The sequence below is a fragment of the Pseudomonas sp. ME-P-057 genome (assembly GCF_030208975.1).
Lineage (GTDB): Bacteria > Pseudomonadota > Gammaproteobacteria > Pseudomonadales > Pseudomonadaceae > Aquipseudomonas > Aquipseudomonas lutea.
Map to the genome: position 1 here is coordinate 115,343 of NZ_JARVSX010000005.1, position 114,526 is coordinate 229,868.

Annotated in this window: 104 protein-coding genes and 5 tRNA genes (2 of these 109 cut by a window edge); 46 read left to right on the plus strand and 63 right to left on the minus strand. The window is 59.5% G+C overall.

Annotated features, from left to right (window positions below):
• The 3 genes from ampE to QRN48_RS02635 form a co-directional block, all read right to left on the minus strand.
• Positions 1–289 carry the 5' portion of a regulatory signaling modulator protein AmpE gene (ampE, locus tag QRN48_RS02625; RefSeq protein WP_285348713.1) on the minus strand. It extends 548 nt beyond the left edge of the window, so the window shows 289 of its 837 coding nt (coding positions 1–289); its start codon is at positions 287–289; the stop codon falls past the left edge of the window.
• 15 nt (positions 290–304) lie between these two features.
• The gene (gene ampD / locus QRN48_RS02630) at positions 305–853 is read right to left on the minus strand and encodes a 1,6-anhydro-N-acetylmuramyl-L-alanine amidase AmpD (protein ID WP_285348714.1); all 549 of its coding nucleotides are present in this window, start codon (positions 851–853) and stop codon (positions 305–307) included.
• Positions 854–977: 124 nt separating this feature from the next.
• A complete protein-coding gene (locus QRN48_RS02635) occupies positions 978–3,218 on the minus strand; it encodes a DUF1631 domain-containing protein (RefSeq protein ID WP_037015329.1) in 2,241 nt (746 codons plus the stop codon).
• A 379-nt stretch (positions 3,219–3,597) separates the two neighbouring features.
• On the opposite strand from QRN48_RS02635, the gene nadC reads away from it, so the two are divergent.
• From nadC to QRN48_RS02650, 3 genes are all read left to right on the plus strand, one after another.
• Complete coding sequence (gene nadC / locus QRN48_RS02640) at positions 3,598–4,446, plus strand: carboxylating nicotinate-nucleotide diphosphorylase (RefSeq protein WP_285348717.1); 849 nt, start codon at positions 3,598–3,600, stop codon at positions 4,444–4,446.
• Between the two features lie 77 nt (positions 4,447–4,523).
• Positions 4,524–4,754, plus strand: coding sequence for a hypothetical protein (locus QRN48_RS02645; RefSeq protein ID WP_037015333.1), 231 nt, complete (start codon positions 4,524–4,526; stop codon positions 4,752–4,754).
• A gap of 54 nt (positions 4,755–4,808) precedes the next feature.
• The gene (locus QRN48_RS02650; protein ID WP_152597687.1) at positions 4,809–4,937 is read left to right on the plus strand and encodes a hypothetical protein; all 129 of its coding nucleotides are present in this window, start codon (positions 4,809–4,811) and stop codon (positions 4,935–4,937) included.
• A 585-nt stretch (positions 4,938–5,522) separates the two neighbouring features.
• Here QRN48_RS02650 and QRN48_RS02660 read toward each other — a convergent pair.
• A tRNA-Thr gene (locus QRN48_RS02660) sits at positions 5,523–5,598 on the minus strand.
• Between the two features lie 40 nt (positions 5,599–5,638).
• Positions 5,639–6,058 carry a pilin gene (locus QRN48_RS02665; RefSeq protein WP_285348722.1) on the minus strand — a complete coding sequence of 140 codons (420 nt, stop codon included), beginning with the start codon at positions 6,056–6,058 and terminating at the stop codon, positions 5,639–5,641.
• Between the two features lie 222 nt (positions 6,059–6,280).
• Between QRN48_RS02665 and pilB the strand changes: the two genes are divergently transcribed.
• From pilB to yacG, 5 genes are read left to right on the plus strand one after another with little or no spacing between them, the layout of a single operon-like run.
• Complete coding sequence (pilB, locus tag QRN48_RS02670) at positions 6,281–7,975, plus strand: type IV-A pilus assembly ATPase PilB (RefSeq protein ID WP_285348724.1); 1,695 nt, start codon at positions 6,281–6,283, stop codon at positions 7,973–7,975.
• 2 nt (positions 7,976–7,977) lie between these two features.
• Positions 7,978–9,195 (plus strand): type II secretion system F family protein, encoded by a 1,218-nt coding sequence (locus tag QRN48_RS02675; RefSeq protein ID WP_285348725.1) that lies wholly within the window; start codon positions 7,978–7,980, stop codon positions 9,193–9,195.
• 2 nt (positions 9,196–9,197) lie between these two features.
• Positions 9,198–10,070 (plus strand): prepilin peptidase, encoded by an 873-nt coding sequence (locus tag QRN48_RS02680; RefSeq protein WP_285348728.1) that lies wholly within the window; start codon positions 9,198–9,200, stop codon positions 10,068–10,070.
• Positions 10,067–10,687, plus strand: a complete 621-nt coding sequence (gene coaE, locus QRN48_RS02685; protein WP_285348729.1) for a dephospho-CoA kinase — start codon at positions 10,067–10,069, stop codon at positions 10,685–10,687. The genes QRN48_RS02680 and coaE overlap by 4 nt, the downstream gene beginning before the upstream one ends.
• Positions 10,687–10,890, plus strand: a complete 204-nt coding sequence (yacG, locus tag QRN48_RS02690) for a DNA gyrase inhibitor YacG (RefSeq protein WP_081955409.1) — start codon at positions 10,687–10,689, stop codon at positions 10,888–10,890. The genes coaE and yacG overlap by 1 nt, the downstream gene beginning before the upstream one ends.
• 548 nt (positions 10,891–11,438) lie before the next feature.
• Here the strand turns inward: yacG and QRN48_RS02695 are convergent.
• Entirely contained in the window at positions 11,439–12,083 is a 645-nt protein-coding gene (locus QRN48_RS02695) for a hydrolase (protein ID WP_037015348.1), read from the minus strand.
• A 150-nt stretch (positions 12,084–12,233) separates the two neighbouring features.
• Here QRN48_RS02695 and QRN48_RS02700 point away from each other — a divergent pair, with 150 nt between their 5' ends.
• Positions 12,234–13,133, plus strand: a complete 900-nt coding sequence (locus QRN48_RS02700; RefSeq protein ID WP_191942837.1) for a LysR family transcriptional regulator — start codon at positions 12,234–12,236, stop codon at positions 13,131–13,133.
• Between the two features lie 188 nt (positions 13,134–13,321).
• Here the strand turns inward: QRN48_RS02700 and QRN48_RS02705 are convergent, their stop codons facing one another.
• From QRN48_RS02705 to QRN48_RS02720, 4 genes are all read right to left on the minus strand, one after another.
• Entirely contained in the window at positions 13,322–14,275 is a 954-nt protein-coding gene (locus QRN48_RS02705) for a 2-hydroxyacid dehydrogenase (protein ID WP_285348733.1), read from the minus strand.
• Positions 14,276–14,306: 31 nt separating this feature from the next.
• The gene (locus QRN48_RS02710) at positions 14,307–15,071 is read right to left on the minus strand and encodes an SDR family oxidoreductase (protein ID WP_037015352.1); all 765 of its coding nucleotides are present in this window, start codon (positions 15,069–15,071) and stop codon (positions 14,307–14,309) included.
• 50 nt (positions 15,072–15,121) lie between these two features.
• Positions 15,122–15,811, minus strand: coding sequence for a fumarylacetoacetate hydrolase family protein (locus QRN48_RS02715; RefSeq protein ID WP_285348736.1), 690 nt, complete (start codon positions 15,809–15,811; stop codon positions 15,122–15,124).
• A 207-nt stretch (positions 15,812–16,018) separates the two neighbouring features.
• On the minus strand, positions 16,019–17,362 hold the full coding sequence (locus QRN48_RS02720; RefSeq protein ID WP_502944561.1) for an MFS transporter: 1,344 nt from the start codon (positions 17,360–17,362) through the stop codon (positions 16,019–16,021).
• 320 nt (positions 17,363–17,682) lie between these two features.
• Between QRN48_RS02720 and QRN48_RS02725 the strand changes: the two genes are divergently transcribed.
• From QRN48_RS02725 to QRN48_RS02740, 4 genes are all read left to right on the plus strand, one after another.
• On the plus strand, positions 17,683–18,585 hold the full coding sequence (locus tag QRN48_RS02725) for a helix-turn-helix transcriptional regulator (RefSeq protein ID WP_191942833.1): 903 nt from the start codon (positions 17,683–17,685) through the stop codon (positions 18,583–18,585).
• A gap of 274 nt (positions 18,586–18,859) precedes the next feature.
• On the plus strand, positions 18,860–19,489 hold the full coding sequence (locus QRN48_RS02730; protein ID WP_191942832.1) for a DUF1780 domain-containing protein: 630 nt from the start codon (positions 18,860–18,862) through the stop codon (positions 19,487–19,489).
• Positions 19,486–20,025: an MOSC domain-containing protein gene (locus QRN48_RS02735; protein ID WP_052075318.1), complete on the plus strand. Its 540-nt coding sequence runs from the start codon at positions 19,486–19,488 to the stop codon at positions 20,023–20,025. The genes QRN48_RS02730 and QRN48_RS02735 overlap by 4 nt, the downstream gene beginning before the upstream one ends.
• Positions 20,026–20,286: 261 nt before the next feature.
• Positions 20,287–21,585 carry an NAD(P)/FAD-dependent oxidoreductase gene (locus tag QRN48_RS02740; RefSeq protein WP_037015365.1) on the plus strand — a complete coding sequence of 433 codons (1,299 nt, stop codon included), beginning with the start codon at positions 20,287–20,289 and terminating at the stop codon, positions 21,583–21,585.
• Positions 21,586–22,399: 814 nt separating this feature from the next.
• Here the strand turns inward: QRN48_RS02740 and QRN48_RS02745 are convergent.
• The 8 genes from QRN48_RS02745 to rluD all read right to left on the minus strand — a co-directional run bounded on the left by QRN48_RS02745 (position 22,400) and on the right by rluD (position 29,301).
• A complete protein-coding gene (locus QRN48_RS02745; protein ID WP_285348739.1) occupies positions 22,400–23,800 on the minus strand; it encodes a diguanylate cyclase domain-containing protein in 1,401 nt (466 codons plus the stop codon).
• 302 nt (positions 23,801–24,102) lie between these two features.
• Positions 24,103–24,179, minus strand: a tRNA-Pro gene (locus QRN48_RS02750).
• 93 nt (positions 24,180–24,272) lie between these two features.
• Positions 24,273–24,348: transfer RNA gene (locus QRN48_RS02755), tRNA-Lys, on the minus strand.
• A gap of 6 nt (positions 24,349–24,354) precedes the next feature.
• Positions 24,355–24,431, minus strand: a tRNA-Pro gene (locus tag QRN48_RS02760).
• Positions 24,432–24,451: 20 nt separating this feature from the next.
• A tRNA-Asn gene (locus tag QRN48_RS02765) sits at positions 24,452–24,527 on the minus strand.
• Positions 24,528–24,870: 343 nt separating this feature from the next.
• On the minus strand, positions 24,871–27,435 hold the full coding sequence (clpB, locus tag QRN48_RS02770) for an ATP-dependent chaperone ClpB (RefSeq protein ID WP_285348740.1): 2,565 nt from the start codon (positions 27,433–27,435) through the stop codon (positions 24,871–24,873).
• Positions 27,436–27,601: 166 nt separating this feature from the next.
• Positions 27,602–28,330 (minus strand): peptidoglycan editing factor PgeF, encoded by a 729-nt coding sequence (gene pgeF / locus QRN48_RS02775; protein ID WP_191943088.1) that lies wholly within the window; start codon positions 28,328–28,330, stop codon positions 27,602–27,604.
• Positions 28,331–28,338: 8 nt separating this feature from the next.
• The gene (gene rluD / locus QRN48_RS02780; RefSeq protein ID WP_037015372.1) at positions 28,339–29,301 is read right to left on the minus strand and encodes a 23S rRNA pseudouridine(1911/1915/1917) synthase RluD; all 963 of its coding nucleotides are present in this window, start codon (positions 29,299–29,301) and stop codon (positions 28,339–28,341) included.
• Positions 29,302–29,452: 151 nt separating this feature from the next.
• On the opposite strand from rluD, the gene QRN48_RS02785 reads away from it, so the two are divergent.
• The 4 genes from QRN48_RS02785 (at position 29,453) to QRN48_RS02800 (ending at position 33,792) form a co-directional block, all read left to right on the plus strand.
• On the plus strand, positions 29,453–30,475 hold the full coding sequence (locus QRN48_RS02785; protein ID WP_037015374.1) for an outer membrane protein assembly factor BamD: 1,023 nt from the start codon (positions 29,453–29,455) through the stop codon (positions 30,473–30,475).
• Positions 30,476–30,627: 152 nt separating this feature from the next.
• Positions 30,628–30,867 (plus strand): PP0621 family protein, encoded by a 240-nt coding sequence (locus QRN48_RS02790; RefSeq protein ID WP_037015376.1) that lies wholly within the window; start codon positions 30,628–30,630, stop codon positions 30,865–30,867.
• Complete coding sequence (locus QRN48_RS02795; RefSeq protein WP_191942827.1) at positions 30,857–32,449, plus strand: sensor histidine kinase; 1,593 nt, start codon at positions 30,857–30,859, stop codon at positions 32,447–32,449. Before QRN48_RS02790 ends, QRN48_RS02795 begins: the two co-directional genes overlap by 11 nt.
• A gap of 2 nt (positions 32,450–32,451) precedes the next feature.
• The gene (locus QRN48_RS02800; RefSeq protein WP_037015382.1) at positions 32,452–33,792 is read left to right on the plus strand and encodes a sigma-54-dependent transcriptional regulator; all 1,341 of its coding nucleotides are present in this window, start codon (positions 32,452–32,454) and stop codon (positions 33,790–33,792) included.
• A gap of 79 nt (positions 33,793–33,871) precedes the next feature.
• Here QRN48_RS02800 and thiO read toward each other — a convergent pair whose 3' ends face one another.
• The 11 genes from thiO to pilV (QRN48_RS02855) all read right to left on the minus strand — a co-directional run bounded on the left by thiO (position 33,872) and on the right by pilV (QRN48_RS02855) (position 42,835).
• Complete coding sequence (thiO, locus tag QRN48_RS02805; protein WP_191942826.1) at positions 33,872–34,975, minus strand: glycine oxidase ThiO; 1,104 nt, start codon at positions 34,973–34,975, stop codon at positions 33,872–33,874.
• Between the two features lie 30 nt (positions 34,976–35,005).
• Positions 35,006–35,401 (minus strand): type IV pilin protein, encoded by a 396-nt coding sequence (locus QRN48_RS02810; RefSeq protein WP_285348748.1) that lies wholly within the window; start codon positions 35,399–35,401, stop codon positions 35,006–35,008.
• A gap of 9 nt (positions 35,402–35,410) precedes the next feature.
• Entirely contained in the window at positions 35,411–38,509 is a 3,099-nt protein-coding gene (locus tag QRN48_RS02815; protein ID WP_285348750.1) for a pilus assembly protein, read from the minus strand.
• A complete protein-coding gene (locus QRN48_RS02820; protein WP_285348751.1) occupies positions 38,496–38,942 on the minus strand; it encodes a pilus assembly PilX family protein in 447 nt (148 codons plus the stop codon). Before QRN48_RS02820 ends, QRN48_RS02815 begins: the two co-directional genes overlap by 14 nt.
• Before the next feature lie 64 nt (positions 38,943–39,006).
• Positions 39,007–39,699, minus strand: coding sequence for a PilW family protein (locus QRN48_RS02825; protein ID WP_191942823.1), 693 nt, complete (start codon positions 39,697–39,699; stop codon positions 39,007–39,009).
• On the minus strand, positions 39,696–40,157 hold the full coding sequence (gene pilV, locus QRN48_RS02830) for a type IV pilus modification protein PilV (protein WP_285348754.1): 462 nt from the start codon (positions 40,155–40,157) through the stop codon (positions 39,696–39,698). The genes QRN48_RS02825 and pilV (QRN48_RS02830) overlap by 4 nt, the downstream gene beginning before the upstream one ends.
• Positions 40,154–40,636 carry a GspH/FimT family pseudopilin gene (locus QRN48_RS02835; protein ID WP_037015400.1) on the minus strand — a complete coding sequence of 161 codons (483 nt, stop codon included), beginning with the start codon at positions 40,634–40,636 and terminating at the stop codon, positions 40,154–40,156. Before QRN48_RS02835 ends, pilV (QRN48_RS02830) begins: the two co-directional genes overlap by 4 nt.
• Positions 40,637–40,766: 130 nt before the next feature.
• Entirely contained in the window at positions 40,767–41,189 is a 423-nt protein-coding gene (locus tag QRN48_RS02840) for a type IV pilin protein (protein ID WP_285348757.1), read from the minus strand.
• Positions 41,186–41,677: a pilus assembly PilX family protein gene (locus tag QRN48_RS02845; RefSeq protein ID WP_285348758.1), complete on the minus strand. Its 492-nt coding sequence runs from the start codon at positions 41,675–41,677 to the stop codon at positions 41,186–41,188. The genes QRN48_RS02840 and QRN48_RS02845 overlap by 4 nt, the downstream gene beginning before the upstream one ends.
• Positions 41,678–41,681: 4 nt before the next feature.
• Positions 41,682–42,383, minus strand: a complete 702-nt coding sequence (locus QRN48_RS02850) for a PilW family protein (RefSeq protein ID WP_285348759.1) — start codon at positions 42,381–42,383, stop codon at positions 41,682–41,684.
• Positions 42,380–42,835 (minus strand): type IV pilus modification protein PilV, encoded by a 456-nt coding sequence (gene pilV / locus QRN48_RS02855; protein ID WP_285348760.1) that lies wholly within the window; start codon positions 42,833–42,835, stop codon positions 42,380–42,382. Before pilV (QRN48_RS02855) ends, QRN48_RS02850 begins: the two co-directional genes overlap by 4 nt.
• Before the next feature lie 168 nt (positions 42,836–43,003).
• On the opposite strand from pilV (QRN48_RS02855), the gene QRN48_RS02860 reads away from it, so the two are divergent.
• Positions 43,004–43,507: a GspH/FimT family pseudopilin gene (locus QRN48_RS02860; RefSeq protein ID WP_191942817.1), complete on the plus strand. Its 504-nt coding sequence runs from the start codon at positions 43,004–43,006 to the stop codon at positions 43,505–43,507.
• A gap of 21 nt (positions 43,508–43,528) precedes the next feature.
• Here the strand turns inward: QRN48_RS02860 and ispH are convergent, their stop codons facing one another.
• The 6 genes from ispH to murJ all read right to left on the minus strand — a co-directional run bounded on the left by ispH (position 43,529) and on the right by murJ (position 50,967).
• Complete coding sequence (gene ispH, locus QRN48_RS02865) at positions 43,529–44,476, minus strand: 4-hydroxy-3-methylbut-2-enyl diphosphate reductase (protein ID WP_285348761.1); 948 nt, start codon at positions 44,474–44,476, stop codon at positions 43,529–43,531.
• Between the two features lie 82 nt (positions 44,477–44,558).
• Complete coding sequence (gene fkpB / locus QRN48_RS02870) at positions 44,559–45,026, minus strand: FKBP-type peptidyl-prolyl cis-trans isomerase (RefSeq protein WP_285348763.1); 468 nt, start codon at positions 45,024–45,026, stop codon at positions 44,559–44,561.
• Positions 45,019–45,531 (minus strand): signal peptidase II, encoded by a 513-nt coding sequence (lspA, locus tag QRN48_RS02875; protein ID WP_285348764.1) that lies wholly within the window; start codon positions 45,529–45,531, stop codon positions 45,019–45,021. Before lspA ends, fkpB begins: the two co-directional genes overlap by 8 nt.
• Entirely contained in the window at positions 45,524–48,355 is a 2,832-nt protein-coding gene (gene ileS, locus QRN48_RS02880; RefSeq protein WP_285348765.1) for an isoleucine--tRNA ligase, read from the minus strand. The genes lspA and ileS overlap by 8 nt, the downstream gene beginning before the upstream one ends.
• A 1-nt stretch (position 48,356) precedes the next feature.
• On the minus strand, positions 48,357–49,304 hold the full coding sequence (gene ribF / locus QRN48_RS02885) for a bifunctional riboflavin kinase/FAD synthetase (protein WP_037015422.1): 948 nt from the start codon (positions 49,302–49,304) through the stop codon (positions 48,357–48,359).
• Between the two features lie 118 nt (positions 49,305–49,422).
• A complete protein-coding gene (gene murJ, locus QRN48_RS02890; protein ID WP_191942813.1) occupies positions 49,423–50,967 on the minus strand; it encodes a murein biosynthesis integral membrane protein MurJ in 1,545 nt (514 codons plus the stop codon).
• A 250-nt stretch (positions 50,968–51,217) separates the two neighbouring features.
• On the opposite strand from murJ, the gene rpsT reads away from it, so the two are divergent.
• The gene (gene rpsT, locus QRN48_RS02895) at positions 51,218–51,496 is read left to right on the plus strand and encodes a 30S ribosomal protein S20 (RefSeq protein ID WP_037015424.1); all 279 of its coding nucleotides are present in this window, start codon (positions 51,218–51,220) and stop codon (positions 51,494–51,496) included.
• A 68-nt stretch (positions 51,497–51,564) separates the two neighbouring features.
• Here rpsT and QRN48_RS02900 read toward each other — a convergent pair whose 3' ends face one another.
• The 5 genes from QRN48_RS02900 to rplU form a co-directional block, all read right to left on the minus strand.
• On the minus strand, positions 51,565–52,035 hold the full coding sequence (locus tag QRN48_RS02900; protein WP_191942812.1) for a CreA family protein: 471 nt from the start codon (positions 52,033–52,035) through the stop codon (positions 51,565–51,567).
• Between the two features lie 27 nt (positions 52,036–52,062).
• Complete coding sequence (gene proB / locus QRN48_RS02905; protein WP_285348766.1) at positions 52,063–53,181, minus strand: glutamate 5-kinase; 1,119 nt, start codon at positions 53,179–53,181, stop codon at positions 52,063–52,065.
• 85 nt (positions 53,182–53,266) lie between these two features.
• Entirely contained in the window at positions 53,267–54,490 is a 1,224-nt protein-coding gene (gene cgtA, locus QRN48_RS02910; protein ID WP_037015431.1) for an Obg family GTPase CgtA, read from the minus strand.
• Between the two features lie 239 nt (positions 54,491–54,729).
• Positions 54,730–55,002 (minus strand): 50S ribosomal protein L27, encoded by a 273-nt coding sequence (gene rpmA / locus QRN48_RS02915; protein ID WP_037015434.1) that lies wholly within the window; start codon positions 55,000–55,002, stop codon positions 54,730–54,732.
• Positions 55,003–55,035: 33 nt separating this feature from the next.
• Positions 55,036–55,350 carry a 50S ribosomal protein L21 gene (gene rplU / locus QRN48_RS02920; RefSeq protein WP_003176051.1) on the minus strand — a complete coding sequence of 105 codons (315 nt, stop codon included), beginning with the start codon at positions 55,348–55,350 and terminating at the stop codon, positions 55,036–55,038.
• Between the two features lie 239 nt (positions 55,351–55,589).
• On the opposite strand from rplU, the gene QRN48_RS02925 reads away from it, so the two are divergent.
• On the plus strand, positions 55,590–56,558 hold the full coding sequence (locus tag QRN48_RS02925) for a polyprenyl synthetase family protein (RefSeq protein ID WP_037015437.1): 969 nt from the start codon (positions 55,590–55,592) through the stop codon (positions 56,556–56,558).
• A 164-nt stretch (positions 56,559–56,722) separates the two neighbouring features.
• Positions 56,723–56,965, plus strand: coding sequence for a PA4570 family protein (locus tag QRN48_RS02930; protein WP_285348770.1), 243 nt, complete (start codon positions 56,723–56,725; stop codon positions 56,963–56,965).
• Positions 56,966–57,048: 83 nt separating this feature from the next.
• On the opposite strand, the gene bamJ is transcribed toward QRN48_RS02930, so the two are convergent.
• The 5 genes from bamJ to QRN48_RS02955 form a co-directional block, all read right to left on the minus strand.
• A complete protein-coding gene (gene bamJ, locus QRN48_RS02935) occupies positions 57,049–57,666 on the minus strand; it encodes a BamJ family beta-barrel-assembly machinery protein (RefSeq protein WP_285348771.1) in 618 nt (205 codons plus the stop codon).
• 83 nt (positions 57,667–57,749) lie between these two features.
• A complete protein-coding gene (locus QRN48_RS02940) occupies positions 57,750–58,055 on the minus strand; it encodes a DUF6482 family protein (RefSeq protein WP_285348772.1) in 306 nt (101 codons plus the stop codon).
• Positions 58,056–58,084: 29 nt separating this feature from the next.
• Positions 58,085–58,573: a TIGR00645 family protein gene (locus tag QRN48_RS02945; RefSeq protein ID WP_037015447.1), complete on the minus strand. Its 489-nt coding sequence runs from the start codon at positions 58,571–58,573 to the stop codon at positions 58,085–58,087.
• Between the two features lie 169 nt (positions 58,574–58,742).
• Positions 58,743–59,075, minus strand: a complete 333-nt coding sequence (locus tag QRN48_RS02950) for a PA4575 family protein (protein WP_052075353.1) — start codon at positions 59,073–59,075, stop codon at positions 58,743–58,745.
• 185 nt (positions 59,076–59,260) lie between these two features.
• Positions 59,261–61,693 carry a Lon protease family protein gene (locus QRN48_RS02955; protein ID WP_037015450.1) on the minus strand — a complete coding sequence of 811 codons (2,433 nt, stop codon included), beginning with the start codon at positions 61,691–61,693 and terminating at the stop codon, positions 59,261–59,263.
• A gap of 279 nt (positions 61,694–61,972) precedes the next feature.
• On the opposite strand from QRN48_RS02955, the gene QRN48_RS02960 reads away from it, so the two are divergent.
• Positions 61,973–62,461, plus strand: coding sequence for a DUF3015 domain-containing protein (locus QRN48_RS02960; RefSeq protein WP_037015453.1), 489 nt, complete (start codon positions 61,973–61,975; stop codon positions 62,459–62,461).
• Between the two features lie 72 nt (positions 62,462–62,533).
• The gene (locus QRN48_RS02965; protein WP_191942808.1) at positions 62,534–64,393 is read left to right on the plus strand and encodes an Lnb N-terminal periplasmic domain-containing protein; all 1,860 of its coding nucleotides are present in this window, start codon (positions 62,534–62,536) and stop codon (positions 64,391–64,393) included.
• Positions 64,394–64,558: 165 nt separating this feature from the next.
• Here the strand turns inward: QRN48_RS02965 and QRN48_RS02970 are convergent, their stop codons facing one another.
• The gene (locus QRN48_RS02970) at positions 64,559–64,756 is read right to left on the minus strand and encodes a heavy-metal-associated domain-containing protein (RefSeq protein WP_191942807.1); all 198 of its coding nucleotides are present in this window, start codon (positions 64,754–64,756) and stop codon (positions 64,559–64,561) included.
• A 155-nt stretch (positions 64,757–64,911) separates the two neighbouring features.
• Here QRN48_RS02970 and QRN48_RS02975 point away from each other — a divergent pair, with 155 nt between their 5' ends.
• The gene (locus QRN48_RS02975) at positions 64,912–65,292 is read left to right on the plus strand and encodes a hypothetical protein (RefSeq protein ID WP_191942806.1); all 381 of its coding nucleotides are present in this window, start codon (positions 64,912–64,914) and stop codon (positions 65,290–65,292) included.
• A 43-nt stretch (positions 65,293–65,335) separates the two neighbouring features.
• Here QRN48_RS02975 and QRN48_RS02980 read toward each other — a convergent pair whose 3' ends face one another.
• Entirely contained in the window at positions 65,336–66,229 is an 894-nt protein-coding gene (locus QRN48_RS02980) for a PA4780 family RIO1-like protein kinase (RefSeq protein ID WP_037015461.1), read from the minus strand.
• A gap of 456 nt (positions 66,230–66,685) precedes the next feature.
• On the opposite strand from QRN48_RS02980, the gene QRN48_RS02985 reads away from it, so the two are divergent.
• Positions 66,686–67,936 (plus strand): invasion associated locus B family protein, encoded by a 1,251-nt coding sequence (locus QRN48_RS02985; protein WP_285348777.1) that lies wholly within the window; start codon positions 66,686–66,688, stop codon positions 67,934–67,936.
• Between the two features lie 89 nt (positions 67,937–68,025).
• On the opposite strand, the gene QRN48_RS02990 is transcribed toward QRN48_RS02985, so the two are convergent.
• A complete protein-coding gene (locus QRN48_RS02990) occupies positions 68,026–68,832 on the minus strand; it encodes an AraC family transcriptional regulator (protein WP_285348778.1) in 807 nt (268 codons plus the stop codon).
• A 112-nt stretch (positions 68,833–68,944) separates the two neighbouring features.
• Complete coding sequence (locus QRN48_RS02995; RefSeq protein ID WP_285348779.1) at positions 68,945–70,222, minus strand: acetyl-CoA C-acetyltransferase; 1,278 nt, start codon at positions 70,220–70,222, stop codon at positions 68,945–68,947.
• Positions 70,223–70,424: 202 nt separating this feature from the next.
• Here QRN48_RS02995 and QRN48_RS03000 point away from each other — a divergent pair, with 202 nt between their 5' ends.
• The 6 genes from QRN48_RS03000 (at position 70,425) to QRN48_RS03025 (ending at position 75,255) form a co-directional block, all read left to right on the plus strand.
• Entirely contained in the window at positions 70,425–71,780 is a 1,356-nt protein-coding gene (locus tag QRN48_RS03000) for a 3-oxoacyl-ACP reductase (protein ID WP_285348781.1), read from the plus strand.
• A gap of 84 nt (positions 71,781–71,864) precedes the next feature.
• Complete coding sequence (locus QRN48_RS03005; protein WP_285348782.1) at positions 71,865–72,722, plus strand: MaoC/PaaZ C-terminal domain-containing protein; 858 nt, start codon at positions 71,865–71,867, stop codon at positions 72,720–72,722.
• Positions 72,723–72,931: 209 nt separating this feature from the next.
• On the plus strand, positions 72,932–73,237 hold the full coding sequence (locus tag QRN48_RS03010; protein WP_285348784.1) for a MazG-like family protein: 306 nt from the start codon (positions 72,932–72,934) through the stop codon (positions 73,235–73,237).
• Positions 73,234–73,983, plus strand: coding sequence for a methyltransferase (locus QRN48_RS03015; protein WP_285348785.1), 750 nt, complete (start codon positions 73,234–73,236; stop codon positions 73,981–73,983). The genes QRN48_RS03010 and QRN48_RS03015 overlap by 4 nt, the downstream gene beginning before the upstream one ends.
• Before the next feature lie 34 nt (positions 73,984–74,017).
• A complete protein-coding gene (locus QRN48_RS03020; RefSeq protein ID WP_191942798.1) occupies positions 74,018–74,647 on the plus strand; it encodes a DUF4136 domain-containing protein in 630 nt (209 codons plus the stop codon).
• 41 nt (positions 74,648–74,688) lie between these two features.
• Positions 74,689–75,255 carry a DUF4136 domain-containing protein gene (locus QRN48_RS03025; RefSeq protein ID WP_191942797.1) on the plus strand — a complete coding sequence of 189 codons (567 nt, stop codon included), beginning with the start codon at positions 74,689–74,691 and terminating at the stop codon, positions 75,253–75,255.
• Positions 75,256–75,611: 356 nt separating this feature from the next.
• On the opposite strand, the gene pbpC is transcribed toward QRN48_RS03025, so the two are convergent.
• Positions 75,612–77,948 (minus strand): peptidoglycan glycosyltransferase PbpC, encoded by a 2,337-nt coding sequence (pbpC, locus tag QRN48_RS03030; protein WP_285348787.1) that lies wholly within the window; start codon positions 77,946–77,948, stop codon positions 75,612–75,614.
• 161 nt (positions 77,949–78,109) lie between these two features.
• Between pbpC and QRN48_RS03035 the strand changes: the two genes are divergently transcribed.
• Complete coding sequence (locus QRN48_RS03035) at positions 78,110–78,403, plus strand: hypothetical protein (protein WP_037015498.1); 294 nt, start codon at positions 78,110–78,112, stop codon at positions 78,401–78,403.
• 284 nt (positions 78,404–78,687) lie between these two features.
• On the opposite strand, the gene QRN48_RS03040 is transcribed toward QRN48_RS03035, so the two are convergent.
• The gene (locus QRN48_RS03040) at positions 78,688–83,613 is read right to left on the minus strand and encodes an alpha-2-macroglobulin family protein (protein WP_285348788.1); all 4,926 of its coding nucleotides are present in this window, start codon (positions 83,611–83,613) and stop codon (positions 78,688–78,690) included.
• Positions 83,614–83,752: 139 nt separating this feature from the next.
• Here QRN48_RS03040 and QRN48_RS03045 point away from each other — a divergent pair, with 139 nt between their 5' ends.
• A complete protein-coding gene (locus tag QRN48_RS03045; RefSeq protein WP_285348790.1) occupies positions 83,753–85,093 on the plus strand; it encodes an MATE family efflux transporter in 1,341 nt (446 codons plus the stop codon).
• Here the strand turns inward: QRN48_RS03045 and QRN48_RS03050 are convergent.
• The 5 genes from QRN48_RS03050 to QRN48_RS03070 form a co-directional block, all read right to left on the minus strand.
• The gene (locus QRN48_RS03050) at positions 85,083–85,976 is read right to left on the minus strand and encodes an alpha/beta hydrolase (RefSeq protein ID WP_285348792.1); all 894 of its coding nucleotides are present in this window, start codon (positions 85,974–85,976) and stop codon (positions 85,083–85,085) included. The two genes, QRN48_RS03045 and QRN48_RS03050, sit on opposite strands and share 11 nt — an antisense overlap.
• A gap of 90 nt (positions 85,977–86,066) precedes the next feature.
• Positions 86,067–87,980, minus strand: a complete 1,914-nt coding sequence (gene speA / locus QRN48_RS03055) for an arginine decarboxylase (RefSeq protein ID WP_037015507.1) — start codon at positions 87,978–87,980, stop codon at positions 86,067–86,069.
• Between the two features lie 183 nt (positions 87,981–88,163).
• Positions 88,164–88,535 carry a translation initiation factor Sui1 gene (locus tag QRN48_RS03060; protein WP_037015509.1) on the minus strand — a complete coding sequence of 124 codons (372 nt, stop codon included), beginning with the start codon at positions 88,533–88,535 and terminating at the stop codon, positions 88,164–88,166.
• A gap of 162 nt (positions 88,536–88,697) precedes the next feature.
• Positions 88,698–89,243: an NUDIX hydrolase gene (locus tag QRN48_RS03065; protein ID WP_191942792.1), complete on the minus strand. Its 546-nt coding sequence runs from the start codon at positions 89,241–89,243 to the stop codon at positions 88,698–88,700.
• Positions 89,244–89,246: 3 nt separating this feature from the next.
• The gene (locus tag QRN48_RS03070) at positions 89,247–90,287 is read right to left on the minus strand and encodes a DUF2333 family protein (RefSeq protein ID WP_420806910.1); all 1,041 of its coding nucleotides are present in this window, start codon (positions 90,285–90,287) and stop codon (positions 89,247–89,249) included.
• Between the two features lie 335 nt (positions 90,288–90,622).
• On the opposite strand from QRN48_RS03070, the gene QRN48_RS03075 reads away from it, so the two are divergent.
• The 13 genes from QRN48_RS03075 to tspR all read left to right on the plus strand — a co-directional run bounded on the left by QRN48_RS03075 (position 90,623) and on the right by tspR (position 107,643).
• Entirely contained in the window at positions 90,623–92,281 is a 1,659-nt protein-coding gene (locus QRN48_RS03075) for a diguanylate cyclase (RefSeq protein ID WP_285348797.1), read from the plus strand.
• A gap of 104 nt (positions 92,282–92,385) precedes the next feature.
• Positions 92,386–94,173, plus strand: coding sequence for a protein-disulfide reductase DsbD (locus QRN48_RS03080; RefSeq protein WP_285348799.1), 1,788 nt, complete (start codon positions 92,386–92,388; stop codon positions 94,171–94,173).
• Between the two features lie 149 nt (positions 94,174–94,322).
• Entirely contained in the window at positions 94,323–94,775 is a 453-nt protein-coding gene (gene aroQ, locus QRN48_RS03085; RefSeq protein ID WP_285348869.1) for a type II 3-dehydroquinate dehydratase, read from the plus strand.
• An 80-nt stretch (positions 94,776–94,855) separates the two neighbouring features.
• On the plus strand, positions 94,856–95,311 hold the full coding sequence (gene accB, locus QRN48_RS03090) for an acetyl-CoA carboxylase biotin carboxyl carrier protein (RefSeq protein WP_037015523.1): 456 nt from the start codon (positions 94,856–94,858) through the stop codon (positions 95,309–95,311).
• A 17-nt stretch (positions 95,312–95,328) separates the two neighbouring features.
• A complete protein-coding gene (gene accC, locus QRN48_RS03095; RefSeq protein WP_037015526.1) occupies positions 95,329–96,678 on the plus strand; it encodes an acetyl-CoA carboxylase biotin carboxylase subunit in 1,350 nt (449 codons plus the stop codon).
• 303 nt (positions 96,679–96,981) lie between these two features.
• Positions 96,982–97,860, plus strand: a complete 879-nt coding sequence (gene prmA, locus QRN48_RS03100; RefSeq protein WP_285348801.1) for a 50S ribosomal protein L11 methyltransferase — start codon at positions 96,982–96,984, stop codon at positions 97,858–97,860.
• A 55-nt stretch (positions 97,861–97,915) separates the two neighbouring features.
• Positions 97,916–99,334 (plus strand): DUF3426 domain-containing protein, encoded by a 1,419-nt coding sequence (locus tag QRN48_RS03105; protein WP_285348802.1) that lies wholly within the window; start codon positions 97,916–97,918, stop codon positions 99,332–99,334.
• A gap of 277 nt (positions 99,335–99,611) precedes the next feature.
• Positions 99,612–100,625: a tRNA dihydrouridine synthase DusB gene (gene dusB / locus QRN48_RS03110; RefSeq protein ID WP_285348804.1), complete on the plus strand. Its 1,014-nt coding sequence runs from the start codon at positions 99,612–99,614 to the stop codon at positions 100,623–100,625.
• Positions 100,622–100,942, plus strand: a complete 321-nt coding sequence (gene fis, locus QRN48_RS03115) for a DNA-binding transcriptional regulator Fis (protein WP_015093301.1) — start codon at positions 100,622–100,624, stop codon at positions 100,940–100,942. The genes dusB and fis overlap by 4 nt, the downstream gene beginning before the upstream one ends.
• A 78-nt stretch (positions 100,943–101,020) precedes the next feature.
• On the plus strand, positions 101,021–102,628 hold the full coding sequence (purH, locus tag QRN48_RS03120) for a bifunctional phosphoribosylaminoimidazolecarboxamide formyltransferase/IMP cyclohydrolase (RefSeq protein ID WP_285348821.1): 1,608 nt from the start codon (positions 101,021–101,023) through the stop codon (positions 102,626–102,628).
• Between the two features lie 167 nt (positions 102,629–102,795).
• The gene (gene purD / locus QRN48_RS03125; protein WP_285348822.1) at positions 102,796–104,091 is read left to right on the plus strand and encodes a phosphoribosylamine--glycine ligase; all 1,296 of its coding nucleotides are present in this window, start codon (positions 102,796–102,798) and stop codon (positions 104,089–104,091) included.
• A 92-nt stretch (positions 104,092–104,183) separates the two neighbouring features.
• A complete protein-coding gene (locus tag QRN48_RS03130) occupies positions 104,184–106,979 on the plus strand; it encodes a hybrid sensor histidine kinase/response regulator (RefSeq protein WP_285348824.1) in 2,796 nt (931 codons plus the stop codon).
• Positions 106,980–107,046: 67 nt separating this feature from the next.
• Positions 107,047–107,643: a type III secretion system genes modulator TspR gene (gene tspR, locus QRN48_RS03135; RefSeq protein WP_285348826.1), complete on the plus strand. Its 597-nt coding sequence runs from the start codon at positions 107,047–107,049 to the stop codon at positions 107,641–107,643.
• A gap of 11 nt (positions 107,644–107,654) precedes the next feature.
• Here tspR and QRN48_RS03140 read toward each other — a convergent pair whose 3' ends face one another.
• The 7 genes from QRN48_RS03140 to cobG form a co-directional block, all read right to left on the minus strand.
• Positions 107,655–108,299, minus strand: a complete 645-nt coding sequence (locus QRN48_RS03140) for a hypothetical protein (RefSeq protein WP_285348828.1) — start codon at positions 108,297–108,299, stop codon at positions 107,655–107,657.
• The gene (locus QRN48_RS03145) at positions 108,296–109,003 is read right to left on the minus strand and encodes a hypothetical protein (protein ID WP_191942783.1); all 708 of its coding nucleotides are present in this window, start codon (positions 109,001–109,003) and stop codon (positions 108,296–108,298) included. The genes QRN48_RS03140 and QRN48_RS03145 overlap by 4 nt, the downstream gene beginning before the upstream one ends.
• Before the next feature lie 50 nt (positions 109,004–109,053).
• Positions 109,054–109,836 (minus strand): hypothetical protein, encoded by a 783-nt coding sequence (locus tag QRN48_RS03150; RefSeq protein ID WP_191942782.1) that lies wholly within the window; start codon positions 109,834–109,836, stop codon positions 109,054–109,056.
• Positions 109,837–110,170: 334 nt separating this feature from the next.
• A complete protein-coding gene (gene cobJ / locus QRN48_RS03155) occupies positions 110,171–111,883 on the minus strand; it encodes a precorrin-3B C(17)-methyltransferase (protein ID WP_285348830.1) in 1,713 nt (570 codons plus the stop codon).
• Entirely contained in the window at positions 111,883–112,614 is a 732-nt protein-coding gene (locus QRN48_RS03160) for a precorrin-2 C(20)-methyltransferase (RefSeq protein WP_285348871.1), read from the minus strand. The genes cobJ and QRN48_RS03160 overlap by 1 nt, the downstream gene beginning before the upstream one ends.
• Entirely contained in the window at positions 112,614–113,240 is a 627-nt protein-coding gene (locus QRN48_RS03165; RefSeq protein WP_037015560.1) for a precorrin-8X methylmutase, read from the minus strand. The genes QRN48_RS03160 and QRN48_RS03165 overlap by 1 nt, the downstream gene beginning before the upstream one ends.
• Positions 113,233–114,526 carry the 3' portion of a precorrin-3B synthase gene (gene cobG, locus QRN48_RS03170; RefSeq protein WP_285348832.1) on the minus strand. It continues 59 nt past the right edge of the window, so the window shows 1,294 of its 1,353 coding nt (coding positions 60–1,353); the start codon falls outside the window, past its right edge — the gene reads right to left on this strand; its stop codon occupies positions 113,233–113,235. The genes QRN48_RS03165 and cobG overlap by 8 nt, the downstream gene beginning before the upstream one ends.

The following is a 114,526-nucleotide window of genomic DNA, read 5'->3' on the forward strand; positions in this document are numbered from 1 at the left end:
GTGTGGCTTTAACGTCACCACGACCCAGGCTGTAAATCAGCACCAGCAGATGGATCGGCAGCACCACCCAGCCGTACGCTACCGAGCCGACAATCGTCAGGACAAGTGCCAATATCACCAAAGGCAGCACAACGGTGAGGATCAAAATCCACCATGGCCGCCTGGCGGTTCGCGGATTGGATTCCAGCCGGTTCAGTTGATTGAGCCACGGCGCATCGCGCTGAACACGCTGGCGCAGGGCCGAGAACTTCTCGATCACTACAGCCAGCAACAAAACCAGAAAACTCATTAGCTGTTCCTCACTTCAAACGTCCAAGGCGGCACGAAACCGCGCCCAGTCAAAACACGGACCCGGATCGGTCTTGCGCCCCGGTGCGATGTCGCTGTGACCACAAATGCGCTGCGTCGTAATCGCTGGCCACGCCGCCTGCAACTGACGCGTCAGCTTGATCAATGCGTTGTACTGAGCGTCGGTGAACGGCTGGTCATCGGTGCCTTCCAGCTCGATACCAATGGAAAAGTCATTGCACGTCTCGCGCCCATCGAAAACGGACACGCCCGCATGCCAGGCCCGGTCAAGGCATGACACAAACTGAGTGACTTCACCGTCGCGCTCGATCAGAAAATGCGCGGACACCTGCAGCTCGGCGATGCTTTCAAAGTAGGGATGTTCTGTGACGTCCAGCCGGTTCTGAAAGAACGCCTGGACCTTGCCGGTCTTGAATTGCGCGGGTGGCAGGCTGATGTTGTGGATGACCAGCAACGAAATTTCGTTTTCAGGACGGGCATTGAAATTGGGTGAGGGGCAATGCTGCGCGCCGTGGCACCAGCCGGTGGCAGGGTCCAGATGCATGGGAGGGTCCTTAAGGCGTGAATCGACAGCGCGCAGTATGACCGCGACCGCAAAAGATGTGGATGACGAATCTACGTCCGGGTCACGCAGATTCGCAGTCAGGCGCCGTAGGACCGGTCTGGCCTTAACCCTTGAGCTTGCGCAGATTGCCCAGCACCGACTCCAGCGCACGGTCGAACAGCAAGGCATCGTCGAGGACGCGAATGGTGCCGCGACGAAATTCCACCGCCAGGCCCATGCGAGTTTTTTCCAGCACCTTCATGCCGGTGCGATTGACGAAAACATAACGCCCGCTTGGCTCGACGATGGCCGCCAGCTTGCAGCGCAGCTTGTGGGATTCGTCTTCGTGAATCTCGACCCAACTGCCCAGACGCAGCTTTTCAACCTGCATCAAGCCTTCATCGTCCGCAGGCAACTGCAGGGACGGCTCGCTCTGGATCTGCTCGCCAGGGCCAACCAGGATGATTTCTTCAACGACCGCCATCATCGCTGTGCCGTTCTCAGGCTCGATCTCCTCATCACTCGCTGCTTCGGCCGGCGCGCGCGGTACGTGGCTGAACGCCTGGACGTGCAGCACTTCGAGCTGGCTGAAGAATTCACTGGTGGCAAACGGGTCGAACGCAGCGCTGCTGAGGCCGTCGCGCAAGGATTTCAGCAACCCTGGCACCAACTCAAGCAAGCGCTGACGGGAGTCCGGCTCATCGTGCGTCTCGACACTCCAGATCAGATCATCCATGGCCTGAAGGCCCGACTTCCATTCGACGGATTGATCGCCGTGCTTCAGGCACGTCAGCAACAGCACCTTGCTCCAGGCTTCCTGCAAGAGACGAACGACGACCTGAGGCAGGGTCTTGCCTAGCAGGCGATCATTGAGCGCCTGTTGCACCCGCTGACGCGCCAGTTCGGCCAGGGCACGGCCTTGCTCGGCGTCGCGGGTGCGCTGTTCAAGCAGCTCGCTGCGCCGACGCTCGTCGCTGGTGAATGCCAGAAAGTCCACCAACAGCTCGGTGAAAATGGCCGGGTCGTCGACAAAATCATGCAGCAGCCGCTGAACAATCTGATCGATGCGCGCGTAGAGCGAGTCTCGCTGGGTGTCGTCGCGGCCGCCCCAGCCCAGGGCTGCGGAGGCGATTTCATTGAGCAATCGGCGCGCAGGATGACTGCCGCGGCTGAAAAAGCTTTTATCGATGACCGCGACCTTGAGCATCGGAATCTGCAGGCGGCCGATCAATGCACGCAGCGAGCTCGGCAGGTTGCGGTCGTCGAGGATGAACTCGAACAGCATCGAGATGAGGTTGATGACGTCCTCATCCGTCGTACCGACGACGCGAAACTTCCCACTGCGCGCGCTGACCCGGCTGATCAACTGTTCAAGCTGAGCCCGCAGGTCAAAGTCATCGCTCTCTTCGGCTTTTGGCACGTACTGCTGCAAGTGCGACAGCAGACGCAGTAAATCCTGACTCGAAATAGGCCGCGCATCGCTGACGGATTCAGGGCGCGGCGTTAGATGGCCGCGGACATGGACGAGCAGTTCCTGCAGAGCGGAGAACACGTCCTGCACGCTCTTGTCGAGGTTTTCCGTGGCGTGAAGAATCGCGGCATTGTCGGCGCGCAAGGCTTCGCTCGAGGGCGGCGCACTGGTGGTGCGGTCAGTCGAGCGGCGCGACGGCAACACTTTGAGTTCCGGCAATACACCTGCGGAAATTAACAACTGGTTGGCTTCCTCATAGAGCTGGTCGGCGTTGCTCAGGGCGTACTTCTCAAACAGCTTGAGAATGATCAGCTTCACCTTGATTTCAACGCCGAGACTGCGGCCGGCCTGCAGGAAATATTCACACATCAGCGTAGGACCCAACGGATTGGTCTCGTCGGTCAGCGGCTGGGGGATCAGTACGTTCAAACGCGTGGTCAGTTGACCAAGGGCGACGCCGTCGCGGCTCATGACCTTCACTACCATGGCGTCTACCGCCACGGTACGTTCCAGATCATCGTTGTGGACCAGCGCCAGTTTGTCGTAGGAAACGGGCTCGGGAAGCGAAGGCTCAGCGACTTCGTACTGACCCAGGCGCAGGAAGGCTTCAAAGAATTTGTCGAGGAAGTTGCGCTCGATGCTTTTGCGCTTCAAGCGCAGGTCGCGCATGGCTTCGAAAAAGATGTTTTGCTCAGCGTTGTTACGCGCCCGGTCGGCCATCTCGAAAAGGGTGTCATCCGCATTATCGAACAGCGTTTGCAAGCTTTCCTTGAGCTGCTGAGCAGCTCGGTCACGCACTTGGAGCAGAACGACAGGCAGCCGGGCAAGGGGCGAAGATCCCGGAGTTTCCGGACCTGCCTTAAGGGGCACCACCTTATTCCCGTCGTTCTGCATCAAGGACTCCTTCACCGTCGACACACCGCTCCACCAACAGCCACATCCGCAGCGAATGAAGACTCGACTCCATTCGAACGGATCTCGAAATTTTATCCCTGGGGATGTTGCAGGCTAACGTCAACGCTATGACGTCAATTACAAGGCGAAGTATCGGGTAAATCTGTGCCGCTCGCCAGCGGACTCTTCGCCTTGATTAGAATAATAGAAGGCGGCGAAGCGACTTGTGGTGCGATAGACCACGAAAAACTCATTCTGTCGCACCAGAGGTGAAAAAACCGACAAAGTGCAGCTAATCCATCCGTCCGGACACTTGCCGCGCGTAGGTTGGTACAGGTCTCTGCCTTATACTCCGGCCACTTAGTCCGTGGAGCCTGATATGCCAAACCTACGCCTGGAAGCCCTCACCGCAGAAATCGACGCCAATGTACGGCGTGCGTTACTGGAGGATGTAGGCAGTGGCGACATCACGGCGCAGCTGATTCCGGCCGAGCGCCTGGCTAAGGCGACTGTCATATCTCGCGACGCCGCCGTCATTGCCGGCACCGCGTGGGTGGATGCGGTTTTCCGTCAGCTGGACCCGCGCGTTGCCGTGCATTGGCAGGTTATTGATGGCGATCGCGTTCAGCCCAACCAGCCACTGTTCCGCCTCGAAGGCCCTGCCCGCTCCCTGCTAACCGGAGAACGCAGCGCGCTCAACTTCCTGCAACTGCTTTCCGGTGTTGCCACCCGAGCGCGCTATTACGCCGACAAGGTCGCGGACACCCAGGTCAAACTGCTCGACACCCGGAAAACCCTCCCCGGCCTGAGGATTGCGCAGAAGTACGCCGTTGCTTGCGGCGGCTGCCATAACCACCGCATCGGGTTGTATGACGCTTTCCTGATCAAGGAAAACCACATCGCGGCGTGCGGCGGAATCGCCAACGCAATCGACGCCGCGCACAAAATCGCGCCGGGCAAGCCGGTTGAGGTGGAAGTCGAAAACCTAGACGAACTCAAACAGGCGCTCGAAGGTGGCGCCGACATCATCATGCTCGATGAATTGAGTCTGGATGACATGCGCGAAGCCGTGCGCCTGACCGCCGGCCGCGCCAAGCTCGAAGCCAGCGGCGGCGTGACCGACGCAACCCTGCTCGACATCGCCGAAACAGGCGTCGATTACATCTCCATCGGCACACTGACCAAAGACGTCAAGGCGGTGGACCTGTCGATGCGCCTGAGCGCCTGAGATCGGCCCAACGTCTTAAAGGTTGAACTGCGACGACTGCCCGGGCTCTGCTTGTTATCACCACAAGGAGAACGGGCATGAACTGTTATCTGTGCCAGACAGAAGCCGAACAGCGCGAATCAACCCAGAGCGGTCAGGTTGTCGTATGCCGTGACTGCGGCGAGTACCTGATTTCTGACGTTGTGCTCAGGCAGCTTGAGTCGCGGCCGCTGAATTTCTCGAAAATGCGCGATGACCTGCATCGTCAGCGTCAGTACAACGCCACTTCAATGGCGCAGGTTAACAGCGAGACGGCGATCTGGGCTTAAGGAGTTTGGGCTTGGGTTGATTTGGTTTGGTTTGAGACGTGTTAGGAGATGACGATGGCTGACGAAAAGAAATCGGAAGAGAAAGAACAACCTGAGAAGGATGTGCCGGCGCATTCGACCGAGGAAGAGAAGGAACGGTTGAAGGATTTCAACAAGGACGGGATACCGCCTGGGGTTTGGTGATTCTGAGGAATTGAGGCAGGCCGCGGTTCTCAGACGGAAATGCGGCCTCCGCTTTTGATGCGACTATGCCGTTCCATTGGAAATAATGTCGAGGCTCTAAGAGAGTACGAACTGATTCGTAGCGACCATCCCTGCGACCACCAGTACGGCAAGTCCTACAGCAGCAGTCCACTCAGCCTCCGGTGTGCAGGCCAGCCATGAGCCCTTCGATGGATACTTCCCTAGCGTGACGAGCCTCACCAAGGGCCAACCGATGGGGAAGCAGGCAACACGGAAAATCTCTTCGATTAAAGTATCAAACACACTCGTGCATCCTTTTGCAGGGCTGTAGGTAGGGCATGTGGCGCAGGGTGCAAGGTGCACGGTGCAAGGGTGCAAGGATGCCGAGGCCATCCTATCTACGGTAGCAGCTGCCCGAATGGCAAGCTGTAATCCGGCGATGCCCTACGGTTCAAGGTCGTTACCTTGTCGGTCAGCCAAGAGAAAAACTTTCTCGAAAACGAGATTCCGACAGGGCTTCCCTAATTTGCGGGCTGCCGTGTATGAAAAAAGCCCGGGCTTGAAGACCGGGCTTTTTTGTGTTTCTGGTGCCGAAAATAGGAATCGAACCTACGACCTTCGCGTTACGAGTGCGCTGCTCTACCGACTGAGCTATTTCGGCAAGTACAGGTCAGGCTAGCAAATGGTCCATCACGAACAACTTACCTGCAAGTTGTAGGACGGAATTGAGCTGCCACGGTGCCAGCGCAAGTCCATACCAGAGTCCCCGTAGCATCAGCCAAAGGCGTCAGAGTAATCGTCTGGCCTCGCAGCGCAGTGTTTGAGTTAACGTTGTCAGCAGTAGCAGTGATTACGCCTGCGGCACCAACGTTCACAGAGGCAGTATATTTGCCAGTTGCCCCGCCATAGTTTGCAGTCTGGTTACTTATAGGCAATGCTCCGGTGGCTTGAAACACCTCAGTGACAGGTGTCTTGGCACCGTCCGCCAAGGACATAAGCTCGGTAACTTGGGCGCGAATTGTGTAGTTTTGGTAAGCCGGAAGCGCAACCGCAGCCAAAATCCCGACAATCGCAACAACGATCATCAACTCAATCAGGGTAAAACCTTTCTGTGCGTTCATTGCTACTACTCCAAGCGTCAATTAGGTGTTGCTCGAATATCTCAAAGCACAGTGCGTGCCAGCTTTTAAAGCGCTGCGTTTGACCCAAAGCTGTGTCCTGTGCATGGCGACCAAGCTATAGCTACGCACAAAGTGACATTTTTGGTCACCTTCATTCCGACCATTTGGCAGCACACTCCGACTAGGCTATAAACGCAGTAATGTTTGTATTTGGTGGCTGTAATGACTGATGTCGTCCTAACCGGTTTGGCGAAGCAACTCGTTGTCGCTGAGTTGCTCACTGAGAAAGCTGCCCAAACAGCCCATGAACAAGCGCGTCGTGACAAGGTTTCCCTGGTACATCACCTGGTCGAAAACAAGGTGCTTAAAAGCATCACATTGGCCGAAATCGCGTCAGACCAATTTGGTATACCTTTCCTCGATCTCAGCGCGCTAGAGAAGGAAAACCAGCCCAAAGGATTGATAAGCGAGAAGTTAATACGTCAGCATTGCGCGCTGCCGCTCTGGCGTCGGGGCAATAAGCTGTTCGTAGGGATATCTGACCCGACCAACCATCAGGCTATTACTGACATTCAGTTCAGCACTGGGCTGACGACCGAAGCAATTTTGGTTGAGGACGACAAGCTTACCATCGCCATAGACAAGTTTTTCGACAGCCATTCAGGCATGGGCGATTTAGCCGACGTCGATCTTGGACTTGAAATCGAAGCAGTCGATGAGGCCAAGGAAAAAGCCATCGGCGGTCAAGATTCCGATGACGCGCCTGTGGTTCGCTTTGTGAATAAAATGCTCATGGACGCCATCCGTCTCGGGTCATCCGATCTACATTTCGAGCCCTACGAGAAAATCTTCCGAGTGCGACTCCGTACTGATGGCATTCTTCACGAGGTAGCGAAACCGCCTATTCACTTGGCTGGGCGGATCGCAGCACGCCTAAAGGTTATGGCGAGCCTCGATATTTCGGAGCGTCGTAAACCTCAGGACGGCCGCATCAAACTAAGGATTTCGAAAAACCGCGCCATCGACTTCCGGGTCAATACGCTACCCACTTTGTGGGGCGAAAAAATCGTAATGCGAATTCTAGACCCAACGACCGCGCAGATGGGTATCGACGCTCTCGGGTATGAGCCGGAGCAGAAAGCGCTATACCTTGAAGCTCTTCGCCAACCTCAAGGCATGATCCTTGTGACCGGCCCTACCGGCTCGGGCAAAACGGTATCGCTTTATACCGGACTGAATATTCTCAACACCGTGGACATCAATATTTCGACTGCCGAAGACCCAGTAGAGATCAATTTGGAAGGCATCAATCAGGTCAACGTCAATCCCCGTCAAGGAATGGACTTCTCTCAAGCACTACGAGCGTTCTTGCGTCAGGATCCTGACGTGATCATGGTCGGGGAGATCCGAGACCTGGAAACGGCGGAAATTGCGATTAAGGCCTCCCAGACTGGCCACATGGTTTTGTCCACCCTACACACCAACAGTGCGGCTGAAACCTTGACGCGGCTGCACCATATGGGTGTTGCCGCTTTCAACATTGCCACAGCGATTAACCTCATCATTGCACAGCGTCTCGCTCGGAAGCTGTGCGCCCACTGCAAGAAGGCAGTTGATATCCCGCGGGAAACATTGATTGCTGAAGGTTTCCCTGAATCGCAAATCGGCTCGTTCCAGCTTTACTCCCCAGCGGGGTGCGAGCACTGCAACAGCGGTTATAAGGGCCGAGTAGGTATCTACGAAGTCGTGAAGAGCACACCAGCGCTGGAGCGCATCATTATGGAGGAAGGCAATTCAATCCAGATTTCCGAGCAGATGCGCAAAGACGGCTTTAACGATCTGCGCACATCGGGCCTGATGAAGGCTATGCAGGGCGTGACCAGCCTCGAAGAAATAAACAGGGTGACCAAGGATTAAGCATGGCGACCAAAGCAGTCAAAGTCAGCGTCTATGCTTGGGAAGGGGTAGATAAAAAAGGGACGAAGCTCACTGGCGAAATCACCGGGCATAACCCTGCCCTTGTGAAAGCGCAGCTGCGTAAACAGGGCGTAAATCCCACTAAAGTCCGGAAGAAATCGGCCTCGCTTTTTGGCAAGGGTAAGAAGATCAAGCCACTGGACATCGCATTCTTCAGCCGTCAGATGGCGACAATGATGAAGGCAGGTGTACCTCTGCTGCAGTCTTTCGACATCATCAGCGAAGGCCACGAAAACCCCAATATGCGAAAGCTTGTGGACGACATTAAGCAGGAGGTCGCTGCCGGGCATAGCTTCGCGACGGCCCTACGTCAGAAACCACTGTATTTCGATGATCTCTTCTGCAATTTGGTGGACGCAGGCGAGCAGGCTGGGGCGCTCGAAGCTTTACTAGACCGTGTCGCAACCTACAAGGAAAAAACCGAATCACTGAAGGCGAAAATCAAAAAAGCGATGACCTATCCAATCGCTGTGGTCGTCGTAGCATTCGTTGTGACAGGCATTCTTCTCCTCAAAGTCGTACCTCAGTTTCAAAGCATTTTCGAAGGTTTCGGTGCGAAGCTCCCCGCGTTTACGGTAATGGTGATTGGGCTATCCCAAATCGTTCAGGATTACTGGTGGATATTGCTCGCAGGGATCGCTTTGGGCATTTTTCTATTTCGCCGAGCGTATAGAAATTCGGAGAAGTTCAGAAATGGACTGGACCGAGCGCTTTTGAAGGTTCCTGTGATCGGCCCGCTGCTCTACAAATCGGCAGTAGCCCGCTATGCACGAACCTTATCCACAACCTTCGCCGCCGGTGTTCCTCTGGTTGAGGCGCTGGATTCAGTTGCGGGCGCGACTGGCAACGTCGTCTTCAAAAACGCGGTCAACAAGGTCAAGCAAGACGTCTCCACCGGCATGCAGCTCAATTTCTCAATGCGCAGCACCGGGGTTTTTCCAATGCTTGCGGTTCAGATGACCGCCATCGGTGAAGAGTCCGGCGCACTCGATTCAATGCTGGATAAAGTCGCGACGTATTACGAAGATGAGGTCGACAACATGGTCGACAGCCTCACTGCACTAATGGAACCGATGATCATGGCTGTGCTCGGCGTGATTGTTGGCGGCCTCGTTATCGCTATGTACCTCCCCATCTTCCAGCTCGGAAACGCCGTCTAACCATGCCCCTCCTCGATCTTTTGGCCAGCTCCCCGCTGGCCTTTGTTCTATGCTCGCTCGTCTTGGGCCTGCTCGTCGGCAGCTTCCTCAACGTAGTCGTTTACCGCCTGCCAAAAATGATGATCCGGGACTGGAAAATCCAGTCGCGGGAAATGCTCGAACTCCCACCCGAACCTCAAGCCGAAACCTTCAATCTGATCCTCCCTCACTCCCGCTGTCCGCACTGCTCTCACAAAATCCGAGCCTGGGAAAACATTCCGGTCGTCAGTTATCTGTTCCTCGGCGGTAAGTGCTTCCAGTGCAAAGCCCCCATCAGCAAGCGCTACCCGCTCGTTGAATTATCGTGCGGCTTACTCTCGGCCTTCATCGCCTGGCATTTCGGTTTCGGCTGGGAGGCGGGGGCGATGCTGGTGCTGACGTGGGGTTTGTTGGCAATGAGCCTGATCGACGCCGATCATCAGCTGTTGCCGGATGCTATTGTCTTGCCTCTGCTGTGGCTGGGCCTGATCGTCAATTCGTTTGGGCTGTTCACTTCGCTGACCGATGCGCTGTGGGGCGCGGTCGCGGGTTATTTGGTGTTGTGGTGCGTGTTCTGGCTGTTCAAGCTGATCACCGGCAAGGAAGGCATGGGCTACGGTGACTTCAAGTTGCTGGCTATGTTGGGCGCCTGGGGCGGGTGGCAGATTTTGCCGCTGACGATCCTTTTGTCCTCGATTGTCGGGGCGGTTTTAGGGCTGATTCTGCTGCGTTTGCGCAATGTTGAGACCAGCACGCCGATCCCCTTCGGTCCTTATCTGGCGCTTGCGGGGTGGATCGCGTTGCTCTGGGGTGATCAAATAACCACTTCGTATTTGCAGATCGCCGGCTTCAGATGACCTCTCCTGTTTCAAAACCCTGGATTCTGGGCCTCACTGGCGGTATTGGCAGCGGCAAGAGTGCGGCTGCCCAGTGCTTCGTTGATCTGGGCGTGCATTTAGTCGACGCTGACGACGCTGCTCGCTGGGTGGTTGAACCTGGGCGCCCCGCGCTTGCCCAGATCGCAGCGCATTTTGGCGCAGGCGTGCTGCAAGCGGATGGGACCTTGAATCGCTCGGCCTTGCGTGAGCTGATTTTCAAGGAGCCGCAGCAGCGGGTCTGGCTTGAAGGTTTGCTTCATCCGCTGATCCGCGAGGAAATCCGTCAGTATCTGGCGCGCGCGGAATCGGCTTACGCGATTCTGGTGTCGCCGCTGTTGCTGGAGACTTCTCAGCACCAGATGGTGCAGCGGGTGTTGGTGATTGATGTGCCGGAATCGGTGCAGATCGAGCGCACGGTGATGCGCGACAAGACCAACGAAGAGCAGGTCCGGGCGATTCTCAAGGCACAGGCCAGTCGCGAGGAACGCTTGAGTCGGACCGATGACGTGATCGTCAACGACCGTGACCCGGCTTGGCTGAAAAGCGAGGTCGAGCGCCTGCATCACTTTTATTTAACTTTGCGTGGAGGCCAATGATGAGCCAACCAATGACCGTCAATTGCCCAACCTGTGGAGCGCCTGTGGAATGGACGCCGGAGAGTAAGTTTCGGCCGTTCTGTTCGGACCGTTGCAAGTTGATTGACCTGGGGGCGTGGGCATCTGAAGAGCATGCCATCCCGGTTGCACCGGATGCGGAAGATGAATTGTTTTCGGGTGATTTGGATCCTCGGCAGCATTGATCTGCCTCGCGCGTCGGTCTGACGCCGGCCTGTAGGAGCGCTTGCCCGCGGTGGCGGTGGCGGTGGGTCAGGTTAGACGATGCTGGATGTGCCATTTTTCGCGGGCAAGCGCGCTCCTACAATTAAGCGCTGATCAACCTCGCATTACGGTCTGACGCCGATCTGTAGGAGCGCGCTTGCCCGCGATGGCGGTGGGTCAGGTTATTTGATGCTGGATGTGCCGCTTTTCGCGGGCAAGCGCGCTCCTACAATTAGGCGTTGATCAACCTCGCATTACGGTCTGCCGCCAACCTGTAGGAGCGCGCTTGCCCGCGATGGCGGTGGGTCAGGTTAGACGATGCTGGATGTGCCATTTTTCGCGGGCAAGCGCGCTCCTACAATTAAGCGTTGATCAATCTCGCATTACCGTCTGACGCCGACCTGTAGGAGCGCGCTTGCCCGCGATGGCGGTGGGTCAGGTTATGCGATGCTTCTGGTCCCGGGTATAAAGCACAGACACAAAAAAGCTTCGCGACAATCATCGCGAAGCTTTTTTGTAACGCGTGGGTTTAGCCGAGTTTACGCTGCGGTGCGCCGTGGACCATGGTGTAGGCGTAGTCGACGCCCATGCCGTACGCGCCGCTGTGTTCCAGCACCAATTCCATCACGGCTTCGTAGGTTTCCTTGTGTGCCCAGTCGCGCTGGAACTCGAGCAGAACCTGCTGCCAGGTGACAGGCACGGCGCCGGCCTGAATCATGCGCTGGACCGACATGTCGTGGGCCTCTTTGGTCGTGCCGCCGGAAGCGTCGGTGACGATGTATACCTCGTAGCCTTCAGCCAGTGCGTCCAGTGTCGGGAAGTTCAGGCAGACCTCGGTCCACAGCGCGGCGATGATCAGTTTCTTGCGACCGGTTGCCTTGACCGCTTCAACCAGTTTCTTGTCTTCCCACGAATTCATCGAGGTCCGCTCGATCGGCTGCTGATCCGGGAACACCGCCAGCAGTTCAGGCCAGATGAAACCGCTGAAGCTTTGGGTTTCGACCGAGGTGTAGATGGTCGGTACGTTGAAGATCTTGGCGGCTTTGGCCAGGCCAACGGTGTTGTTCTTCAGCGTCTGGCGGTCGATCGACTGGACGCCGAACGCCATTTGCGGCTGGTGGTCGATCAGGATCAGGGCGGCGTTGGTTGGGTTCAGCAGTTCGCGAATGGACATGGGTAAATTCCTTTAGTGAGAGTCGTTCGTTAGGGGTCGCCGCTGCGCGGGTTGCGCTTGTTGGCTGGCTTGGGAGTGAATTTACGGACTAGTCGCTTAGGGAACAATCCCTTAGAATCGGGACTCATTGTTTCCAAATTAGGAACGATCATGGATCGTATCGAATGCATGCGCGCGTTTGTCGCGACGGTGGGGGCAAATGGCTTCGCTGCGGCAGCCCGGGCGCTGGACGTGCCGCGCTCGAAAGTCAGCAAACAGATTCAGGCGCTGGAAGAGGCCATCGGTGTGCAGCTGTTGCAGCGCACGACGCGCAGCCTGCATCTGACCGAGGCGGGTGCGGAGTACTACGACGCCTGTCGCGATGTCATCGCTTCGCTGGATGAAGCGGAACAACGCGCGCGAACCGGAATGGGTGAGATACGCGGCGTATTGCGGGTCAACGCGCCGATGTCGTTTGGCTTGAGCCGTCTGGGGCCGCTGATTCCACGCTTCAACGAGCTGCACCCGAACGTTGAACTGCAAGTCGTGCTGAGCGATCAGCAGGTGGATCCGGTCAAGGGCGGGTTCGACGTCACGATCCGTATCGCCAGCCTGCCGGACTCATCAATGGTTGCGCGCTCGCTGGCACCAGCGCCGAGGATCATGGTGGCCTCCCCCGCTTACCTCGAACGCGAGGGCACGCCGCAAACGCCAAAGGATCTGGCGAACCACAAGTGTCTGAGTTACGGCTATCTGCAAAGCGGCGTCAGCCTGCAGCTGTGTAACGGCAAAGAAACTCAGCGGGTCACGGTCAGCGGGCCGTTGCACGCCAACAACGGCGATATCCTGGCGCAGGCCGCCGTGGCGGGAATGGGCATTGCGCTGTTGCCCAATTTCATCATTGAGCGGGCGGTCGCCGATGGCCGTCTGGTGCCGGTGCTGTGTGACTGGCAAGCGCCGGCGATTTCGGTCAACGCGGTGTACCCCTCGTCCCGACGCGTGCCGATGAAGACCCGGGCGTTTATTGATTTTCTGGTGCAGGAATTATCGGTTGAGTCCGGAGCGTTTTGACAGCCTCCCTCGGCGTTAATATTCACTTCGATCCGTAGGAGCCGGCTTGCTGGCGAAGGCAATCTGTCAGATACATCAAAGGGGATTGACGTACCGCTTTCGCCAGCAAGGCGGCTCCTACAGACCTTGGCCCGGCAGGACATCTGTAAAGGATGCACGCTCCTACAATTGCGGCGGCGTCAGGCCCTTCAGACCACACTCCCCACCGGCACCTTCCCTGCGAGCCCATCCGCCAGGCTGGCCAGCACCATCTCGCCCATCCGGGTTCGGGTTTCGACGGTGGCGCTGGCGCGGTGGGGTTGCAGGACGACGGTTTCCAGCTCAAACAAGACGTCCGGCACGTGCGGCTCCTCGGCGAAAACATCAAGCCCGGCGCCCGCGATTGAGCCTGCTTGCAGTGCAGCGACCAAGTCGGGCTCGTTTACCAGACTGCCGCGCGCGACGTTGATCAAAAACCCTTCCGCGCCCAGCGCTTCCAGCACCTTGGCGTTGATGATGCCTTTGGCTTTGTCGGCGGCTGCCGCGACAATCAATGCGTCACTCTGCGCGGCCAACTCCAGGAGATCGCTCACGAAGCTGTAAGGCACGTCGCTCATGGGCTTGAGATCGGTGTAGCTGATGGGACAGCCAAACGCGGCGGCACGCGTGGCAACCGCCCGCCCTACCCGCCCCATGCCGACGATGCCGATGCGCATCCCGCTGAACTGCCGAGCCAATGGAAGCGGCACCAGCGGCGTCGCGGTCTTGGCCCATGCACCCGAGCGCACGTAGCGGTCGCCGGTGCACAGTCCGCGACAGGCCGAAATCAACAGGCCGATAGCCAGGTCGGCGACGTCCTCGGTCAGCGCGCCAATGGTCGCCGTGACCCGAATGCCACGGTCACGGGCATAGGCCAGATCGATCGCGTCAGTGCCGACACCGTTGACCGCGATCACTTCCACCTTCGGCAGCTGCTCCATCACTTCGCGCGTAATACCGGTGTGGCCGCCGGTCACGACACCGCGAATATTCGCGCCATGCTCGCGCAGGTAGGCGGCTTTGTCGGTCTGCTGAAAATAAGGGCGAACGGTGTACAGCTCATTCAGGCGCGCGTTGATTTCAGGAATAAGGATCGGGCTCAGCTGGAGGATTTCAGGTTTCATCAGTTTCTCGCTTTTCTCGATGTCGGAAGAATCAACCACGGCCCACGAAAGGCATATTGGTTGCCATGACAGTCATGTTCAGCACGTTGGCGGAGAGCGGCAGCGCGGCGATGTAGCGCACGGCGTCGGCAATGTGTTTGACGTCGATCATCGGCTCGACCGCCGTCGAGCCATTGGCCTGACGCACACCTTGGGTCATGCGCACCGACAGCTCGGTCAGCGCATTGCCGATGTCGATCTGGCTGCAGGCGATATTGAATTCGCGACCGTCGAGCGCCAGGCTTTTGGTCAGGCCGAGCACTGCGTGCTTGCTGGCGGTGTAAGGCGCGGTGAAGGGGCGCGGCACGTGCGCAGAAATGGAGCCGTTATTGATGATCCGGCCGCCTTGAGGCGACTGCTTGCGCATCAGGCCAAATGCGCCGCGGCTGCACAGGAAAACGCCGGTTACGTTGGTGTCGATCACGCTCAGCCATTTCTCGACAGGCAGCTCGTCCATCGGCACGGCAGGTGCGTTGACGCCAGCGTTGTTAAAGACCAGGTCGAGCCGGCCATAGACCTCTTCGATGGTAGCGAACAGATGGTCGACGCTGGCCGGGTCGCGCACGTCGCACGACACCGCCAAGGCTTCACCGCCCTGCTCGCGGGCCTGCGCCACCAGCTCTTCGAGGGGCTGCAGACGACGCCCGGTGACCACCACTTTGTAACCGTCTTCGAGCAGGCCGAATGCAACCGAACGGCCAATGCCGCTGCCAGCGCCGGTCACCAGGGCAATTTTTGAAACGGATTGATCAGTCATTATTGTTCTCCTTGTTGCTCATCAAAATGCTGCGGTTCTAGATGAACCGCTTAGCGGCGTTCACCGACCCTCACTTCAAATTCGCCGATACCCTCAATGCCGCCATTGATCACGTCGCCCGCTTCGAGCGATGCAACGCCGGGCGGCGTGCCGGTCATGATCAGGTCGCCCGCGCGCAGCGTGACGGAATGGGAAAGCTGGCTGATGACCTCGCTCACCGACCAGATCTGGCTTTCCAGATCGGAGCGCTGCCGTTCCACGCCATTGACGCTGAGCCAGATCGCGCCTTGCCGCGCATGGCCATCACGCCCTGACGGACGAATGGGGGTGATCGGCGCCGAGCCGTCGAACGCCTTCGCCGGCTCCCATGGGTTGCCCAGCGCCTTGGCCGCGAGCTGCAAATCACGGCGCGTCAGGTCAAGCCCTGCGGCGTATCCCCAAACATGGTCCAGCGCGTGTTCGGGATCGATCTGGTAACCGTCTTTGCCTATTGCCACGACCAGTTCGATTTCGTGACAGAACTGTTCGGTCTGGGTCGGAAATGCCACCTCGCCCACGGCATCGACAACCGACGTCGCCGGCTTCATGAAGAACGCAGGAACCTCGCGTTCCCCGTTGGCCCCATCGCCCCATTGATAATTACGGCCCAGGCAAAACACCCGGCCCACAGGGAATCGCGCATCGCTGCCATTGACCGGCAAGCTGTGGGTTCGGGGAGGCTCGAATACAAAGTTGTTCATGGCGTTCCTTATCACTGAAAGCCGCCCTGTCCGGGCCGCTTCATATCAAGACTCTTCAATCCAGACTAAGGGATCGAACGCCGGGAAAGTTGGACAAAACCGTGTTCGCGCTGGACTAAAAACCGCAGATCGCCGGCATTAAAAAAGGCGTATTCACATACGCCTTTGCCCACAGGGGCATAAGTTCACACACACATTCTTGAGGCGTTATTTGGCAGTCAGTTCGATGCGGTAAATACGGCCGAGCAATAACGAATAAGACAGCGTACCCACCAGCGCGACCCCACCAATAAACCAGAACGCCCACGCAAAGTTGCCGGTAACGTGAAGGATCTGGCCAATGACGATCGGGGTGACGATACCGCCGATGTTGGCCGCCAGGCTGGTAATCCCTCCGGTCAGGCCAATCAGTTCCTTCGGGGCGATTTCGGACACGGCGGCCCATGAGGACGAGGCGATGCCCTGTGCAAAGAAGGCGACCGTTAGCAGCGCAATGCACACTTCATTGGAGTCGGTGAAGTTGACCAGCATGATCGACATGCCGAGCGCAGAGCCCACCACCAGTGGCAACTTGCGAGAGAAGGACAGCGAGAAGCCGCGACGAATCATCCCGTCGGCAATAAAACCTGCCAGCAGCACGCCGACCGTGGCACCAATGAACGGCAACACCGCGAAGATGCCGACCTTCACCATCGTCAGATGACGTTCTTCGATCAAATACGTCGGGAACCAGGTCAGGAAAAAGTACAGTGCCGATGTGCTGGCAAATTTGCCCAGACAAATGGCCCACACTTGGCGATATTTCAGCAATTCGGCGATCTGCGCCCACTTGAATTTGTTTTTTTCCTGACTGCTCTTGACCAACCCGCCGCCATCTTCGATGTAGGCCAGTTCTTCCTTGCTCACCTTTTTGCAGTTCATCGGGTCGCGATACAGGTACAGCCACGCGATCCCGAAAAGAATGCCGACGATGCCGGTGCTGTAGAACACGTGACGCCAGTCGTAGGTCGTCGCCAGCCAGAGCAGCAGCCCGGTGAACAGCGCAGTGCCCAGATACTGGCCGCAGACGTAAATGCTGCTGGCGGTGCCGCGCTCGCGCGCCGGAAACCAGACCGTGACCGCGCGACTGTTTGCCGGGAAGGCTGGCGCTTCCATTGCCCCGATGGCCAGACGCAAGCCGAACAACGAAGCGAAACCGCCCGCCATTCCCTGGCAGACCGTGACGGCCGACCATGAGATCAGTGAGGCGCCATAGGTAAATCGCGAGCCGAAGCGGTCGGCGATGAAGCCGGCAGGGACCAGGGCGAACGCGTAAGTCCAGGCGAAGGCCGAGAAGATCAAGCCCATCTGGACCTTATCCAGCCCCAGGTCTTTGGCCATGAACGGCGCGGCGATGGAGATATTGACGCGGTCCACGTAGTTGATGATCGTGGCGATCAGCAACAGCGAGAGCATGAACCAGCGGCGATGGGACATGGGGCGGGCGGGTGCGGCGGTGGCTGGAGCGGCCACGGCGGCATCCATCACCTGACTATCAGGGTTGCTCGACATGAGAATTCCTCATTGTTTTTATTGGTATCGAGTGGTGAAGCGCGCCTTCAACTTATCGTACGACCGGTTTTAAACAAGTCGCGGCTTAGAACTTTTTTGGATTTAAACCTCCCGGCCTAATGAAAAGTCCAAGAAATTTCCGGCGTTTCGAAAGGCAAGCGAAGCGCCAATCGCTGGCGTAAAGCGTTGATCTAGAGCAGTCACGGGTAAATGGCAGATTCCGATTTTTTTGGACATGAACGGGTTAGCAGGGTTATATAAAAAATTGAAATGTGTCGTACGACGACTGACAATAAGCAGCAATCACAGAGGAGCGCACGATGGAGCCCGCCAACCGCGTCCCCACTTATGGCATGCAGCAACGCAGTGAGCGGCCGGACTTTTACATACGTGGCAAAACCGAGGGCAAAGCAGAAACGGCGCCTCATCGGCACGAGTATTTTCAGATCCAGATCAATCTGGGTGGCGATACCGTCCAGCACATCGGCGGGGTTGTTCGCCCCTTTCCGCGCAATACGCTGGCCTTCATCCTCCCGCACAAGCTGCACCTCATACCGCATCCGCCGGAGGGCAACTTCCTGCTGATCAACTTTGCTCAAACCTTCCTGCTGCCCCAGTTGCAATGCGATCCGCTGGACCTGGAGGACGTGGCTATTGCCCTCGCTCCCGAGCTGTCACCTTTCCGTTTTCAGGAGCATCTGGATTTCACCTTGAGCGCCGCTGACTTTGCCGAGATTGAGCATCTGCTGGGCCGCATGCGTGTACTCGACGCAAACCGCCAGTTCGGCACGCGGGAGATACTCAAAGGCTGCCTGCTGCAGCTGATTGGCACCGTCTGCCAGCTGTACGCCGAGCCGATCAAGCTGCTGGCCGATGACAATGCCGCGGAGCGTAGCCGCCGCGATGCTCTCGCGCGGATGTCGGAGTACGTGCGCAAGAATCTCGACGACCCGGACCTGAGCCTGAAAAAGGCCGCCTCTGCGGCGTTTCTCTCACCGAACTACCTGACCCACTGGTTACGCAAGGAAGTCGGCAAGACGTTCAGCGAACTGGTACTGGAACGACGCATGCATTTGGCGCGCACGCTGTTGCTCAACGGCAGCAAACCGGTGGGGGAAGTGGCGCGGCTCTGTGGCTTTGCCGACGAGGCCTACTTTTCGAGGCGCTTCCGTCACGCCCACGGCATGCCGCCGGGGCAGTTCAGAAAGCAGCGGGATTTGTAGCCAGTGAATCTCGTTTCAACGCCGCGCAGCGAGTCACGGGAAGCGATCGTGCACGCCAACGCAGGTGCATCCGCTGAACATGTGTCGGTTGATAACGTTTTCGTGAGCAAGCTCACTCCCACAGTAGACCTGCGTTGTCCCAGATTGCAGGTAAGGCACATAACCTGTGGAGTCAGCTTGCTGGCGAAGGCATTAGGTCAGGTGACGCAGCAGTGAAGAATGAATCGTCTTCGCCAGCAAGCCGGCTCCCACAAGATGGATTAAGCTGGGCGCTATGGATGACTCCGATTATCTGCGTCTTCTGACGAGCCAGGCCGAGCAGGCCAACGCGTTCCTCTCCAATGCGCGCAAGTGGGAGCGTGAGCGTTGGGTGTGCGAGCGGTTGCTGCAGGGCCTCAACATTCCCCATCGCGCCGACGATTTTCTGCCAGCCGGGCAGGAGCCGCCGGATGTGCTTTTTCGCGATGCGTGTTTTGAGGTGTTCTTCGTGCTGGATGAAGGTCGTCGGCTCAACGACGAATGGCGCGAAGAACTGCAGCGGCGGCGCAGCGCCTTCTCCCTCAGCCAACTGGTGCGACGCGAAGCCAAACCCAAGCGCATTCCCGCTGCCGAGCTGCTTCGCCGACTGGCGCCGACGCTGCGCAAGAAGGCTCACAACTACAAGGAGCGAGGCCTGGATCTGAGCGAACTGGACATCATTGCGTTCGCCAGCCTCAAGCGTGAGGTGCTCGATCTGAACAGCCATTTTCCACCGCCCACTGAGTACCTGCGTCAGGGTTGGCGATCGCTGTCGCTGGTCGGACCGACCTTTGCCCGGGTATTGTTCGCCCATCCGGATGCGCCGGATTTTCTGCGGACCAATTTGGGGCGCAGTGTAGTGTTTGATGTAGGAATTAGTTTATGAGCCCGTTGCAGGAATTGATTGCCGATGTACCCCAGCGCGGGCGCGTTCGCTGGATCGGCGTGCGGCCGGAATCGCGTGGCGAGATGGTCGAGCTGGATGCTGTCGAAGCGCGGCGCGAAGCTGGCCTGACCGGTGATCACGCCCGCCCCGGCCCGCGCAACGCGCGCCAGGTGACGCTGATTCAGTGGGAGCATTTTGCGGTGGTCAGTTCGTTGATGGGCCGCGCCGAAGACAATCCTGTACTGCCACAGGATTTGCGGCGCAACATCGTGATCAGCGGCATCAATCTGTTCAGTCTGAAAAACCGGCGCTTTCGCATCGGCCAGGCGATCTTCGAAACCACGGGCTGGTGCCAGCCCTGCGCCCGCCTCGAACAGCGCTTGGGCCACGGTATTTTCCAGGCGGTGCGCGGCCATGGCGGCATCACCGCGCGGGTGATACAAAGCGGCATCGTGCGCCTGGATGATGTTCTGTGTATCGAGCCGATCGAATCGAGCGTCCAGGACTTTAACGCAGCCAATACTGCCGCTTCGTGATCGGGGTCACTCTTTTACCAGGCCCCAAATGACCAACTGCCTGAACTGAGGCGACCATGAGTGTGTCGAAGACTGGCTTCGAGCACCGGCCCGAATTTCGAGCACCTCCAGGCTCGGGCCGCCCATTTTTGTTTGGGACTGGTGGCGATTTCCAAGCCAGCCTCGTTGAACCGTTTGCCGTGCCATCTGACGCTCCGAGCTGCCTCGCGCTCGCGCAGATTGCGCTGACACAGAATTCCTTAAGCCTTATGAGATATCCCCATGACTCATCGTATTGTAATTGTCGGCGGAGGCGCTGGCGGTCTGGAGCTGGCTACCCGTCTGGGTAAAACCCTGGGCAAGAAAGGCGCGGCCAGCGTCACGCTGGTGGATGCCAACCTGACCCACATCTGGAAGCCGCTGTTGCACGAAGTGGCTGCCGGTTCGCTTAACTCTTATGAGGATGAGCTGAACTACGTGGCGCAAGCCAAGTGGAACCACTTTCAGTTCCAGATGGGTCGCATGATCGGGCTGGATCGCGAGAACAAGCAGATCCACCTGGCTGAAACGCTGGACGAGCACGGCAACGAGCTGGTTCCGGCCCGCAGCCTGGATTACGACTCGCTGGTGATTTCCGTTGGCAGCACCACCAATGATTTCGGCACTAAGGGTGCGGCGGAACATTGCCTGTTCCTCGACACGCGCAAACAGGCCGAGCGCTTCCATCAGCAGTTGCTCAATCGCTACCTGCGCGCGCACGCGAGCCAGCACGACGCAGCCGAAGAGATTAACGTCGCGATCGTGGGTGCAGGCGCGACGGGTGTGGAGTTGGCAGCCGAACTGCACAACGCCGCGCACGAACTGGCGGCCTACGGGCTGGGTCACATCAAGCCGGAAAACCTGCGCATCACAGTGATTGAAGCCGGGCCGCGTGTCTTGCCTGCCCTGCCCGAGCGCATTGGTGGGCCGGTGCACAAGACCCTGGAGAAGCTGGGCGTCACAGTGCTGACCAACTCGGCGGTTAGCGAAGTGACGGCTGACAGCCTTGTCACTGCGACGGGGCAGGTGATTCCTGCGACCTTGAAAGTCTGGGCGGCGGGCATCCGCGCTCCCGCGTTTCTGGAAGGCATCGCGGGTCTTGAGACCAATCGCATCAATCAGCTGCAGGTGCGTCCGACGCTGCAGACCACGCGTGATGACAACATCTTTGCTTTCGGCGACTGCGCGGCGTGCCCTCAAAAAGGCACTGACCGCAACGTCCCACCGCGCGCGCAAGCGGCGCATCAACAGGCGTCACTGCTGGTGAAATCGTTGAAGCTGCGCATTGAGGGCGGTCAGCTGCCGGAGTATCGCTACAAGGACTACGGCTCGCTGATTTCGCTGTCGAAATTCTCGGCGGTGGGCAATTTGATGGGCAACCTGACGGGCAGCGTCATGCTTGAAGGATGGCTCGCGCGGATGTTTTACGTCTCGCTGTACCGCATGCACCAGATGGCGCTCTACGGGATGTTCCGCACGTTGATGCTGATGCTGGGAAGCCGCATCGGCCGCGGCACCGAACCCCGCATGAAGCTGCACTGACGCCGCCGCGTTCGCTGCTGCCGAAGGCGTAGAAGCGCGCTGCCCGCGAACGGTCGGTACATCCGACACATCTCTGTCGGGTGTAAGACCGTCTTCGCGGGCAAGCGCGCTCCTACATGGGTTGGCGCTGATTCCTGCCGCGTGTTTGGAAGGCTGCGACGCATGCCGCCGCCCGTGGCCGGGCCAAACCGCGATCCCAAGATCACCGCAATCCGCCTCTGCCGAAGGCGTAGGAGCGCGCTTGCCCGCGAACGGTCGGTACATCTGACACATCTCTATCGACTGTAAGACTGTCTTCGCGGGCAAGCGCGCTCCTACAAGGGATGGCGCTGATTCCTGCCACGTGTTTGGAAGACTGCGACGCATGCCGCCGCCAGTGGCCTCCGGCCAAGGCGAAACGCTACTCCAATCAACGCAACCCGCCTCTGCCGAAGGCGTAGGAGCGCGCTTGCCCGCGAATGGTCGTTACATCCGACATATCTCCATCGGCTGTAAGACTGTCTTCGCGGGCAAGCGCGCTCCTACAAGGGATGGCGCTGATTCCCGCCGCTTTTTTGGAAGACTGCGATGCATGCCGCCGTCTGTGGCCTCAGGCCAAACGCGATCCCAAGATCAACGCAACCCGCCTCTGCCGAAGGCGTAGCCGCGCGCTTGCCCGCGAACGGTCGGTACATCTGACACATTTCTGTCGGGTGTAAGACCGTCTTAGCGGGCAAGCGCGCTCCTACAAGGGATGGCGCTGATTCCTGCCGCGTGCCTACAAGGGATGGCGCTGATTCAACTGCCGCGCGCCTGCAACGATGCACGGGTGACGCTAGGGCATTACTCGTCCTTTGCCCATGTGCTTGGCTTTGTACATCCAGCGGTCGGCTTCTCGCATGAGCTCGTCCGGCGCTTTGCTGGAGCCGGGTTCGTACATGGAAAAACCGATGCTCGCGTTGCTGCGAATCTCATCGCCTTTGATGGTGATGGGCCGGGCGATGGCGGCGAGCAGTTTCTGAGCCACTTCGCGAGCCTCCTCCACACCCGGGGTGATGCCCTCAAGAATCACGATGAACTCGTCGCCGGCCAGCCGGACCAGGCTGTCGGTCCTGCGTATGCAGTTCTGCAAACGTGCGGAAATCGTGCGCAGCAAGTCATCACCCGCATCGTGGCCATAACTGTCGTTGATGACTTTGAAACCGTCCAGGTCGATAAACATCAGCGCCAGCTGCAGTCTGGATCGATCAGCTCGGGCCTGAGCGATGGGCAACAAAGAATCAAGCGCACGTCGATTGTGCAGGCCGGTCAGGGCGTCATGCCGAGCTTCCTGCTCGAGCTCTTTACGCGCCTGAATGTCCTGAATGATTGAAATGAAATATTCCAGCGCCCCCGCTTCCGAGAGTTTCTTGGTTACGCTCAGATTGACCCACACCGGGCTGCCGTTTTTGCGCAGGTAACGCTTCTCCATCTGGTAGCTATCAATCTCACCAACACTCAGCTGATGGAGCATCCCGAGATCACCGTCCAGGTCGTCGGGGTGGGTGATGTCCTGAAATGTCAGGTGCTTCAGCTCATCTGGCCCATAGCCGAGCATGTTACAAAGCGCCGCGTTAACGCTGATCCAGCCACCGTCCGGCGCAACCAGTGCGATACCGACCGACGCCAACTCAAACATAGAGCGATAGCCGGCCTCACTGGCGACGAACAACGCCTCGGAGCGACTCTTCTGAATGCGGGCCAGCATCAGGTTTTCACGCAACTGCATCTCCCGACTGACGACATCGGCGAGATCGCGGAGTATGGCCAGCTCCTGCGGAGAAAGCGTTCTAGGCCGCGCATCAATCGCGCACAAGGTGCCCACTGCAAAACCCTTACTGGTCCGTATGGGTACGCCTGCGTAGAACCGAATATGGGGGTCGCCGACGACCATCTGGTTATCACAGAAACGCTGATCTTCAGTAGCGTCGGGCACCACCAGTTCATTGGTTTCCAGGATGGCGTGAGCGCAGAAAGCAGTTTCTCTGGGTAGCTCAACGGCCTCAAGGCCTACGCGCGACTTGAACCACTGGCGGTCTTGATCGACAAGCGAAATCAGGGCAATGGGGACGTTCAGCACCTGAGCCACGAGCCGCGTGATGCGATCGAGCGTGGCCTCAGGCTGAGTATCGAGGACTTCAAGTTGATACAGCGCCTCCAGGCGCTGCTGCTCACACGAAGGAATTGGCGACTTCATATCACGGCCGATCCTGAAAAGACTGGCTGAAGTCTATACCGGGCCTCATCAATGCGCACCCGGCGACACCGGTAAATAACCGAACTCGCTGCCACGCCGTAGCGCGAGCGCCGCTGGCCTGATCTCCCCCACGTCGGGTTACGAAAACATGCTGCTCGCGGTGATTTCATCAGCGCATCAAACAGCACAAACCTGGCCAAATAGCAGAAACGAAAAAAGCGCCCCGAAGGACGCTTTTTTGTAGCCTCAACACGAATGGCGTTGAAGCGGTATTTTCTGCCCGGATGTTGCTGGGGCGAAAATGGTCGGGGTAAGGGGATTCGAACTCCTGACATCCTGCTCCCAAAGCAGGCGCGCTACCGGACTGCGCTATACCCCGGTAAAACAAGGAAACACCCGAAGGTACTTCCAGAGCGGGTGACGCTACTGACGTCACTCCCTAAGATTTAACCCGATGAAGCCAGGTCAAAAATGGTGGGTCGTGTGGGATTCGAACCTACGACCAATTGGTTAAAAGCCAACTGCTCTACCAACTGAGCTAACGACCCAAATAATGGTCGGGGTAAGGGGATTCGAACTCCTGACATCCTGCTCCCAAAGCAGGCGCGCTACCGGACTGCGCTATACCCCGACGGTACTACCTCTTGAAATTGGCTCCGTGACCAGGACTCGAACCTGGGACCCAATGATTAACAGTCATTTGCTCTACCGACTGAGCTATCACGGAACGATCTACAATTTCAGATGCAGCGTTTGACGCGCTTCAACACAACAAATTCAGTAAATTTTCACCGGACGAATCCGGCATCAACCTCACTGAACCTACCGCATTTACAGCCTCTTTGACCTGTCTGCATCGCTGCGTTCACGTCTCTGAGGCGCGCTATTCTACATTTCCAGAAACACCTGTCAACCCTCCAAATTGCTTTTAAGACAATGATTTGCGACTTTTTTGCCGATCGCCCTCAACCCGGCAAAATTCCTGCGGGTAAGGATAAAGTTTGCCCCGCATGAAAAGGGCCCTCACGCGGAGGGCCCTCTGGTGCTTCTATATAAAGCAGCGAATCGGATCAGCCAAAGACGATCTCATCGTCCTGCACCGTACCTCTGATACTGGTACCCGGCATGAAGCCACCCGACAGGATCAGCTGAGCCAACGGGTTTTCGATCCAGCGCTGGATAGCCCTCTTCAGAGGTCGCGCGCCATACACCGGGTCATAGCCGACAGCGATCAGCTTGTCCATGGCCTCGGTAGACAACTCCAGACGCAGGTCACGTTCGGCCAGACGCTGGCGCAGACGGCCAAGCTGGATCTCGGTGATACCGGCAATCTGGTCGCGAGCCAGCGGTTCGAAGATCACCACTTCATCTACCCGGTTGATGAACTCGGGACGGAAATGCGTGGTGAGCGCGTCCATGACGGCCGCGCGCTGTGCCTCGCGGTCACCGACCAGCTCCTGAATACGCGCCGAACCCAGGTTGGAAGTCATGACGATTACCGTGTTACGGAAATCGACCGTCCGACCGTGGCTGTCGGTCAGGCGCCCGTCTTCGAGCACCTGTAGCAACACGTTGAACACATCAGGGTGCGCTTTTTCGACCTCATCCAGCAGGATCACCGAGTACGGCTTGCGGCGCACGGCTTCGGTCAGATAACCGCCCTCCTCGTAACCAACATACCCCGGTGGCGCACCGATCAGACGAGCAACGGAATGTTTCTCCATGAACTCGGACATGTCGATGCGGACCATTGCCTCTTCGGTGTCGAACAGGAACTCGGCCAACGCCTTGCACAGCTCGGTTTTACCCACCCCGGTCGGGCCGAGGAACATGAAAGAGCCGCTTGGACGATTCGGGTCAGACAACCCGGCCCGCGACCGCCGAACGGCGTTTGAGACCGCGACAACCGCTTCGTTCTGACCGATCACGCGCTGGTGCAGCAACGATTCCATCTTGAGCAGTTTGTCGCGCTCGCCTTCGAGCATTTTCGAGACGGGAATGCCGGTCCATTTGGACACGACTTCTGCAATCTCTTCCTCGGTCACTTTGCTGCGCAGCAACTGGTTTTCCGGTTTGCCGTGCTGGTCGACCATCTGCAGGCTGCGCTCGAGGTCAGGAATCACACCGTACTGCAATTCAGCCATGCGGTTGAGGTCGCCCTTACGCCGCGCAGCTTCCAGCTCCTGACGCGACTGCTCGATCTTTTGCTGGATCTGCGCAGAGCCGGTCACTTCGGCTTTTTCGGAGGTCCAGATCTCCTCAAGATCGGCATATTCGCGTTCAAGGCGCTGGATTTCTTCCTGCAGTTTTTCCAGACGTTTGATCGCCGCTTCGTCATCTTCCTTCTTGAGCGCTTGAGCTTCCACCTTCAACTGGATCAAGCGGCGCTCAAGACGGTCGAGCACTTCAGGCTTGGAGTCGATCTCCATACGGATACGGCTGGCCGCTTCGTCGATCAGGTCGATCGCCTTGTCGGGCAGCTGGCGGTCGGTGATGTAGCGATGGCTGAGCTTGGCGGCCGCGATGATCGCGCCGTCGGTGATCGCTACCTTGTGGTGAACCTCATAACGCTCTTTGAGGCCACGCAGGATAGCGATGGTGTCTTCTTCGCTCGGCTCATCCACCAGGACTTTCTGGAAGCGACGCTCAAGGGCGGCGTCCTTCTCTATGTATTGGCGATACTCATTGAGTGTGGTCGCACCGACGCAATGCAACTCGCCCCGTGCCAGCGCCGGCTTGAGCATATTGCCCGCATCCATCGAGCCCTCGGCTTTGCCGGCCCCGACCATGGTGTGCAGCTCGTCGATGAACAGAATGATCTGCCCTTCCTGTTTCGACAGCTCATTGAGCAGGCCTTTCAGGCGCTCTTCAAATTCGCCACGGAACTTGGCACCGGCGATCAACGCACCCATGTCCAGCGAGAGTAGACGCTTGCCGCGCAAGCCGTCCGGGACCTCACCGTTGATGATGCGCTGGGCCAGGCCCTCCGCGATGGCGGTTTTACCCACACCGGGCTCACCGATCAGCACGGGATTGTTCTTGGTCCGGCGTTGCAGCACTTGAATAGTGCGGCGAATCTCGTCGTCTCGACCGATCACCGGGTCGAGCTTGCCTTCCTCGGCTCGTTTGGTGAGGTCGACGGTATATTTGTCCAGTGCCTGACGGGACTCTTCGGCATTGGGGTCGTTGACGGCATCGCCGCCGCGCAGGTTGCTGATGGCGTTTTCCAGCGCTTTTTTGCTGACGCCCTGGCCGAGCAGCAGCTTGCCAAGCTTGCTGTTCTCATCCATCGCCGCGAGCAGCACCAGTTCGCTGGAGATGAACTGATCGCCTTTCTGCTGAGCAAGACGGTCGGCCTGATTCAACAGCCGCGCCAGATCCTGCGACATGTTGACGTCGCCGGTGGGGTTTTGAATTTTCGGTAGCTGATCGAGCTCTTTGGTCAGCGCCTGACGCAGGCTGTTCACGTCGAAGCCCACCTGCATCAACAGTGGCTTGATCGAGCCGCCCTGCTGTTCAAGGAGTGCCTGCATCAAGTGCGCAGGCTCAATGGCTGGATGGTCCAGGCCCACCGCCAGTGATTGAGAATCTGATAGAGCGAGTTGTAACTTGCTGGTTAAACGGTCAATACGCATTGGTCACCTTCCTAATGGGCAGGCCGGAGCAATGAACACACCTAAATAAAGAAACCTGCCAGATGGTCCTTAGATGCGGTCGATTAGGCAGGATTCAAGCACGCTCTGGTTGACATGGATCAACATTAGCGGCTGAGAGAGGATTCGGGAGGGGCTGGAGCGGAAATTAGCGGGCTTCGATCCAGACCAGCGAAGCAAACCGGCCGGTGCGGGCGCCACGGCGATAGGAAAAAAACCGTGCATCGTCGTAGGTTGAAAAGCCTCCGCCGTAGACCGCCGTCACACCGTGAGCGGCCAGACGCAACCTTGCCAACTGGTAGATATCGGCCATGTACTTGCCGGCATTGGCGCCAGGCACGAACGCATCGGCCGTCTCAGGGTGGGAAGAGACAAACGCCTCACGCACTTCCGGGCCTACTTCGAACGCCTGCGGACCGATGGCAGGGCCAAGCCACACAAGGATTTCGGAAGGGGAATCGGCAAAGCTGTCGACTGCCGCCTCAAGCACGCCCGCTGCAAGGCCACGCCAACCGGCGTGGGCAGCGGCGACCTGGGTGCCCGCCTTGTTGCAAAACAGCGCGGGCAGGCAATCAGCCGTCATGATGGTGCAGGCCACGCCCGGCGCCTTGCTCCAGCTCGCATCCGCCTGAAGCACCTTCGAGGGAGCAGCCTCGACCACGTCAATGCCGTGAACCTGCGTCAGCCATGCCGGCTGGACATTCAGGCGTGCCGTCAGTGTCGAACGGTTGTGCGCGACGGCCTGCGGATCATCATCAACGTGATCACCCAGATTGAAACTGTCGAACGGCGCCACGCTGACACCGCCCGATCGCGTCGTGACGCATGCCTTGATTCCGGCTGGCGCAGGCCAGTCAGGAATCAGCCAGTCCGTCACGAGCTCAATCATCCGATGAACGCTTCGCGGTCTTGCTTGAGCAGCGTCAGCAGCCAGACAAAGTCATCCGGGAGTGGCGATTCCCAGCTCATGCGCTTACCGGTCGTCGGATGGTCCAGCTCCAGGAAGCGTGCATGCAGCGCCTGACGCGGGAAATGCTTGAGCGATTCAACCATCGTGACGCTTGCCGCTGGTGGAATTCGGAAACGACCGCCGTAGGCAGGGTCGCCCACGAGCGGAAAGTTGATGTGTGCCATGTGCACACGGATCTGGTGGGTACGCCCGGTTTCGAGCTTCACCCGCACGTGGGTGTGCGAACGGAAACGCTCCAGCACGCGGTAATGGCTGACCGCAGGCTTGCCGCCTTCCATGACCGCCATGCGCTGACGCTGCTGGCCGTGACGTCCGATCGGTGCGTTGATCTTGCCACCGGCAGTCACCACGCCAATGACGATGCACTCATAAATGCGGCTGACGCTGCGGTTCTGCAACTGAGTGACGAGTTGGGTCTGCGCCTGGATGGTCTTGGCCACCACCATCAAACCGGTGGTGTCCTTGTCCAGACGATGCACGATGCCGGCACGCGGGACATTGATGATGTCCGGCACGTGGTGCAGCAAGGCATTCAGCAGCGTGCCATCAGCGTGACCGGCGGCAGGGTGAACGACCAGCCCGGACGGTTTGTTGATCACCAGAATCTGGTCGTCTTCGTAGACGATGTCGAGCTCGATGTCCTGCGCGATCCACTCGCCCTGGGCCTCCTGCTCGGCTTTGAGGACCAGAACGGCGCCACCGTGCACGATGTCACGCGGGCGCAGAGCGCCACCGTCCACTGTCAGGCGACCGTCTTTGATCCAGGCGGAAAGGCGCGAGCGCGAGTGCTCTGCGAATAGTTGGGCGGCGACTTGGTCGAGGCGTTGACCGCCCAATTCGGACGGCACCTCTGCGCGGAGTTCTATGATCTCAGACATGCTCAAACTAGGAGGTGGCACTGGCCTTTGGTTTCGGCTGTGCGCTTGTGGTTAAATACGGCGTCTTTTGTCCCGGGGGTTCCACGGGGCGCCCATCATAACAGGACGGTCCTGCGCAAGACAGCAGGCCGTTATAGGGACGCAAGCCGCCATGCAAGTGAAACACCTGCTGCTGATAGCCATCCTCGGACTTACTGTTGCCTGTTCTTCGAAGAAAGAAGTCATCGACGAAAACCTCAGTGAAGTCGAGCTGTACCAGCAGGCGCAGGCCGATCTGGACAACAACAGCTATAACAGCGCCACCGAGAAGCTCAAGGCGCTGGAGTCGCGTTATCCGTTCGGTCGCTATGCCGACCAGGCGCAACTCGAGCTGATCTACGCCAATTATAAAAACGGCGAGCCGGAAGCAGCCAAATCGGCGGCCGAGCGTTTCATTCGTCTGCACCCGCAACACCCGAACGTCGACTACGCCTATTACCTCAAGGGCCTGACCTCGTTCGACCAGGACGTCGGCATCATCGCCCGCTTCCTGCCTCTCGATCAGACCAAGCGTGACCCTGGCGCTGCCCGCGACTCTTATAACGAGTTCGCTCAGCTGACCAGCCGCTACCCCAACAGCCGCTACGCCCCTGACGCCAAGCAGCGCATGATCTACCTGCGCAACCTGCTGGCGGCTTATGAAATCCACGTTGCCGATTACTACCTGACGCGTCAGGCCTATGTAGCGGCGGCCAACCGCGGCCGTTACGTCGTCGAAAACTTCCAGGAAACACCGTCGGTCGGTGACGGCCTGGCGGTTATGGTCGAGGCCTATCAACGTCTGCACCTGGAAGACCTCGCGGACACCAGCCTGCAAGTGCTGAAGACCAACTACCCGGATCACCCGCAACTGGTGGACGGCAAGTTTGAAGCACGTACTGCCGAGGCCGATAACCGCTCGTGGCTGTCCAAGGCAACGCTGGGCCTGATCGAAAGCCGTCCGCCACTGCCACCAGGCGAGACCCGCGCCAACCAGGATGTGATCAAGCAATATCAGGACGCCAAGGAAGCCATTCCTGCCGACCTGTTGCCTGAAAACCAGTCGGCCGACGAAGAGAAGAAAAACGACGACGATGACGGCACGCCAAAAAGCCGCTCGATCTTCAGCTACATGACCTTTGGCCTGTTTGACTGAGTTCAGTCCTTGCCAGCGTCAGCCAAAAGAGGCCCTTCGGGGCCTTTTTTCATGTCCGACCGTTTTCCGACAGCGTGCGGCGATGGAGATGACTGTGCGCCCGACAGCGGCTTGGCTACACTGCGCGCTCTTCACTTCATAAGCTGACAAACATGATTCGCTTGATTATGTGGGTCGCGTTGATCGCGGCGGCCATCTGGTTTTTCAAACGACTGGTCAAAGGCCCTGCTCCGCGGCCGAAACCCGCGACACCCGAGATCGACGCCGCGCCCATGGTGCGCTGTGCGCAATGTGGCGTGCATGTACCGCGTGACCGCGCCCTGAGTCAGGACCAGCAGTGGTATTGCACCCAGGCGCACCTGTTGAAAGGCCCGGCGGCACGTGACCGCTGAAAGCCTGTCGCTGACCACGCCTCAGGCCCAGCGCATTCTGCGGCTGTATCACCTGTACCGTCTCAGCATCGGGGTGCTGCTGGTGCTGTTGATCTCCAGCAGTCTGGACGCCGAGCTGCTGGAGCTTGCCGATATCGAGCTGTTTCGAATCGGCTGCTGGCTGTACCTGGTGCTCAACATCCTCGTGGTCGTGTTGCTTGAACGACCGACCCGGCAGGGTCAGCTGTTCGCGCTGGCCATGACCGACACGCTCATGCTGGCCGCGCTGTTCTACGCAGGCGGCGGTGCGCCGAGCGGCATCGGTAACCTGATCATCGCGTCGGTTGCAATCAGTAATGTGCTGCTGCGCAAGCGCACCGGGTTGCTGATTGCCGCCACGTCGGCGATCGGCATCATTTACCTGACGTTTTACATCAGCTACCACACACCGTCCGCCGCCAACCATTTCGTGCAGGCCGGCTCGCTCGGTGCCTTGTGCTTTGCGGCGGCGCTGTTGGTTCAGGCCCTTTCACGCCGCCTGCAGCTCAGCGAGGACATCGCCGAACGCCGTGCGGCAGACGTCGACAATCTCGAAGAACTGAACGCGCTGATCCTGCAGCGCATGCGCACCGGCATCCTGGTGCTCGACGAAGATCACAAAGTGCTTCTGGCCAACCAGAGCGCGCTGAACCTGCTGGGCCACGAGCGCCTGCTCGGCGAAATCATTGACGCCTATTCTCCACAGTTGATAGAGCGCTTGCGACAGTGGCTGAGCAACCCGTCAATGGCACCGCGCAGCATTACCACCTCAGCGATTGGCCCGGTGCTGCGCCCCGGTTTTATCGCATTGGCTCGCGGCGAGCATCGCCACACGCTGGTGTTTCTCGACGACCTCTCACAGATTTCACAACAGGCCCAGCAGCTTAAACTCGCCGCACTGGGAAGATTGACGGCCGGTATTGCCCATGAGATCCGCAACCCGCTGGGCGCGATCAGTCATGCTGCGCAACTGCAGCTGGAGTCGGACGAACTGAGCGGCCCGGACCGGCGGCTGAGTCAGATCATTCACGATCAGTCGCGACGGATGAATCAGGTGATCGAGAATGTTCTGCAGTTGTCTCGTCGACGTCAGACCGAACCCCACCTGCTCGATCTCAAGCAGTGGCTGGAAGATTTCGTTCGCCAGCTTCGCGACGAGTTGCCGGTCGGCCAAGCGGTGCACGTGGACATCAGCCCGGGCGTGCTCACCACGCAAATGGACGCCGAGCAACTGCACCAGGTGATGACCAATCTGGTGCAAAACGGTTTGCGCTACAGTGGTCACCTGCACCAAAGTGCCCAAGTCTGGCTAAGATTGTTTCAGGCCCCGCTCAGCGAACTCCCCACCCTGGAAGTCCTTGATGACGGACCGGGCGTCGCCCAGGAGCACCTTGCCAAGATTTTCGAGCCCTTCTTCACCACTGAAAGCAAAGGAACCGGCCTTGGGCTGTACCTGTCGCGCGAGCTGTGCGAAAGCAATCAGGCGAGCCTCAATTACACACCACGGAAAGGTGGCGGAAGCTGCATGCGGATAACCTTCGCCCATCCGTTCAAGCTGAGTTGAACATGAGCCAACGGCAAAAGATCCTGATCGTCGACGATGAGCCGGACATCCGCGAGCTGCTGGAAATCACGCTCGGGCGGATGAAGCTGGAGACCCGCAGCGCACGCAACGTCAAGGAGGCGCAGGAATGGCTGGCGCGCGAGCCCTTCGATCTGTGCCTGACCGACATGCGCCTGCCGGATGGCAACGGACTGGAGCTGGTGCAGCACATTCAGAAGCGTCACAACCAGGTCCCGGTGGCGATGATCACCGCACACGGCAACCTAGACACGGCTATTCATGCCCTGAAAGCCGGAGCCTTCGACTTCCTGACCAAACCGGTCGACCTGACTCGCTTGCGTGAACTGGTGAGCAGCGCCTTGCGTCTGCGAGTCGCACCCGCGGAAGATCATCGGATTGACCATCGTTTGCTCGGCAGCTCGCCGCCCATGCAGGCGCTGCGCAAGCAGATTGCCAAGCTGGCCCGCAGCCAGGCGCCGATCTATATCAGTGGCGAGTCCGGCAGCGGCAAAGAGCTGGTTGCCCGGCTGATTCACGAGCAAGGTCCACGCGCCGAGCAGCCGTTCGTGCCTGTTAACTGTGGGGCGATCCCGTCTGAGCTGATGGAGAGCGAATTCTTCGGGCACCGCAAAGGCAGCTTCACCGGCGCCCACGAAGACAAGCCCGGGCTGTTTCAGGCAGCCAACGGCGGCACCCTGTTTCTTGATGAAGTCGCCGATCTGCCGCTGGCGATGCAGGTGAAACTGCTGCGCGCCATACAGGAAAAATCAGTGCGCGCCATTGGCGGTCAGCAAGAGCAAGTGGTGGACGTTCGCGTGCTGTGCGCGACCCACAAGGACCTTAATCAGGAAGTGGCCGCAGGGCGTTTCCGGCAGGATTTGTATTACCGATTGAACGTCATCGAGCTGCGCGTACCGCCGTTGCGCGAACGGCGCGAAGACATCGAGGAAATTGCCAACGCGGTGCTTCGCCGCCTGACCGAATCTGCCGGCGAGCCTGCCACTCTCCTCCCGCCTCACGCGCTGGCGGCGCTCAAGGCTTACCGTTTCCCTGGCAACGTGCGTGAGCTGGAGAACATGCTCGAACGGGCCTACACGCTGTGCGAAACCGACCAGATCAGTACTGACGATCTGCGTCTGGCCGAACCCTCGCGCCCAGCCGAGCAGGACGGGCCGAGCCTGGCCGACATCGACAACCTGGAAGACTATCTGGAAAGCGTCGAGCGCAAGTTGATTCTGCAGGCGCTGGAAGAAACCCGCTGGAACCGCACGGCGGCGGCGCAGCGCCTGAATCTGACATTCAGGTCGATGCGCTACCGGTTGAAGAAACTGGGGCTGGAGTGATGGGTTCGATGATGCGCTGATAGGTCCCAAAAAGGGACCGACCGTTCCCTTTTTGGGACCTGTTCGTCGGCCGGACCACTCAACCGTTGAGCCTTCCCGCAGGCGCATAAGGCGTCTTATCAATGATCGGCGTTTCCCCCATCAGCAAATCCGTTAGCAACTGGCATGAAGCCGGCGCCAGCACCAAGCCGTTACGGTAATGCCCGCAGTTCAGCCACAAACCCGGGTGGCCCGGCACAGGCCCGATGAAAGGAATGCCGTCAGGCGAACCCGGCCGTAGTCCTGCCCAATGCCCGACGACCTGCGCATCGGCCAACGCCGGGATCAACTCGATGGCCGAAGCTTTCAAACTCTCAAGGGCCGTTTCGGTAGGCGTCTTGTCATAGCCTTCGTGCTCAAGCGTGCTGCCAATGAGGACATGCCCGTCACGCCGGGGGATGGCATAACGACCTTTGGCCAGGATCATGCTCGGCAAAAAGTCGGCGGCGCACTTGTAGAGGATCATCTGCCCTTTGACCGGCTCAACGGGCAGTGCCAGTCCCAAGCTGCTGAGCAAGTCCCCGCTCCAGGCACCTGCGGCCAAGACGACGTTGTCGCCCAGAACATCACCCTCCTCGGTCCTCACACCCGTTACCCGGTTGCCGTCACGCACGAAGCCGCTCACCTGGCAGTGCTCCCGAATCACAACGTTGGGCATCGCCATCAACGCGGCCTTCAACGACTTGACCAGACGCGGATTGCGAACGTTGGCGACGTCGGCCATGTGCACCGCACGCGAATACCCACCGCCCAAGACCGTCACAGCATCGTACACAGCGGAAATATCCACCGATGTCAGCGGACGCTGCATCCTCGCTGCCCACTCAAGGGCCTTCGCTTCATCATCAAGGTCCAGCCAGTAAAGGCCGGTCTTGTGGACTTCCGGGTCGATGCCTGTCATTGCCGAGAGACGCTCGGCAAGCCGCGGATAGAAATCCTGAGACCAGTGCGACAGCGCCGTGACGGCAGGGCTGTAGCGCCACGGGTACAGCGGCGAAACGATGCCGCCGCCCGCCCATGAGGATTCCTGCCCGACGAGCGAGCGGTCGAGCAGCGTCACGCTTCGGACCTTGGGGGCGAGGTTGAAGGCGGTCAGGAGACCGATGACGCCGCCGCCGATGATAACTACGTTTTGATTTAGCACAGCGGGCAGCGCTTGTTCATTTGCATGGATTCAACGGCCCCAGCAGTCTTTGTTCGACAGACCGGTGGAATTAGTGCGCAAGCCCGTGTTGGTGATCTGGAAGTTGCCGCACTTGTCGCCGTTCATCATGGAGCCGGGTTTGGGTGTCGCCGTCAAGATGAAGGTTGTAGCGTCGGGCACGACCATTTCAACCTTATACCAATCATTCGAACCTGCGACTGCCGCGTTGGTGTAGTAGCCATACTTGGTGAAGTAACGCTCCAGTACCTGACTCTGCTCCATCAGAACCCCTGCGATTTCCGCGCGATGAGTGCGCCTCACATACTCGGTATAACTGGGGTACGCGATCGCCGCCAGAATGCCGACGATGGCGACCACGATCATCAACTCTATCAGGGTAAAACCCCGTGCCTTACAGCCAGCCATTTCTCTTCCTCATCTCGTTTGCCGCCACATGATGCGCCGGTTTGAAACGCCACCCAACTCTGTCGCGACAGCAGGGTTGGCCGGGTCGCCGCTTAGAACAATTTCCTGATTGCCGTTGTCCTTATCCAGTGCTGCGGCCAGATAAGGCACACCGCCGCTCACCAGAAAGCCGCTGGAATTGTTATCAGCGCTGTTAATCTGCCGATCATTGTTGGTATCCAACACTGGATAACTGAGCATACGCCCGCTTAACGCGTCCAAATCCACGAATCTGCCTGACCCCGAACTGGAGCAGGGATCACCCGTGTCGACGATGGCCGTGGTAAATCGAACCCGCCCAAACGCTAGATCCGCAGGGTAGATAACCCGTTCCCCCGTAGCGACGTTGTTGTAGATCAGCGGGAGGTAGAAGCCCTTCTTGGCGGCGTAGTTCACGTCGTTTTGAGTGGTGGTAAAGAACTGTCCATTCGGGCCGCTGGACACTCCATTGATGGACTGCGCGACGAGGTCGGTTTCTCGGTAGTTGGCACTCGTAGCGTCATTGTCCCACACGGCATAAAACGCTTGAGTCGTGAGAGAGGTTTTGTCGGCAGTTTCAAGCAATTTGCCGGTTCCGAAGTAAACCATCTTGCCGCCGTTCGGATTGTTCGAAACCACCGGTTGCGCAGTAATGGGTTGATTCGCCCCGCCAGCAGCGGTGAACAGTGGACTGCCTCCCAACGCCACTTTCCAGGAGGCGGCAGTTTGTCCCCTGAAATCAAACTTCCACATCTGCCCTTTCAGATCACCTGCATAGGCATACTGAACCATGCTCTGGGCATCAACGCGCAACCTCACTGAGGACAGGCCGTTGTTGCCGGAGGTATCGACCGGTATCTCTCTGATCAGCGAGCCGTTGCTGACATCCACCACAAACAGTGACGCCACGCCGTTAGTGCTGCCATAACCATTGGCAATGAAAGCGGCCCATCGACCATCCGGCAATTGGGCCACCTCGGGCTTGGCGTAGGCGTACCCCATATTGGCGTATCCGGTAGAACCGCTGCTTATGTCCCAAAGCGCCTTGACGGTGTTTGACTTATCCGCGTTGAACAATTGCAACGCATAAAACCCTTTCCCCCCTGCTCCAGTACCGCCAATGGCCAGAGTTTTCCATGACGAAGCGAACTGCACGTCAACGATGGATATCTGGCCATCCACCAAAAACTTGTGGGAATCGCCGTTGATGTAATCCGTATCAGCGACGTAATGCAGGTTAGGAAGAACCGTGGACGGCATGTAGGCGTACCGTCTGGTTCCCAAGGCCGGGTCGATGACATTGACCAGCCCATCGTTGGCATTGACGACGAGACTAGGCGTCATCGACCCAGCCTTTATATCGAGGTAAGTGGTGTAACTGTTATCGGTGGCCGGGTCCGAAGCAGGGTTTGCCGTGGGAGAGGCATAAGCGAGCGGGGAATTAATCACATCCCCCAAAAGCACCGTCCGCGTTTTTAGCCCTGTTTTGTTCGTTCCCTTGCTCCACTCAACCAAGTCTGAGCCGGACACTCCCAATGGGAGATTGAGGCTGAGTGCCAACTGCTGCGGTAACGAAAAGCTGAGGAACGAGAGAGGGATGACTTTGTTCGTCAGGGTATTCCAGGACTCATAGGTTGATTTAATACCCGGAACAATCTGTAGATCGGTGGACCAGTTGGGCTGAGCCGTGTTGACGGTGCCATCTGCTGCAATCGCCAATGACTTGATCGTGCCGCGCCAGTCAGTGGGATCATATTGGGTCTGAAAGAAAACAGAACTGCTCGAGAGCGAAGAGGAGTTCGAGGCTGCGCCGCCCCCGGTGCCTGCGCGAGAAGTAATGTCATTCAGCGCGGCCGACAATGCCGCGTTAAGGCCCGCGCTGTCGGTTGCCTGATAATAGGTTCCTTTGCCGTAAACGGCCGCGTCTGAGAGCATGGCGTTCGCGGCTGTGAAGCCCACGGTGTAGGTGAACATATTCTGCTTGATGAAATCTGGCGCATCCCAACTCTTGCTTGCGCCATCGGTACCGCCGGTTCTCATATCGATGTCGTAAGCAAATTTTGCGATGTCGTCGAGGTAAAGCGTGTCGCCCTCGCCGTCGCCATTGAGGTTGTCCCCGTCGTTATTTTTGCCATCCCAATTCGGCAAACTCGCGCCGCCCTGGGGATCGTTGGTGGGGAAAGTCCGGTCGTAAGTGGGCAACCCATCGGTGATCACGACACCATAGTTGCGTTGGCAGCGGTACTGGATGGGGCTCGTATAAGTCTTTGGCGTCGTGTTGTAGTAGGGCGCCAATCCGCGGAAATACCGGGTTACTTCATAGTACGTCTCGGCCAATGGCGTGTTCGCAATTGCAGCCAAGCCGTTGATGGAGGAAATCAGCGCGTTGTAATTTGTATTGGCCTGGGCAGTCGTAGTGGAAGCTGTCTGGGACAGATCGTTGACCTCCCTGGCGATATAACCGCCGGGGCCGGAATTACCGGCAGCAGGGGGGTTGAAGGTCGCCAAACCGATTCGCAAATTCCGATTACTTGCGACCAGCGCCGCAGAGACGTTGCGAGCAACGTTGATTCGATAATCGTTAGGGACCGCTTTATCCGTTGTGTAGTCTTTGTATGAAGCAGTAGTAGCGTAAAGCAAGTAGCTGATGTAAGCGGTGCTGTATCGGGTATTACCGTTGCCGACCGGGTCTGGCAGTTTCAGACACACCACACTGTTCGTGGAAACCTTGTAAAAACCGTCATAACCCGCAAGGCACCCCCCTCCCCGTAAATTCCCGACGAAGTAATTGGTATCAGTCATGTCGAGGCTGTTAACGTTGAAACAGCTGAAATCCGAACTGCAGTTGTAGACCTGTGTTGGCACCGCATTGGGATCGAACCCGGCGGCCCAGATGATGCTGTTCATACTGCCGGAGTCGTCCACCAGCAGCATGACATTCGGCGTGACGGAACCTGCAGTCAATAAGGGCGAGTCCGAAGGAATAAACGCGGCGTAAGCTGTCGCCGAACCATAAAGACCGAAAAATGCCCCCAGCAAGAGCCCGCAGACATACTGTTTGGCTTTGCGGTACCACTCAACGCTTGGCATAGATACTTTCCACTACAGTTCGCGAATTACCGGAGACGCCAACACCTGTGATGCGATACAGGGTCCACGACTTGCTTTCATCCCACCCTACCGAATTGACATTCACCGGATCTTTGGTCGTGGCTATTTTCTGGGCTGCCCAAAATCCGTTTGTCACCGCTACCCACGTTACGCCGGACGCAGCGCTGACTCCCGCTTTTATCTCATTGACGTTATCAGCCGGTGGCGCGCATTTCGTGCACGTCGCCAGTGTGTAGCTGCTTGCCTGCACGGCCGCTTCACCTGCACGCACGGCTGCTTCGGCAAACTGAAATGACTCATTGCGCAGCTTGACGCTGCCCGACATTTTTTCCTGAAAAGTCGCGCTCTGCATCGAAGATATGCCGACCAGCGTCAGGAGCAAGAGGAAAACGAGGCTTACGATCAGCGCCATTCCTTGCTCGCGAAAGGGGGTAAGTGGAAAGGCTCTTTGTGTCGCTGCTTTCACTGTGGCGCACCTAGTAGAGACGATTACGCAACGCGATCAAAACGCTGAACGACTGACTTTGGACCCGGTTAGTCGGGTCTTTCAGCACGAGCGTGATACGCACACTGCGCACCAGATCAGTGTTGCCAGGGTTGGCGGTGTATCCAGTAACCACGGGGCCCGAGGCCGCACTGGCCGTGCCAAACATCAACTGAAACTTATCCACGTTATTAACGATGGCTGCCCCTCCCAGCATCAGTTGGTTATTAACAACCTGGTACTCAAGCTGCCGTATAGGGAACGCCAACTGTCCTGCCGCAGGAGCCACTGCCCCTGATCTGGCTGTCGCCGAGGATTTGCAGTCGGAGAGAACTGTCCAGGAAGGTGTGCCTCCGTTGTTTCCCACATCAGCGGTCACTAGCGTCAGCTTTGCAGTGGCGTTATCCCATCGAATCGGCGTCGCCTGCGCGGCTGCGAAATCAGCTTTAGCGCTCGCGTCAGTGACGGTCGCCAGGCAGCCGAACATGCCTACCATACGAATTTCCTGCGACAACTTCGTAAGAATGAAACGCGCATCTTCTTGCATCGCGGCGGACGCGTTCTGCGTCGAATAAGTATTTTTCGCAGAAATAAAGATCTGAATGATCCCGGCTACGATCAGCAGCCCCAACAATAACGAGATCATGATCTCTATCAGGCCGAAGCCTCTGGCACGATGCTTCATGGCGTCGCCTTAGGGTCTGCCACAACGCGACTCTTTACGCTGAAGGTTTGCTGCGCATTTGCTGTGTTGGTCGCACGCGCATCGTTCCAAATTACCGAAATCATGACCCAGCCGTTCTGTACTGTGATGACCCCCTCGCCAGTGGGTCCAGCGAAGTTAGTGATGTTGTTTTTAAAATCCACCAAATCCTGGGTTCGCGGAACGTTCAAGTTCGCCGCCGCAGGTGCGGCAGCCAAGGAAGACAAACGGTAATCCGCATCTGGATTGGCACGAATGCGGTCCATCATGTCGTAAGCCACAAAGCTGGCCTGACTGCTCATTGTCGAACTATCGGTGTACTTCAATGCGTTCAGCTGCAGCGCAGCCGCTCCCAACAATCCAATGGCCAGGACAAGCAGCGCCACGAGTACTTCAATGAGCGTCATGCCTTGCTGCGAGTAGTCGATTTTCGCGCTCATATGCAATTACCCAATACGATGCGCCCGCTTAGGCAAATGTTGATCACCCTGCTGGTGGTGCCGCGGGTATAAGTAATGCTCAGCGCGGCGGCAGGCGTTGGCACCGGGGCAGCCAAACCGCCCAGATTATTGAAATCGATAGCGCTCGGATTCCCGTTGACGGTCAGCACTGAGCCCGTGTCCATTGCGGATAGCACACGCAACGTCGTGACAGAAGGCGTTGCAGGGTCGACGATACTGAGTTGCGTATTCCATGCGCTTCCGGCAACCGTTGGCGTGATGCGAATCACAGTCCCACTGTTTATCGCCTGCTGCCGTGCATAGTTGAGAAAACGCTGAAAGTCGCTGACTTCCGTATCTGCCTTGGTGTTTTGAATCGCCGTGCTAAAACTCGGAACGGCGATGGCGGCGAGGATGCCCACCAGCGTCAGCGTCACCAACAACTCAATCAGCGTAAAACCCCGACACCGTTTGGGCATTTAATCTCTCCTTAATGGAGAAATTGTATCGCAACCGTTTGTTTCAGGATTTAACGAGGGGATGTGTGGCGGTTTTCCCCTGATGAACGCCCCAACCACCCTGCCCACGGAAGGCAGTGCCTCGCCAAACTTAACGCCCCCAACACCCCGACACACTGGCAGCCCCGGACATCCCGACATTGTCCCGCCTGCCGGTGTTACTCAGCACAAAGCTGCCGCAGGCATCTCCGGCCATCACTCCTCCTGCCAGCGGCTGCGCTGTGAGCAAAAACCCTCGCTCGCTCCGCTCTGCGGTTATCTGATAAAAACCGTTCCCCAAGGACACTTCATGGCTAAACGCCGGCGGCCCGGTGACGTCCGAGTATTGCCCAGTCCGTGAGTGAAACCGCTCCAGTTTTTGCGCCTCTTCAACCAGCAACCCAACAATCTCGGAGCGGCGGGTTTTGCGGGTGTATTCGGTGTATTGCGGGTATGCCACCGTGGCCAGAATCGCGACGATGGCAACGGCGATCAGCAGTTCGATCAGGGTGAAACCGGTGCGTGGTTTATTCATTGTCGCTGCCGCCACATCACGCGACCTGCTTGCGTATGAATGCTTTCGAGCACGGTGCGAGAGTGGCCTGCGATGCCAATGGCGGTCACCCGATACAAACGCCAGATCTGGTCACCCCCGCCTCCGGCAGGCTGGTCAGTCTCGCCGACGTGCTGGACGCCGTAGTACCCGCCGCTCGTTTTAACCCAATTTATCCCTGAGGGCACACTGATGCCGCTACCGGATAGGCTCAGCGCTTCGGGCGGCGGGAGGCAACTTGCAGGACTTGAACAGGCCGCAAGGGCGAACGTGGGTGACAGAATCTTCGCCTCGGCGATGCGCAGCGCGGTCTCGGCCGACTGAAATGAAGCGTTGCGCTGCGTGAGGCTGCCGGCCACTTTTTCCTGAAGCGTGGCGTTCTGCATCGACGACGTCGCCAACAGGGTCAGCAGCAACAGAAATACCAGACTTATGATCAACACCGCGCCACGTTGGGCATGCATGGTCATGCCCTCACCCCAGCCGATTACGGATGGCGGCGACAACATCGACGGTTTGCTCTTGCACCCGCCCTGCGGGGTCGAACAGGGTCAGGGTCATTCGCACACTGCGGATCAGGGAGGGCTCGGCCGTGGCGGCGTACCGGGTGATTGAGCGGTCGTTGATCGAGTCGGCAACGCCAAACAACACGCTGAACGCGCGCACATTGCTCACCAACGGCTGACCATTCAGGGACAGCTCGTTACGCGACGGGTTGAAGCGATAGACCTGTTTATGCACCGACATGGCCGTTTCGCTGGCTGCGGGTCGGGGTGCGCGGCCCGTTGAATAAGCGGTCGCGGTCGAAGCGCAATCCGTGTGAATGACCCACGTAGACCAACCCCCGCCCTCCCCGGCGGCGGCCGTGGCGAGAGTCAGCGTCCGCGTGCTTGCGTCCCAGTGAATCGGCTCATCAAACGCTCTGGAGAACCCACTGCCGGCGCTTGCGTCGTCGATTTTCCCCAAACAACCGAACATGCCGACCAATCGCACCTCCTGCACGATTTTGCTGAGCAGGAATCTGGCGTCTTCCTGCAGGCTGGCGGACGATGCTTGACTGGCGTAGCTGCTCTTTGAGCTGATGAATATCTGCGTCAAAGCCAGCGACATCACCAAGCCCAACGCCAGAGACAACATGACCTCGACGAGACCAAATCCCTTCTGCCACATGTTCATGGCTGTGCGCTCCGCCCAGCGGAGACATCGGCCGTCAGCGTGAGCGTCTGCTGCGGCGTGGCCTCCTGGCTGGCGCGGGAATCGTCCCAGCTCAACGTGAGGGTAACGGTCGAACCCGCCACCGCAATCGTGGCCTCGGCATCGTCGCCGACTGCGCGCTTCAACTGCGTCGAAAAGTCGTACAGGTCTTGCTGGCGAGGCACCGCCAGATTGCCAGAGGTGGGCGCCTGGCTCAACGAAGAGAGTGCATAGCTGGCGCCCGGGTTGGCACGGATGCGTTCGAAAAGATCGTTTGCGATGAAGCTGGCATGCATGCTGCGCATTGAGCTGTCGGTGTATTTCAGCGCGTTGAGCTGGAGCATCGCCACGCCCAGTATTCCAACACTGAACACCAATAACGCGACCAGCACTTCGATCAATGTCATCCCTGACTGCATCGTCCTTGCTCCCATGACCCACCTCTGCCATTCGCTGTGCAGAGACCATTGAAGCCGATGCGCCGACACTTGCCCGGCGGATGTGTAACGACGGCTTGCAGACACACCGGCTCACAATGGGCCCGGTTGTCAGCGGCCGTGAGGAGGTGTTTGCTTGAGCGCCGCATTCAACGGAAGAAGCTCGTGAAGCAGCAAGGACTGACGCTGATAGAACTGCTGACAGGCTTGGTGATAGTGGGCATTGCTGCCTCGCTGGCCATTCCCGCCTTCGGACAACTGATCGACGCACAGCGGCGGCAGGACACCGCTCAACAGCTGGCGAGCGGGCTGCGACTGGCCCGGGCCGAGGCAATACTTCGCGGTCAGCCGGTGATGGTCCAGGCGCAAGACGGTGACTGGAGCCGAGGCTGGAATGTATTTGCGGACCCCAACCGCAATCAGGTCAGGGACGAGGATGAGCCGGCTCTGAGCGAATTCGTCACGCCCAGAAATGTTCGGGTGATAGGCAACAGCAAAGTGGCTGTACGGATCGGTTTTGACAACACGGGCCGGCTGCTGAACAACGCCAACGGGACGCTGGCGGTGTGTCTCAAGGACGTACCCGCCAGTCACTACCAGTTGGCGGTCGCAGTGACCGGCAGGGTCACGCTGCGAACCGAGGGGTTCGGCAGCGAACCTTGCGCATGATGCTGTGACAGGATGAGCGGATTACAGCAGCGACTTGACGCGCAATTCTTTCGGCATCGAGAAGGTGATGTTTTCCTCACGCCCCGCTAACTCGTCCTCGCCGGTCGCCCCCCATGCGTGCAGCTGCCGGATCACGCCACGTACCAGCACCTCGGGAGCCGAAGCCCCGGCAGTGATGCCGATGCGCGCCGCCCCGTCGAACCAGCTGCGCTGCATGTCCTCGGCGCCGTCGATGAGATACGCCGGGGTCGACATGCGCTCGGCCAGTTCGCGCAGACGGTTGGAGTTGGAGCTGTTCGGGCTGCCGACCACCAACACCACGTCGCACTCATCGGCCAGCTGTTTGACCGCGTCCTGACGGTTTTGCGTGGCGTAGCAGATGTCGTCCTTGCGCGGGCCGCCAATGGCCGGGAATCGAGTGCGCAGGGCATCGATCACGCGGCTGGTGTCGTCCATCGACAGCGTGGTCTGGGTCACGAACGCGAGTTTATCGGGGTTGTTCACCTGAAGATTGGCAACGTCTTCTTCGTCTTCGACAAGGTAGATCGCGCCGCCATTGCTGGCGTCGTACTGACCCATGGTGCCTTCGACTTCAGGGTGGCCGGCGTGGCCGATCAGGATGCACTCGCGCCCATCGCGGCTGTAGCGCGCCACCTCGATGTGCACTTTGGTCACCAGCGGACACGTTGCGTCGAACACCTTCAGTCCGCGCCCCGCGGCTTCAGTGCGCACGGCCTGGGAAACGCCGTGGGCACTGAAGATCACGATGACGTCGTCCGGCACCTGATCGAGCTCTTCGACGAAGATCGCGCCACGACTGCGCAGGTCTTCGACGACAAATTTGTTATGAACCACTTCATGGCGCACGTAAATCGGCGGGCCAAACACTTCAAGCGCGCGATTGACGATTTCGATCGCACGGTCCACCCCGGCGCAGAAGCCACGTGGGTTGGCGAGTTTGATTTGCATGATGTGCCTCGTGTCTACGCGCAATGAAACATAAAAACGATAAGGCCCCGAACGGTGCCGGGGCCACGGGCTCTGGTGGTACTCAGAGCGCCTTGACCTCGAAGATTTCGACTTCGAACGTCAACGTTTTGCCAGCCAGCGGATGATTGAAGTCGACGGTGACCTGATCCTCGTCAATGGCTTTCACCACGCCGGGCAGCTCGGTATTCGCCGCATCGTTGAAAATCACCAGCAGCCCTTCGGACAGCTCCATGTTCTGAAACTGCGAACGAGGCATGATCTGCACGTTCTGCGGGTTCGGCTGACCAAAAGCGTTTTCCGGTGGCACCTGAAGCGTGCGCTTGTCGCCAGCCTTGAACCCGAAAATCAACGCTTCAAAGCCCGGCAGCAGGCTGCCATCGCCGACTTTGAAAGTGGCCGGGGCCTTGTCGAATGTGCTGTCGACCGTGTCGCCGTTTTCCAGGTGCAGCGCGAAATGCAGCGTGACTTCCGTGTTCTGACCGATGCGGGTTTCCTGAGTAGCGTGTTCGGTCATCGACTGATCAGTCATTGACGGTTTCTCCGGTTTTCTTGCTCTTGAACATGTCCAGAGCCAGCATGATCGCGCCAACGGTAATGGCGCTGTCCGCGACATTGAAGGCCGGGAAGCCGTGGTCCTTCCAATGCACGAAGATGAAATCTATGACATGGCCGATGAAGATTCGGTCGTACAGATTGCCCAGGGCTCCGCCGAGAACCAGGGCGAGGGCAATCGCCAGCCAGGTTTCGTCGCGCCCTAGCCGCTTGAGCCAGATCACCAGCACCACGCTGACCACCACGGCAATCAGCGCAAACAACCAGCGCTGCCAGCCGGAGCTGTCGGCCAAAAAGCTGAACGCAGCACCGGTGTTGTACGCCAGCATCCAGCTGAAGTAATCAGGGAGAATGACGATCTGCTCGTACAGCTCCAGGCGGTTTTCGAAGTAGAACTTGCTGGCCTGGTCAATGACCACCACCAGCACGCTCAACCACAGCCAGCCCAGTCGGCCCATACGCCCAGCCGGTGCATTAGGCATAGTGACGAACCTCGCCCGCGCCGCTGATATTATCGACGCAACGACCGCATATCTCCGGATGCTCGGCATTGATGCCTACGTCCTCGCGGTGATGCCAGCAGCGTGCGCACTTGGCGTGACCGGATTTGACGACCTTGAGCTTCAGGCCGGCCACTTCCGTCACGACGGCATCGGCCGGAGCGCTGACGAACGGTGCAACGCTCGCTGTCGAGGTGATCAATACAAAGCGCAGCTCATTGCCCAGTTTGGACAAATCCGCGACCAGCGCGTCTTCGGCGTAAAGCGTGACCTCGGCCTGCAGGTTGCCGCCAATGGCTTTGGCCGCGCGCAGGTTTTCCATTTCCTTGTTCACCGCGACCTTCACCGCCATGACGCGCTCCCAGTAAGCGCGATCCAGCTCGAAGCCTTCCGGCAGCTCGCTCAGCGCTTGATACCAGGTATTGAGCATGACTGACTCGTTGCGCTCACCCGGCAGGTACTGCCACAACTCATCGGCAGTAAACGCCAGGATCGGCGCAATCCAGCGCACCAGCGCCTCGGAGATGTGAAACAGTGCCGTCTGGCAGGAACGACGCGCCTTGCTGTTGGCACCGGTGGTGTACTGGCGATCCTTGATGATGTCCAGATAGAAACCGCCCAGCTCCTGCACGCAGAAGTTGTGCACTTTCGAGTAGACGTTCCAGAACCGGTACTCGCCGTAATGCTCTTCCAGCTCACGCTGAAGCAAGAGCGCACGGTCCACCGCCCATCGGTCCAGCGCCAGCATGTCTTCGGCCGGCAGCAAGTCGGTGGCCGGGTTAAAGCCGGTCAGGTTCGAGAGCAGGAAGCGCGCCGTGTTGCGGATACGTCGATACGCATCGGCGCTGCGCTGCAGAATAGTGTTGGAGACGGCCATTTCACCGGAGTAATCGGTCGCCGAAACCCACAGGCGCATGATGTCGGCGCCCAGCGTGTCGTTGACCGTTTGCGGCGCGATGACGTTGCCCAGAGACTTGGACATCTTGCGGCCGTTCTCGTCCACAGTGAAACCGTGGGTGAGCAGCTCGCGGTATGGCGCATGATTGTCGATGGCGCAGCCGGTCAGCAACGACGAGTGGAACCATCCACGGTGCTGGTCCGAGCCTTCCAGGTACAGGTCAGCGCGAGGGCCGCTCTCGTGGCCCATCGGGTGAGAGCCACGCAGCACGTGCCAGTGCGTGGTGCCGGAATCGAACCAGACGTCCAGCGTGTCGGAGATCTTGTCGTACTGCGGTGCTTCGTCACCGAGCAGCTCGGCAGCGTCCATTTTGAACCAGGCTTCAATGCCTTCTTTCTCGACGCGCTGTGCAACTTGCTCCATCAACTCGACGGTACGCGGGTGAAGCTCGCCGCTTTCCTTGTTCAGGAAAAACGGGATCGGTACACCCCAGTTGCGCTGACGGGAAATACACCAGTCAGGACGATTGGCAATCATGGAATGCAACCGTGCCTGGCCCCATGCAGGGACGAACTTTGTTTCTTCGATGGCCTTCACCGCGCGATTGCGCAAGGTGTCGCCCGACGTCGGTTGCTTGTCCATGCCGACGAACCACTGCGCCGTGGCGCGGTAGATCAGCGGGGTTTTATGCCGCCAGCAGTGCATGTAGCTGTGGGTGATGGTTTCGGTGTGTATCAACGCACCGACTTCGGTCAGCTTGTCGATGATCGGCTGGTTGGCCTTGAAGATGAACTGGCCGCCAAAAAACTCCAACGACGGGCTATACACGCCGTTGCTTTGCACCGGGCTGATGATGTCGTCGTTGGTCAGGCCATAGCTTTTGGAGATGACAAAGTCATCCACGCCATAAGCCGGCGAGCAGTGGACAACGCCAGTGCCAGCACCCAGTTCAACGTATTCGGCCAGGTACACCGGCGACAGACGATCGTAGAACGGATGACGGAAGTTGATCAGCTCAAGCGCTGCACCGGGGGCCGTCGCCAGCACCGAACCTTCGAGGTTCCAGCGCTTGAGGCAGGACTCAACCAACTCTTCGGCCAGCACCAGCAGACGCTCGCCGGTATCGACCAATGCATAGATGAATTCAGGGTGAACGTTGAGGGCCTGGTTCGCCGGGATGGTCCACGGGGTGGTGGTCCAGATCACGACGGCAGCGGGCTTGCTCAGGTTTGCCAGGCCGAAGGCCGCGGCCAGTTTGTCGGCATCGGCAATCGGGAAAGCCACGTCGATGGTGGACGATTTCTTGTCCTGATATTCGACTTCCGCCTCAGCCAACGCTGAACCGCAATCGAAACACCAGTTGACCGGCTTCAGGCCCTTGAACACGAAGCCGTTCTTGACCATTTCAGCGAGCGCGCGGATTTCTCCGGCCTCGTTGGAGAAGTCCATGGTGCGGTAAGGGTTGGCCCAGTCGCCCAGGACGCCCAGACGAATGAATTCGGCCTTCTGGCCTTCGATCTGCTCGGCAGCGTAGGCACGGCACAGCTCGCGGGTCTTGTCCGCAGGCAGATTTTTGCCGTGGGTGACTTCGACCTTGTGCTCGATCGGCAGACCGTGACAGTCCCATCCCGGAACGTAAGGCGCATCGAAGCCCGCCAGGGTCTTCGAGCGGACGATCATGTCCTTGAGAATCTTGTTAACCGCATGACCGATGTGAATATTGCCGTTGGCGTACGGAGGACCGTCGTGCAGCACGAACTTGGGACGATCCTTGCCAATTTCGCGCAGCTTCTGGTACAGGCCAATGCTGTCCCAGCGCTGCAGAGTTTGCGGCTCGCGCTGGGGCAGGCCGGCCTTCATCGGGAAGGCGGTGTCCGGAAGATTAAGCGTGGCTTTGTAGTCGGTCATTTCAGGCTCTAAAGTTTAGCGGTTGGTCGTGCCAGTGGGCACGAGCGGCAGCGACATCCGCATCGATCGCCGTCTTGAGCGCCTCAAGTGAGGCGAAGCGCTGCTCATCACGCAGCTTCTGGTGGAATACCACCGTCAAACGCCGGCCATAGATATCGCCGGTAAAATCCAGAAGGTGAATCTCCAGGTGGGGACGTCCATCGCCCGCCACGCTTGGCCGCACGCCAATATTGGCGACGCCCGGCCAGACCTTGCCGTCTATTTGCGCGCTGACCAGATACACACCGGTCAACGGCACGCGACGACGCTTCAACTGCACGTTGGCGGTAGGCGTACCCAACTGGCGCGCCAGTTTCTGGCCATGAAGGACCCTGCCGGAGATCTCGAACGGGCGCCCCAGCAAATGGGCAGCGAGGGCAAAGTCTGCGGCAGCCAGCGCATCGCGCACTTTGGTACTGCTGACGCGGACGCCATCGATCTCGACGGTCTGCGCGGCCTCTACGGTAAAACCTTTTTCGGCGCCGACCTTCTGCAGGAAATCAAAATCACCGATTCGGTCGCAACCAAAGCGGAAGTCGTCGCCGACCTCAAGATGCCTCACGCCCAGCCCGTGAATCAGCACGGTGTCTACGAACTCGGATGCACTGAGCTTGCTGAAGCGTTGATTGAAGGCGAGACACAGCACCAGATCAACACCCTCCCCGGCGAGCAAATCGAGTTTGTCACGCAGGCGGGCCAGACGTGCCGGCGCCGCATCAGGGGTGAAAAACTCGCGCGGTTGAGGTTCGAAGATGACCACACAACTGGGCAGGCCCAACTCGACGGCGCGCTCGCGCAGGCGTGCCAGGATAGCCTGATGGCCCCGGTGAACACCGTCGAAGTTGCCAATGGTGGCGACGCAGCCCCGGTGCTGCGGGCGCAGATTGTGAAGGCCTCGAACCAGCTGCATAACGCGCTTCTTGCTCATAAAGTGGCCGATTATAACCACACACCGTCGCCAACGACAGGCGACACATCCGGGCAAACCACAACAATCGACGTTAACCGGCAGAAAACGACGACTGATCCTACAGGATCGCCTTGCGGGCAAAGTGCCTGACCCGGAAGCCCAGCAGCAGCAAAGTGCCGAAATACGCCACCACACCTGCCAGGACCAACGCCCCCAGGCGCAGGAATCGTTGAAGCATTTCGCCATCCGACCAGGCCGGCATTACATGCATCAGCCCAAGCAGCACGGCGGACATCACCGCCACGGCAAAAATCAGCTTGCCCAAAAACATCGGCCAACCCGGCTGTGGCTGAAACAAATCCTGTTTGCGCAGCTGCCAGAACAACAGCAAGGCGTTCAAACACGCCCCTACACTGATCGCCAGGGCCAGGCCGGCATGCGCCAGGTGAATACCGTAGACGAACAACACGTTGAACAGCTGAGTAACTATGAGGGTGAAGATCGCGATTTTCACCGGGGTGCGAATATTTTGTTGTGCATAAAACCCTGGCGCGAGCACTTTGATAACGATGATTCCCAGCAGCCCTACCGAATAAGCGACCAGCGCACGCTGGGTCATTGCCGCGTCTTCGCCGTCGAACTTGCCGTACTGGAACAGCGAAACCGTCAGCGGTTCGGCCAGCAACCCCAGCGCCAGGGTGCAGGGCAACACCAGCAGAAAACACAGGCGCAGCCCCCAATCGAGAATCCGTGAGTATTCATGGCGATCCCGGCTGGCATAGGTCTTCGAAAGGATAGGCAGCAGGATCGTGCCCAGCGCCACACCGAGCACGCCGGACGGCAACTCCATAAGCCGGTCGGCGTAGTACATCCAGGACACCGAACCGGCGACCAGGAAGGACGCGAATATCGTGTTGATGATCAGGGAAATTTGACTGACGGAAACCCCGAGCATCGCTGGCAACATCTGCTTCATGACGCGCCACACGCCTGTATCGCGAAGATTGAGGCGCGGCAGCACCAGCATGCCGATCTTCTTCAGGTGCGGAAGCTGATAAAGAAGTTGCAGCAGCCCGCCTGCCAGCACAGCCCACCCTAGCGCCATGACAGGCGGGTGGAAGTACGGCGTCAGGAACAGCGCGAAGAAGATCATCGCCAGGTTAAGCAGCGTCGGCACGAACGCCGGGACGGAGAAGCGGTTCCAGGTGTTAAGGATCGCGCCTGCCAGCGACGACAACGAGATCAGCAATATATAAGGAAAGGTCACCCGCAACAGGTCGGAGGTGAGTTGGAATTTTTCGGGCGTGTCGGCGAAACCCGGCGCAGTTGCCCAGATGACCCAAGGCGCGAAAACGATGCCCAGTACGGTGACAACCGCCAAGGCCAGGGTCAGCAAGCCGGTGACATAAGCGACAAAGGTGCGGGTCGCTTCTTCACCCTGCTGGCTTTTGTATTCCGCCAGAATCGGTACAAACGCCTGGGAGAAGGCGCCTTCGGCAAAAATGCGGCGCAACAGATTGGGCAACTTGAACGCGATGAAAAAGGCGTCGGTGGCCATTCCGGCACCAAAAGCGCGTGCAATGATGGTATCGCGGACAAAGCCCAGCACCCGCGAAAGCATCGTAATAGAGCTGACGGCGGCGAGCGATTTGAGTAGGTTCATCGAAAGGTTGTACGCCTGACCAAAGGAAGCGCCAAAGCGCGTTCCATATATGCGATACTCCGCGCCGCAAAACAGCTCAGAGCCAAAGCCCGCGAGTTTACAGGTCGCACGCCGGAAAGAAATCACCTCGGCACCACCATGCGACCACTCAGCGGAACGCATCAACCGCCCTTGACAAGCATCAAACTCATCGGCATGATTCGCGGCCTATTTTGTTAGCTATTTCCCAAGTCTTTCGAGGAGCTCGACGGTGGCCAACACACCTTCCGCCAAAAAACGTGCAAAACAGGCTGAGAAGCGTCGCAGCCACAACGCCAGCATGCGTTCCATGGTTCGTACCTACATCAAGAATGTAGTTAAAGCCATCGACGCTAAAGACGCTGAAAAAGCGCAAGCTGCTTATGTTCTGGCTGTGCCAGTTATCGACCGTATGGCCGATAAAGGCATCATCCACAAGAACAAAGCTGCTCGCCATAAAGGTCGCCTGAATGGCCACATCAAGGCTCTGAACCTTGCTGCTGCAGCCTAAGCGATCAGCTTGTTAAAAAACCGACCTCAGGGTCGGTTTTTTATTGCCTTCGATTTGAGCCTGCTACATCAAGGCGCGGGCGCCGGCGTCCATGGGAGGATCGGAATCGCCGTCACAGCATTCTGTGGGCTGCCTTCAATGACCTTGTCGCTATAGACCAGATACACCAGGGTATTGCGCTTCTTGTCGAGGAATCGCACGACCTGCATGGTCTTGAACACCAGCGAGGTCCGCTCTTTGAACACCTCGTCGCCGTCTTTCAGCTGCTCCTTGAAATGAATAGGCCCCACCTGGCGGCAAGCGATGGATGCTTCAGCGCGATCTTCAGCCAGACCCAGCCCACCTTTGACCCCACCTGTTTTCGCACGAGACAAATAGCACGTCACGCCATCGACTTTGGGGTCGTCGAATGCCTCGACCACAATCCGGTCGTTCGGCCCCACCATTTTGAACACGGTGGACACCTGACCGATTTCTTCAGCCGACGCCAGCAACGGCAACATCAACAACGCGCCCACCAGCCCTTTTATGACTCGCATGTATGCTTCCTTTTCTAATGATGGACTTCAGACCAGAATCAGGTTGTCGCGGTGCACCAGCTCTGGCTCAGCCATGTAACCCAAGGCCTTGACGATAGCGTCCGAGGGCAGGCCAATGATCTTCTGCGCTTCGAGCGCACTGTAATTGCTAAGACCCCGGGCAATCTCGCGGCCATCGGCGGCCACGCAAACCACCATCTCCCCACGACGAAAACTGCCCTGCACAACCTTTACGCCAACCGGCAGCAGACTCTTGTGGCTTTGGGTCAGCGCAGTCACCGCGCCTTCGTCCAGCACCAGCGTGCCGCGCGTTTGCAGGTGCCCGGCAAGCCATTGCTTGCGGGCAGCAAGCATCTCGCGCTCGGGGGACAGCAAAGTACCCAAGCGCTCCCCCGCCTTGAGACGAGCCAGTACGCGCTCGATACGCCCCCCGACAATCACCGTGTGCGCACCGGACCGTGCAGCCAGACGAGCCGCACGCAATTTGGTCTGCATGCCGCCACGCCCCAGCGCACCGCCAGTGCCACCAGCGACCGCATCAAGCGCAGGGTCGTCGGCCCGGGCCTCGTAGATAAGCTGCGCCTCGGGGTTGTTGCGAGGGTCGGCATCGAACATGCCGTCGCGATCGGTCAGGATGACCAGCAGGTCGGCCTCAACCAGGTTGGCGACCAGAGCAGCCAACGTGTCGTTGTCACCAAAACGGATCTCGTCGGTGACAACCGTGTCGTTTTCATTGATGACAGGCACTACGCCCAACTCAACCAGCGTGCGCAGCGTGCTGCGTGCGTTCAGGTAGCGCTTGCGATCGGAAAGGTCGTCGTGGGTCAGCAGAATCTGCGCGGTGTGGCGCTGATGCTCGGCGAAACTGGATTCCCAGGCCTGCACCAAACCCATCTGGCCTATCGCCGCAGCCGCCTGGAGCTCGTGCATCGCACTCGGTCGTACAGTCCAGCCCAGGCGGCTCATACCGGCCGCTACCGCGCCGGACGACACCAGGACCAGTTCGACACCCGCCTCATGCAGGGCCACCATCTGCTCGACCCAAACGCCCATCGCGTTGCGATCAAGACCTTTGCCGTCCGCTGTCAGCAGCGCACTTCCGATCTTTACCACCCAACGCTGGGCACCTGTCACCTTGCTCCGCATGATCTTTCAACCTTAAGCCAGAGAGTCCGAATTCTAGATACTAAAACGCCGCTTCAAGAGCGGCGCTGTAGTTTACTGCAGTCGATCAGTCGCGGACGTAAATGATTTCCGGACCATCTTCATCGTCGACGTCTTCTTCATCCCAATCATCATCGCCAATGTCATGCACGCTCTTCACGCCACTACGGCGCAAGGCACGCTGATCATCCAGCGCCTGCAACTGGGCGCGAGCCTCGTCTTCGATGCGCTGATCCAGCTCGGCGAGCTCGGCAGCGTATGCCGGATCGTTGGCCAGACGGTCAGCACGATCTTCGAGATAACGCATGATGTCGTGGGTCAGACGGTCAGTGCCCTCTTTGGCGATGGCCGAGATGACGTACACAGGACCGGTCCACTCCAGGCGATCAATGATCTCCTGCTTACGGGCTTCGTGCTCCTCTTCAAGGATCTGGTCGCACTTGTTGAGCACCAGCCAGCGGTCACGGTCTGCCAGCGCTGGGCTGAACTTGACCAGCTCATTGACGATGACTTCGGCGGCATCCGGCGCACTGCTTTCATCCAGCGGTGCCATGTCGACGAGATGCAGCAACAGACGCGTGCGCGCAAGGTGCTTGAGGAAACGAATACCCAGGCCGGCGCCATGGGAGGCACCTTCGATCAGGCCGGGAATGTCGGCAACCACGAAGCTTTTCCAGCGATCGACACTGACAACACCCAGGTTCGGCACCAGGGTGGTGAACGGATAATCAGCAACCTTCGGCTTGGCCGCAGAGACAGACCGAATGAACGTGCTCTTGCCAGCGTTCGGCAACCCGAGCAGACCGACATCAGCCAGCACTTTCAGCTCCAGCTTCAGATCGCGTTGCTCGCCCGGCTTGCCGGGCGTGGTCTGACGTGGCGCGCGGTTGGTACTGGACTTGAAACGCGTGTTACCCAGACCGTGCCACCCGCCATGCGCTACCAGCAGACGCTGGCCGGCCTTGGTCAGGTCGCCTATCACTTCCTGAGTACCGGCATCGATTACCGTGGTGCCGACCGGCACGCGCAGCACGAGCTCCTCACCCTTGCGGCCGGTGCAGTCGGTGCTGCCGCCATTCGAACCGCGCTCGGCATCGAAATGGCGGGTATAGCGATAGTCGACCAGGGTGTTGAGGTTTTCGTCAGCGATCATGTAGATCGAGCCGCCGTCACCACCATCACCACCGTTCGGACCACCGTTCTCGATGAATTTCTCGCGACGGAAGCTCATGCAACCGTTCCCGCCGTCACCGGCCTTTACTCGAATGGATACTTCATCAACAAATTTCATAGCGCACGCCTCCCGTCGCAAAGACGAGCAAACAACATAAATTCATAAGGCTCTTGCAAAGATGAGCGTTGCGATACCGATCAAAAACCAGCGACTACACACCACAACGGCCCACACAAACAGCTTTGCAAGAGACTCACCAGAAACAGGACCTTTTACAAACGAAAAAGCCCTGTCATCGACAGGGCTTTTCAGCTCAGGGTTGTGAGGGCCAGGCCCTCACAACCCTGAACGCAAGATTATGCCGCGACTTCAGTCTTTGGCACGATGCTTACGTAGCGACGACCGAAGGCGCCTTTAACCTGGAACTTGATCACGCCTTCGACTTTAGCGAACAGGGTGTGATCCTTGCCCATACCAACGCCGTAACCAGCGTGGAACTGGGTGCCGCGCTGACGCACGATGATGTTGCCCGGAACGATAACCTGGCCGCCATACATCTTCACGCCAAGGCGTTTGGCTTCTGAGTCGCGACCGTTACGGGTACTACCACCAGCTTTTTTGTGTGCCATGAGTCAATTCTCCTAGTGAGGATTAGGCTGAAATTAAGCCTGAATACCGGTGATTTTGATCTCGGTGTACCACTGGCGGTGGCCCATACGCTTCATGTGGTGCTTACGACGACGGAACTTGATGATGCGGACTTTATCGTGACGACCTTGGGAGATCACTTCAGCCACAACGGTAGCGCCGGCAACAACTGGAGCGCCGATGTTCACGTCGTCGCCATTGGCAACCAACAGAACGCGATCAAAGGTAACGGATTCGCCGGTAGCGATTTCCAGTTTTTCAATCTTCAGGTATTCACCTGGGGCGACTTTGTACTGCTTGCCGCCAGTAACGATTACTGCATAAGACATGGTGTATCTCCGATAATCCTGCTCACCCAGCTCTTTATAGGAAGAGGTATTGGCTGGCATGGCTGCACAAGGCTGGAAGGCCGACATGCAATTGCGTAAGGCAGGTGCTGCCCAGGAAGTTAGGGTGCGCGATTGTACGCAAGCGATCAACGCCTTGCAAGCTGCGTTATGTCACGCCTTGACAGGGTCGGGCCTGCAACCTAGCATGCCGCGCAACCCTTCTGGAGCACGTCTCGCTGATGCAACCCCAAGCCTTCTACACCGCTGTGGCAGACGACTTTACAGCCGTCGACCACATTATCAAGAAGCAGCTGACATCGCGCGTGCCGCTGGTCTCCAAAATCGGCGACTACATCACTTCTGCCGGCGGTAAACGTCTGCGTCCACTGCTCGTTCTGCTGTGTGGCAAAGCGCTGGGCTCTGGCGGTGACGATCTGCGCCTGTTGGCAGCCACCATCGAATTCCTGCACACCGCGACTCTGCTGCACGACGACGTGGTCGACATGTCCGGCATGCGCCGTGGCCGCTCGACCGCCAACGCCATGTGGGGCAACGCGCCCAGCGTACTGGTAGGGGATTTCCTGTACTCGCGCTCGTTCGAGATGATGGTTGAGCTGGGCTCGATGCCGGTGATGCAGATCCTGTCCAAGGCCACCCGCGTTATTGCAGAAGGCGAAGTGCTGCAGCTGTCCAAGGTGCGCGATGCCAGCACCACCGAAGAAACCTACATGGAGGTCATCCGCGGCAAGACCGCCATGCTCTTCGAAGCGTCGACGCACAGCGCTGCCGCCCTGGCCAATGCAGGGCCCGAGCAAAGTGAAGCGCTGCGCACCTTCGGTGATCACCTCGGTGTGGCCTTCCAGCTGGTTGACGACCTCTTGGACTATCGCGGCGATGCAGAGACGCTCGGCAAGAATGTCGGTGACGACCTCGCCGAGGGCAAGCCTACTCTCCCGCTGATCTACACCATGCGCGAAGGCACGCCTGAACAAGCCGCGCTGGTTCGTCAAGCCATCCAGAAGGGCGGCCTGGAAGATCTCGAAAGCATCCGCGATGCGGTTGAAAAGTCAGGTTCACTGGAATACACCGCCCAACTGGCACGCGACTACATTGCTCGCGCCATTGCCTGCCTGGATGTCCTCCCGCCCAGCGTTTATCGCGACGCACTGGTGGAGCTCAGCGAGTTCGCGGTGGCGCGCACACACTGACACCGCCCTGCTCGAAGACAGCCCGTCCATGTGACGGGCTTTTTATTGCACGCGATTCAGCACGCACATCCACTGCCGGGAAGAAGATGCGAACTAATCTCAAATAGACCCTTGCTATTCTACAGATAGGAATTATTCTCATCTAACCACTGAAGGAGAATCACATGACCTATCTGATCGATGCCTGGCTTGACCGGCCGCAACCCTACCTGCGCATCCTGCACCGCGAGACAGGCGAAGTATGTGCAGTGCTTGAGGAGGACGCGCTCGACGAGTTGCGTGATCAAGGGGATCTGGACGTCAGCAGCCTGAGTTCGTGCGAACCCTGCGTGCAGAAGGAGATGGTGCGCAGTCTGTTTCTGTTCTGCTATGCGCGGGCATTGCGCCCCGTCAGCGAACTGCATTGATGAGAACAGCTAAAACGACAATGCCGAGCCGGCGCAGGGCTGACTCGGCATCTGTTGATGCGTGAAACGATAACTACAAAGCCTTACAGAACGTCGAGCAGTTCGACGTCAAAAACCAGAACGCTGTGTGGCGGGATGCTGCCAACGCCCTGGGCGCCGTACGCCAGTTCGCTAGGCACATACAGACGCCACTTGCTGCCAGCCTTCATCAACTGCAGTGCTTCGGTCCAGCCAGGGATAACGCCGCCGACCGGAAATTCAGCCGGCTCACCGCGATCATAGGAACTGTCGAACACTGTGCCGTCGATCAGCATGCCGTGGTAGTGCGTGCGCACGTTGCTTTCGCGGGTGGGCTGTGCGCCTTCACCGGTGGTGATAACCTCGTACTGCAGGCCGGACGCTAGCGTGGTTACGCCTTCGTGCTTGGCGTTTTCAGTCAGGTATTCCTTGCCGGCGCCCGCTGCGGCTTCGGCCTTCGCAGCCGCTTCGGCTTGCATGATTTCACGGATGACTTTGAAGCTTGCGCCCATCTCTTCCTGACCGACGCGGCTTGGCTTGCCGTCGAAAGCGTCAGTCAGGCCAGCCAGGATAGCGTTCAGGTCTACACCCGGCGGCGGATTGTCTCGCAGCTGGTCGCCCAATTGACGGCCAATACCGTAGCTGACACGGGTTTCGTCGGTGGACAAATTGACTTCGGACATGAAACGGCTCCGCTGAAGAGCGCCCTTGGGCGCCCACATTTAAAGGCCGGGCAGACTAGCACAAAGCGTATTAACCGTAACCACTACCAGGCCGAGCGAAAAGCCAGGGGTATTTTGACGTCCTGATTCAGGTCGTCCTGCACACCGCACATTTCGTCGTGAACAACCGCGTGGATCAGATTGAACGGCATCGGCGTCACCGGCTGCAGCAATTCGCGCGCATGTTCGACCGAGCGCAGGTGCAAAGCCTTGCCCTGAGCGTCGACCACGCGATGCACTGCGCCCTGCATCCTGGCTTCCAGCAAGTAAATGCCACCTTCTATGGAAATCAGATTGAGCTCGTCAACACCCCCGCTGCTGGCGTGGAAGGTGAGTTCTTGCAGATTCATGGCAAATCCTCGCGAGGGCAGACAGTCGGTCAGTGCTTGGTCAGCTTGTCCAGATACCCCATCGCGAAAGCTGAGACGACGAAGGTCATGTGGATGATCACGTACCACATCAAATACTGGGGCTCGATGTTCTTGGCGTCCATGAACACCCGCAACAGGTGAATGGACGAGATCGCAACGATGGAGGCAGCGACTTTCATCTTCAGCGATGAGGAGTCCATCTTGCCCAGCCAGTTAAGCTTTTCCTTGTCCTCGTCGATGTCCAGCTGCGACACGAAGTTCTCGTAGCCGGAGATCATCACCATGACCAACAGCCCACCGACCAGCGCCATGTCGATCAACGACAGCAGCACCAGGATCAGGTCCGACTCAGCCAGTGAAAACACATTGGGGATGACGTGGAAAATTTCCTGGAAAAACTTCAGCGCCAGCGCCAGAAGCCCCAGAGACAAACCGAAGTAGATCGGCGCCAGCAACCAGCGCGAAGCGTACATGGCATTTTCGATAAAACGTTCCATTTAAACTCACAGATAACTTAAAGCTCGCGAGTATAGGGCGCAGGCCGATTAGCACAACCCACCGGGAAAAGAGTTGAAACAATAACGCTTCATCAGGTCTGTGAAATGCTCGACGAATGCGCACCTGCGCCTTGCAGAAAGCTGTGCGGCAATCGTCGACAGGCATGTATCAGTTGGCAGGCGAGGTCCGCTGATTCAGGGCGGCGTCGCTGTTGACTCTGCGCAACTCCCCCTGAAGATGGACACTCCAGATAGGGATCTCTTCGGCGGTCTGATAACCATGGAGCACAAGGCTCTCGGCAATGGCATCCAGTACCGATTCGGCAGCGATGGGACCGTGAAATGGCCCTTGCGCCTTGAGCGCGGAAGGTTGTTCGCCGGACATCCCGGCAGCAAACAACAATGTCCACATTCCCTTGTCGCCGGACAGCGGACGTACGACACATTCGATTCGGGTCACAAGACCCAGGCATTGGCGAGTAAGACAGAGGCTGCGCGGCATGGCGAGCTCCTCATTGATTGCAGTATTCATTTCCCGCGTGAAACGAAGGAAACGCGTCAGTCCCTTTGACCACTGCTGCAGCCCGACAATATCGAACAAATACCCTGTTGGAAAAGCGCGAAAATGAAAAGGGCGCCGAATGGTCATTTTGCCATCAAGCGCCCTGTTTCATTGACGTCAAAGGCCTAACTTTTCAGTTCAGGCTGTAATTGTGGCGCCTCTTTTTCGAGCTCTTTGAGGTCCTCGTCGCTCAGCATTTCAGCGATGTCGCGCAAGCGGTCCACCACCCTGCCGTTGACTGAACCGTCGGGGAACTGACCGTCTTCGTCAGCCTCGCCCACCGGCATCCCCACCAACAAGCTCAGCGCTTCATCCACCTGACGCACTGCATAGACGTGGAACTGCCCGGCGCGCACGGCTTGCAGCACACGCTCGTCAAGCATCAGCGTCGCGACATTGGCCTGCGGAATGATCGCTCCCTGATCACCGGTAAGCCCGCGGGCTTCGCAGAGCCGGAAGAACCCTTCGATCTTCTCGTTAACGCCGCCAACGGCCTGAACTTCACCAAACTGGTTGATAGACCCGGTGATAGCAAAACACTGCTTGAGCGGGGTTTTCGACAGCGCGGAAATCAATGTGCAGACTTCACCCAGTGAGGCGCTGTCACCATCGACGTAGCCGTAGGACTGCTCCAGCGCGATGCTGGCGGAAATCGCCAGCGGGAATTCCTGAGCGTAACGGCTACCGAGGTAACCCGTGAGAATCATCACCCCTTTGGAGTGAATCGGCTGGCCCAGGTTGACCTCCCGCTCGATGTCGACGATACCGCTGCCTCCCGGGTACACCGTCGCTGAAATACGCGCCGGCACACCGAATGCAGAATCACCGACTTCCAGCACCGTCAGCCCGTTGCACTTGCCCACTGCCGCGCCATCCGTGTCGATCAGGATGATGCCCGCAAGCATGTCGTCGAGGATTCGCGCGGATACACGCCCCGTCCGAGTGGCCTTGGCTTTGAGCGCCCGCTCGATGTGCCCTGCGTCCGTGCGCTCGTCACCCGCCACGCTGCGAATGAAGTCCGCTTCGCTCACCAACTGGAACAAATCGCCAATACGCGCCGACAAGCGACCCTGGTGCTCGGCGAGGCGAGCGCTGTAAGTGGCCAGACGCGCCACAGCGTCGGCGGTCAGAGGTGCCATGCCCTCCTCCGATGTGCGGGTTTTGAGCAACTGGGCGAATTGCTCCAGGCTCTCGTCGACCATCGGAATGTCTTCGTCGAAGTCCACCAGCACCCGGAACATCTCCTGGAAGTCCGGATCGAGGTCCTGCAGCGTGTAATACAACGACCGCGCGCCAATGATGATGACTTTCACCTGCAGCGGGATGGTTTGCGGTGTGAGCGTTACCGTGGCGAGACGGCCCAGTTCGCCCAGCGGCGCTTCCATTTTCAGTTTGCGCGACTGCAGGGAACGCTTGAGAGCGTCCCATACGAACGGCTCGCTGAGCATTTTCTCGGCTTCCAGCACCAGGAAACCGCCGTTGGCGCGGTGAAAGGCCCCGGGACGCAATTGACGGTAAGTGGTGTAGAGCGCGCCTTGATCGGTGCTGTATTCGATACGGCCGAAGAGGTTGTCGTAAGTCGGATGCGGCTCGAAGACCACTGGCGCACCGCCGCTGGCGGAATGGCCGACTACCAGGCTCGGGCAGTATTGCTCCTCCAGCAACTTACGCGCCTGGGCGTCAGTCTTGCTGTCGTCGACCAGTTGCTCGACCACGGTCTTGAGCAAGTTCACCTGCATGGCCTGCAGGTAAGCGCACACGGCGGCATTTTCAGCGTAGCGCTCGGAAAGAGGAGCCAGCAGCGGCTGGAGCGCCAGAATGATGGTCTCCTCGTTCAGCTGACGCATCTGATTGTTGGACTCGCGTTTCCACTGCGGCAGGCTGGCCAGCTCTTCGTTCAGCCGCTCTTCCAGCGAGGAGATGTCGCTGTGGAAACGCTCACGCTCAGCTTCGGGCAGTTGGGAAAATTCGGCCTCATCCAGCGCCTTGCCTTCGAGCATCGGCGTGAAGGCGATATTGCTGCTGTCGCGGTACAGCGCGATGTCTTTTTCCAGGGCCAGACGCTCGATGACATCCAGCGCGCGGTCGTAGCGCTGATTGAAAGCTCGATCGATGGCACTTTTCTTTTGCTGGTAGGACGGGTGCTCGAAAACCGCAGGAAACGTCGACAGAAGGTTGTCGATCAGTCCGTTGATGTCGGCGATAAAGGAACTGGCGCTGCCGGGCGGCAATTCAAGCGCGCGCGGCTCGCGGGCGTCATCAAAATGATTGACGTACACCCAGTCCGAAGGCGTTTGCATGCGCTTGGCTTCGGCCTTGAGGTAACGCTTGACGAAGGAGAAACGGCCAGTGCCGGGCTCACCCATCACGAAGACGTTGTAACCCGGGCGCGGCATGGCAACGCCAAATTGCAAAGCCTCTACGGCGCGTTCCTGGCCAAGCACGCCACGAAAAGGTTCGAGATCGTTGGTTGTCGTGAAGCTGAACTGTTCAGCGGAAAAGGGACGGGTAAGCGCTTCGGGCGCAAGTCGCAGGCTGGCAGCAACAGAATCGGGCATCGGACATCCTTACATCAGGCGGGGCAGATGAACGCATTCTGGCGCTCGCCGCACCGCACTGGCAAGGCAAGAACCTTTTGGAGGCCGTGGCGCATGACGAACTTGCCTACACGGCTGAGACCAATGGATTACACGTAACAATCCGAATAAACCACGGAACGTTCATATCGTGGCTAAACTCCAACTTGCGCGACCGGCAACAATCCAAATAACCGGTTCGCCCTGGCGCCTGAATGGCCAGGAATCCGACCCTTGGTTGAAATAACAGAGACTAAAGCTATGAAACGGATTCTTCTTGGTACTCTCTTTGCCGCTGTGTCCATCAACGCCATGGCTCAAGCGCCTGGCGGTCCGGACTGCGGCTGGGGCAACATGCTGTTTGAAGGTCAACGTGGCACGCCAGCCCACTTCCTCGCTTCCACCACCAACGGTACTTCGGGCAACGCCACTTTCGGCATGACCTCTGGCACCAACGGCTGCTCCACCAACAGCGCGCTGACCTACGGCGGCAAATCCTGGATTGCCATGAACGGCATGATGGATGAGCTTTCCAAGGACATGGCCATGGGCCAAGGCGAAGCACTGACCACTTATGCGGTCGTGCTGGGCGTTGCACCGGAAGACCGTGCGCATTTCGCCGCAGTCACCCACCAGCACTATCAGCAGATCTTCACCAAAGCTGATGCCACTGCAGAAGATGTTCACACCAACACCATCGACGTACTGAAGAACGATCCGACTCTGGCTAAATACGCGACCCAGGCTTAAAGTCGTGCCGCCTGCCTTCCTCCCCGGAAGGCAGGTTCTCTGCCCTGCCCACTTCTGACTAGTTGCCACTCTATGCTCAAACGCCTTGCCTGGCTGGCGCTCTGCGTCTGCGCCCCGCTTTATGCCGCGCCTCACGTCGACAATGATCGTTTGCAGCAATTGGCCCATTCCAGATTCTGGATATCCATCGGTCACTATGAAGCCGGCAAGCTCGGCGGCTGGCGCAGCTATGTCGATGATCCAAAATTTTTCCTGGCCGCCAATGGCGCGCATGATCCCGAGGCCGAGCTCGCCTCGACGCTTGAGGCGATCTACCGCCCGGTTACACAAGGGCAGGAAAACGCCCACCCGCAATGCGTTTACCCCTCCCGTACACGTTTTCTGCGCGACGAATTAAAGCTCACCGATCTGCCTGCGGTTGACTGCAAAGAATTCAACAAGTGGTTTTCCGATGTGGCCCCGGACAGCACGGTGCTGATTTTTCCGGCGGCCTACCTCAACAGCCCGTCGTCCATGTTCGGCCATACGCTGCTGCGCATCGATCAAGCCGATGTGCAGGCCAACAAGACCGCCCTGCTCAGCTATGCGATCAACTTCGGCGCGTACATCGAAGGTTCGGACAACAGCATCCTGTATGCCTGGAAAGGGTTGATGGGCGGCTACCCAGGGCTATTCGCGCTGGTGCCCTACCAGGAAAAACTTTCCGAATACCGTAGTCTGGAGAACCGCGATCTGTGGGAATACCGCCTTAACCTGACGCCGGAAGAAACCCGGCGCATGGTCGAGCACGTGTGGGAACTCAAACAGATTCGATTCGGGTATTTCTTCTTCGACGAAAACTGTTCTTATCGCCTGTTGGAGCTGCTGCAGGTCGCTCGACCTAGCCTGGACCTGACGCCTCAGTTCCGCCTGACGGCGATCCCCACTGACACCGTGCGCGCGGTCAAAGACGCCGGTCTGGTAGAGAAAATCGACTATCGCCCCTCCAGAGAGCGTGAGCTGTTGAGCCGCGCCGAGCCGTTGAATCACGATGAGCAGCAATGGGTTCTCAAGGTCAGCGCCGATCAAAAGCAGATGCAGAGCGCCGATTACATCGCGCTGCCAAAGGAACGGCGCGCGCTTATTCAGGATGCGGCCTACAGGCTTGAGCGGTATCGCGCCAATGGCCAGGAGCGCGATCCGACCAGTGCGCAACGCAGTTACGACTTGCTGCGCGCGATCAGTACAAATCCGCCACCTGCGCTGGACATCGAGCGACCGGGTCTTCCCGAAGACGGCCACGAGTCGCGCACCTGGCAGCTGGGTGCAGGCACGCGGGATGACAAGGCATTTGCCGAATACGGCCTGCGCATGGCGTACCACGATTTAAATGACAACGCGTATGGCTTCCCGCTGGGGGCGCAGATCGAAATTCTGCAACTCAAGCTGCGTCAATACGAGGACAGTCGGTGGCAGGTGCAGCGGCTTGATCTGGCGACGATTCGCTCGCTGACGCCGCGCAACGAACTGTTGCAGCCCTGGTCGTGGCAAGTGGCCGGTGGTCTTGAGCGGGTACTTGGCAAGCACGGCGACGAGAATCTGGTCAGTCACGTCAACGGTGGCGCGGGTGGCACATGGAAGCTGGGGGACGACGTGCTGGGCTTTGCGCTGGGCACTGTTCGGGTTGAGCACAACAACGATTTCTCGGCGCTGATTTCGCCGGCGGCGGGCTTCAACACAGGCGTGTTGTGGCGTAATGCGTTGGGTAACCTCAGCCTGGAAACCAAAGGCGATTACTTCACCAATGGCGAAGTACGGCGCAACATCAGCCTCAATCAACAGTGGGAACTGTCGCGCAACCTGGGTTTGCGACTCAGTGCGCAACGGGATTTCAGTCAGCTGACTTCGCCGGTGAACGAAGTGATGCTGGAGCTGAAGTGGTATCACTATTGAGTCGCGCAGGATTGTAGGAGATCCCCTGCCGCGAACCGCGGTGTGTCATCTCCAGCTTGATATCTGAAAGAATGCATTCGCGGGCAAGCGCGCTCCTACAGGGATCGTGTTTGCTGCGCGACATCGCGGCGTCTGGACGACGAGAGCCCTCCTACAGGATCTGCGTCAGGCTGGGGTTGCTGTGTAGCCTTCTTGCTCGATCAATCCGGCGACCTGCTCGGCACCCAGCCGGCTTTGCACTCTCACCTCACCCTTCGCCAGATCGACCTGCACCTGCGCTGCAGAGTCTTCCTGCTGGATGGCATTGGTGACGGCTCGAACGCAATGAGCGCACGTCATACCCTGAACGTTGAATACTTGCATGTGCTGACTCCTCTACTCATCTAAAACACGGTGTGGCGTCATCTAAGACCTTCCCGTCGGGGCAAGGTCAAGTTTTCGATGGATCTGCCGGGCTGGCGTTCAGCGGCACTCTGCGCCAGAGTGCGTCTACAACCGTCTTATCAGGAGATTCAGCCATGCGCTGGTCCGCCTTTCGTATCGCAGGTTTCGCCGGCCTGTTGGCCTGCGCACCCTGGGCCCACGCCGACCAGGATTATGGCGTGCTGATCATTTCCCGCGAGCGGCTGGAAGTGTCCACGTCCTGCGAAATCGGCATCTACATGCAAGACCAGCTAGTAGGTCGCCTGTATCAGGAAGAGTCGCGCTCGTTCAACTTGCCTGCAGGCGACCTGTCCGTGCGTTTGCGCGTGCTGCCGGGACAGACGCCGGGTTGCTCGCCGGGCATTGAGGCCCAGAACAACACGCGGCTGCACATCAACGCGGGCGACGTTTTGAAATATCGCATTGCGTCCGGGCCGAACGGGATGTACCTGAAAAAGGCGGATTTGAACTACTAGCGCCCAATAAAAAACCCGGCCGGAGCCGGGTTTTGCTAACCGATCACTGCATCCAGGGCGGAGGCGGTTCTTCGGTTTTGTTCGGCGGCGCATCATCCGCCGCACGCGCGGCCTGACGCCTTGCATCATCCAGTCGTGCTGCCTCGATCTCACGCAGCACTCCGCCAACATCAGCGTCTTCTTCCGGTTCGTCGAACTCGCCGGTCAATACCGTCGCGGGCGACAAGGTGCCGGCTTCGTAGTAAGACCACATCTCTTTGGCATAGCGGGTCTTCTTGAGCTCCGGCGCAAAACGACCGAAGTACGAGGCCATGTTGCCAACGTCGCGCTCCAGCATGCTGAAGGCGTGGTTGTTGCCTGCCGCGTCCACGGCCTGGGGCAGGTCGATGATGACCGGCCCGGTCGGCGTCAGCAGCACGTTGAACTCGGAAAGGTCACCGTGCACCAGACCGGTACACAGCATCAAGACGATCTGTTGAATCAGGTAGGCGTGATATTCACGCGCCTGGTCCGGCTCCAGCGTAACGTCGTTCAGACGCGGCGCAGCATCGCCATACTCGTCGCAAATCATTTCCATCAACAGCACGCCTTCGAGGAAGTCGAAGGGCTTGGGCACCCTTACGCCTGCGCCGGCCAGCCGGAACAAGGCGGCCACCTCGGCGTTCTGCCATGCGTCTTCAGTTTCCTTGCGGCCGAACTTCGAACCCTTGGCCATCGCTCGAGCCTGACGGCTGTTACGAACCTTGCGGCCTTCCTGATACTCCGCAGCCTGGCGGAAACTCCGTTTGTTTGCCTCCTTGTAAACCTTGGCGCAGCGCAGCTCATTGCCACAGCGCACCACATAAACAGCTGCCTCTTTACCGCTCATGAGCGGGCGCAGCACCTCGTCGACCAGACCGTCTTCGATCAGCGGTTCAATGCGTTTAGGAGTCTTCATCAGCTTTTATTGGGGGTCCTTCGTTGCCAAACACGCGGTTGTCGCCCCTTATACGGCAATCCTCTGCCAGCGAGTAGGGGGTAAGGCGGATTGACTGTGAGCGGGCAGTCGCGTGATATCCCTGATTGGTACTTGAAGCAGCTTTCGTGCCGATTTGCCTCAGGCGACCGACTGCGCTCAGGAGCAAGGGCGCAACCAAAAACGAGAGGGGTCCCTGTTTTTTACCTCCGTATTCACCGGTTGAACGGCTGTAAATATCAACTGCCGTCCGTTGCACGCCGTTCGAAGGATAGATTTTAATTAGAGGTTATCAAGATAGGTTCGCAGAGTTACCTAAACCCCCAAGCTGTCTTGGAACTCACAAATTGAACCGAGATTGACTGTCATTTGTGACAGCAGACACTCTGGATTACACGGCAGACAATCCCCACTCACACAACGGGTAGGGCGAAAATCATGAGTGAACAACTTATCAAGGCCAGCAGCGCCGTGCTTAATCCAATTGACGCCCCCAACGGCGCCACAGCGAGGGTGGCCTACACACCGATGTTATCTACCGACAACATCATGCTGGTCTGGGATGGCAACGACGCAATGATCGGCTCCCAGCCGGGCAGCACGGACGGAACGGTGGACTTCGCCATCCCTGCCGGTGTGGTTGCAGAGTCGCTAGGCAAAACAGTAGATTTTTTTTACAAGATAACGCGCGACGGCGAGGTTTGGCCGTCCAAACCGTTAAATCTCACAGTATTGCCTTTGGACGTTTCAGACTTGGCCGCCTCTAGGCCTGCAGTTGTTGAATCGAGCAACGGTGCGCTGGACCCCAATACATTCGAAGGCGATGCCCATGTCGCAGTCGCTAAATGGCCGCTGGCCGCGGTCGGGCAAAAAGTCTGGCTGACGGTAAAGGGCCCAAACGACATACCAACGCTCCGTTTGCTCGTTGCCCATCCGCTCGACGAGGCGCAGGCAGCAAGCGGAGTTGCAGTGACCCTGCCGCGCGCAGACTTACTGAATGTTGCCAACGGGGATGAGATCACGTTGATCTTTTCCGTAGCGTTTGACGGAACCAGTAATGCAGAAAACTCGGTCGAGTTCCCACCTCTGACCCTCATGTTTGGAACAACCCCTTTGATCATTGATAACTCGCCGTTGGTACTCGACGGATTTTATGTGATCTCGGACAGGCTCGCCTCCACCGGTCGAGTGCCCCCAGGCGTGCGAGTGACGCGACCCGCCGCCGGTGGGAAGCCGCTGTATGTTTATACGTGTGACCCTGCTTACCTCAAAATAGATGCTAAAGGTAAGATTACAAAACTTCGAAATGGAACCGGGAACATTACAGTGAGAGATGCAAACGGGGAAACTGTCACTTTCCCGTTCACTGCCTCAAATACGTGGAAAGCAGTCTGGGTAGCCGGGGAAGGCGACACATACGCGACGGCCTTGTTGATAATGCGAGACCGCGGTGGCCAGCCATTCACGGAAGCCGCGCTTGAGAATATGAAAATCTCCTACAAGCAACCTTTTAACTGGATATTGGACATTGATCTCCCGTACATTGGCGATATGACTACCGCTTGGACATGCGCTACGGCCGGTTGCACTGCAGGATCGGCTCAAGTGTTCAACTTGGAAAACAGCTCTTTTTCCTGCGCAAATCCGGCCTCTGACCACTTAGTGATAAACATTGAGCCTCAATATTAAGAATAGCGAATGAAGCCTTGGCAGCAAGGTGTTCGCTTAAACGGCAGCGTGATACTTCATGTCCTCGCCCGTTTCTGAAAAGAGCACCTTCAGGGCCGAAACAATTCCCCCGGCGTAAGCCCGAATAACCCTTTAAACGCCGCAATAAAAGCCGACGTAGAGTCATACCCACACGCCAGTGCCGTGGTAGTGACGCCAGCCCCCTCTTCTAATAAGTTCAACGACGACAGCAACCTAGCTCTTTGCCGCCATCCTCGGAAACTTAGCCCGGTTTCGCGCTGGAACAGGCGCGTCAGCGTCTTCTCCGAAACGCACAGCCTCTGGGCCCATTCGCCAAGCGTGACGTTCTGGCCGGGCTGTTCGATAAGTTCGCAACACAGGGAAAGCAGGCGGGGGTGGCGCGGCAGTGGCAAAGAAAAGCCGACTTCCGCCAGGCTCGCCAACTGATCGAGCAGCACTTGTACCAAGCGGCTTTCGGGGCTTTCTCCCTGGGGATAATCCGTTGGAAGAAGGCAAAATCTTTTGATCAATTCGCGCGCCAGCGGAGTGACCTCCAGCACTCGGCAATGGTCTGCCCCCCAAACGGAGTCTTCAGGGCGTATATACAAGCTGCGCATTTCGGCCCGCGCGGATGTGACGACTTCGTGATCGAGCCCGGCAGGTATCCACACGCCCCACTGAGGAGGAGCGAAGAAGCTGCCCTGGGCCGTATGAACGCCCAGTACACCGCTGATGGCATAGGAAAATTGCACCCAATCGTGACGATGCGTCGGGGTCCATGAGCCCGCATTCAAGCTTTCGGCTCGAGCGTAAACCGGACGTGGCAGGCGCGCCAATTCAGGCACTGCACGTTCGGCATATGATCGCAGGGTTGCGCGGTGTGCATAGGTCGGCATGGTTCAGCCCTATGTAAGACAGGCACAGTCGGCTCAGTAAACCTGCCGACGTCCGCTTTTACAAACCATGCTTGAAATCCTGCCGATGCTACCTACCAATACATCCAATCGCTCAGCCCTCGACAATAGCCGCCACGCCTTGCCCGCCCGCTGCGCAGATCGAAATCAATCCACGCCCTCCCCCTCTATTGCTCAGCAACTTCGCCAGGTTCGCCACGATGCGTCCACCGGTCGCGGCAAACGGGTGGCCCGCTGCGAGGGAACTGCCTTTGACATTGAGTTTGCTGCGATCGATCGATCCCAGCGGCGCCTCCAACCCCAAACGCGTTTTGCAATACTCTGGGTCTTCCCACGCCTTCAACGTGCACAGCACCTGCGCGGCAAACGCTTCGTGGATTTCGTAGTAATCGAAGTCTTGCAGCGTCAAGCCGTTGCGCGCCAGCAGGCGGGGAACGGCATAGACCGGGGCCATCAGCAGGCCTTCATTACCCCGCACGAAATCCACAGCAGCGACCTCGCCATCCCGCCAGTACGCGAGAATCGGCAACCCGCGCTCCTTTGCCCACTCCTCGCTGGCAAGCAGCACCAGCGAGGCGCCATCGGTCAGCGGCGTCGAGTTGCCCGCCGTCAGCGTGCCTTTGGCGCTGCGCTCATACGCGGGTTTGAGCGAGGCAAGTTTCTCCAGGCTCGCGTCGGGCCGCAGGTTGTTGTCACGCGTCAGGCCGAGAAACGGCGTAAGCAGATCCTCCTGCCAACCTTGGGCGTAAGCCGCAGCCATTTTTTGATGGCTCTCCAGCGCCAACTGGTCTTGCGCCTCGCGAGGGATGCCCCATGTTTGCGCCATCAGCTCGCAGTGCTGGCCCATCGATAAGCCGGTACGCGGTTCGCCGTTGCGTGGCAGCTCAGGCTTGAGGTTATGCAGACGTAGCTGGGTGAGCGCCTTGAGTTTGTCGGCCGTGGTTTTGCCGCGATTGACCTGCAACAGGATCTGCCGCAGGTCTTCGTTAACGCCAATAGGGGCATCAGACGTGGTGTCGACGCCGCCGGCGATACCGCATTCGATCTGGCCAAGGGCGATTTTGTTTGCCACTAACAGCGTTGCTTCAAGTCCTGTGCCGCAGGCTTGTTGAAGGTCGTAGGCGGGTGTTTGCGGCGACAACCGTGAGCCGAGCACGCATTCACGGGTGAGATTGAAGTCGCGGGAATGCTTGAGGACTGCACCCGCAACGACTTCTCCCAGGCGCAGGCCATGCAGATTGAAGCGCTCGATCAGACCCTCCAGCGCAGCAGTCAGCATGTCTTGATTGCTGGCGGTGGCATACGCTTCGTTGGAGCGCGCGAACGGAATGCGGTTGCCGCCGACAATGGCCACGCGTCGTGTCTGAATCATCTAAGTCTCCTTTCCCTTTTTGGATCTTGCAGGCATCCGCAGCGGAAGCAAGACCGTAGCAGGCCAAGCGTTTTTTGTGCGGCCTGACGAAAAGCGATCGCGAGCAAGCTCACTCCTACAGGATTTGGCAGCTGACAGCATAGGACCTATTACCCACCCTTGCGGTCCATTGCTTCGAACCCCGACTCAAGGAGAGTGTTCCATGGCATCCGATCGCTACATTGACTTCGTCAACTCCGACCTCGGCCGCAAGCTGGTCGGCGCCGTCGGTTTGCCTGCCCCCGCACACCTGGAACGCTGGCAGGCTGGGCGTCTGCGTCCGGTTGAAGGGGCGCTGCTACTGAGCTCCGGGCCACTGGCCGACCGTGTGACTGGTTTCGCACCGCGTCTCACCGACGTGCTACTGAGCATGGGCGGCGACGTCACCGGCGCCCACCCTTGGAATGCGGAGCAAGGCACGAAGATCAAAGCCGTGGTGTTCGATGCCAGCGCATTGCTACACACCTCCCAGTTGAAGCAGTTGCGCGAATTCTTTCAGCCGATCCTGCGCCATCTGGACAACAGCGCGCACGTCGTCATTCTTGCGCGCAACCCCGACGCCCAAACCGATCCGTTGGCCGCCAGTACACAACAGGCTATTGAAGGCTTCAGCCGCTCGCTGGCCAAGGAAATGCGCAACGGCGGCACGGTCCAATTGTTACAGATCGGGGATGGCGCCGAGGATCAGCTCGAAGGTGCGCTGCGCTTTTTCCTGTCGCCCAAGAGTGCATTCATCTCCGGTCAGGTCATCCGCCTCAGTGCCTGCGCTCGGCAGGTTCAGGACTGGACACGCCCTCTGGCCGGGCGCAAAGCGCTGGTGACAGGCGCGGCGCGCGGTATCGGCGCGGCCATCGCCGAAACATTGGCGCGCGACGGTGCCGACGTGGTGCTGCTGGATGTGCCTCAAGCCAAATCGGACCTGGACGCCCTCGCTGCACGCCTTGGCGGCCAGTCGCTGGTGCTGGACATCTGCGCTCCCAATGCAGCCACTCAATTGATGGAACACCTGCCGAACGGGCTGGATATCGTCGTGCATAACGCCGGCATCACGCGGGACAAAACGCTGGCGAACATGCCGGCCGACTTCTGGGACTCGGTGCTCGACGTCAACCTCAATGCGCCGCAAATTCTCACTCAAGCGCTGATCGACAGCGGTGCGCTGCACGACAATGGCAGCGTGATTCTGCTGGCGTCGATCAGCGGGCTGGCAGGCAATCGCGGGCAAACCAACTACACCACCAGCAAGGCCGGGTTGATCGGTTTTGCCCGGGCCATGGCGCCGACGCTCAATGCGCGCGGCATCAGCATCAACGCCGTGGCGCCAGGGTTCATCGAGACCAGCATGACGGCGCACATGCCGTTTGCCATTCGTGAAGCGGGCAGGCGCATGAGCTCCCTGGGCCAGGGCGGCCAACCGCAGGATGTGGCCGAAGCAGTGGCCTGGCTCGGGCAACCGGGCTCAGGCGGCGTGAGCGGCCAAGTGCTGCGTGTGTGTGGGCAAAGCGTTCTTGGGGCCTGAGCGGGTTTCCAAGACGAGCGATTGAACAGCCGCCCGGTCGACCTGAACCGGGCCTGATTGCAGCATGTCCTCTGGAGAAACTCGATGAGTGTGCATTGGCGGTATCTGGACACGCCTCCGGCCCTGCCCGGCCTGTTCATGCAAGCGGCGTTGCGGCGCAAGGTCAGCGGCACCCAGTTGCCGGATCAAGGGCTGAGGTGCTGGATGTCGGTGGATCCCGACAAGGTCAAGGCGTTTGCCCACGTGTGTGGCTTCGTCCCCGTTAGTCTGCTGCCGCCAACCTATCCGCATGTGCTGGCTTTCCCGCTGCAGATGAAGCTGCTGACCGACAAAGACTTCCCCTTCCCGTTGCTTGGACTGGTACACCTGCACAACCGGATCACCATTCGCCGCCCGCTTGGCAACGTGATCAAGGCGCAGGTCAGCGTGCGCGTCGGTCATCTCCAACCTCATGTAAAGGGTGCGACGTTTGGCGTTATCACACAGGTCGAAGATGCGCTGGGCCTGCTCTGGGAGGAACAGAGCACGATGCTCTGCCGAGGCGTCCACATCGAAGGCGAGATCGAAGCCGCTGACGAGCCCGCGCCGTTGCCGATGACGGAACTGGCGACATGGTCGGCACCCGCGGACATCGGCCGCCAGTACGCCAAGGTCAGCGGCGATTACAACCCGATCCACCTGAGCGACAGCAGCGCGAAACTGTTTGGTTTTCCTAAAGCGATTGCCCACGGGATGTGGATGAAAAGCCGGGTGCTGGCAGCGCTTGAAGATCATCTGCCGGCGGCAAATGTTCAAGTCTCGGTAGCGTTTCACAAGCCGGTGCGGCTGCCCAGCGGGGTGACGTTGTCTGCCAGCGCAGCGGGGTCGCACGGGCAACTCAGGGTTGAGGGAGAGGAAGGGATCGTGCATATGGTGGGGAGCTGGCGGCCGGCTTCGGAGTGATGGCTGCGCTTGGGCCATCACTTTTGCGATATGGCATCTGCCGCGTTCCCGGCTAAAGCCAGTCCCACTAAGTACGCCAACTGTAGGACCGGCTTCAGCCGGGAGTCGACGCACCGCCGTAGCGGGTATTAAACCTGAATCCCGGAGCATCGCGACCTCTTGCGCCAATCCCTCATCCCCCTGAAGCTACGCACCTTCAGGAGACCCCCATGAACCTCGACGAACTCACACAACGCCTGCATCGCATCCGCGACAACAACGACTGGCGGCAATTTCACAGCCCGAAAAACCTGGCCATGGCGGCCAGCGTCGAAATGGCCGAGCTGGTAGAGATCTTCCAATGGAAGACCGAGGAGCAATCCCGTCAATTGCCTGCTGATGAGTTGGCGCACGCCGGGCAGGAAGTGGGCGACATCGTGCTCTACCTGCTGCTGTTGTGCAGCGAGCTGGGTCTGGACATGAACGAAGTCGTACAGGCAAAACTGGCGGACGGCGAACGGCGGTTCAGCAAATGAGTGACCGTCACTTCGATCACCTGGCGACGCGTTTCGCTGAAAAAATTTACGGCGGTGCCAAAGGGGCGATTCGCCTCGCGGTGCTTCAGGCTGATCTGACCGAGAGCCTGCCGCAGCGACCCTTGCGCGTGCTGGACATTGGCGCGGGGCTGGGTCACATGTCGTTGTGGCTGGCCGAGCGCGGCCATGATGTCACCCTCGCTGAGCCTGCGGCGCCCATGCTCGAAGGCGCCCGTCAGCGCTTCGCCGATGCCGGTCAGAGCGCCACGTTCATCCAGGCCCCGTGGCAGGAACTGACTGCGCAACTGGCCGAGCCCTATGATCTGGTGCTGTGCCACGCTGTGCTGGAGTGGCTGGCCGAGCCCTTCACGATCCTCCCTGTACTACGTCAACTGACCAAGCCCGACGGTTGGCTGTCACTTGCCTTTTACAACCGCGACGCGCTGATTTACCGCAACCTGCTCAAGGGCCATTTTCGCAAGATGCGCAAGAACACCCTCGCCGGCGAAAAACAGAGCCTGACTCCTCAGGAGCCACTTGATCCCCGGGCATTGGCGGCGCAACTTGGCGCAATGTGGCGAGTCGAAACCCAGAGCGGCGTTCGTGTTTTCCACGACTACATGCCGATCGATTTCCAGAAGAAAGCCGAACTGGCGGACCTGCTCGAAATGGAACTCGCGCACCGCCGCCACCCGGCGTTCGCTGGGCTGGGACGTTATCTGCACTGGATGTGCCGGGCTGTATGACCCACGCTGCTTAACATACGCTGCGGAGACCCTCATGAAACGCCGTCTCGCTTTGCTTTCTTTCTGCCTGGGCCTCGCTGCCTGTCAGAGTCCCAATCCTTACCGCGCCGTTTCGGCGGCGATACCACCCGCCCCGCCTCAGGCGGCGAATGCGATCGACATGAGCGCTTACCCTGCAGCGCCGCGCGATTACGGCCGTTACCGCAACTGGACCTGGCTTAACGGTCAGCTACCGCCCGGCACTGTGTGGGCCGATTCTGCCCAAGTCGCCGAAGCGGTCAGCAATGGCCTGGATCAGCGCGGTCTGAGGCCTTCCCGCAACCCGCAGGCGGCCGACCTGCGCGTCGCCGCCAGTACGCGCACCGAGACCCGGATACGGCAAGTCCGCGAGGATTATTACGATCCGTACTACGGCGGGTCCGGTGTGGGTTATTACGGTGGCAATGGCTACCGCAACGGTTACGGCGGGTACGCCAGCGTACCAATCGTGCGCACCTATCAGGAACAGGTGGTGGTGGTGAACATCAGTCTGTTCGATGCCCGCAGTGGCCAACCGGTGTGGAGCGCAAGCGCCGAAACCGGCAGCGGCGGCGACCAGTCCGCTCGCGCCAAGGCCTTGCGCCAGGCGGTGCAACAGGCCCTGTCGGCCTACCCGCCGGCATAACTGACGCCGCACGGCCTTTGATTACACTCCGGAGAACCCCCATGTATCGCCACATCGCTGTCCTCTGTGTCGCCTTGCTACTCGGTGCCTGCCAGACCGATCGGGTCAACCGGGACTTCGACGCCCAACGCGACTTCGGCGCTTACCGATCCTGGGCATGGAAGGAGCCCGGCCTGCAATATCAGCCCAACGACCCGCGTCTCAAAAGTGACCTCACCGAGCAGCGCATCCGCCAGGCAGTTGGCGAGCAACTCGAGCAACGTGGCCTGCGCATGGCCGCGCCCGGTGCGAAAGCGGACCTGCAATTGCAGGCATGGCTGATCGTTGAAAACCGCCAGCAAACGGTGACCACCAATTACGGCGGTGGCGGTTATTGGGGCAATCCGTGGGGCGGCTACTGGGGTGGGCCCATCGGCACCGAAACGCGCAACGTCGATTACAAAGTCTCGACACTGCAGATCGACATGCTTGACGGCAAAGACGGCAAACTCGTGTGGCGCGGCAGCACCGAACAGATGGTCAGCGACAGTAATGCCAATCCTGCCGCGCGCGAGCAGGCCTTGCGCCAGACCGTGCAGAACATCCTGCAGCAATATCCGCCGCATTGAGGGTCGTCGCATGGCCAACACAGCGAATCCGACTATGCCGGCGAACTGAATGGATACCACGAACCTGCATATGCCACCGGCCCAATGAACACCGCGAAACCTGAACATGCCCACGACGCAATGAACACCGCGAAATATGACATGCCGGAAACCCTATGGGTGCTGCGAATCCGTAGGAGCCGACTTGCTGGCGAACCCGATGTGTCATTCACCATCGCGGTGCCTGAACAACAGCGTTCGCCAGCAAGCCGGCTCCTACGGTAGATCGGGTCATTTGGGCCGGCGTCCGCTCCGGCGATCTGGTCATCCGCAGGCCGTATTTCGTCTGGCAAATGGATTACAGCTGCCACGGCGCTTCACTCCACCACACTGAACTCCACCCGGGCGGTCTGCCCGCTTTCATCCAGCACGCTCAGCTGATAGCGGCCCAGGCGCGTAAAGGTGTGGGTGTAGCTGTCCTGACTGGCGGTGTCGCCCACCGGCGCGCCGTCGATGAACCACCAGCGCCGCCCGCTCCCGCCCAACGTCGACAGCTTGAGCCGCAACAACTGCTGGCTGCCGGCCGGCAACCGCAGTTGATCACCCTCCCTTACCCCGACCACTGACAATGGCGGCGCCAGGTTCAAACCTGACGGCGGGCATGACGGGTCGATCTCCGGCAAACGCGCCTCGCGCCGTTCGATTCTTGGCAGCCAGGGCTCAAGCGGCGCCGGCCAGAGTGCGATGTCTTTTGCGTGAGCCTGTGGACAACTCGCCGCGACGCGCAAGCCCTTGTCGTTGACCCAGACCTTTTCCGTAAGGCCAAGCCCCAGCGGCTGATCGGTGGCTTGCAGCGTTGGCGGGGTTGTACCGTCGAGCGTCCAGGCGAATCGCTGGCGTCGGCAATTCGGGTCAGTCTTGCTCATCGGCTGCCCAAGCGGCCAGCAGATTGCCGCCACGCCAACGTTGAGCGGGACCGGCTGCACGGGCGGCAAGATGTTGCGCTGGGCATCGCGGTTCACCAGCAGGTCGTGCACCTGCAGCATCAACGGCGCTGCCGATGCCAGACCAAATTGCCCCGGCACCGGCGTTCCGTCAGGCCGGCCGATCCACACGCCGATCAGAAACCTCGGCCCTACGCCAATCGACCACGCATCACGAAAGCCGTAGCTGGTGCCGGTTTTCCAGGCCAGTTGCGGCCGCTGAACGAGTTCTGCGTGGGGGTCGAGGTCCGGCCGGGACTGCCCACTGAGAATGCGCCGAATGATCCACGCGGCGCCCGGCGACATCATCGGCCGGTCACGCAGGCGATCATCGGGCTGCAAGCGAATGTCCGCGCTGCGTCCGCCCCGCGCGAATGCGCTGTATCCGCCGACCAGATCTTCCAGCCGACTGCCCGCGCCACCGAGGATCAACGCCAGGTTGGGTTCGGCCAGGGGCGGCAAGGTCAGCGGCACCCCGCCGTTGCGCAGTTCCGCCGCGAAGCGTTTCGGGCCGTAGGCCTCCAGCAATTGCACCGCCGGCAGATTGAGCGACATCGACAGCGCCGAACTCGCCGCCACCGCGCCATTGAAGCCCGACGAGAAATTGCCGGGACGGTAGTCGCCATAGCGCCGTGGCACGTCTTGCAACAACGACTCGGAATGTATCAGCCCGGCGTCGATGGCCTTGCCGTAGAGAAAGGGCTTGAGCGTCGAGCCGGGCGAACGTAAAGCGCTGACCATGTCCACATGACCGAAGCGTTTGGCATCGCCGATGTCCACCGAACCGACGTACGCGCGCACTGCCATGTTCTGCGCCTCCACCACCAGAATCGCGGCGGACGTGCGCTCGGGCAAACGGGCGCGCCAGCCCAGCAGCAAGTCCTCAAGACGACGCTGCAGACCGGCGTCCAGCGTGGTACGGATCAACGGCGGGCTGTTGGGGCGATTCAGACGTCGGGCCAGCAAGGGCGCCAGGCTGGGTTCCTGACGAGGCGCGAGCAGCAGCGGTTCTTCCAACGCTTCCTCGACCGCCCCTTGCGGCCACACTCCGAACTCGGCCAGGCGCCGCAGCACTTTGTCCCGTGCGGCCTGGGCGCGTTGCGCATGGCGATCAGGGCGCAGACGACTCGGCGCCTGCGGCAGCACCGCCAACAGCGCTGCGTCGGCACGGGTCAACTGTTGCGGAGACTTACCCAGATACGCCCAACTGGCGGCCGCAACGCCCTGCAACGTGCCACCAAACGGCGCGCGGTTCAGATACAGGATCAGAATGTCCTGTTTGGACAGATGCCATTCCAGCTGAGCAGTGCGCCACAGCTGTCGCAGCTTGCCCGCCAGCGTGCGCGAATGCGGGTCGAGCAGCCGGGCGACCTGCATCGACAGCGTGCTGCCGCCGGATACCACATGGCCACCGCTGAGGTTTTGCCAGGCGGCGCGCACCAGCGCCATGGGGTTCACACCCGGATGCTGGTAAAACCAGCGGTCTTCGTAGGTCAGCAGCGCTTCAAGGTAATACGGCGAGACTTGCTCGACCGTGACCGGGTAGCGCCAGACGCCGTTGGCATCGGCGAACCGCCATAAAGGCGTGCCGTCTTCAGCGAGCACCACGCGGGCCAGATCATCCTTGGGCAAGGGCAGCGGCCAGATTCGGTCGGCGAGCCAGAGCAGCAGGCACATGATGAGCAGGCTGCCAATGAGCCAAGCGGCAGTGCGCGCCCAGCGTCGCTGCATTCGCGAGCAAGCTCGCTCCCACAACCCTGACGCGGTCTGTCGCCGCAATAATCCAGCGATCTTCACAGAAAGCCTTTACCCGGCAGGGAACTCGCCCAGACAATCGACAGCCAAAGCGAGCAACGCCGTTTTTGGTCCACGCCCCTCATCAGGAAGCAGATATGCAGGTAGAAAGCGTTTTCGAATGGCTCGGCCAAGTGATTGGCGCCGTGATCCGCTTCGTCGTCGACGGTTTAAGCTGGTTGTTCAACATGTTCACTCACGCGGGGGGCAATTTCGTTGACGGTCTGTCGCGCACGTTAGGGATGGACACCTCGATCGTCAGCATCATCGCCCTGATCGTCGGGCTGATGCTGCTGTATTCGGCCATCCGCGCCTTTATGCGGGCCTCGATCATCATGGGGATCATCTGGCTGTTTCTGGGGTTGTGGCTGTTGAGCTGGATTATTCATTGATTGCCGTGCAAGGCTGACGCCATCCACTGTAGGGACGCGCTTGGTCTGGGCCGCATCCGGACGATGGCACTTCTTCAGTCAATATTTTCATGTCAGACCCACCGCAATCGCGGGCAAGCGCGCTCCTACAGGGAACAGCGCTGTCCGCGAAATTTGTGATCGTTCCCACGCTCCGCGTGGGAATGCAGCCTCAGACGCTCGGCGTCAACTGACGCAGAGCGTCAAGCCAGGTGCTACCACGCAGAGCGTGGGAGCAATGAGGCCCAAGAGCGATCACCTTTCTTCTACTTCTTGCCCTTTACCACCAACTGCGCCGGCGCGTCGCCCAATGCCTGCCAGTTCGGCCGATACATCGACTCCACCTGCGGCGGCGGTACGCGGTACACGCCCGGCGTCACAGCCCGCGCCAGGTACAGCAGGTGCACGGTGTTGAAGCCTTCCAGGTCCACCGCAGCCACATAACGATCCCCGCGGAATTCCTGATGCTTGAGCCCGGCGTTTTCCATCGAGTCGCGCCACTGCTTCACGGACTCGCTGGCGTCCTCCAAGCTCGCCGCACTCTGCGCCAGGTTCTGGTTCTCGATCTCCAGACCCGCTGGCAGCAAATCCACCACTAATGCATCCGGCACGCGCTCCTTGGCCTTGATCTCCAGATGCACCAGAACCAACGCGCCGCTTTTCAAGGCGTTCAGGTTCAACGCTTCGCCGTCCATGCCGAGATAATCACGACGAATCGACAGGTTCTCGCCCCCGGCCGCGGGCGGTTGCGATGGATAACCGGAAATGGTCATCTGCTGATACAGCGTTTCGCCGCCGGTGTTCTGAACGGTCAATGGCGTGGCCAACACTGAGCTGTCCAGCTTGACGCCTGGCTGGTCGTTGCTCAGCTCGCGATTATTGCTGCCGCTGGTCAATGTCGCCGCCCATTTGGCTTCGGGCTTGCCGAGCAGGTCGCGGCCGGCGAGGAACAGCGAGTTGCGCTCCTGCGTCGACAGGTAGCGATTCGCCGCGACCTGATCGGACAGCGCAAACAGCCGCTCTTCGACTTTGTCCGCCGCCAGTTTGTTTTCTTCCAGCAGCGACAGAATCAGTGCCTGATCACGCAACGGGCTGCCGTAATCAGCGAGCCAGTCGTTGGCCTTGCGGCCCACCGCCAGCCCTGCAAGCAAGGCCTGATCGGCACGCGGTTTGTCGCCCATCTTCTCCAGCGCGATGGACAGCTGCACCAATGGCAGGCCCGAACGCGCATCGCTACGACGGTCGAACAAACTGCGCAGCGCACCCAGTGGCGCTTGCTGGCTACGCGACAACACCAGACCGGCGTAAGCCTGCACAGCGAAGCGAGTGTGATCCGCGTTTTCGCTGTAATTGACCTCGATCTGATTACGCTCCTGCAAGTAACGCAGCAGCCGCTCGTTGGCCTTTTTCAGCGCGTCCGGTGGCACGGCAAAGCCCTGGTCGCGAGCGCGCAGCAGGAAGTCAGTGACATAAGCGGTCAGCCAGTACTCTTCCTCTCCGTCCGCCGCCCACAAGCCGAAGCTGCCGTTATAGCGCTGCATGCCAATCAGCCGCTCGATGCCCAGTTCAATCTTGCGCTTGCGCTCGGCGTCGGATTCGCCCTCCAGCCCCAGACGTTTCAGCGTCGCCGCGTCGGCATACAGTGACGGGTAAAGGCCGCTGGTGGTCTGTTCGAGACAGCCATATGGGTAGGCTTTCAGCGCGCGGATCTGCTCACCGAGATTCAGCGGCGGACGGCTCGACACCGACAGCAGCGCCTCGCGTCCTGCCGGCTCGAACGCATCAAGCGCGCCTTCCGGCAGGTTCCAGGCCTGATCCTTAAGCACCGCGCGGTATTGCTTGAGCATCGCCGGGTATGCAGGGCGCACGCCGATGGTCCATTCGCGGCTGAACGCCGGCAGGTTTTCGCCCGGCAGATCCAGGCCGTTGACCGTGACCCGAATGACGCCCTGGCCGAAACCGCCCAGCGCCTTGACCGGAATCTGCAGCGTCGTGCGCTGACCCTGATTCAGGCTGACGGCCTTGGCGCCGTCGCCTTCGGCCACACTCAACTGCCCTTCGGCAACCACCTGCACGCTGAGTTTTTGCGCTTTGCCGGACAGGTTCGACAGGTCCAGCGCCACTTTGGTCTGATCACCGCCCGCAAGAAAACGCGGGGCCGACAGCTCGGCAATCAACGGTGCCGCGACCACGGTTTTGGCCTCGGCCATGCCGTAGCGCTCATCGGTCCAGGCCTGGGCCATGATGCGCAGCTCACCGTTGAAATCCGGGATGTCGACGCTGACTTCCGCATCGCCCTGCTCGTTCAGGATCACGGGCGCGCTTTGCAGTGCGACGATAGTAACGCTGGTTTCCGGGCGTTTGCCGCCTTTGGTCAGCGCTGCGTCGCCACCGAATGCCAGGCTGGCGAGACGGTTACGCCCGGCCTCGATCAGTTGGCCATAGATATCCAACTGATCGGCGCCGTACTCTTTGCGCCCGAACAACGCGGCGAACGGGTCCGGCGTTGCGTATTCGGTGATATTCAGGATGCCCACGTCCACTGCCGCGACCAGCACATGCACGTTCTTCGGAATCGTGCCGTCGGCGTTCTTCGCGTTGACCTTAAGCTTGAGCGGCTGCTTGGGCCGCATCTTCTCCGGGGCTGTCACGGTCAGCGCGAGCTTGCGCTGCGAGCGATCAAGCGGCAGGTGCAACACGCCCACGGCGCGCTTGGGCGTGACATTGGCCTTGCGCTCACCCGGACGAATCACCAGCGCGCTGACATACAAGTCGTGCCGAGCCCACTTTTCGTCCATCGGGATGTCGTAGGTTTTGCCTTCAGCGGGCACATCGATCTCTTGCCACCACAGCGGCCCCTCGCTCGACTCAACCAACAGATAACCCTTGCCCGCCGACGGCGGCGTCACCGTTACCTTAGCGGTATCGCCATCGGCATAGGCCGGCTTGTCCAGCGCCAGCTTGACCTGATCGGGACGCACGGCACCGCCTTCGGCGTTATCCTGCCAGCGATAACCGGCCCAGAAGCGCATGCTGCTGATCAGGCCCGTGGTTGGGTCCTCGACTTCAACGCGGTACGGGCCCCACTCCACCGGGAAGCTGATTTTCGCCGTCGAGCCCTTCTTCACGCTGAGGGTTTCTTCGGACAGATTGAGAAACTTCTCGTTGAAGTGGTAACTCCAGCCGTCGCTGTCGGAGTAGTTCCAATAGTAGTCGCGGCGTTCGCGGACCAGCCGCACCTTCAGGTTGTCCGCAGCCAGCTTGTTACCTTGGGCGTCGGCCATCAGCACTTCAAATTCAACCGGGCCGTCACCGTCAGTGGCTTCGCCGTCGAACAATCCGCGCAGGCCCGGCATGGCGTCGGCAGGCCAGACCGGCTGGGTCAGACGCCGCGTGATCGGACGTCCACCCGACTCCTGCAGACTGGCCTGCAGCACCAGTTCCAGCGGTGAACGGGCCTTGGCCCACTGGCTGTCGATGCTCAGGTCGAGCTTGCCGTTGGCATCCAGTGTGCTGTCTTCGATTTCCAGATCCTGCTTGAGATCTTCTTCGGTCACTGAGCCAAACTGATAACCCGGCAGGCCGGGCACGGCTTCACGCAGCGGGCGCACATACAGCTGACCGCTCAGGCGATTGCCCGACGCCGGCGCGCCGTAGAGGTATCGCCCGGTAATCGCCACATCGAACGGCGCATCGGGGGCCAGCGGCGTGTCGCTGCCCTTGAGCTCAAGGGCCATACGCTCCGGCAGGAAGTCTTCAACCTGGAATTCATACAGCTGCGGCTTGCCGTCGCCCAAGTCGAAGACCAGTTGCCAGCGCCCCGTCGGCGCTTCTTCCGACAGCTGCAATTGATATTGGTACAGCCCGCTGGCGTCAGCGTCCCACACGAATTTGCGACTGATCTGCTCGTCAGGGCGACGCACTTCAACGGTGATCGGCTGGGGCTTGACGCTCTTGCCGTCGCTGTCACGCAGCAAGCCGTTGAGCAGCACCACTTCGCCCGGGCGGTAGAGATCGCGTGGGCCGAAGATGAAGAATTGCAGCGGGTGCGCCTTTGGGCCAGTGATGTCGAATTCGGCCAGATCCAGCGCGGCACTGTTCAGGCGCAGCATGCTGGTTTGCTCGCCCTGATGCGCCAACAGCACCTCAGCCTTGGCCGGCAGTGGCAGTTCGGCGTGGCCGGCGTTGTCAGTCTTGCCCTGCCCGATCACGCGGCCCTTCTCGTCATACAGCTCGACGTCGACGCCGCTCAGGGCTTTGCCGCCTTCGAGCGCCTGGGTGAATACGTCCAGTCGGTTGGCATAGCGGTGAGCTGACAGGCCGATGTCGCTGAGGGTGAACAGCGTCGCAGGCTGCGTGTAGTTGTAAGTCCCCGACGCGCGCATCACCGCCAGGTAAACGCCCGGCTGTTGCAGCGGTTTGAGGCCCGAGATCGGCAGCAGAACGGTTTCGCGTGTGTTGCGCGCAGGGTTCAGGTCGAAACGGCCGCTGTAGACCAGATCGGCTAGGGGCAGCAGCTCTTTGGACTGGTAACTCTCAAGACTGGACGAGCCCTCCCACGAGCCGAGAAACGCAGGCAGCGACTCGGGCTTGATGCGGAAGAATTCGACGTCAACCTTGTCGACATTCAGCGCGATGACTGGAAGGCCCTCGGCCAAACGTGTCGGCAGCAGGCTGCCGCGACTGGCGAAGCCCACGGTTGCCTGCAGGTCAGCCGTTTCCAGCCGCGCGGAATATTCGGCTGCGAGGGCATTGTTGTTCACTGCCAACAGCCCCGGATCAATGGTCAGCACCAGCTTGCGCTTGGGCTCGAGGTGACGAAGCCGCAGCTCCATGAGGTTGTCGGAAAGCTCCCAGGCGCCATCCACCTTGCCATCCTTGCTGTCGACCAGGTGCAGCTTTTCAGCGAACTTCTGGTCTGGGTTCAGTGGCACCGAAAAGCTCAACGACAGCGTGCTGGCGCCATCAAGCTGAACCTCCGAGACGTCCACTACCGTCAACTCGCGCCCGGCGTAACGCTTGCTTAGCGCAGGAATGTCCACTGCCGGTTTGGGCTTCGAAGACTCGGCGCTTGAAGAGGCCACCGCAGCAGGAGGTGTGGCAGCGGCAGGCGCGGGTTTATCGGAAGTAGAGGAATCGCAGGCACTGAGCAGTACCAGCGCGCAGGCCAGGAACAATCCTTTGTTTAGCATGAGGCACTCATTTGGACGGCAGCGATGAGGGAGCAGAAGTTATAGCACCGCTTTGGCAATCGTAAAGCGCGGCGCGCACATAGACCGTGGGTTTGTGTGTTTGTTCTCGCTACACTCGCGCGCTTGCCCGGGAGCCTTCATGTCCAACTTCTTCAACGACTGGCGCCAGCGCGCGACGCATCGGCAGGTGTGGGCGCTGGCCGCACCCATGATCCTGTCGAATATCTCCGTGCCGCTGGTTTCGCTCGTCGACAGCACGGTTATCGGTCACCTGCCCCACGCTCACCAATTGGGCGCCGTGGCCGTGGGTGGCACGCTTTACAGTTTTCTCGCCTGGGCCATGGGCTTCCTGCGCATGGGCACTACCGGCTTCGCCGCCCAGGCTGCCGGGCGCAACGATGGCGCGGCGCTGCGGCAGGTGCTGTTGCAGGGTTTGTTGCTCGCGCTGGGATTCTCCGTGCTGCTGGGTCTGATTGGCTTGCCCTTCCAGCATCTCGCGCTGGAGATGATGCAACCCTCCGCTGATCTCAACGACCTGACCCGGGACTTCTTCCACACGCGGCTGTTCGGGTTGCCAGCGGCATTGGCGAGTTACGCGCTGGTGGGCTGGTTCCTTGGGCTGCAAAACGCAAGGGCGCCGTTGGCGATTCTGCTGACCACGAACCTGGTCAACATTGCCCTGAACCTGTGGTTCGTTATCGGCCTGGACTGGGGAGTAGTCGGCAGCGCGCGGGCATCGGTTATCGCCGAATGGACTGGCGCACTGCTCGGGCTCGCCCTTACCCACCGAGGCTTGCGCAGGTACCCGGGACAGCTGGCATTGTCTGCGCTTAAACGCTGGCAGAGCTGGCGACCGCTGCTCACAGTCAACCGAGATATCTTCATTCGCAGCCTGATCCTGCAATCGGTGTTCTTTTTGATCACCGTTCAAGGCGCTCGCTTGGGCGATGCCACGGTGGCCGCCAATGCACTGCTGCTCAACGGTCTTCTGCTCATGGCCCACGCGCTGGACGGGTTGGCGCACGCCGTTGAAGCCCTCTGTGGACACGCGATTGGCGCACGGGATCGCGAGGCATTGCGGCGCTCGCTCAACGTCTCTGCAGGCTGGTCGCTGATTTGCAGCGTCGCGTTTGTGGGGCTGTTTCTGCTCGGCGGGCGCCTGTTCATCGAGATGCAGACCGACATCACCGCAGTGCGTGACATCGCCTTCGTTTATCTGCCTTACCTCGCCGTGCTGCCCTGTGTGGCGGTCTGGAGTTATCTGCTCGACGGTCTGTTCATCGGCGCCACCCGCGCTCGCGAGATGCGCAACGCGATGGTCGTAACGGCACTGATCACCGCACCGTTCGCCTGGCTGGCGAGCGGCTTCGGCAATCACGGGTTGTGGCTGGTGTTTCTGCTGTTCATGGCATTAAGAGCGCTGACGTTGGGGTATCTGGCCAGAGGCATGAATCGCAGCGGCGGGTGGTTCAATGGCTGACCGAGACGCTTGATACCTGAGCCTGATCCTGGGCGTGAATGAACGCTACGACTTCTTCCAGCACCGGCGCAAGGCTGCGTAACGGCCGGGCAAATGCTCCCACTAGCGTGCGATGGGTGGTGCGTGAGAAATACACTTCGCGCACTGACACGCCCTGAGCGCGCAAACGAAGGGTCATGCCCCCCGTGTTGCGTTGCGGGTTCACTTCCGTATCGTCCACCGAAGCGATCAGCAGCGCAGGCGGTGACGTTGCGCTGACATGGTTGATCGGCTGGGAGTCAGGTGGCGAATTCGGGAAGTAGAACACCGGCTTCACCTCCGCGTCTTCGATAGGCAGAAAATCATAGGGACCGGCCAGACCGATCCAGCCCTTGATGATGGAAGGCGTCGCACCCGCCGTCGCCAGCCATCGCGGATCGAGGGCCAGCATCGCCGCGTTATACGCCCCGGCACTGTGGCCCATCACATACAATTTCCCCGGGTCACCGCCAAACTGACGAATGTGCCCGCGTGTCCAGACAACCGCCTGGGCACTGTCCTGCAGCAGCTCCTGGTAATGCACTTGTGGGTACAGCCGGTAATCGGCAAGCACAGCAACGATGCCCCGTGACGCGAGCGCTTCACCGACAAAGGCGTAGTCACCCCGCGATCCGCTGATCCAGCTGCCGCCGTAAAAGAACACGACAACGGGCGCATCCGCAGCGACGTCTTTGGGCATGTAGACATCGAGTTTATTGCGGGGGTCAGGGCCGTACGCCAGATCGGACACTCTGCTGAACGTGGTGCCTGGGGTAAATGCGTTAAGCACCTTCAGCGGCGAGCAGGCCATCAACAAAACCATCAGCCCGGCGGTGAACACTGATTTGAGCGCCAGTTTGATCATCGTTCATGCTCCCGAAACAGTGAAGGACACCCTGCGGTGCAGACAACGAAAACGGGCCACAAGGGCCCGTTTTTGAGAGGTGCTACATCATCACGACGACAGGTAAGAAGACCGCGTCAGGCCCAGACGCAAGGCGTCTAGAAACTGAGTCCGCTCGCGCGGGGTGATCTTGGCACTGGCGACTTTATCCCGGTAGTGGGTCATCAGCTCTTCGGGCGACAAGTGCACGTAACGCAGCATGTCTTCGATGGTGTCGTGGGTTTCGATCCCGGCGGAATACGCGCTGCCATCCTGGTTCTGATAGATATTCACCGAGTCGGTGTCACCGAACAGGTTGTGCATGTCGCCCAGAATCTCCTGATAGGCACCGACCAGGAACACGCCCAGCAGGTAATCCTCGCCCTCGTTCAACGAGTGAACCGGCAGGCTGGTTTCGATGCTCTGCTCGTCGACGTACTGATTGATCTTGCCGTCGGAGTCGCAGGTCAGGTCTTGCAGTACTGCGCGACGCAGTGGCTCTTCGTCCAGACGATGCAGCGGAATGATCGGCAGCACCTGATCAATCGCCCAGGTATCCGGCAGGCTCTGGAACACCGAGAAGTTGCAGATGTACTTGTCAGCGAGCTTGTCATTGAGCTCGTCGAGCACCTGACGATGAGAACGCTGACGCGCCTTCAACGAGTTATGCAAACGGCGGCACACTGCGAAATAGCACTGCTCGCCCAAGGCCTTCTGCGCCAGGGTGATCTTGCCGTCCGAGTACTGGGAAGCGATGTCGCTCATGTAGTGGGTGGCGCGCCAGTAGGTCTCGGTGACCATTTCAATGTCAGTCGGACCCAACAGGTCGATCAGCCATTGCAGCGTTTCGGGCAGGCTTTCCTTGTCGGTGATTTCCGGCACTTCGTCGTTGTGACGCTCGACGTCAGTGACCTGAATTACCAGCATGGCATGGTGCGCGGTCAGCGAGCGGCCACTCTCCGAGAAGATATGCGGATGCGGCAAGCCCTGCGCATCACAGAACTCCTTGAGCATCCCGACCACTACACCGGCGTAGTCGTCCATGTCGTAGTTGATCGAACTGGCGTTGCGCGAGTGCGTGCCGTCGTAATCGACACCCAGACCGCCGCCGACGTCAATGTGATCGACCGGCAAGCCGAGGTTGCGCAATTCGCCGTAATAACGGATCGCTTCCTTGAAACCGTGCTGATAGTCGGCCAGGTTGGCGATCTGCGAGCCCATGTGAAAGTGCAGCAGACGTATGCCCTGGTCGAGCCCAGCCTTGGTGAAGCGGTCAACGACCGACAGCAACTGTGCAGCGGACAGCCCGAACTTGGACTTCTCGCCACCTGTATCGGCCCACTTGCTGGACGCCAGCGAAGACAGACGCACGCGCAGGCCCACTTGTGGAGCAACCTTCAGCTCGGCGGCTTCTTCAATGACCAGTTCGACTTCGGATTCTTTCTCGATGACGATGAATACGTTGTGACCCAGCTTTTGACCCATGAGGGCCAAGCGAATGAACTCGCGATCCTTATAGCCGTTGCAGACGATCGTGCCACCCTTGGGCGCCAGGGCCAGCACGGCCATCAGCTCAGGCTTGGAGCCGGCTTCCAGACCAATGGAAACGTTTTGCGTGGCGATGATGTTCTCAACCACCGCCTCCTGCTGGTTAACCTTGATCGGGTACAGCGCGGTGTATTTGCTCTGGTATTCCAGACGCGCGATGTTCTCGTCGAACGCGCCGGTCAACTGACGAACGCGGTCCTGCAGAATGTCAGGGAAGCGCACCAGCAACGGCAGGGACAAGCCGCTCTTGCGCAGCTGATCGACCTGCTCGTAAAGATCGATGGGCGAGCTGTTCGGCCCATTGGGACGAACCTCAACGCGGCCGGCTTCATTGATTGCGAAATAACCGGCCCCCCAATGACGGATCCCGTAGACACTGCGGCTGTCCGCCACGGTCCATTGGCTGCCATCGTCTTTGCGTGTGCGTCGTACGGACATCAAAGTCCCCTATAGAAAAGTCATAAAGCCCCGGCCTGACCGGCTGGGCGCAGTGTAGAGCGTGGAAATGACGGTTTGGCGCCTGCTCGCCATGGGGCAGTAGACCCGCATTGCGCAGCAGAGTTTGCATGGGTGACTGCGGCCAGACCGACGACATAAATCAAAGGGCTTGAAACCGATGGCTCAACCGCCGGACTTCTTGGCCTTGAAGCCCTGCTTCACCAGTTCGGCCAGCAAGGTTTCAACGTGATCGCCTTGAATCTCGATGACCCCCTCTTTGAGCGCGCCGCCAGTGCCGCAACGACGTTTGAGCGTGGTCGCGAGCTCCTTGAGCGCGTCCTCGGCAAGCGGGACGCCTGTGATGGTGGTCACGGTTTTGCCGCCACGGCCTTTGCTTTCGCGGCGCACGCGAGCAATGCCATCACCTTGTGGAATGAGTGTGCTCTTGCAGACGCAGGCATCGACAGGCTGACGGCAGTCGGGACAATGCCGACCTGCATCGGTTGAAAACACCAGGCCGCCGAGTGCGGCGAAGGATGCGGCTTTTTTGGCCACCGGCAATCCTCTTGTTGAGGAGCGAAGTCTGGCCGACGGGAGCCGACCGCGAAGCCCCACTCAGGCAGGGGCGGCGCTACCGGATCGCTAGGCGGTCCGGCGTGAAAAGTCGCGCAGTGTAACGGCAAAAGGCGCAGTTGCTAAGTGCAAATATGCGCCAATTTACGGAACATTTGCGACGCTTTCCAAATAGCGTTTCAGGGCGGCCAGAGAGTCGGGGCAATACGGCTTTTCAGCCGCTTCAAGCAAGGCTTTTTCAACGCCAATGAAGCGCGCCTCGCAGACCTCTTCGGGCTGCAGGTTCAAAGGGCCGTCCCAAATGGCCGAGAAGACCGCGCACCACAGCCGATTGCCCGGTTGGTCGAAAAAGAAACGCTCGTGGGCAGTCAGCTGCACACCGGAAACGCCCAACTCCTCTTCGAGTTCACGCGCGGCGGAGAGCTCGTAGCTTTCGTCTGCCTGCACCATGCCGCCCGCTGCCACATCCCAGTATCCGGGATAGATGGCTTTGCTCAGCGTGCGGCGATGCACGCAGAGCTCTCCCGCCGAATTGAAAAGCAGAATGTAGGTCCCGCGGCCTATGAGCCCGCGTTCGCGCAACTGGGCGCGAGGCATGGAACCCAAAGGCTGATCGTGATGGTCGACCCAGGCAATCATTTCCTGATCAGAGGCCGCCCGATGAGCGGCCTCACGTTGTGACACCTTCATTAATCAGCCTTGAGACAGTAGCTGGCGCAGATCGATCACTGCTGCGTTGGCACGCGACAGGTAATTGGCCATAACCAGCGAGTGGTTGGCGAACACACCGAACGGGCTGCCGTTGAGGATCATCGGGCTCCAGATGGGCTCTTGCGAGGCCTCCAGTTCACGAATGATTTGACGCACGCTAACGGTCGCGTTCTTTTTCGCCAGGACATCGGCGAAGTCCACCTCGATCGCGCGCAGCAAATGCGAGAGCGCCCATGCCTGACCGCGTGCTTCGTAGAACACGTTATCGATCTGCATCCATGGCGTTTCCACGATCTCTTCATCGACCTGCGGGACTTCGCCCGGCTTGACCGTGACGGTCGATTGCGCCTCGGTTTTCAACGTGCTGTTCAACTTGACCCGACCCACGCTGGCAGACAGCCGCTGGGAAAGCGAACCGAGTCGGGTACCGACGTCGCCCAGCCAGTTATTCAGGTTATCGGCGCGGGTATAGAACAGCGCGCCTTTCTGGTTTGGATCGGAAAGGCGCGCTTGATAGCGGCTCAAGGCAGCGATGCCTTCGCGGTATTGAGACTCGCTGGAAGGCAGCACCCAGCTCTTGTTATCAAAGTTGAACAGTGGCTCGGCGCGTGCGAGATCACCGTCTTCCGCGGACTGCGACTGCGAGCGAGCGAAGTCCTTACGCAAGGCACGACTCAGATCGCGCACTTGAACAAGCACGCCGTATTCCCAGCTCGGCATATTGTCCATCCACAGGCCAGGCGGGGAGCGGTCGTTGGAAATGTAGCCGCCCGGCTTGTCCAGCAACGTGGAGGCCACGGTCTTCAGCGTTTCGACGGTGGTGTAACCCAGCACCATCTGCTTGCCTTCACCCTGCGCCGCAGCCTGGGCCTGCTGCTGGACGGGGAACAGCGCCGGTTCGCTGCTCCACCAGATACCGAGGACGACGGTGATGACCAGATAGATACCCACCACGGCGCCGACAGCGCGACTGAACAACAGGCCTCCCCAATAGCTGCGGGAGCCGCGTGGTGCCTTACCCATCGGCTTTTCGTCAGCGCGTTCAGTTCCCGCGCTGCCCGAGCGTTTCTTCCAATCCAGCATGGCCTAGTCCTTTCAATCACGGAATTCAGTGCTTCTGACCGCAACCTTACAGCAAGGTGCGTTTGTCAGGAATGTGATGGCAGCGGCAATTGTTTAGCAGCTGAGTCGGGCACTTGCAGGGATAAAGCGGGAACCACAAATAGCCAAAGCTGGAAATTTGAACGACATGGCAGTCAAAAGGACCGAAAACTGACTTAAGGCAATTCGGATGAGGGTGACAAGTGATACCATAGCGCCATCATTTGTATCGGCGTATCCCTATAAAGAAGTCAGCCATGACCGAAGCCGCAGACCCGAGCCGCGACCGGCTCAAACACCACTTTGCCCAGCGCGTTATCCATCAGGCCCGTCAGATTCTTGAGGTGTGGCAGCGCCTGCAGCAAAGTGAATGGTCTGCTACGGATATGGTGGAAATCACAGAAGCCAATCAGCGGCTTCTGCGCTTCGCTGAACGCTTCGAACAGGTCGAGCACGTGCAACTGGCCACTGCGATCAACCTCGCGCTGGTAGACATCGAAGCCAACCGCGGACGCTTGAGCAGCACGCTGATTACAGACCTCAATCGTCTGATGCAGCGCCTGTCCCGGACAGGCTTGCGACACGGCGACCGGCTGGAACAAACGACCTTGCCGCCGCTGCGCAAGCCCATCTACATCGCTTTGCAGGATTCCGAGCGGGGCGAACGGCTGGCCCAACAGCTGGAATTTTTTGGGCTGAGTGCGCAATCGCTTGGCAATGTCGACACTTTCCACATGACCATGGCCGAACGTTTGCCGGCCGCGGTCGTGATGGATGTGGATTTCAATGGCGCAGGCGCGGGTTTGGCACTCGCCACCCAGATGCAGGAAGGACTCGAACAGAAACTGCCGTTACTGTTTTTCAGTCACCTCGACACTGACACGCCGACCCGCCTGGCTGCGGTGCGCGCCGGCGGTGAAGAATTTTTGACCGGCACGCTCGACGCGTCGAGTCTGCTGGAAAAGATCGAAATCCTGACTCGCGTTGCGCAATACGAGCCTTATAAAGTGCTCATCATCGATGACTCCCGAGCGCAGGCAAAGCACACGGAAGGCCTGCTGAACAGCGCCGGCATCGTCACCCGCACGCTGCTTGATCCGATCAAGGCCATGCTGGAGCTGGCAGAGTTTCAACCTGACCTGATTATCCTCGACATGTACATGCCCGGTTGCACAGGCACCGAGCTGGCCAAAGTGATCAGGCACAACGATCGCTACGTCAGCGTGCCGATCATCTATCTTTCAGCCGAAGATGACCTGGACAAACAGCTGGACGCAATGAGCGAAGGCGGCGACGACTTTCTCACCAAACCCATCAAACCCCGCCACTTGATCACCACCGTACGCAATCGCGCGGCACGGGCCCGCAACCTCAAAGCGCGCATGGTTCGGGACAGCCTGACTGGCCTGTACAACCACACGCACATCCTGCAATTGCTGGAGGATTGCAGCTTCCGCGCGCGGCGCGAAAACAAGCCATTGAGTTTCGCAATGCTGGACATCGACCACTTCAAGCGGGTCAACGACAGTCACGGCCACCCCATGGGCGACCGCGTGATCAAAAGCCTGGCACTGTTCCTGAAGCAACGCCTGCGCAAGACCGACTACATCGGGCGCTACGGAGGGGAAGAATTCGCGGTGGTGATGCCAGACACCGACCTGCCGGCCGCCTATGGCGTACTCGACGAGATTCGCCAGCGATTCGCCGAAATTCACTACCCTGCGCAGCCCGTCGATCTGTGCTGCACGTTCAGCGCCGGCGTGGTGGAGATCGCCGCAGACGATGATGCCCTGATGATGGCTTCCCAGGCAGACGAAGCGTTGTACCGCGCCAAGAAAGCCGGTCGCAATCAGGTGCAGGGGCTGAGTCTTGCAGCCTCGACGATGAGCAGGCACCGTCATCCCGACATCGTGTGACGGGATAGGTCCTACACCATTTTCAGACCGAAGAAATTCAACCCTCTCAGCATGTGCCCAGACACTCCGCTATCATGCGCGGACTTTTGTGATGCGAGACCGCCATGCGCCGCCTGCTTTGTCTGTTGCTGCTGATCTGTGCCCTGCCCGCCTTCGGCGCGAGCTTTCTGGAAAACAGACCGAGCCCCACTCTCGGCGGCCCAGCAGTCGATAACAGCAAGGATTTCCTGCCCGTTCGCCAGGCGTTCCAGCTGAACCTGTCCGACACAACACCCGACGCCATCAAGCTGCAGTTCATTGCCACCGAAGGCTACTACCTTTACCGCCACCGCTTTCAGTTTCGCACCGAGCCCGCCGACATCGTCCTGGGCGCTGCGCAATTGCCGGACGGCGAGAAAAAACATGACGAGTACTTTGGCGACGTCGAGGTTTATCACGGCATCCTTGACGTCAGCCTGCCACGCAAGCCAGGGGACAGCCGCCCTTTCACGCTGGTTGTCACTTACCAGGGCTGCGCTGACAAGGGCCTGTGCTATCCACCGGAAACCGAGCGGCTGAGCATTGGCGGCACCAGCCCCGCAGCGTCGGACACCCCACTGGCTGGCGACGTCACTCGCGTGGAGTTCAGCTGGAAACAGCTGGTGCTGTTTTTCCTTGCTGGCGTCGGACTGACCTTTACTCCCTGTGTACTGCCCATGCTGCCGATCCTTTCGGGCGTGGTTCTGCGCGGGCAGATCGGCGGGCTGCGCGGGTTTTCCCTGTCGCTGGCCTACGTGTTACCGATGGCGGTCTGCTTCGCGCTTTTGGGTGCGTTGATGGGCATGTTTGGCGCCAGCCTGAATCTACAGGCGCGCCTACAATCGGCGTGGGTTCTGGTGCCATTCGCCGGGTTCTTTGCGCTGTTCGCCATCGCCATGTTCGGCGTGTTTGAATTACGCCTGCCCCGCGCCATCAATGAACGGCTCGACCGCATTGCCGGCAATACGCAGGGCGGTTCCTTATGGGGCGCAGCGGTGCTCGGGATTGTGTCGAGCCTGCTGGTCTCGCCTTGCGTTTCCGCTCCCCTGGCCGGGGCGCTCCTGTACATCAGCGCAAGCGGCGATGCGGTGGGTGGCGCGATGAAGCTTTTCGCGCTTGGTCTGGGCATGGGTGCCCCGCTGGTCATGGTCGCAACGGGCGGCGCGGCGTGGCTTCCGAAAAGCGGGCCATGGCTGGTGGCGGTAAAAAATGCCATCGGCGTGCTGCTTCTGGGCCTGGCCATTGTATTGCTCAGCCGAGTCATTCCCGGCCAGGCCACCTTGCTCCTAATCGGTTTGCTGGGCGCTGGCGTGGCGTTGTTTCTCGGCGCCCTTGAGGGTGGAGCGAAGACCACCCGTGGCCGACTCGCCCAGCTGCTGGGGCTGTTCTTGCTGATGTATGCGCTTGCCTGCTGGTACGGCGCGTTCAGTGGCCAGACCGACCCGCTGCGCCCGTTGGGCCAGACGCAAACAGTTTCGGGCATTACCCGGCAGCCCACGGACGACCGCTGGCAAACAGTGACCGAACCAGCCGAGCTGGACCGTATCCTCGAAGAATCGAAAAACGCAGGCCAGCCAGTGCTGGTCGACTGGTACGCCGACTGGTGCATCAGCTGCAAGGTCATCGAACATGAGGTTCTGCCTCATCCCGAGGTCGTCGCGCAGTTAACGGCCTTCACACTTGTTCGCTTTGACATGACCGACAGCAACGAAAAGCAACGGGGATTGCTGGACCGCTACAAACTGTTCGGTCCTCCCGCACTGCTGTTTTTCGGAAAAAACGGCAACGAGCTGAGCGATGTACGTGTCGTCGGCGAAATTGACGCCAAAGCGTTCTCCGAGCGGCTTTCTAGAGCAAATGACCAAATCCGGTGACGCGGTCACAAACTTCGCGCGAACATCGGACAACGTGCTGAATATTGTGGGTAACTGGACAGTCCATCGCACTTTCCGGCATAGTCGCTGCCCATCAGCGGCTCATGCTGCAAGTGAGCGCCGTAAAAGCGAACAACAAGGAACACACGATGGCGACTTTCCTGGTTCTTCACGGACCCAACCTGAACTTGCTAGGTACCCGCGAACCGGGGATCTATGGCTCGATCACGTTGGCCGATATCAATCAGGATCTGGAGCAGCGTGCGCGTGAAGCGGGTCATCATCTGATGTACCTGCAAAGTAACGCCGAATACGAGTTGATCGATCGCATCCACGCTGCCCGCGATGAAAGCGTGGATTTCATTCTGATCAATCCGGCCGCTTTTACGCACACGAGCGTCGCGATACGTGACGCGCTGCTGGGAGTGAGCATCCCATTCATCGAAGTGCACCTGTCGAACGTGCACAAGCGCGAACCTTTCCGCCATCACTCCTACTTTTCAGATGTTGCCGTAGGTGTGATCTGCGGCCTTGGCGCCAGCGGTTACCGACTGGCCCTGGAGGCCGCCCTGGAACTATTGGCCAAGCGTTCTACGACGTGAACGGCGCAGTCCCTGACTGAGCCAGACCGCCGGAACCGGCCACCAAATCCCCCTGACCGTCCCTTGGGAGTTGATGATTAATGGATATCCGTAAAGTCAAGAAACTGATCGAATTGCTGGAAGAGTCCGGCATCGACGAACTGGAAATCCGTGAAGGCGAAGAGTCCGTACGGATCAGCCGTCACAGCAAGACTCCAGCACAGCCTTACTACGCGCCTGCCCCAGTAGCAGCTCCAGCGCCCGCCCCGGTTGCAGCACCTGCCGCCGCCGTCGCCGAAGCGCCTTCCGCACCAAAGCTGAACGGCACTGTCGTTAAATCGCCAATGGTCGGCACCTTCTACCGCACCCCGGCGCCTGGTTCGCCAGCGTTTGTCGAAGTCGGCAAAACCGTGAAAAAAGGCGACACCATTTGCATCGTCGAGGCGATGAAAATGATGAACCACATTGAAGCGGAAGTGAGCGGCGTTATCGAATCCATCCTGGTAGAAAACGGTCAGCCGGTTGAGTATGACCAGCCGCTGTTCACCATCGTTTGAACCGGGGAGAGCCTGCGATGTTGGAAAAAGTCCTGATCGCCAACCGCGGCGAAATCGCCTTGCGCATCTTGCGTGCCTGTAAAGAACTGGGCATCAAGACCGTCGCGGTCCATTCCACGGCAGACCGTGAGCTGATGCACCTGGGCCTGGCAGACGAAACCGTCTGCATCGGCCCGGCGCCAGCCAACCTGTCGTACCTGAACATCCCGGCCATTATCTCGGCTGCGGAACTCACCGGCGCCACGGCGATTCACCCTGGCTACGGTTTCCTCGCGGAGAACGCAGACTTCGCCGAACAGGTCGAGAAATCGGGTTTCGCGTTCATCGGCCCTAAAGCCGAAACCATTCGCCTGATGGGCGACAAGGTTTCCGCCAAAGACGCCATGAAACTCGCCAGCGTACCCACCGTTCCTGGTTCTGACGGCCCGCTGCCCGAAGACGAAGAAACCGCGCTGCGCATTGGTCGCGAGGTCGGCTACCCGGTGATCATCAAAGCCGCTGGCGGCGGCGGTGGTCGCGGCATGCGCGTGGTTCACAAGGAAGAAGACCTGATCGAAGCGGCCAAACAGACCCGCGCCGAAGCGGCTGCATGGTTCAGCAACCCGATGGTCTATCTGGAGAAATACCTGACCAACCCACGTCACGTGGAAGTGCAGGTCATTTCCGACGGTCAGGGCCAGGCGATCCACCTGGGCGACCGCGACTGCTCCCTGCAGCGCCGTCACCAGAAGGTCCTGGAAGAAGCGCCGGCCCCGTTCATCGACGAAGAGGCGCGTCAGGCGGTGTTCGCCAGCTGCGTGAAGGCGTGCATCGACATCGGTTACCGCGGTGCTGGCACGTTCGAGTTTCTTTACGAGAACGGTCGCTTTTACTTCATCGAGATGAACACCCGCGTTCAGGTTGAGCACCCGGTTTCGGAGATGGTCACTGGTATCGACATCGTCAAGGAGATGCTTAGCATCGCCGCCGGCAACAAGCTGTCGTATACCCAGGATGACGTCGTCATCACCGGGCATTCGCTGGAATGCCGCATCAACGCTGAAGACCCGAAGACGTTCATCCCGAGCCCGGGCCTGGTCAAGCATTTCCACGCACCAGGCGGCAACGGCGTCCGTGTGGATTCGCACCTGTACAGCGGCTACAAGGTTCCGTCCAACTACGACTCCTTGATCGGCAAGCTGATCACCTGGGGCGCCACCCGCGACGAAGCCATGGCGCGCATGCGTAACGCTCTGGACGAAATCGTGGTCGACGGCATCAAGACCAACATCCCGCTGCACCGTGATCTGACCCGTGATGAAGGCTTCTGCGAAGGCGGAGTCAACATTCACTACCTGGAACACAAGCTGGCTGCTGACAAGCACTGATTCGCCAGTAAGGTGCCGTACCCGCAAAGCCGCTTTCGAGCGGCTTTGTTGTTCCCGGGGTGGGCAATCTGAATATTTCGGGACGCGCCCATCCTGTGGAACTCGCTTGAGCCGGGAAGAGGCCGGGGTGACCGAAATCACCTTCGCGGTTTGAAGCCTGACGCCTTCCCGGTTAAAGCCCACCCCACTTTCCCGACCCCGCTACGACACCCACTTTGTTGTTTCCCCGCGAACCCCGTAAACTTGCCGGTCTTTCGTGGCCATTGCGCCGCCTATCAACTTCCAACTCGAAGGTCACCCGCCATGCCTTGGCTGCAAGTCCGTCTCGCCATTAGCCCCGAACAAGCTGAAACCTACGAAGACGCCTTGCTCGAAGTCGGCGCCGTATCGGTGACGTTCATGGACGCTGAAGACCAGCCGATCTTCGAGCCAGAGCTGAACACCACGCCACTGTGGTCGCACACGCACCTGCTAGCGCTGTTTGAAGCTGACACGAATGCGGATCAGGTACTTGCCCATCTGCAACTGCTGACTGACGCGCAATTGCCGGAGCACACCCATGAGGTGATCGAAGATCAGGACTGGGAACGCAGCTGGATGGACAACTTTCAGCCGATGCGCTTCGGAAAGCGGCTATGGATTGTGCCGAGCTGGCACGCTGCGCCGGAGCCCGAAGCGGTCAATCTGCTGCTCGACCCGGGTCTGGCTTTTGGCACCGGCACTCACCCGACCACCGCGCTGTGCCTGGAGTGGCTTGACGGCCAGGACCTGAGCGGCTGCAACGTGCTGGACTTCGGCTGCGGCTCCGGCATTCTCGCCATCGCCGCATTGCTGCTGGGTGCAGAGCAGGCCGTCGGCACCGATATTGACGTTCAGGCCCTTGAAGCCTCTCGCGACAATGCCGGGCGCAACAACATCGCGGCCGAGAACTTCCCGCTGTATTTGCCTGAAGACTTGCCACACGTGCCCGCCGATGTATTGGTGGCCAATATCCTCGCGGGGCCGCTGGTTTCCCTGGCGCCGCAACTGGCAAGCCTGGTCAAGCCCGGCGGCCGTCTGGCGCTGTCCGGCATCCTTGCCGAGCAAGGCAATGAAGTGGCCACCGCTTACGCCGAGGCTTTTGAGCTGGACCCGATTGCCAACCGTGATGGCTGGGTACGGATCACTGGTCGTCGCCGCTGACAGCCCGTTGCCCTAAGATTCTGCCACCAGGCGCTCTTTAACCCCGGATACCCGCATGACCGACAGCTTCGTCACTCAGTGCCCGCATTGCCAGACCAGTTTCCGCGTCAGCCACGCTCAGCTGAGCGTCGCCCGAGGCACGGTACGCTGCGGCTCATGCCTCCAGGTGTTCAACGCTGCGAAACAGTTGTTGGAACAACGTGCCGGGACGTCATTCCAGTCACCCACAGCAGCATCCCTGTCGACCACCCTGGAAAGCCCGGTCGAGAAGCCGGCAGAGCAACCGTCGACTCCCTTGCAGCATCCCGACACCGTCGAGAAAAAACCGGAGATCCTCGCAACACAGTCGCTGGTGGTGAAGCCGCCAGCGTCGATGCCGATCAAGCGTGACGCCCCCAATGTTGATCTGGACAGCCTGGATCTGGATGACCTGGACGTGGAGCTTGCTCGCCTCGAACAGCGTGAAATCCAGCTCCCGGAGTCATTTGGGCGGAGCCATACAGCCCGCGACCGCGATGACACTGAATCTTTCAGTGCCCGGCGCGACGAACCGGATGTCGCGCATGAGTCGTGGAGCGAAGGGGCGGGTCGTGACGACGTCGAACAATTGCCCGAGCTGCGCGCTGAAGTGGTCGATGAGCACGACAAACATGCGCAACAGCCCCCGCTGGACGACGATCTTGACCTGCGAGACAGCCATCGTACCGAGCCCTCGTTTTCATTGACCCCGGATGACCTCCACGACGAGCAGGATCGCCCCCATTCGCTCAAGCATGACGAAGCTGACGATCAGCCGCCGTCTGAACGCTTTTCCGCGTTGGACACCCAAGATGATCCTGAGCACTTGCGCGCCCTTTCGGACGATGAAGACGAGCTGCCGCGAGACCGAACCATGGGCAAACGCGGCCGCAACGAACCGGGACTGCGGGATCCGGCGCTGCTCGACCTGACAGATGACCCGTTGCAGCTCTCCTGGCAAAAACCCAAACCTCGCTGGGGAAGGCGTTTGCTGTGGATGCTGTTGATCCTGATTGCGCTGGGCGCATTGGTCGGTCAGTACATTGCCTATCACTTCGAAGAGCTGGCGCGACAGGATCAGTACCGCCCGATCTTCACCGAGCTTTGCCCGACCCTCGGCTGCAAGGTCCCCTCGAAGGTTGACATCAAACTCCTCAAAAGCAGCAACCTTGTGGTGCGCAGTCATCCAGAATTTCAGGGCGCCTTGATCGTTGACGCGATCATTTACAACCGCGCATCGTTCTCCCAGCCCTTCCCGTTGCTCGAACTGCGCTTCGCCGATGCAACCGGTCAGTTGATCGCCAGCCGGCGCTTCAAACCGGGTGAATACCTGAGCGGCGAACTGGCAGGCAAAGACGAGATGCCACCGCAGACGCCGATACACATTGCGCTGGACATCCTCGACCCGGGTCCCAAGGCTGCGAATTACAGCCTGAGTTTCCGCTCCCCCGAGTAACACCGGCGGGCAGGACGCGCGTGCGCACTGTTATGCGGCACCGATGCATGCCCCTTAACGCCCGAAATCCGACGACACTTTTATGACAATTCGCGCCCCGGGCTGGCAGATTGCAATAAGAACGCAGCTGTTCAGATTTTATCCAATTCAGCCTTTATCCAGTCATCGAGAGCGGGTATCATGCCCACCCTTTTTCATACTCTGGGTCCCGTCTGAATTGGCGCTGAAGCACTTTTCGGACCAGACCTCGTGATTCGGCCCCACAACAGGTCACCCTATGTCGGCGGTACGCATCGGCCCTTACACATTGCAAAACGGCTTGATCCTCGCCCCGATGGCGGGTGTCACTGATCAGCCCTTCCGGCAGCTTTGCCGCCAGCTCGGCGCAGGCCTGGTGGTATCGGAAATGGTCACCAGCGACATGAGCCTCTGGAACAGCCGCAAGTCGCGGCTGCGCATGATTCACGAAGGCGATCCCGAGCCCCGCTCGGTGCAGATCGCTGGCGGAGACCCGCAGATGCTTGCGGACGCGGCACGCGCCAATGTCGAGTTCGGCGCGCAGATCATCGACATCAACATGGGCTGCCCGGCCAAAAAGGTCTGCAACAAGGCCGCCGGTTCCGCGCTGTTGAAAGATGAGCAGTTGGTGACCGAAATCCTGCACGCGGTGGTCGCTGCAGTCGAGGTACCGGTCACACTGAAGATTCGCACTGGCTGGGACAGAGCGAACAAGAATGGCCTGAATATCGCCCGAATCGCCGAACAAGCCGGCATTCAGGCGCTGGCGGTTCACGGGCGAACCCGTGCCGACCTCTACACCGGTGAAGCCGAGTACGACACCATCGCGGCCATCAAGCAGGCGGTGTCCATTCCGGTGTTTGCCAACGGCGACATCGATTCACCGGAGAAGGCCCGTTACGTCCTCGACGCTACCGGTGCCGACGGGCTGTTGATTGGTAGGGCCGCTCAGGGGCGCCCGTGGATTTTTCGCGAGATAGAACACTACCTGCAGACCGGGGAGAAACTTCCTGCGCTGCCGGTGAGTGAAGTGGAACGCATTCTGCTAGAGCATCTGGCCGCGCTCCACCTTTTCTATGGCGACGTAATGGGCGTGCGGATCGCACGCAAACACGTCGGCTGGTACCTCGCAACGTTGCCGGGCGCCCGGGAGTTTCGCGCCCTTTTCAACCGTTTGGAAGATACAGAAGCACAGTGCGCCAACGTTCGGGAGTTCTTTTCCCGGCGCGATAAATCCCGCCCAGCCGGGAACGAAGAAGAGGTGGCCGCATGACGATGATGACTGAGACTTTAGTGAGTGGAACAACACCCGTGAGCGACAACGTCAATTTGAAACAACACCTCAATACGCCGAGCGAAGAGGGCCAGACCCTGCGCGGAAGCGTCGAGAAGGCGTTGCACAACTACTTCGCTCATCTGGAAGGTGCGGCCGTCACCGATGTCTACAATCTGGTGCTCTCGGAAGTCGAGGCGCCGCTGCTCGAATGCGTGATGAACTACGTCAAGGGCAACCAGACCAAAGCCTCGGAAATGCTGGGACTGAATCGCGGCACCCTGCGCAAGAAACTCAAGCAGTACGACCTGCTGTAAGCATCCGAAAGACAAGCGACCTCACTTCAATGCGGTCGTTTTTTTTGCAAAATTCTTTTGCTTTTGATGGAAGTTGAGATGACCGACCAGACGACCCGCCTGCCGATCCGCCGCGCCTTGATCAGCGTATCCGACAAGACCGGCATTCTTGAGTTCGCACGTGAACTCGAAGCCCTCGGTGTCGAGATCCTTTCCACCGGCGGTACGTTCAAGCTGCTCAAGGACAACGGCGTTGCAGCAGTGGAAGTCGCGGATTACACCGGCTTTGCTGAGATGATGGACGGCCGCGTCAAGACCCTGCACCCCAAGATCCACGGTGGCATTCTGGGCCGTCGCGGTACCGACGATGCCATCATGAACGAGCACGGCATCAAGCCTATCGATCTGGTCGCCGTTAACCTCTACCCGTTCGAAGCCACGGTATCCAAGCCGGGCTGCGACCTGCCGACCGCCATCGAGAACATCGACATCGGCGGCCCGACCATGGTCCGCTCTGCTGCCAAGAACCACAAAGACGTGGCTATCGTCGTGAATGCCGGTGACTACACGCAGGTTCTGGAAAGCCTCAAGGCAGGTGGCCTGACGTACGCCCAGCGCTTTGACCTGATGCTCAAGGCCTTCGAACACACCGCTGCGTACGACGGCATGATCGCCAACTACCTGGGCAGCGTCGATCAGACCGCCCAGACCCTGAGCACCGAAGGCCGCAGCGAATTCCCACGCACCTTCAACACCCAGTTCATCAAGGCGCAGGAAATGCGCTACGGCGAGAACCCGCACCAGAGCGCGGCGTTCTATGTCGAAGCCAAACCAGCCGAGCTGGGCATCGCGACGGCAACCCAGCTGCAAGGCAAGGAACTGTCCTACAACAACGTGGCAGACACCGACGCCGCGCTTGAGTGCGTCAAAAGCTTCGTCAAACCTGCCTGCGTGATCGTCAAGCACGCCAACCCGTGCGGCGTTGCAGTCAGCCTGGATGCCGAAGGGGGCATTCGTCAGGCTTACGAGCTGGCATACGCAACCGACAGCGAGTCGGCGTTTGGCGGCATCATCGCCTTCAACCGTGAACTCGACGCCGAGACGGCCAAAGCCATCGTCGAGCGTCAGTTCGTTGAGGTGATCATCGCCCCGAGCGTCAGCGCCGAAGCCCAGGCCGTTATCGCCAGTAAAGCGAATGTAAGGCTTCTGACCAGCGGCCAGTGGGACGCAGAGCGTGCGCCAGCCTGGGATTACAAGCGGGTCAACGGTGGCCTGCTGGTGCAGAGCCGTGACATCGGCATGATCGGCGCGGACGACCTGAAAGTGGTCACCCAGCGCGCGCCGACCGAGCAAGAGATCCACGATCTGATCTTCGCCTGGAAAGTCGCCAAGTACGTCAAATCCAATGCCATCGTCTATGCCAAGAATCGTCAGACCATTGGTGTCGGCGCAGGCCAGATGAGCCGCGTGAACTCCGCCCGCATTGCAGCGATCAAGGCAGAACACGCCGGCTTGCAGGTGCAGGGCGCGGTGATGGCCTCCGATGCGTTCTTCCCGTTCCGCGATGGTATCGACAACGCTGCCAAGGTTGGCATCACTGCCGTCATCCAGCCCGGCGGTTCGATGCGCGATGCCGAGGTGATTGCAGCGGCGGACGAAGCCGGTATCGCGATGGTCTTCACCGGCATGCGCCATTTCAGGCACTGACAGTTCAGCGGCAAGTTTCAAGCTGCCAGCGGCAAGCAAAAGCAGACGGTGTTGCTCCCCTGCTCTGGCAGCCCCAACAATTCATAGCGATAAGCAGTGATTGAAAGTTGTGCGATTCGCTTTCACTTGCCGCTTGTAGCTTGCAGCTTCTCCGAAGGAGTCTTTCTTTGAATATTTTAATTATCGGCAGCGGCGGCCGCGAACACGCTCTGGCCTGGAAGGTTGCACAGGATGCTCGCGTCGAGAAAGTCTTCGTCGCCCCCGGCAACGCCGGCACGGCCACTGAAGCCAAGTGCGAGAACGTGGCGATCGACGTGTTGGCGCTGGAGCAACTGGCCGATTTTGCGGAAAAGAACGTCACGCTGACCATCGTTGGCCCGGAAGTCCCCCTGGTCGCGGGTGTCGTCGACCTGTTCCGTACCCGTGGTTTGAGCTGCTTCGGTCCGACCCGAGGCGCCGCCCAGCTTGAGGGCTCCAAGGCGTTCACCAAGGATTTCCTGGCGCGTCACAAGATCCCGACAGCCGACTACCAGAATTTCACTGAAATCGAACCGGCCCTTGCATATCTGCGCGAGAAAGGCGCACCGATCGTCATCAAGGCCGATGGCCTGGCGGCAGGCAAAGGCGTCATCGTTGCCATGACCCTTGCCGAGGCTGAAGAAGCCGTGCGTGACATGTTGGCCGGCAACGCATTTGGTGATGCGGGTTCGCGCGTCGTGATCGAAGAATTCCTCGAGGGTGAAGAAGCCAGTTTCATCGTCATGGTCGACGGCAAAAACGTACTGCCAATGGCGACCAGCCAGGATCACAAGCGCGTGGGTGATGGCGACAGCGGCCCGAACACCGGCGGGATGGGTGCGTATTCCCCGGCCCCGGTGGTCACCGCCGACGTACACCAGCGAGTGATGGACCAGGTCATATGGCCGACCGTCAGGGGCATGGCCGATGAAGGCAACATTTACACCGGCTTCCTCTATGCTGGTTTGATGATAGACAAGGCCGGCAACCCGAAAGTGATCGAATTCAACTGCCGCTTTGGTGACCCGGAAACACAGCCCGTGATGTTGCGTTTGCAGTCGAGCCTGGTATCGCTGGTCGAAGCCGCTCTGGCGCAAACGCTGGACACAGTGGATGCTCAGTGGGACCCGCGTCCGAGCCTGGGCATCGTGCTGGCGGCCGGCGGCTATCCCGCTGATTATGCCAAGGGCGACAAGATTCAAGGGCTTGAAGCTGCAGCGGCACTGCCGGGTAAGGTGTTCCATGCTGGCACCACGTTGCAGGACGGACGGATCGTGACCTCCGGCGGTCGCGTGCTGTGCGCGACGGCGCTGGGCGAGACCGTTGGTGACGCCCAAGTACACGCTTATGCATTGGCTGCAAAGATTGAGTGGCAAGGTTGTTTTTACCGCAAGGACATCGGCTACCGCGCTATCGCCCGGGAACGTGGCGAAGATCCGGCGTGAGCCTTGGCCCGGTCAGTGACACCCTCAGGGGCCGCTGACCGGTCAGACGGTGCGGCATAGTTAACAGGGTTCATTCACGAAGGGATTTCGCCGTGCGCTGGCTCAGGATTGCCACTCGTTTGACTGTCACATTGCTGACCCTGCTCTGTATATCCCCGGCCGTGGCCGAGGTCGGTGCAGGATGGTCAACGCTTGTCGACGATCAGGCGAACCTGAACCTCGGCGATATCCGCTCGCCCCACTACGAATCCCAGTTCAGCCCTGTCGAACTCGACAAGGTGCGCGCGACCTCCCGGAATGCGGCCCTGTGGTTGCACTATCGCCTCCCCCCCGCCAATCACGAACAGCTGGTGCGCATCTTCGCACCTGATCTGGCGACCGTTGACATGTACGTGCTCGACGGCGACCGCCTGATCGATCACTCCCGCTCAGGCAACAAAGTGCCGCGCGAAGCCCAGCCCTTGCCCTCACTCGACTTCCTGCTGCCGGTCCCGTATCGCGAAAAGCCGCTCGACCTGTACCTGCGCCTTAAATCGGAACAGGAGTTGCGCCCGAACATCACCCTGCAGTCGGCCGTTTCGAGTGCTGCCGATGAGCGACGACCGTTGCTGCTCGGGCTGTTCTTCGGCTCGCTGGCCATGCTGATTGTGCAGAACCTTACGCGCTACGCTCAATCGCGCTCAATCAGCAGTTTATGGCTGGCCGCGTGCGAAGCCTTTTTGGGGCTGAGCGCCCTTCTTTTGCTCAATCTTCAGGCGCCATGGCTTCCGCACTGGCATCTGGCGCAGACGCCCAGCGCGCATCTCGCTTTGCTGCTGGCGGCTGCAACGGGGCTGATGTACACGTATTGTTTCTTCATTCAGCGCGGGGTCGAAATACTCAACCGTCTGTTGATGGGCGTCTTGCTGATAGTCGGTTTTGGCGCCCTGCTGGTGCTGTTCGTGAACACGCTGCCGCTGAACATCCTGACCTTCCTGCTGGTTGCACTGACCACCTTCAGCATCACGGCCGTGTCGATCTATCACCTGCAAAAAGGCTATTCCCCGGCCCGTCCGTTCGTGATCGCCATGATCGTGTTCAATCTGGGCAATCTCGTGGTACTGCCTGCCATGCTCTGGCTGACCAGCATTGCGGCGCAGACGTTGATCATCGGTGTGTTGGCGGTGTTCTGCCTGTGCGGCCTGCTGATGAGCATTGCCCTGAGCGAGCGCCACCGCAGCATTACCGAAGACAACTTCAGCGTGAGCCGCGAGCTGGCGGCGAGCACCGCGGAAATCAACGCCAAGGCCGAATTTCTGGCCAAGATCAGTCATGAAATCCGTACGCCCATGAATGGCGTTCTGGGCATGACCGAGCTGCTGTTGGGCACGCCGCTGTCGGTCAAACAACGCGATTACGTGCAGACCATCCACAGCGCAGGCAACGAGCTGCTGACGTTGATCAACGAGATCCTCGACATCACCAAACTCGAGTCAGGGCAGATCGAGCTGGATGATGTGCAGTTCGACCTCTACGCAATGATCGAAGATTGCCTGAGCATCTTCCGCGCCAAAGCCGAGCAGCAAAGTGTCGAATTGATCAGTTTCATACAGCCGCAGGTGCCGCGGGTCATCAGCGGTGACCCGACGCGGCTGCGTCAGACGCTGCTCAGTCTGCTGGAGAACGCCTTAAAGAAGACCGACGAGGGCGAGATCCTGTTGGTCGTCGCCCTCGACTCCCGCGCTGGCAAACCCCGACTGCGCATCGCCGTGCAGGACAGCGGCACCCCGCTGACCCCCAACGAAAGGGATGCCCTATTGCACGCCGAGCTGCACAGCAAGAACTTCCTCGCCGCCAGCAAGGTGGGTGGGCATCTGGGGCTGGTCATCGCGCGCCAGTTGATCCTGTTGATGAACGGGGAGTTCGGCATCCAGAGCGGCACCAACCAGGGCAGCACCTTGTGGCTGAGTTTGCCGCTGGATGCCGAACGACTTGAACAGCCGCCCGCCGATCTCGACAGCCCGCTCAAAGGCGCTCGGGTCTTGGTCGTCGATGACAACGACACGTGCCGCAAGGTGCTGGTCCAGCAGTGCAGCGCCTGGGGGCTGAACGTCAGCGCGGTGCCGACCGGCAAAGAGGCGCTGGCCCTGCTGCGCACCAAGGCTCACCTGCGTGATTACTTCGATATCGTCCTGCTTGATCAGAACATGCCGGGAATGACGGGCATGCAACTGGCCGCCAAGATCAAGGAAGACCCCAGCCTGAATCACGACATTTTGTTGATCATGCTTACCGGCATCAGTAATGCGCCGAGCAAGGTCGTCGCGCGAAATGCCGGGGTCAAGCGCATCCTCGCCAAACCGGTCGCCGGGTACACGCTAAAGACCACGCTGGCCGACGAACTCAATCAGCGCAACAAGGGCAATGCCCCCTTCTCGATGGTGCCCGGGCTGATCGGCGATATAGACGTGCCGAGCGACTTCCGCATTCTGGTGGCCGAAGACAACAGCATATCCACCAAAGTCATTCGCGGCATGCTGGGCAAACTCAACCTGCAACCGGACACTGCCAGCAATGGTGAAGAGGCGTTGCAGGCGATGAAAGCCCAGCGCTATGACCTGGTGTTGATGGATTGCGAAATGCCGATTCTGGATGGTTTTTCGGCGACCCAGCAGTTCCGCGCCTGGGAAACCGGGAATCAGCGCATACGCACCCCTGTGGTGGCCCTGACTGCGCATATTCTGGCAGAGCACAAGGATCGCGCTCGCCAGTCCGGAATGGACGGCCATATGTCCAAGCCGGTCGAGCTCTCCCAATTGCGCGAGCTCGTGGAGTATTGGGTGGAGCAGCGTGCGCGGGATCAAGCGACGCGCTCGCTCCGAGACGATGACCGTTTTGAGCAAAACTGACCGCCAGGTCCACGTAGCGGGCTGATAGACTTGGCGCCGTCCCAGTCTGCTGCCATGAGCTCAAACCATGCTTCACGTGCTGTTCAGCGTTTATCTGAAGATGCTGGTGCTCTATAGCCCGTTCTTCGTCCTGTCCTGTTTCATCTCCCTCAGCCGCGGTTATTCGCGCAAGGAACGCAAGCGCCTGGCGTGGAAGATCGCGCTCGCAACGCTGGTGTCCAGCGTGCTGTTGTACCTGTTCGGCCGGGTGATTTTTGGGGTATTTGGCATCACTGCCGACGCCTTCCGCATCGGCGCGGGCAGTGTGCTGTTCATCTCCGCGCTGGCCATGGCCCAGGGCAAATCAGGCGTACAGACCGACAACGTTCAGCAGGACGTTGCCATCGTGCCGTTGACCATCCCCATCACGGTAGGCCCTGGCACCATTGGTGCGCTGCTCGTTATGGGCGTCAGCCAGCCACACTGGGACGACAAGCTCACCGCCATCGTCAGCATCGCGCTGGCCAGCCTGACAGTCGGCGTGGTGCTTTACCTCTCCAACAGCATCGAGCGGGTTCTGGGCGATCAGGGCCTGCAAATAGTCAGTCGGCTGATGGGGTTGTTTGTTTGTGCGTTGGCCGCCCAGATCATCTTTACCGGCATCAAGGGTTACCTCGTCCCTTGAGCGCATGACCTTCAGATCGGGAATTGTCGAATCGCACGCTCGAAGTCTTTGCCCAGCTCGCTGCGGATCTGCGCTCGATAGGCCGCATACACAGTGCGGTCAAAACGATACAGCCCGCCGCTAATTCGCAGCAGCATCTCCCGGCGCGTCTCGGTCCAGAAATCGTAGTCCTTGATATCGACGGTACCGGTCAGCGAGATGCTACAGATCAGCATATTGATGTCGCCGGTGGCCTCCACCGTACACGGTACGACCTGGACATTGCCGATCACCCCGTCAGCATCGCCGTGCTTGAAAAACTGGTTGGCGTATTCGTTGGCCCGCATGCCTTTCCAGGAAGCCTGAACCAACTCGGCAAGTATGCGTGAACCCACCGCTCGAACGACGCGAAACGTGGAAGAGTCCAGCTCTGCCGCACTTGAGATCACCCGTGGCTGATGAATGATAGGGCTCACGAATACGCAGCCACGGCTCTGCAGCCGCGTGCGGTATCTGAAAAACCAATTGGAATAATCCCGCCGCCGATCAAAGTGGCGGCTGGCAAACATATGGGCACCCAGCAGGCATTCCATAATGTTTTCACGGTCCTGCCTGTTGACTCCTTCATACAGCGACACGAGGTTGCTGCCGACGAGCGCACCGGTGCGGGCGCTCACGACCCACACCCCTCGACGACAAGCGATAGCTCATCGCGCCTTTCACTGAGCGCGACGTTGATCTTGTTCCGGAACTGCGCGTACCTGAGGTCGTCCAGCTTGGCGATCAACCCGAAGCAGTTGATTTCGCCCACCAGTTTTTGCCGGGCGAATGATTGGGTGAATGGGTTCTGAGCGATGGTTTCATTCGTTTTGAGGCCGACGCACATCGAGACTTTTTCGCCTGTCGGCAGCACAAAGCTGATTTGCATCAGTGCGCTCGAGACGGTTGTACTCGCGGCTGAATCGGTGGGCGACGCGTCGGCTAACAAGAGGCTTCGATCGCGAAGCGACAGGGCGCGATCACTCAACGGCGAGCAGAAAAGCCGGCTCAGCAGGTCCTCCAGCTTCTTTCCTCGCCAGCTGCCGAGCACCTCCGGCAGCAACGCGCTGAACAGATCGACCGGTGTAAAAGTCTCTGACTTGAGACAATCATCTTCACGGCCTAGGAGTTCGAGCCTCAACCAGCCGAACGTCGTCAGCGCCTTGAGCAACGTGGCATGCCAGTTGGAGCAGTCGGTGAACTTAGGTGTTTGTTTATCGGCGGCCAATTGGGCGTACAGCGTTGACGCCAATATGTCCTGCCTGGCGGGTGATTCCACCGCATCAAGAAACACGACTAATTCTGCGCCGTTTATATACATTCCCGAAACTTCCTGATTCATCTATCCCACTCCTGTGAGGGGCCGCAGCCAGACTGCGACCCTGTTGATCTTTAAATCGGGAATTCCAGAAACGCAGCGTCCGCAGCTTCCGACAGTTTCGTGCGTACGTGATCACGACGCAGTGCGTACAGCGATTGATGGAACACGAAAACGTCAGCACTTCGCTGAATATCGAGCGACACCGAGTTCCAGTTGACGAACAGCACATGACCCGTGGTGATTTGGGCCTTCATCTCTACCGCGCCCACGGCCAGAACGATCACACCCTCCTGGCTCTCCCGGCATCCGCCCACCATAAACCGCACACCGTTGGACTTCCTGCTCCGACCGTCGAACAGACGAAACGGACCCGGATTCTCTTTAAGTGCCTTGACTGCATCACTCGCAACCTGCAGGACCAAGGGCGATGCAGCACCGCCTGTAGCAGCCGTTGCGCTGGCCGCTGTGAGCGATGAGGCGAGCAGATCCAGGCCGATCTTGTCCATGGTCAGCACGCGCTCGCGGCTGGAGTAGTTGGTGTAAGCGACCTTCTGCGGAGTCCAGTGCAACGCCCGCCTCATGACCTCACGGAAGACCTCGTACCAAGCGCCATTCTGGGTGATCACATTGTGTCGCCTGTCGGCGGCCAGGGTCGCGTAAGTGAAGGTGTCCAGAACATCTTCACGCGCCTGCAGGCTAATGCCCTCGACGAAACCGATGATGCCCTGGCCTGCAACCGCCGCACTGGCCGGTTCGACCATGTCAGATGTGGGGTATTCGCTCAGGGGAGCAGGTCGAATCGACTCCAGTGAAGGGATGTTCGCAACGTGGGCCATAAAAGCGTCGTTATTCATATTCAAGTCCTTTTAAGTGAGTTGTCCGTCTTGGACACACAACACCCTAGCTCAAATAACAGGCTTGAACCCAATGACACTTGAACTTACATAACGACATTTTTGATTAGTTAGAAGAATTGTCACCACCTGCGCGTGTTTGAAGCGCTTGACTGACGGTGGGTTCAAGCCATTCGTTCGAGAGACCTACACAACATCGGGAAGTGGAAAATATTATTCCGGTGAAAACTTTCATTAGTTCCCATTAGCACTGATGCTTATTCTCGGGCGTGCATAGTTTCTTTCCTACAAGTCAAGGGGAAGTTCCTGTCGCGAACTTCCCTTCGTGTTCATCTCACTGCCCCGGCTTGCTGCCGTACCATCGCGGCGTATAGACCCACCGCTGGCCATCGGCACGGGGAAACACGCAAGTCAGCGACGAGCCGATCAACACCATTGTTCGCATATCGACCAGTTCGGGGGCCAACTCGCCGAGGGTGATGACGCGCAGGGTCTGCGCCGGCCGGCCGACGTCCCGTCCCAAGGTGACGGGTGTTTCGGGGCTGCGGTGCCGGCGCACGATTTCCAGTGCGCGCCCCAGTTGCCAGGGCCGGGAACGTGAGATCGGGTTGTAGAACGCCAGCGCCAGATCCGCCTGACAGGCCAGATCAAGGCGCTTTTCGATGATCTCCCACGGCTTGAGGTTGTCCGACAGGGACATGACGCAGAAGTCATGACCCAGCGGCGCCCCCGCCAGCGCGGCGGTGGCGAGCGATGCGGACACCCCTGGCAGGATGTGCAGGTCAACCCGATGCCAGTCGGCATTGTCTGATTCGTGCAGGGCTTCCAGCACCGCCGCCGCCATCGCAAAGACGCCCGGATCGCCCGAAGAAACCACCACCACCGAACGTCCGGCAGCGGCCAGCTCGAAAGCATGCCGAGCGCGCTGCATTTCTTCACGGTTGTCGGTGCAGTGCAGCACTTGATCCGGCCGAAACGGGCCGGCCATGCGCACGTAGGTTTCATAACCCAGCACGTCATTGGCGCGCGCGAGCTCGGCTTTTACGGCGGGGATCATGAAGTCGCTGGCGCCCGGGCCCAGGCCAATGACGGCCAGTCGCCCCCGTGCACGGCCTATCTGCCGAACATCCAGCGGCTGAGGCGCAACAGCGACGGCAATACCCTCCGCCGGAGTCAGGGGTGGCAACAACTGCGGCAGCACTTGCTGGATCATCTCGGCCGGAGTTGCGGTGTCTGTAAAGCGTACCGCGACGCCCAATGTTTCAGCGGCAGTGTGCAACGCCGGATTGGCCATTTCCTCTTTGCTGGCAAGCAGACAGCCCAACGCCTGCAGAGCAATACGCGAATCGTGCAGCGCGGTTTTCACAGCCCCGGCGGCATTGGTGAGGTCCCCCTTCAGGGCCACCAGCACATTGCGCGGGTAAATCAGCAGCTCGTGATCGCTGGGTTCACGGTCGGCATAACCGACGTGGATTGCCAATTGCGCCTGATCATCTTCGGGCAGCTGCGCCTGAGCCAGCCAGGGTGCTGCGCCCTCCACACGTACTTTTTCGCCCGACAGCAAATCGCTGACGAAGCGCTTGCCCAGCTCCAGGTCGCCCAACGCATAGCCCGCAGGCGGGTTGAGCAGGCAGGTACCGAACCGCAGCTCGCCGCTGGTGGTGATGGCAGCTGCGGTGCCCAGCGCCGAAGCGATTTCCCGAGCCATGACGTTCACGCCGCCCAAGCCGCCGAGCAGTGGCACGACAGCACTGCCATCCTCGGCGACGGCGAGTACCGGCGGCTCAGCGCCCTTCTCCAACAACACGGCTGCCAGGGTGCGAATAACGATGCCGGCTGCGCACAACGCAATGATGGGCGTGTTCTGCTGGTAAAGCTGACGCAGGGTCGCGCCAAACTCCGAGTAGCTGCGATCAGCGTCATCGGCGCGTTCGGCCAGCCCATGGATCAGCGCTTGCGGGTAGAGCTGCTGAATGCGTCGCGCCGTCATCAGCGCGCCTTTGCCCAGAACGACGATCGCCGGGGCCGTGAAGTGGGTCGCGGCCATCAGCCTTGCCACCGTTCGCCAGGGACAATAATCAGCGAGAAATAAGGCGAGGACATCGGATCGACCTCGGCAAGCGGGACAATCTTCTGGTTGGCCATGGTTGCGCGCTCGACGTAAAGCGCGCGCTCGGCCAGGCCGGTTTCGACCAGCACCTGACGCACTTTGGGAAGATTACGGCCCAGCTTCATAATCACCGCAGCGTCGGCATCCTGAAGTTTGCGTTTGAGGTCGTGGGCCGACAGTACGCCGGACAACACCGACAGGCTCTGATTGCGGTACACCAGCGGCGCACCCAATACCGATGCGCCGCCGAGCATCGAACAGACGCCCGGGATGACTTCGGCTTCGTAGCGCTCGGCGAGACGGTCGTGCAGGTACATGTAAGACCCGTAAAACATCGGGTCGCCTTCGCAGATCACCGCCACATCACGACCGGCGTCGAGGTGCGCCGCGAGGTCGGCGCTGCATCGGTCGTAGAAATCGCTGATCACACTTTCGTAAGACATCGGCGCGGGCAGCGCCTCAGTGGTGACCGGGTACACCAGCGGCATCAATGTCTGCGCTTGCTGCAAATGACCTTCGATGATGCCGAACGCGTTACCCTTCTTGCCTTTGGCGACGAAATACGCCACCACCGGCGACTCGCGCAGCAGGCGCAGGGCCTTGACCGTAATGAGTTCCGGATCACCTGGCCCCACGCCAAGGCCAATCAGACGACCGCGCGGTGGCATCATTCGATCTCCGTGGCGAGTGAGTTGACCGCCGCGGCGGCCATCGCGCTGCCGCCACGGCGCCCCTGCATGATCACGTAAGGCACGCCGCGGCTGTCGGCGGCGAGCATGTCCTTGGATTCGGCAGCGCCGACAAAGCCCACCGGAAAGCCCAGTATCAGCGCCGGTTTCGGCGCGCCGGCATCGAGCATTTCAAGCAGGTAAAACAGCGCGGTCGGCGCGTTGCCGATCACCACGACGGCGCCTTCAAGATGCGGGCGCCACAGTTCCAGCGCTGCAGCGGAGCGAGTATTGCCCAGCTCGCGCGCCATCTCGGGAACGCGCTCGTTTTTCAGGGTGCAGATCACCTGATTGTTGGCCGGCAGGCGCGTGCGGGTGACGCCTTCGGCAACCATGTGCGCGTCACACAGGATCGGCGCACCGGCCGCCAGCGCGCGGCGGCCAGCGGTGCCAGCACCCGGCGAGTAGCGCAGCCCTTCGACCGCATCGACCATGCCGCAGGCATGGATGACCCGCACGGCGAGTTTTTCCAGGTCGGCCGGGATGGAATCGAGCCGGGCTTCGGCACGAATGATCGCGAAGGAGTTACGGTAGATCTCCTGGCCGTCGCGGATGTAATCAATCATCGGTGTTGCTCCGTGAGTCGGCGGTCAACAACGCGCCGACTGCATCAATAGTGAGGTCACGTGCATGCAGATCGCCGAATCCGGCTGCGTCTGCATGACGAAAATAGAGATCGTAACGACCGGGCGAGGCTGCCAGGAGCGTCACCGGGGCTATATGCGCAGCGGCGCACGAACGCCGGCAGCCGGACAGGTGCACTGTCTGGCGGGTGGCGTTGTTTTGCAGCAATGCGGCCAGACGAAATGCGTCGGCCTTGGTGTCGGCCAAACCTTTTGCGCAAGCCGCAGAGCCTGTGCACGCGATCATTCTGGCCAATGAAGCATTCGCATCCGCGAGCAGACCGGCTTTGCTCAAGCCATTCGTCACGGCAAGTGAATCCTCCATCGCAACGTTTCGCAGCGTCAGGCTCTGCCAGGGCGTCATGCACAGCTGACCGTCGCCATAAGCACGCGCCAGCCGCGCGGCTTTGCGCAACATAGACGGCCCCATGCGTCCCAAGGGCACGGCTGCGCCAATGGCGACGACGCCGTGTTGCGCCTGCGCATAAGTGCCAAGGTGCGCCAGAGGACGTATCGGCTCACGTCGCCATCCGGTTATGTCCTGATTAACCCAAAGAGGCTGCGCAAAACGAGCGGCGACGTGCTCCATGAACCGGACGACAGGCACTTCTTTAAGCAGGTCACGCATGCGCGCGTGCTCAGGCCGCGCAAGGTCCAGAAACGTTTCCAGCACTGCCACGACCAATGCGTGCGCCGCTTCTGGTGCAACGGCCGCCAGGGGTGAATCATTTGCCGGGCAGCCTGCGAGCCCGAAGCCCAGCAACGTCTGGCCGTCGATGCACATCGCCGACAACCAGAGGTCATGGGGATGTTCGAGCATGGCCAGGCCTTCACCGCCGTCCAACGACAGCGCGAATTTAGGCGATAGCTCGTGAAAGCGCGGGTGATGCTCGAGGGTGTGCAGAATCTGCCCGGCCAGCGGACGTACATCGAGCAATTGCTGTGGATCAAGCCCTGCGGTCGGACTCAGCATCAGGTTGCGCACGTCATCACTGGCCGGATTGCCAGGGCCCAGGCCGGCGTCCAGCAGGCTGGCGATCAACCCGTCGTGGTCGGTGCCGATGCCGCGAATCTGCAGATTGCCGCGGTTGGTGGCCTCGATCACGCCACCGGCGAACCGCTCTGCGGCCTGCGCCACGGCCAGCGCCTGATCGGCGGTGATCAGCCCGCCCGGCAGCTTGATCCGGCAGATGCCGCCGTCCATCGCCGGGACGATACGCAGCAACCCC

What these genes read in the sequence shown, in the direction of transcription:
- QRN48_RS02945 (WP_037015447.1), bottom strand. Translation starts at nt 58,573, where the DNA reads ATGGAACGTTTTATCGAAAATGCCATGTACGCTTCGCGCTGGTTGCTG.
- QRN48_RS02960 (WP_037015453.1), top strand. Translation starts at nt 61,973, where the DNA reads ATGAAACGGATTCTTCTTGGTACTCTCTTTGCCGCTGTGTCCATCAAC.
- nadC (WP_285348717.1), top strand. Translation starts at nt 3,598, where the DNA reads ATGCCAAACCTACGCCTGGAAGCCCTCACCGCAGAAATCGACGCCAAT.
- QRN48_RS02675 (WP_285348725.1), top strand. Translation starts at nt 7,978, where the DNA reads ATGGCGACCAAAGCAGTCAAAGTCAGCGTCTATGCTTGGGAAGGGGTA.
- fis (WP_015093301.1), top strand. Translation starts at nt 100,622, where the DNA reads ATGACGATGATGACTGAGACTTTAGTGAGTGGAACAACACCCGTGAGC.
- QRN48_RS02900 (WP_191942812.1), bottom strand. Translation starts at nt 52,035, where the DNA reads ATGCGAGTCATAAAAGGGCTGGTGGGCGCGTTGTTGATGTTGCCGTTG.
- QRN48_RS03000 (WP_285348781.1), top strand. Translation starts at nt 70,425, where the DNA reads ATGGCATCCGATCGCTACATTGACTTCGTCAACTCCGACCTCGGCCGC.
- QRN48_RS03025 (WP_191942797.1), top strand. Translation starts at nt 74,689, where the DNA reads ATGTATCGCCACATCGCTGTCCTCTGTGTCGCCTTGCTACTCGGTGCC.
- QRN48_RS02800 (WP_037015382.1), top strand. Translation starts at nt 32,452, where the DNA reads ATGAGCCAACGGCAAAAGATCCTGATCGTCGACGATGAGCCGGACATC.
- QRN48_RS03020 (WP_191942798.1), top strand. Translation starts at nt 74,018, where the DNA reads ATGAAACGCCGTCTCGCTTTGCTTTCTTTCTGCCTGGGCCTCGCTGCC.
- QRN48_RS02725 (WP_191942833.1), top strand. Translation starts at nt 17,683, where the DNA reads ATGGAGCCCGCCAACCGCGTCCCCACTTATGGCATGCAGCAACGCAGT.
- QRN48_RS02745 (WP_285348739.1), bottom strand. Translation starts at nt 23,800, where the DNA reads ATGAAGTCGCCAATTCCTTCGTGTGAGCAGCAGCGCCTGGAGGCGCTG.
- QRN48_RS03145 (WP_191942783.1), bottom strand. Translation starts at nt 109,003, where the DNA reads ATGAATCAGGAAGTTTCGGGAATGTATATAAACGGCGCAGAATTAGTC.
- purH (WP_285348821.1), top strand. Translation starts at nt 101,021, where the DNA reads ATGACCGACCAGACGACCCGCCTGCCGATCCGCCGCGCCTTGATCAGC.
- bamJ (WP_285348771.1), bottom strand. Translation starts at nt 57,666, where the DNA reads ATGTCCGAAGTCAATTTGTCCACCGACGAAACCCGTGTCAGCTACGGT.
- accB (WP_037015523.1), top strand. Translation starts at nt 94,856, where the DNA reads ATGGATATCCGTAAAGTCAAGAAACTGATCGAATTGCTGGAAGAGTCC.
- QRN48_RS03105 (WP_285348802.1), top strand. Translation starts at nt 97,916, where the DNA reads ATGACCGACAGCTTCGTCACTCAGTGCCCGCATTGCCAGACCAGTTTC.
- QRN48_RS02700 (WP_191942837.1), top strand. Translation starts at nt 12,234, where the DNA reads ATGGATCGTATCGAATGCATGCGCGCGTTTGTCGCGACGGTGGGGGCA.
- QRN48_RS02730 (WP_191942832.1), top strand. Translation starts at nt 18,860, where the DNA reads ATGGATGACTCCGATTATCTGCGTCTTCTGACGAGCCAGGCCGAGCAG.
- prmA (WP_285348801.1), top strand. Translation starts at nt 96,982, where the DNA reads ATGCCTTGGCTGCAAGTCCGTCTCGCCATTAGCCCCGAACAAGCTGAA.
- QRN48_RS02970 (WP_191942807.1), bottom strand. Translation starts at nt 64,756, where the DNA reads ATGCAAGTATTCAACGTTCAGGGTATGACGTGCGCTCATTGCGTTCGA.
- QRN48_RS03160 (WP_285348871.1), bottom strand. Translation starts at nt 112,614, where the DNA reads ATGCCACCGCGCGGTCGTCTGATTGGCCTTGGCGTGGGGCCAGGTGAT.
- QRN48_RS02735 (WP_052075318.1), top strand. Translation starts at nt 19,486, where the DNA reads ATGAGCCCGTTGCAGGAATTGATTGCCGATGTACCCCAGCGCGGGCGC.
- QRN48_RS02710 (WP_037015352.1), bottom strand. Translation starts at nt 15,071, where the DNA reads ATGACTGATCAATCCGTTTCAAAAATTGCCCTGGTGACCGGCGCTGGC.
- QRN48_RS02835 (WP_037015400.1), bottom strand. Translation starts at nt 40,636, where the DNA reads ATGCCCAAACGGTGTCGGGGTTTTACGCTGATTGAGTTGTTGGTGACG.
- QRN48_RS02790 (WP_037015376.1), top strand. Translation starts at nt 30,628, where the DNA reads ATGATTCGCTTGATTATGTGGGTCGCGTTGATCGCGGCGGCCATCTGG.
- QRN48_RS02650 (WP_152597687.1), top strand. Translation starts at nt 4,809, where the DNA reads ATGGCTGACGAAAAGAAATCGGAAGAGAAAGAACAACCTGAGAAGGAT.
- rluD (WP_037015372.1), bottom strand. Translation starts at nt 29,301, where the DNA reads ATGTCTGAGATCATAGAACTCCGCGCAGAGGTGCCGTCCGAATTGGGC.
- fkpB (WP_285348763.1), bottom strand. Translation starts at nt 45,026, where the DNA reads ATGACTGATCAGTCGATGACCGAACACGCTACTCAGGAAACCCGCATC.
- dusB (WP_285348804.1), top strand. Translation starts at nt 99,612, where the DNA reads ATGTCGGCGGTACGCATCGGCCCTTACACATTGCAAAACGGCTTGATC.
- QRN48_RS03050 (WP_285348792.1), bottom strand. Translation starts at nt 85,976, where the DNA reads ATGATCAAACTGGCGCTCAAATCAGTGTTCACCGCCGGGCTGATGGTT.
- tspR (WP_285348826.1), top strand. Translation starts at nt 107,047, where the DNA reads ATGCTTCACGTGCTGTTCAGCGTTTATCTGAAGATGCTGGTGCTCTAT.
- QRN48_RS02815 (WP_285348750.1), bottom strand. Translation starts at nt 38,509, where the DNA reads ATGCCAAGCGTTGAGTGGTACCGCAAAGCCAAACAGTATGTCTGCGGG.
- QRN48_RS02990 (WP_285348778.1), bottom strand. Translation starts at nt 68,832, where the DNA reads ATGCCGACCTATGCACACCGCGCAACCCTGCGATCATATGCCGAACGT.
- QRN48_RS02645 (WP_037015333.1), top strand. Translation starts at nt 4,524, where the DNA reads ATGAACTGTTATCTGTGCCAGACAGAAGCCGAACAGCGCGAATCAACC.
- pilV (WP_285348760.1), bottom strand. Translation starts at nt 42,835, where the DNA reads ATGGGAGCAAGGACGATGCAGTCAGGGATGACATTGATCGAAGTGCTG.
- ribF (WP_037015422.1), bottom strand. Translation starts at nt 49,304, where the DNA reads ATGCAGCTGGTTCGAGGCCTTCACAATCTGCGCCCGCAGCACCGGGGC.
- QRN48_RS02845 (WP_285348758.1), bottom strand. Translation starts at nt 41,677, where the DNA reads ATGACCATGCATGCCCAACGTGGCGCGGTGTTGATCATAAGTCTGGTA.
- QRN48_RS02740 (WP_037015365.1), top strand. Translation starts at nt 20,287, where the DNA reads ATGACTCATCGTATTGTAATTGTCGGCGGAGGCGCTGGCGGTCTGGAG.
- QRN48_RS02955 (WP_037015450.1), bottom strand. Translation starts at nt 61,693, where the DNA reads ATGCCCGATTCTGTTGCTGCCAGCCTGCGACTTGCGCCCGAAGCGCTT.
- QRN48_RS02665 (WP_285348722.1), bottom strand. Translation starts at nt 6,058, where the DNA reads ATGAACGCACAGAAAGGTTTTACCCTGATTGAGTTGATGATCGTTGTT.
- QRN48_RS03065 (WP_191942792.1), bottom strand. Translation starts at nt 89,243, where the DNA reads ATGAAGGTGTCACAACGTGAGGCCGCTCATCGGGCGGCCTCTGATCAG.
- QRN48_RS02635 (WP_037015329.1), bottom strand. Translation starts at nt 3,218, where the DNA reads ATGCAGAACGACGGGAATAAGGTGGTGCCCCTTAAGGCAGGTCCGGAA.
- cobJ (WP_285348830.1), bottom strand. Translation starts at nt 111,883, where the DNA reads ATGGCCGCGACCCACTTCACGGCCCCGGCGATCGTCGTTCTGGGCAAA.
- QRN48_RS02785 (WP_037015374.1), top strand. Translation starts at nt 29,453, where the DNA reads ATGCAAGTGAAACACCTGCTGCTGATAGCCATCCTCGGACTTACTGTT.
- rpmA (WP_037015434.1), bottom strand. Translation starts at nt 55,002, where the DNA reads ATGGCACACAAAAAAGCTGGTGGTAGTACCCGTAACGGTCGCGACTCA.
- QRN48_RS02995 (WP_285348779.1), bottom strand. Translation starts at nt 70,222, where the DNA reads ATGATTCAGACACGACGCGTGGCCATTGTCGGCGGCAACCGCATTCCG.
- QRN48_RS02680 (WP_285348728.1), top strand. Translation starts at nt 9,198, where the DNA reads ATGCCCCTCCTCGATCTTTTGGCCAGCTCCCCGCTGGCCTTTGTTCTA.
- QRN48_RS02980 (WP_037015461.1), bottom strand. Translation starts at nt 66,229, where the DNA reads ATGAAGACTCCTAAACGCATTGAACCGCTGATCGAAGACGGTCTGGTC.
- QRN48_RS02950 (WP_052075353.1), bottom strand. Translation starts at nt 59,075, where the DNA reads ATGCCGCGCAGCCTCTGTCTTACTCGCCAATGCCTGGGTCTTGTGACC.
- QRN48_RS02930 (WP_285348770.1), top strand. Translation starts at nt 56,723, where the DNA reads ATGACCTATCTGATCGATGCCTGGCTTGACCGGCCGCAACCCTACCTG.
- murJ (WP_191942813.1), bottom strand. Translation starts at nt 50,967, where the DNA reads ATGAACCTACTCAAATCGCTCGCCGCCGTCAGCTCTATTACGATGCTT.
- QRN48_RS03150 (WP_191942782.1), bottom strand. Translation starts at nt 109,836, where the DNA reads ATGAATAACGACGCTTTTATGGCCCACGTTGCGAACATCCCTTCACTG.
- rplU (WP_003176051.1), bottom strand. Translation starts at nt 55,350, where the DNA reads ATGTCTTATGCAGTAATCGTTACTGGCGGCAAGCAGTACAAAGTCGCC.
- QRN48_RS02940 (WP_285348772.1), bottom strand. Translation starts at nt 58,055, where the DNA reads ATGAATCTGCAAGAACTCACCTTCCACGCCAGCAGCGGGGGTGTTGAC.
- pilB (WP_285348724.1), top strand. Translation starts at nt 6,281, where the DNA reads ATGACTGATGTCGTCCTAACCGGTTTGGCGAAGCAACTCGTTGTCGCT.
- QRN48_RS03040 (WP_285348788.1), bottom strand. Translation starts at nt 83,613, where the DNA reads ATGCTAAACAAAGGATTGTTCCTGGCCTGCGCGCTGGTACTGCTCAGT.
- pilV (WP_285348754.1), bottom strand. Translation starts at nt 40,157, where the DNA reads ATGAGCGCGAAAATCGACTACTCGCAGCAAGGCATGACGCTCATTGAA.
- pbpC (WP_285348787.1), bottom strand. Translation starts at nt 77,948, where the DNA reads ATGCAGCGACGCTGGGCGCGCACTGCCGCTTGGCTCATTGGCAGCCTG.
- QRN48_RS02705 (WP_285348733.1), bottom strand. Translation starts at nt 14,275, where the DNA reads ATGAAACCTGAAATCCTCCAGCTGAGCCCGATCCTTATTCCTGAAATC.
- speA (WP_037015507.1), bottom strand. Translation starts at nt 87,980, where the DNA reads ATGTCCGTACGACGCACACGCAAAGACGATGGCAGCCAATGGACCGTG.
- QRN48_RS03045 (WP_285348790.1), top strand. Translation starts at nt 83,753, where the DNA reads ATGTCCAACTTCTTCAACGACTGGCGCCAGCGCGCGACGCATCGGCAG.
- QRN48_RS02695 (WP_037015348.1), bottom strand. Translation starts at nt 12,083, where the DNA reads ATGTCCATTCGCGAACTGCTGAACCCAACCAACGCCGCCCTGATCCTG.
- lspA (WP_285348764.1), bottom strand. Translation starts at nt 45,531, where the DNA reads ATGCCTAATGCACCGGCTGGGCGTATGGGCCGACTGGGCTGGCTGTGG.
- QRN48_RS02715 (WP_285348736.1), bottom strand. Translation starts at nt 15,811, where the DNA reads ATGAACAACTTTGTATTCGAGCCTCCCCGAACCCACAGCTTGCCGGTC.
- QRN48_RS02850 (WP_285348759.1), bottom strand. Translation starts at nt 42,383, where the DNA reads ATGAACATGTGGCAGAAGGGATTTGGTCTCGTCGAGGTCATGTTGTCT.
- QRN48_RS02985 (WP_285348777.1), top strand. Translation starts at nt 66,686, where the DNA reads ATGAGTGAACAACTTATCAAGGCCAGCAGCGCCGTGCTTAATCCAATT.
- QRN48_RS03010 (WP_285348784.1), top strand. Translation starts at nt 72,932, where the DNA reads ATGAACCTCGACGAACTCACACAACGCCTGCATCGCATCCGCGACAAC.
- QRN48_RS03080 (WP_285348799.1), top strand. Translation starts at nt 92,386, where the DNA reads ATGCGCCGCCTGCTTTGTCTGTTGCTGCTGATCTGTGCCCTGCCCGCC.
- QRN48_RS03165 (WP_037015560.1), bottom strand. Translation starts at nt 113,240, where the DNA reads ATGATTGATTACATCCGCGACGGCCAGGAGATCTACCGTAACTCCTTC.
- QRN48_RS03035 (WP_037015498.1), top strand. Translation starts at nt 78,110, where the DNA reads ATGCAGGTAGAAAGCGTTTTCGAATGGCTCGGCCAAGTGATTGGCGCC.
- cgtA (WP_037015431.1), bottom strand. Translation starts at nt 54,490, where the DNA reads ATGAAATTTGTTGATGAAGTATCCATTCGAGTAAAGGCCGGTGACGGC.
- QRN48_RS03005 (WP_285348782.1), top strand. Translation starts at nt 71,865, where the DNA reads ATGAGTGTGCATTGGCGGTATCTGGACACGCCTCCGGCCCTGCCCGGC.
- aroQ (WP_285348869.1), top strand. Translation starts at nt 94,323, where the DNA reads ATGGCGACTTTCCTGGTTCTTCACGGACCCAACCTGAACTTGCTAGGT.
- QRN48_RS02820 (WP_285348751.1), bottom strand. Translation starts at nt 38,942, where the DNA reads ATGGCGCTGATCGTAAGCCTCGTTTTCCTCTTGCTCCTGACGCTGGTC.
- ampD (WP_285348714.1), bottom strand. Translation starts at nt 853, where the DNA reads ATGCATCTGGACCCTGCCACCGGCTGGTGCCACGGCGCGCAGCATTGC.
- proB (WP_285348766.1), bottom strand. Translation starts at nt 53,181, where the DNA reads ATGCGGAGCAAGGTGACAGGTGCCCAGCGTTGGGTGGTAAAGATCGGA.
- coaE (WP_285348729.1), top strand. Translation starts at nt 10,067, where the DNA reads ATGACCTCTCCTGTTTCAAAACCCTGGATTCTGGGCCTCACTGGCGGT.
- QRN48_RS02965 (WP_191942808.1), top strand. Translation starts at nt 62,534, where the DNA reads ATGCTCAAACGCCTTGCCTGGCTGGCGCTCTGCGTCTGCGCCCCGCTT.
- clpB (WP_285348740.1), bottom strand. Translation starts at nt 27,435, where the DNA reads ATGCGTATTGACCGTTTAACCAGCAAGTTACAACTCGCTCTATCAGAT.
- QRN48_RS02925 (WP_037015437.1), top strand. Translation starts at nt 55,590, where the DNA reads ATGCAACCCCAAGCCTTCTACACCGCTGTGGCAGACGACTTTACAGCC.
- ileS (WP_285348765.1), bottom strand. Translation starts at nt 48,355, where the DNA reads ATGACCGACTACAAAGCCACGCTTAATCTTCCGGACACCGCCTTCCCG.
- QRN48_RS02975 (WP_191942806.1), top strand. Translation starts at nt 64,912, where the DNA reads ATGCGCTGGTCCGCCTTTCGTATCGCAGGTTTCGCCGGCCTGTTGGCC.
- ispH (WP_285348761.1), bottom strand. Translation starts at nt 44,476, where the DNA reads ATGCAAATCAAACTCGCCAACCCACGTGGCTTCTGCGCCGGGGTGGAC.
- QRN48_RS02840 (WP_285348757.1), bottom strand. Translation starts at nt 41,189, where the DNA reads ATGAATAAACCACGCACCGGTTTCACCCTGATCGAACTGCTGATCGCC.
- accC (WP_037015526.1), top strand. Translation starts at nt 95,329, where the DNA reads ATGTTGGAAAAAGTCCTGATCGCCAACCGCGGCGAAATCGCCTTGCGC.
- QRN48_RS03015 (WP_285348785.1), top strand. Translation starts at nt 73,234, where the DNA reads ATGAGTGACCGTCACTTCGATCACCTGGCGACGCGTTTCGCTGAAAAA.
- QRN48_RS03075 (WP_285348797.1), top strand. Translation starts at nt 90,623, where the DNA reads ATGACCGAAGCCGCAGACCCGAGCCGCGACCGGCTCAAACACCACTTT.
- QRN48_RS02720 (WP_502944561.1), bottom strand. Translation starts at nt 17,362, where the DNA reads ATGTCGAGCAACCCTGATAGTCAGGTGATGGATGCCGCCGTGGCCGCT.
- yacG (WP_081955409.1), top strand. Translation starts at nt 10,687, where the DNA reads ATGAGCCAACCAATGACCGTCAATTGCCCAACCTGTGGAGCGCCTGTG.
- QRN48_RS02825 (WP_191942823.1), bottom strand. Translation starts at nt 39,699, where the DNA reads ATGAAGCATCGTGCCAGAGGCTTCGGCCTGATAGAGATCATGATCTCG.
- QRN48_RS02810 (WP_285348748.1), bottom strand. Translation starts at nt 35,401, where the DNA reads ATGGCTGGCTGTAAGGCACGGGGTTTTACCCTGATAGAGTTGATGATC.
- QRN48_RS03070 (WP_420806910.1), bottom strand. Translation starts at nt 90,287, where the DNA reads ATGGGTAAGGCACCACGCGGCTCCCGCAGCTATTGGGGAGGCCTGTTG.